At 41.7% G+C, this 115343-nt stretch carries 110 protein-coding genes and 1 tRNA gene (1 of these 111 running past the window's edge); 72 read left to right on the forward strand and 39 right to left on the reverse strand.

Going from position 1 to position 115343, the window contains the following annotated elements; all coding sequences use genetic code 11:
* Positions 1-121 precede the first annotated feature (121 nt).
* Positions 122-1717 carry a Na/Pi cotransporter family protein gene (locus MKI85_RS09990; protein ID WP_241627377.1) on the forward strand — a complete coding sequence of 532 codons (1596 nt, stop codon included), beginning with the start codon at positions 122-124 and terminating at the stop codon, positions 1715-1717.
* Here the strand turns inward: MKI85_RS09990 and MKI85_RS09995 are convergent.
* The 3 genes from MKI85_RS09995 to MKI85_RS10005 form a co-directional block, all read right to left on the reverse strand.
* The gene (locus tag MKI85_RS09995; protein WP_241627380.1) at positions 1707-3089 is read right to left on the reverse strand and encodes a dihydrolipoyl dehydrogenase; all 1383 of its coding nucleotides are present in this window, start codon (positions 3087-3089) and stop codon (positions 1707-1709) included. The two genes, MKI85_RS09990 and MKI85_RS09995, sit on opposite strands and share 11 nt — an antisense overlap.
* Positions 3090-3331: 242 nt before the next feature.
* Complete coding sequence (locus MKI85_RS10000) at positions 3332-3757, reverse strand: beta-lactamase hydrolase domain-containing protein (protein WP_241627382.1); 426 nt, start codon at positions 3755-3757, stop codon at positions 3332-3334.
* Complete coding sequence (locus MKI85_RS10005) at positions 3750-4085, reverse strand: TIGR01244 family sulfur transferase (protein ID WP_161934321.1); 336 nt, start codon at positions 4083-4085, stop codon at positions 3750-3752. The genes MKI85_RS10000 and MKI85_RS10005 overlap by 8 nt, the downstream gene beginning before the upstream one ends.
* Positions 4086-4209: 124 nt before the next feature.
* Between MKI85_RS10005 and MKI85_RS10010 the strand changes: the two genes are divergently transcribed.
* From MKI85_RS10010 to MKI85_RS10020, 3 genes are all read left to right on the forward strand, one after another.
* Positions 4210-5109, forward strand: coding sequence for an alpha/beta hydrolase (locus MKI85_RS10010; RefSeq protein WP_241627385.1), 900 nt, complete (start codon positions 4210-4212; stop codon positions 5107-5109).
* Positions 5106-5531, forward strand: coding sequence for a thioredoxin TrxC (gene trxC, locus MKI85_RS10015; RefSeq protein ID WP_241627387.1), 426 nt, complete (start codon positions 5106-5108; stop codon positions 5529-5531). Before MKI85_RS10010 ends, trxC begins: the two co-directional genes overlap by 4 nt.
* Positions 5532-5619: 88 nt before the next feature.
* Positions 5620-5988 carry an acyl-CoA thioesterase gene (locus MKI85_RS10020; RefSeq protein ID WP_413351748.1) on the forward strand — a complete coding sequence of 123 codons (369 nt, stop codon included), beginning with the start codon at positions 5620-5622 and terminating at the stop codon, positions 5986-5988.
* A 45-nt stretch (positions 5989-6033) separates the two neighbouring features.
* Here MKI85_RS10020 and MKI85_RS10025 read toward each other — a convergent pair whose 3' ends face one another.
* A complete protein-coding gene (locus MKI85_RS10025) occupies positions 6034-6534 on the reverse strand; it encodes a DUF4442 domain-containing protein (protein WP_241627390.1) in 501 nt (166 codons plus the stop codon).
* A gap of 33 nt (positions 6535-6567) precedes the next feature.
* Positions 6568-7056 (reverse strand): YajQ family cyclic di-GMP-binding protein, encoded by a 489-nt coding sequence (locus tag MKI85_RS10030; protein ID WP_241627391.1) that lies wholly within the window; start codon positions 7054-7056, stop codon positions 6568-6570.
* A 91-nt stretch (positions 7057-7147) separates the two neighbouring features.
* Here MKI85_RS10030 and MKI85_RS10035 point away from each other — a divergent pair, with 91 nt between their 5' ends.
* Entirely contained in the window at positions 7148-7462 is a 315-nt protein-coding gene (locus MKI85_RS10035; protein ID WP_241627394.1) for a rhodanese-like domain-containing protein, read from the forward strand.
* 84 nt (positions 7463-7546) lie between these two features.
* Here the strand turns inward: MKI85_RS10035 and mnmC are convergent, their stop codons facing one another.
* From mnmC to MKI85_RS10055, 4 genes are read right to left on the reverse strand one after another with little or no spacing between them, the layout of a single operon-like run.
* Positions 7547-9457: an FAD-dependent 5-carboxymethylaminomethyl-2-thiouridine(34) oxidoreductase MnmC gene (gene mnmC, locus MKI85_RS10040; RefSeq protein WP_241627395.1), complete on the reverse strand. Its 1911-nt coding sequence runs from the start codon at positions 9455-9457 to the stop codon at positions 7547-7549.
* A 32-nt stretch (positions 9458-9489) separates the two neighbouring features.
* Entirely contained in the window at positions 9490-9981 is a 492-nt protein-coding gene (locus MKI85_RS10045) for a hypothetical protein (protein ID WP_241627396.1), read from the reverse strand.
* 5 nt (positions 9982-9986) lie between these two features.
* A complete protein-coding gene (locus MKI85_RS10050; protein WP_241627397.1) occupies positions 9987-10289 on the reverse strand; it encodes a YciI family protein in 303 nt (100 codons plus the stop codon).
* A 27-nt stretch (positions 10290-10316) separates the two neighbouring features.
* Complete coding sequence (locus tag MKI85_RS10055; RefSeq protein ID WP_241627427.1) at positions 10317-10931, reverse strand: inner membrane-spanning protein YciB; 615 nt, start codon at positions 10929-10931, stop codon at positions 10317-10319.
* Positions 10932-10976: 45 nt separating this feature from the next.
* Here MKI85_RS10055 and MKI85_RS10060 point away from each other — a divergent pair, with 45 nt between their 5' ends.
* On the forward strand, positions 10977-11828 hold the full coding sequence (locus MKI85_RS10060; RefSeq protein WP_241627428.1) for a PHP domain-containing protein: 852 nt from the start codon (positions 10977-10979) through the stop codon (positions 11826-11828).
* Positions 11829-11864: 36 nt separating this feature from the next.
* Here MKI85_RS10060 and MKI85_RS10065 read toward each other — a convergent pair whose 3' ends face one another.
* The 3 genes from MKI85_RS10065 to radC all read right to left on the reverse strand — a co-directional run bounded on the left by MKI85_RS10065 (position 11865) and on the right by radC (position 14258).
* Positions 11865-12488 (reverse strand): glutathione S-transferase family protein, encoded by a 624-nt coding sequence (locus MKI85_RS10065; RefSeq protein ID WP_241627429.1) that lies wholly within the window; start codon positions 12486-12488, stop codon positions 11865-11867.
* A 90-nt stretch (positions 12489-12578) separates the two neighbouring features.
* A complete protein-coding gene (locus tag MKI85_RS10070) occupies positions 12579-13490 on the reverse strand; it encodes a bestrophin family protein (protein ID WP_241627431.1) in 912 nt (303 codons plus the stop codon).
* A gap of 75 nt (positions 13491-13565) precedes the next feature.
* A complete protein-coding gene (radC, locus tag MKI85_RS10075) occupies positions 13566-14258 on the reverse strand; it encodes a RadC family protein (RefSeq protein ID WP_241627433.1) in 693 nt (230 codons plus the stop codon).
* Between the two features lie 112 nt (positions 14259-14370).
* Here radC and coaBC point away from each other — a divergent pair, with 112 nt between their 5' ends.
* From coaBC to MKI85_RS10095, 4 genes are all read left to right on the forward strand, one after another.
* Positions 14371-15633 (forward strand): bifunctional phosphopantothenoylcysteine decarboxylase/phosphopantothenate--cysteine ligase CoaBC, encoded by a 1263-nt coding sequence (coaBC, locus tag MKI85_RS10080; RefSeq protein ID WP_241627434.1) that lies wholly within the window; start codon positions 14371-14373, stop codon positions 15631-15633.
* A 152-nt stretch (positions 15634-15785) separates the two neighbouring features.
* Positions 15786-16166, forward strand: a complete 381-nt coding sequence (locus tag MKI85_RS10085) for a cytochrome b562 (protein ID WP_241627436.1) — start codon at positions 15786-15788, stop codon at positions 16164-16166.
* Positions 16167-16334: 168 nt separating this feature from the next.
* Entirely contained in the window at positions 16335-17192 is an 858-nt protein-coding gene (locus MKI85_RS10090) for a bifunctional transcriptional activator/DNA repair enzyme AdaA (protein ID WP_241627438.1), read from the forward strand.
* Between the two features lies 1 nt (position 17193).
* Positions 17194-17808 carry an alpha-ketoglutarate-dependent dioxygenase AlkB family protein gene (locus MKI85_RS10095; protein ID WP_241627440.1) on the forward strand — a complete coding sequence of 205 codons (615 nt, stop codon included), beginning with the start codon at positions 17194-17196 and terminating at the stop codon, positions 17806-17808.
* Between the two features lie 54 nt (positions 17809-17862).
* On the opposite strand, the gene secB is transcribed toward MKI85_RS10095, so the two are convergent.
* From secB to rsgA, 4 genes are all read right to left on the reverse strand, one after another.
* Positions 17863-18321, reverse strand: coding sequence for a protein-export chaperone SecB (secB, locus tag MKI85_RS10100; RefSeq protein WP_241627442.1), 459 nt, complete (start codon positions 18319-18321; stop codon positions 17863-17865).
* 39 nt (positions 18322-18360) lie between these two features.
* Positions 18361-18615, reverse strand: coding sequence for a glutaredoxin 3 (gene grxC / locus MKI85_RS10105; RefSeq protein ID WP_100241989.1), 255 nt, complete (start codon positions 18613-18615; stop codon positions 18361-18363).
* An 18-nt stretch (positions 18616-18633) separates the two neighbouring features.
* Entirely contained in the window at positions 18634-19041 is a 408-nt protein-coding gene (locus tag MKI85_RS10110) for a rhodanese-like domain-containing protein (protein ID WP_241627444.1), read from the reverse strand.
* Between the two features lie 93 nt (positions 19042-19134).
* The gene (rsgA, locus tag MKI85_RS10115) at positions 19135-20199 is read right to left on the reverse strand and encodes a small ribosomal subunit biogenesis GTPase RsgA (RefSeq protein ID WP_241627446.1); all 1065 of its coding nucleotides are present in this window, start codon (positions 20197-20199) and stop codon (positions 19135-19137) included.
* Between the two features lie 124 nt (positions 20200-20323).
* On the opposite strand from rsgA, the gene orn reads away from it, so the two are divergent.
* The 3 genes from orn to MKI85_RS10130 all read left to right on the forward strand — a co-directional run bounded on the left by orn (position 20324) and on the right by MKI85_RS10130 (position 22753).
* Positions 20324-20881, forward strand: a complete 558-nt coding sequence (gene orn, locus MKI85_RS10120) for an oligoribonuclease (RefSeq protein WP_241627448.1) — start codon at positions 20324-20326, stop codon at positions 20879-20881.
* 170 nt (positions 20882-21051) lie between these two features.
* Positions 21052-21786, forward strand: a complete 735-nt coding sequence (locus MKI85_RS10125; RefSeq protein WP_241627450.1) for a Bax inhibitor-1/YccA family protein — start codon at positions 21052-21054, stop codon at positions 21784-21786.
* A 163-nt stretch (positions 21787-21949) separates the two neighbouring features.
* Positions 21950-22753, forward strand: coding sequence for an enoyl-ACP reductase FabI (locus MKI85_RS10130; protein WP_241627452.1), 804 nt, complete (start codon positions 21950-21952; stop codon positions 22751-22753).
* A 64-nt stretch (positions 22754-22817) separates the two neighbouring features.
* Here MKI85_RS10130 and MKI85_RS10135 read toward each other — a convergent pair whose 3' ends face one another.
* The 3 genes from MKI85_RS10135 to MKI85_RS10145 are packed head-to-tail and all read right to left on the reverse strand — an operon-like array spanning position 22818 to position 27544.
* Entirely contained in the window at positions 22818-24212 is a 1395-nt protein-coding gene (locus MKI85_RS10135) for an efflux transporter outer membrane subunit (RefSeq protein WP_241627614.1), read from the reverse strand.
* Positions 24213-24233: 21 nt separating this feature from the next.
* The gene (locus MKI85_RS10140; protein ID WP_241627454.1) at positions 24234-26225 is read right to left on the reverse strand and encodes a MacB family efflux pump subunit; all 1992 of its coding nucleotides are present in this window, start codon (positions 26223-26225) and stop codon (positions 24234-24236) included.
* A gap of 2 nt (positions 26226-26227) precedes the next feature.
* Positions 26228-27544: a MacA family efflux pump subunit gene (locus tag MKI85_RS10145; protein WP_241627456.1), complete on the reverse strand. Its 1317-nt coding sequence runs from the start codon at positions 27542-27544 to the stop codon at positions 26228-26230.
* Positions 27545-27914: 370 nt separating this feature from the next.
* Here MKI85_RS10145 and MKI85_RS10150 point away from each other — a divergent pair, with 370 nt between their 5' ends.
* Positions 27915-28364, forward strand: a complete 450-nt coding sequence (locus MKI85_RS10150) for a bacteriohemerythrin (RefSeq protein ID WP_241627458.1) — start codon at positions 27915-27917, stop codon at positions 28362-28364.
* 28 nt (positions 28365-28392) lie between these two features.
* Here MKI85_RS10150 and holA read toward each other — a convergent pair whose 3' ends face one another.
* The 4 genes from holA to MKI85_RS10170 all read right to left on the reverse strand — a co-directional run bounded on the left by holA (position 28393) and on the right by MKI85_RS10170 (position 33285).
* Positions 28393-29382 carry a DNA polymerase III subunit delta gene (gene holA, locus MKI85_RS10155; RefSeq protein ID WP_241627460.1) on the reverse strand — a complete coding sequence of 330 codons (990 nt, stop codon included), beginning with the start codon at positions 29380-29382 and terminating at the stop codon, positions 28393-28395.
* 5 nt (positions 29383-29387) lie between these two features.
* The gene (locus MKI85_RS10160) at positions 29388-29912 is read right to left on the reverse strand and encodes an LPS-assembly lipoprotein LptE (RefSeq protein ID WP_241627462.1); all 525 of its coding nucleotides are present in this window, start codon (positions 29910-29912) and stop codon (positions 29388-29390) included.
* Positions 29913-30128: 216 nt separating this feature from the next.
* The gene (gene leuS, locus MKI85_RS10165) at positions 30129-32750 is read right to left on the reverse strand and encodes a leucine--tRNA ligase (protein WP_241627464.1); all 2622 of its coding nucleotides are present in this window, start codon (positions 32748-32750) and stop codon (positions 30129-30131) included.
* A 178-nt stretch (positions 32751-32928) separates the two neighbouring features.
* Positions 32929-33285 carry a DUF4124 domain-containing protein gene (locus MKI85_RS10170; RefSeq protein WP_241627466.1) on the reverse strand — a complete coding sequence of 119 codons (357 nt, stop codon included), beginning with the start codon at positions 33283-33285 and terminating at the stop codon, positions 32929-32931.
* A 625-nt stretch (positions 33286-33910) separates the two neighbouring features.
* On the opposite strand from MKI85_RS10170, the gene MKI85_RS10175 reads away from it, so the two are divergent.
* The 17 genes from MKI85_RS10175 (at position 33911) to MKI85_RS10255 (ending at position 50739) form a co-directional block, all read left to right on the forward strand.
* The gene (locus tag MKI85_RS10175; RefSeq protein ID WP_241627468.1) at positions 33911-35638 is read left to right on the forward strand and encodes an acetolactate synthase 3 large subunit; all 1728 of its coding nucleotides are present in this window, start codon (positions 33911-33913) and stop codon (positions 35636-35638) included.
* On the forward strand, positions 35635-36126 hold the full coding sequence (gene ilvN, locus MKI85_RS10180; RefSeq protein ID WP_004697653.1) for an acetolactate synthase small subunit: 492 nt from the start codon (positions 35635-35637) through the stop codon (positions 36124-36126). Before MKI85_RS10175 ends, ilvN begins: the two co-directional genes overlap by 4 nt.
* A gap of 105 nt (positions 36127-36231) precedes the next feature.
* Positions 36232-37248, forward strand: coding sequence for a ketol-acid reductoisomerase (gene ilvC, locus MKI85_RS10185; RefSeq protein WP_241627470.1), 1017 nt, complete (start codon positions 36232-36234; stop codon positions 37246-37248).
* A 453-nt stretch (positions 37249-37701) separates the two neighbouring features.
* Positions 37702-38262, forward strand: coding sequence for a DUF2971 domain-containing protein (locus tag MKI85_RS10190; RefSeq protein WP_241627471.1), 561 nt, complete (start codon positions 37702-37704; stop codon positions 38260-38262).
* Positions 38263-38420: 158 nt separating this feature from the next.
* A complete protein-coding gene (locus MKI85_RS10195) occupies positions 38421-39704 on the forward strand; it encodes a glycosyltransferase family 4 protein (RefSeq protein WP_241627473.1) in 1284 nt (427 codons plus the stop codon).
* 28 nt (positions 39705-39732) lie between these two features.
* Positions 39733-40284 carry a phosphatase PAP2 family protein gene (locus MKI85_RS10200; protein WP_142767780.1) on the forward strand — a complete coding sequence of 184 codons (552 nt, stop codon included), beginning with the start codon at positions 39733-39735 and terminating at the stop codon, positions 40282-40284.
* Between the two features lie 80 nt (positions 40285-40364).
* Positions 40365-40565: a Fe-S cluster assembly protein IscX gene (gene iscX, locus MKI85_RS10205; protein WP_100242009.1), complete on the forward strand. Its 201-nt coding sequence runs from the start codon at positions 40365-40367 to the stop codon at positions 40563-40565.
* 125 nt (positions 40566-40690) lie between these two features.
* Positions 40691-41122, forward strand: a complete 432-nt coding sequence (gene ndk / locus MKI85_RS10210) for a nucleoside-diphosphate kinase (RefSeq protein ID WP_016166212.1) — start codon at positions 40691-40693, stop codon at positions 41120-41122.
* Positions 41123-41245: 123 nt separating this feature from the next.
* A complete protein-coding gene (rlmN, locus tag MKI85_RS10215) occupies positions 41246-42481 on the forward strand; it encodes a 23S rRNA (adenine(2503)-C(2))-methyltransferase RlmN (protein WP_241627475.1) in 1236 nt (411 codons plus the stop codon).
* A gap of 66 nt (positions 42482-42547) precedes the next feature.
* Positions 42548-43312, forward strand: coding sequence for a type IV pilus biogenesis/stability protein PilW (gene pilW, locus MKI85_RS10220; protein ID WP_241627615.1), 765 nt, complete (start codon positions 42548-42550; stop codon positions 43310-43312).
* Positions 43303-44097, forward strand: coding sequence for a helix-turn-helix domain-containing protein (locus MKI85_RS10225; RefSeq protein WP_241627477.1), 795 nt, complete (start codon positions 43303-43305; stop codon positions 44095-44097). The genes pilW and MKI85_RS10225 overlap by 10 nt, the downstream gene beginning before the upstream one ends.
* A 20-nt stretch (positions 44098-44117) precedes the next feature.
* Entirely contained in the window at positions 44118-45233 is a 1116-nt protein-coding gene (ispG, locus tag MKI85_RS10230; RefSeq protein WP_161934347.1) for a flavodoxin-dependent (E)-4-hydroxy-3-methylbut-2-enyl-diphosphate synthase, read from the forward strand.
* Positions 45230-46525, forward strand: coding sequence for a histidine--tRNA ligase (hisS, locus tag MKI85_RS10235; protein WP_241627478.1), 1296 nt, complete (start codon positions 45230-45232; stop codon positions 46523-46525). Before ispG ends, hisS begins: the two co-directional genes overlap by 4 nt.
* 33 nt (positions 46526-46558) lie before the next feature.
* Complete coding sequence (locus MKI85_RS10240; RefSeq protein ID WP_241627480.1) at positions 46559-47263, forward strand: YfgM family protein; 705 nt, start codon at positions 46559-46561, stop codon at positions 47261-47263.
* The gene (gene bamB / locus MKI85_RS10245; RefSeq protein ID WP_241627482.1) at positions 47263-48411 is read left to right on the forward strand and encodes an outer membrane protein assembly factor BamB; all 1149 of its coding nucleotides are present in this window, start codon (positions 47263-47265) and stop codon (positions 48409-48411) included. Before MKI85_RS10240 ends, bamB begins: the two co-directional genes overlap by 1 nt.
* Before the next feature lie 163 nt (positions 48412-48574).
* Positions 48575-49984, forward strand: coding sequence for a ribosome biogenesis GTPase Der (gene der, locus MKI85_RS10250; protein ID WP_241627484.1), 1410 nt, complete (start codon positions 48575-48577; stop codon positions 49982-49984).
* Positions 49985-50094: 110 nt separating this feature from the next.
* Positions 50095-50739 carry a 4'-phosphopantetheinyl transferase family protein gene (locus MKI85_RS10255; RefSeq protein ID WP_241627485.1) on the forward strand — a complete coding sequence of 215 codons (645 nt, stop codon included), beginning with the start codon at positions 50095-50097 and terminating at the stop codon, positions 50737-50739.
* A gap of 49 nt (positions 50740-50788) precedes the next feature.
* Here MKI85_RS10255 and secF read toward each other — a convergent pair whose 3' ends face one another.
* The 4 genes from secF to tgt all read right to left on the reverse strand — a co-directional run bounded on the left by secF (position 50789) and on the right by tgt (position 55281).
* Positions 50789-51757 (reverse strand): protein translocase subunit SecF, encoded by a 969-nt coding sequence (gene secF, locus MKI85_RS10260; RefSeq protein ID WP_241627487.1) that lies wholly within the window; start codon positions 51755-51757, stop codon positions 50789-50791.
* A gap of 8 nt (positions 51758-51765) precedes the next feature.
* Positions 51766-53667 carry a protein translocase subunit SecD gene (secD, locus tag MKI85_RS10265; RefSeq protein WP_241627488.1) on the reverse strand — a complete coding sequence of 634 codons (1902 nt, stop codon included), beginning with the start codon at positions 53665-53667 and terminating at the stop codon, positions 51766-51768.
* A gap of 53 nt (positions 53668-53720) precedes the next feature.
* Entirely contained in the window at positions 53721-54050 is a 330-nt protein-coding gene (gene yajC, locus MKI85_RS10270) for a preprotein translocase subunit YajC (protein ID WP_100242021.1), read from the reverse strand.
* Positions 54051-54150: 100 nt separating this feature from the next.
* Positions 54151-55281 carry a tRNA guanosine(34) transglycosylase Tgt gene (gene tgt / locus MKI85_RS10275; RefSeq protein WP_241627491.1) on the reverse strand — a complete coding sequence of 377 codons (1131 nt, stop codon included), beginning with the start codon at positions 55279-55281 and terminating at the stop codon, positions 54151-54153.
* Between the two features lie 286 nt (positions 55282-55567).
* Between tgt and MKI85_RS10280 the strand changes: the two genes are divergently transcribed.
* Positions 55568-56494 (forward strand): sensor domain-containing diguanylate cyclase, encoded by a 927-nt coding sequence (locus MKI85_RS10280; RefSeq protein WP_241627493.1) that lies wholly within the window; start codon positions 55568-55570, stop codon positions 56492-56494.
* Between the two features lie 49 nt (positions 56495-56543).
* On the opposite strand, the gene MKI85_RS10285 is transcribed toward MKI85_RS10280, so the two are convergent.
* From MKI85_RS10285 to queA, 3 genes are read right to left on the reverse strand one after another with little or no spacing between them, the layout of a single operon-like run.
* Complete coding sequence (locus MKI85_RS10285; protein ID WP_241627494.1) at positions 56544-57110, reverse strand: LemA family protein; 567 nt, start codon at positions 57108-57110, stop codon at positions 56544-56546.
* A gap of 36 nt (positions 57111-57146) precedes the next feature.
* Positions 57147-58175, reverse strand: coding sequence for a hypothetical protein (locus MKI85_RS10290; RefSeq protein ID WP_241627496.1), 1029 nt, complete (start codon positions 58173-58175; stop codon positions 57147-57149).
* Positions 58176-58199: 24 nt separating this feature from the next.
* Complete coding sequence (gene queA / locus MKI85_RS10295; protein ID WP_241627498.1) at positions 58200-59237, reverse strand: tRNA preQ1(34) S-adenosylmethionine ribosyltransferase-isomerase QueA; 1038 nt, start codon at positions 59235-59237, stop codon at positions 58200-58202.
* Between the two features lie 168 nt (positions 59238-59405).
* Between queA and MKI85_RS10300 the strand changes: the two genes are divergently transcribed.
* Positions 59406-59492 (forward strand) — tRNA-Leu (locus MKI85_RS10300).
* Positions 59493-59679: 187 nt separating this feature from the next.
* Complete coding sequence (locus MKI85_RS10305; protein ID WP_241627500.1) at positions 59680-60987, forward strand: tyrosine-type recombinase/integrase; 1308 nt, start codon at positions 59680-59682, stop codon at positions 60985-60987.
* A 34-nt stretch (positions 60988-61021) separates the two neighbouring features.
* On the opposite strand, the gene MKI85_RS10310 is transcribed toward MKI85_RS10305, so the two are convergent.
* Positions 61022-61291 carry a hypothetical protein gene (locus MKI85_RS10310; protein ID WP_016653541.1) on the reverse strand — a complete coding sequence of 90 codons (270 nt, stop codon included), beginning with the start codon at positions 61289-61291 and terminating at the stop codon, positions 61022-61024.
* A gap of 190 nt (positions 61292-61481) precedes the next feature.
* On the opposite strand from MKI85_RS10310, the gene MKI85_RS10315 reads away from it, so the two are divergent.
* A complete protein-coding gene (locus MKI85_RS10315; RefSeq protein WP_241627501.1) occupies positions 61482-61805 on the forward strand; it encodes a hypothetical protein in 324 nt (107 codons plus the stop codon).
* 50 nt (positions 61806-61855) lie between these two features.
* Here the strand turns inward: MKI85_RS10315 and MKI85_RS10320 are convergent, their stop codons facing one another.
* On the reverse strand, positions 61856-62626 hold the full coding sequence (locus MKI85_RS10320) for an HNH endonuclease (protein WP_241627503.1): 771 nt from the start codon (positions 62624-62626) through the stop codon (positions 61856-61858).
* 1255 nt (positions 62627-63881) lie between these two features.
* On the opposite strand from MKI85_RS10320, the gene MKI85_RS10325 reads away from it, so the two are divergent.
* From MKI85_RS10325 to MKI85_RS10345, 5 genes are all read left to right on the forward strand, one after another.
* Positions 63882-64313 (forward strand): hypothetical protein, encoded by a 432-nt coding sequence (locus MKI85_RS10325; protein WP_241627505.1) that lies wholly within the window; start codon positions 63882-63884, stop codon positions 64311-64313.
* A gap of 1120 nt (positions 64314-65433) precedes the next feature.
* On the forward strand, positions 65434-67449 hold the full coding sequence (locus MKI85_RS10330) for a type I restriction endonuclease subunit R (RefSeq protein ID WP_241627507.1): 2016 nt from the start codon (positions 65434-65436) through the stop codon (positions 67447-67449).
* Positions 67450-67752: 303 nt separating this feature from the next.
* Positions 67753-68286, forward strand: a complete 534-nt coding sequence (locus MKI85_RS10335) for a DUF2939 domain-containing protein (RefSeq protein WP_241627509.1) — start codon at positions 67753-67755, stop codon at positions 68284-68286.
* Between the two features lie 19 nt (positions 68287-68305).
* On the forward strand, positions 68306-68833 hold the full coding sequence (locus MKI85_RS10340; protein ID WP_241627511.1) for a hypothetical protein: 528 nt from the start codon (positions 68306-68308) through the stop codon (positions 68831-68833).
* Between the two features lie 530 nt (positions 68834-69363).
* Positions 69364-69678: a WYL domain-containing protein gene (locus MKI85_RS10345; protein ID WP_241627513.1), complete on the forward strand. Its 315-nt coding sequence runs from the start codon at positions 69364-69366 to the stop codon at positions 69676-69678.
* Between the two features lie 251 nt (positions 69679-69929).
* Here the strand turns inward: MKI85_RS10345 and MKI85_RS10350 are convergent, their stop codons facing one another.
* Positions 69930-71144 carry an amino acid aminotransferase gene (locus tag MKI85_RS10350; protein ID WP_241627514.1) on the reverse strand — a complete coding sequence of 405 codons (1215 nt, stop codon included), beginning with the start codon at positions 71142-71144 and terminating at the stop codon, positions 69930-69932.
* A gap of 166 nt (positions 71145-71310) precedes the next feature.
* Positions 71311-72708: an amino acid permease gene (locus MKI85_RS10355; protein WP_241627516.1), complete on the reverse strand. Its 1398-nt coding sequence runs from the start codon at positions 72706-72708 to the stop codon at positions 71311-71313.
* 493 nt (positions 72709-73201) lie between these two features.
* On the opposite strand from MKI85_RS10355, the gene fahA reads away from it, so the two are divergent.
* From fahA to MKI85_RS10375, 4 genes are all read left to right on the forward strand, one after another.
* The gene (gene fahA, locus MKI85_RS10360) at positions 73202-74509 is read left to right on the forward strand and encodes a fumarylacetoacetase (protein ID WP_241627528.1); all 1308 of its coding nucleotides are present in this window, start codon (positions 73202-73204) and stop codon (positions 74507-74509) included.
* Positions 74496-75134 carry a maleylacetoacetate isomerase gene (gene maiA, locus MKI85_RS10365; RefSeq protein ID WP_241627530.1) on the forward strand — a complete coding sequence of 213 codons (639 nt, stop codon included), beginning with the start codon at positions 74496-74498 and terminating at the stop codon, positions 75132-75134. The genes fahA and maiA overlap by 14 nt, the downstream gene beginning before the upstream one ends.
* A 21-nt stretch (positions 75135-75155) precedes the next feature.
* Positions 75156-75704, forward strand: a complete 549-nt coding sequence (locus MKI85_RS10370) for a VOC family protein (RefSeq protein WP_241627532.1) — start codon at positions 75156-75158, stop codon at positions 75702-75704.
* Between the two features lie 227 nt (positions 75705-75931).
* The gene (locus MKI85_RS10375; RefSeq protein WP_241627533.1) at positions 75932-76711 is read left to right on the forward strand and encodes an IclR family transcriptional regulator; all 780 of its coding nucleotides are present in this window, start codon (positions 75932-75934) and stop codon (positions 76709-76711) included.
* A gap of 119 nt (positions 76712-76830) precedes the next feature.
* On the opposite strand, the gene hppD is transcribed toward MKI85_RS10375, so the two are convergent.
* Positions 76831-77883, reverse strand: coding sequence for a 4-hydroxyphenylpyruvate dioxygenase (gene hppD, locus MKI85_RS10380; RefSeq protein WP_241627536.1), 1053 nt, complete (start codon positions 77881-77883; stop codon positions 76831-76833).
* Positions 77884-78755: 872 nt separating this feature from the next.
* Here hppD and MKI85_RS10385 point away from each other — a divergent pair.
* The 10 genes from MKI85_RS10385 (at position 78756) to MKI85_RS10430 (ending at position 90175) form a co-directional block, all read left to right on the forward strand.
* A complete protein-coding gene (locus MKI85_RS10385; RefSeq protein ID WP_241627538.1) occupies positions 78756-79400 on the forward strand; it encodes a YitT family protein in 645 nt (214 codons plus the stop codon).
* Between the two features lie 127 nt (positions 79401-79527).
* The gene (locus MKI85_RS10390; RefSeq protein WP_100242039.1) at positions 79528-80019 is read left to right on the forward strand and encodes an Lrp/AsnC family transcriptional regulator; all 492 of its coding nucleotides are present in this window, start codon (positions 79528-79530) and stop codon (positions 80017-80019) included.
* A 169-nt stretch (positions 80020-80188) separates the two neighbouring features.
* On the forward strand, positions 80189-81778 hold the full coding sequence (locus MKI85_RS10395; RefSeq protein WP_241627540.1) for a peptide chain release factor 3: 1590 nt from the start codon (positions 80189-80191) through the stop codon (positions 81776-81778).
* A gap of 97 nt (positions 81779-81875) precedes the next feature.
* The gene (locus tag MKI85_RS10400) at positions 81876-82700 is read left to right on the forward strand and encodes a hypothetical protein (RefSeq protein WP_241627543.1); all 825 of its coding nucleotides are present in this window, start codon (positions 81876-81878) and stop codon (positions 82698-82700) included.
* Positions 82701-82759: 59 nt separating this feature from the next.
* Entirely contained in the window at positions 82760-83716 is a 957-nt protein-coding gene (locus MKI85_RS10405) for an RsiV family protein (RefSeq protein WP_241627545.1), read from the forward strand.
* Positions 83717-83727: 11 nt separating this feature from the next.
* Positions 83728-84543, forward strand: a complete 816-nt coding sequence (locus MKI85_RS10410) for a TatD family hydrolase (RefSeq protein WP_241627546.1) — start codon at positions 83728-83730, stop codon at positions 84541-84543.
* A gap of 116 nt (positions 84544-84659) precedes the next feature.
* Complete coding sequence (gene acnA, locus MKI85_RS10415) at positions 84660-87416, forward strand: aconitate hydratase AcnA (RefSeq protein WP_241627548.1); 2757 nt, start codon at positions 84660-84662, stop codon at positions 87414-87416.
* A gap of 92 nt (positions 87417-87508) precedes the next feature.
* Positions 87509-88312, forward strand: coding sequence for a hypothetical protein (locus MKI85_RS10420; protein WP_241627550.1), 804 nt, complete (start codon positions 87509-87511; stop codon positions 88310-88312).
* A gap of 64 nt (positions 88313-88376) precedes the next feature.
* Complete coding sequence (locus MKI85_RS10425; protein ID WP_241627552.1) at positions 88377-89147, forward strand: tRNA threonylcarbamoyladenosine dehydratase; 771 nt, start codon at positions 88377-88379, stop codon at positions 89145-89147.
* A gap of 176 nt (positions 89148-89323) precedes the next feature.
* Positions 89324-90175 carry an acid phosphatase gene (locus tag MKI85_RS10430; protein WP_241627554.1) on the forward strand — a complete coding sequence of 284 codons (852 nt, stop codon included), beginning with the start codon at positions 89324-89326 and terminating at the stop codon, positions 90173-90175.
* Positions 90176-90242: 67 nt separating this feature from the next.
* Here MKI85_RS10430 and dusA read toward each other — a convergent pair whose 3' ends face one another.
* Complete coding sequence (gene dusA / locus MKI85_RS10435; RefSeq protein WP_413351656.1) at positions 90243-91265, reverse strand: tRNA dihydrouridine(20/20a) synthase DusA; 1023 nt, start codon at positions 91263-91265, stop codon at positions 90243-90245.
* Positions 91266-91398: 133 nt separating this feature from the next.
* Here dusA and MKI85_RS10440 point away from each other — a divergent pair, with 133 nt between their 5' ends.
* Entirely contained in the window at positions 91399-92547 is a 1149-nt protein-coding gene (locus MKI85_RS10440; RefSeq protein ID WP_241627556.1) for a tyrosine-type recombinase/integrase, read from the forward strand.
* Here MKI85_RS10440 and MKI85_RS10445 read toward each other — a convergent pair.
* The gene (locus MKI85_RS10445) at positions 92531-92803 is read right to left on the reverse strand and encodes a pyocin activator PrtN family protein (RefSeq protein ID WP_241627558.1); all 273 of its coding nucleotides are present in this window, start codon (positions 92801-92803) and stop codon (positions 92531-92533) included. The genes MKI85_RS10440 and MKI85_RS10445 overlap by 17 nt on opposite strands.
* 182 nt (positions 92804-92985) lie before the next feature.
* Between MKI85_RS10445 and MKI85_RS10450 the strand changes: the two genes are divergently transcribed.
* The gene (locus tag MKI85_RS10450; protein WP_241627559.1) at positions 92986-93864 is read left to right on the forward strand and encodes a hypothetical protein; all 879 of its coding nucleotides are present in this window, start codon (positions 92986-92988) and stop codon (positions 93862-93864) included.
* A 102-nt stretch (positions 93865-93966) separates the two neighbouring features.
* Here the strand turns inward: MKI85_RS10450 and MKI85_RS10455 are convergent, their stop codons facing one another.
* Positions 93967-94737 carry a hypothetical protein gene (locus MKI85_RS10455; RefSeq protein WP_241627560.1) on the reverse strand — a complete coding sequence of 257 codons (771 nt, stop codon included), beginning with the start codon at positions 94735-94737 and terminating at the stop codon, positions 93967-93969.
* A gap of 161 nt (positions 94738-94898) precedes the next feature.
* Between MKI85_RS10455 and MKI85_RS10460 the strand changes: the two genes are divergently transcribed.
* From MKI85_RS10460 to MKI85_RS10475, 4 genes are all read left to right on the forward strand, one after another.
* A complete protein-coding gene (locus MKI85_RS10460; protein ID WP_241627563.1) occupies positions 94899-96773 on the forward strand; it encodes a helix-turn-helix domain-containing protein in 1875 nt (624 codons plus the stop codon).
* A 363-nt stretch (positions 96774-97136) separates the two neighbouring features.
* Positions 97137-98111: a YagK/YfjJ domain-containing protein gene (locus MKI85_RS10465; RefSeq protein ID WP_241627565.1), complete on the forward strand. Its 975-nt coding sequence runs from the start codon at positions 97137-97139 to the stop codon at positions 98109-98111.
* 53 nt (positions 98112-98164) lie between these two features.
* Complete coding sequence (locus MKI85_RS10470; protein ID WP_241627567.1) at positions 98165-99088, forward strand: hypothetical protein; 924 nt, start codon at positions 98165-98167, stop codon at positions 99086-99088.
* A gap of 161 nt (positions 99089-99249) precedes the next feature.
* Complete coding sequence (locus MKI85_RS10475; protein ID WP_241627569.1) at positions 99250-99423, forward strand: hypothetical protein; 174 nt, start codon at positions 99250-99252, stop codon at positions 99421-99423.
* 162 nt (positions 99424-99585) lie between these two features.
* Here the strand turns inward: MKI85_RS10475 and MKI85_RS10480 are convergent, their stop codons facing one another.
* Positions 99586-100155 carry a hypothetical protein gene (locus MKI85_RS10480; protein WP_241627571.1) on the reverse strand — a complete coding sequence of 190 codons (570 nt, stop codon included), beginning with the start codon at positions 100153-100155 and terminating at the stop codon, positions 99586-99588.
* Positions 100156-100985: 830 nt separating this feature from the next.
* Between MKI85_RS10480 and MKI85_RS10490 the strand changes: the two genes are divergently transcribed.
* The 12 genes from MKI85_RS10490 to MKI85_RS16910 form a co-directional block, all read left to right on the forward strand.
* Positions 100986-101246, forward strand: coding sequence for a hypothetical protein (locus tag MKI85_RS10490; RefSeq protein WP_241627575.1), 261 nt, complete (start codon positions 100986-100988; stop codon positions 101244-101246).
* 36 nt (positions 101247-101282) lie between these two features.
* On the forward strand, positions 101283-101657 hold the full coding sequence (locus MKI85_RS10495; RefSeq protein WP_241627576.1) for a hypothetical protein: 375 nt from the start codon (positions 101283-101285) through the stop codon (positions 101655-101657).
* Positions 101658-101785: 128 nt separating this feature from the next.
* A complete protein-coding gene (locus MKI85_RS10500; RefSeq protein ID WP_241627578.1) occupies positions 101786-102091 on the forward strand; it encodes a hypothetical protein in 306 nt (101 codons plus the stop codon).
* 82 nt (positions 102092-102173) lie between these two features.
* On the forward strand, positions 102174-103211 hold the full coding sequence (locus MKI85_RS10505) for a DUF932 domain-containing protein (RefSeq protein ID WP_241627580.1): 1038 nt from the start codon (positions 102174-102176) through the stop codon (positions 103209-103211).
* Positions 103212-103366: 155 nt separating this feature from the next.
* Positions 103367-104428, forward strand: coding sequence for a YqaJ viral recombinase family nuclease (locus MKI85_RS10510; protein WP_241627582.1), 1062 nt, complete (start codon positions 103367-103369; stop codon positions 104426-104428).
* 110 nt (positions 104429-104538) lie between these two features.
* Positions 104539-105471, forward strand: coding sequence for a recombination directionality factor (locus MKI85_RS10515; protein WP_241627584.1), 933 nt, complete (start codon positions 104539-104541; stop codon positions 105469-105471).
* Between the two features lie 364 nt (positions 105472-105835).
* Positions 105836-107323 carry a TolC family outer membrane protein gene (locus tag MKI85_RS10520; protein ID WP_413351662.1) on the forward strand — a complete coding sequence of 496 codons (1488 nt, stop codon included), beginning with the start codon at positions 105836-105838 and terminating at the stop codon, positions 107321-107323.
* Positions 107320-109461, forward strand: a complete 2142-nt coding sequence (locus tag MKI85_RS10525; protein ID WP_241627588.1) for a type I secretion system permease/ATPase — start codon at positions 107320-107322, stop codon at positions 109459-109461. Before MKI85_RS10520 ends, MKI85_RS10525 begins: the two co-directional genes overlap by 4 nt.
* Entirely contained in the window at positions 109461-110651 is a 1191-nt protein-coding gene (locus MKI85_RS10530) for an HlyD family type I secretion periplasmic adaptor subunit (RefSeq protein ID WP_241627590.1), read from the forward strand. Before MKI85_RS10525 ends, MKI85_RS10530 begins: the two co-directional genes overlap by 1 nt.
* Positions 110652-110857: 206 nt before the next feature.
* Entirely contained in the window at positions 110858-111619 is a 762-nt protein-coding gene (locus tag MKI85_RS10535) for a hypothetical protein (protein WP_241627592.1), read from the forward strand.
* A 10-nt stretch (positions 111620-111629) separates the two neighbouring features.
* The gene (locus tag MKI85_RS10540) at positions 111630-112475 is read left to right on the forward strand and encodes a hypothetical protein (RefSeq protein ID WP_241627594.1); all 846 of its coding nucleotides are present in this window, start codon (positions 111630-111632) and stop codon (positions 112473-112475) included.
* 13 nt (positions 112476-112488) lie between these two features.
* Positions 112489-115343, forward strand: partial view of a calcium-binding protein gene (locus MKI85_RS16910; RefSeq protein ID WP_281070032.1) — the 5' portion only. Its footprint extends 5080 nt past the window's final position; only the first 2855 of its 7935 coding nucleotides appear in the window; the start codon lies at positions 112489-112491; the stop codon falls past the right edge of the window.

Genomic DNA, 115343 nt, shown 5'->3' on the forward strand with positions numbered 1-115343 from the left:
CTAAAAACACCCCCTTCTACTAAGAAGGGGGTGTTTTTTATTGCCTATCAAAAAATCCCCACGCTTCACTCTCGTTTTATGCTAAACCTTAAATAAATGAAAATATAAGAAGAGGTTGATGGTGCTGAATACCCTATTACAACTATTTGGTGGAATTGGCTTATTTTTATTGGGTATGAATCTGATGACAGATAGCCTTAAGGCACTCGCTGGCGAAGCTTTAAGACAATGGTTAATCCGATTTACTGATTCTCCATTAAAAGCGATGTTCTCTGGTATGACCTTGACGATGGTTGTACAGTCATCGACTGCGACTACTTTAGCCACTATCGGTTTCGTTAGTGCAGGGGTATTGACTTTTAGTAATGCAATTGGTGTGATTATTGGAGCGAATATTGGAACAACCAGTACAGGTTGGATGGTCGCATTATTGGGTTTAAAAATTTCAATCTCCAAACTCGCGTTGCCTTTGATTGCTTTGGGTGCGATCTTCAAATTATTAGCTAGGGATCGACTTGCTTTATTTGGGATGACCATTGCAGGATTTGGTTTATTATTTTTTGGTATTGATGTTTTGCAACAAGCTATGGAGGGTGTTGCCGCTTCTGTTGATTTAAGCCAGTGGTCTGGTGATACCTTGCTTGGAAGCTTACTATTAGTGCTCATCGGCGTGGTGATGACAATTCTCCTACAATCTTCTAGTGCTGCAATCACTGCAACTTTAGCAGCCTTAGCCAGTCAAGCAATTAATCTGGAACAGACTCTAACTTTGGTAATTGGGCAAAATATTGGAACGGTTGTAACTGCTATTTTAGCGGCGATTAGTGCAACGACGAGTGCAAAACGTACTGCTGCTGTACATGTTATTTTCAATGTCGTGACTGCTATATTTGCTTTCTTATTTTTATTACCTACCTTTTTGTGGGCTTTTCAACATCTGAACTATATACATTCAATTGATCCTGTATTGATAGTAGCCGCTTTTCATACCTGTTTTAGTTTGCTAGGTGCGTTAATTTTCATGCCTTTTATTGGAAAATTTGAACAGCTATTGGTTAAGCTACTACCAGAAAAGGAAGCTTCTTTAACTCGATATTTAGATGATTCACTTTATAGTGTGCCTGCATTAGCAATAGCGGCAACTGAACGTGTACTGATGCAATCGACTGCTGATATTTATCATTTATTTGTGAAGTTTATACGGGGAGAAATTGTCGCTCCGATGATTAATACCAGTGAATTAGACAGTACTTTAAAAAAAGTTGAATCTTATCTAGAGCATATGACGGTTCCACAATCTACAAATGATCAACAACATTTGATTTTATTACTGCGTTTGTTGGTCTATATCAGAGTATTAAGGAATGATTTGAATGAAGTGACACAAGTCGATCTATTGAAAAAGCAGCAAATTTTACAAGAATTACCACTAGATTTTGCCAATCATTTAGAAAAGCAAATTAGCTATTTACAAATTGAGCCTTTCCCTAAATTTCCAGCAGATTTGGTTGACGAATCCGTTCAACTGGAACAGTTAAGTACGGAACAGCAAACCTTTCTACGTCAAAAAATTATGAATGCATCCGTGAATCATCAATTTACAGCAGCGCAAACATTAGAGTTATTGGCTGCACAGCGTTGGATTGTGCATTTAATTACACATACGCAACGCGTGACTCTACTGTTAAAGCAAGATGAGGATAAGACTATTGAATAGCATTTAATTGACGCCGAGCATGCTTTAATGCAGTTCGTAGACCTTCTTCTAAAGTCGGATGATAAAATGGCTTTTCAAGTAGTTGATCAAGTGTACAGTCTTCAGAAATCATCCAGCAGAGTAAATGTGCGATATGCTCGGCAGAAGTTATGAGTAATTCTGCCCCTAATACTTTACGAGTCTCTGCATGAACATAGACTTCTAGAGCTCCATAATTTTTACCTAAAACCTGCGCACGACCTTGACGTTCATAAGAAACATAACCTGTTACAAAGGAAACATTCTGACTTTTAAGTTGTTTGTAGCTTTGACCTACGATTGCCATTTCAGGTTCACAGAAGACAATTCCGATAGGGGGTAAATTACGAATATTCTGTTTCTGTTCTAGGTTTAAGCAATTCAAAACAGCTCTGCGTCCTTCATGCGCTGCTTCATGCTGAATGGGAGTTGTAGTGTGTGCATCACCAACAATAAAGATAGGATATTCTCCCAGTTGTTTAGTTTTAGGATGAACAGGTAAATTTTTTAGTTCACTGAATTGGGAATCTATATTTTCTAACTTTAAGCTGTCTAATAAAGTGCGACGCCCCGTTGCGACCATAACATAGTCGACTATGAGACTTTGATCTTCATCATTTTCTTGAAAGTTAATTTTTACACCAACATCAGTATTTTGTATTTGTGTGGGTAAGACTTCGAACTTAAATTCAATTTCTTGGCTTAAGAGGTCTTGTGCCAATTTTTGTAATACAGGGCTAGTTAATGTTCCGACTTTTCGACTACGCGCAAAAATCGTGGTTTTCACTTTTAAGCGATGTAATGCTTGCGCAAGCTCAAGAGCAATGACACCACTACCGACCACTGCGACAGATTGAGGTAATTGATCCAAGTCAAAAAATTCATCTGAAGTAATGAGTTTATTTCCTAATTCCTGTTTCCATTGAGGATCAAAACTTGGTGTCGAACCGACTGCAAGAATAAAGCTTCGGGCTTGATAGCGCTTGTGATTCACTGCAATCGTGGAAGCATCAATAAAATAAGCTTGCCCCGATATTTTGTGGCGATCTTCCCAACTGTTGACTTCTTTTAAGGTTGCGGTTGTGAATTTATCTCTTAGTTTTCTGACATGCGACAGTACTTGAGTAGCATCTATTTCTAAGTGAGCAGATATACCTACTTTTTCTAAAGATTCTGCATCATGCAATTGGTTTGCGGCTGAAATTAGGACTTTACTCGGCATACACCCAACACGTGCGCAAGTGGTATCCCACGGTCCATGGTTAATAATGAGTATATTTGAGGTATGTTTGATTGCTTCTTTATACGCAGCCTGACCAGCTGTGCCTGCACCAATAATAATTATGTCGTACATGGTGGTCTTATCGACTATTTATCCTACATTAGGATGAACATAGAGATTTTTGGAGAGGATTGCAATTTTGAAGAGAGTGCTAATGTAGCTCTTATGTAAAATCAGTAGATGCTACTAACGTGACATCTACTGTATTGTGAATCAATTAAATTGCTGTACCGACACTCACCCCAACAGTGGGACGAACATTCATCGAGCTACAAGCAGATAAGAGTAAAGTACAAATTACCACAGCGATCATTTTATTCATGCAATAAACCTTGCTTACGTGCTTCATTAAATAATTCGCTGGAGCGATGACCGCTTTTACAAATCATTAAAATGGGTTTAGGAAGTTCGTTATAGTACTTTGAAAATTCAATGATATCTGTTTGTGTAATTTTACCGTTATCGATTGGTTGGTAAATGACGCTCACATGGGATTGCTCTGCAATATTCCGCAACTGACTGACGGAAATATTATTTCCCATTTCCTGATCGGGTCGATTGACAATCACCGACTTAAACCCTTGTTTTAACAGGAGTCGAAAGGTTTTATCATCAAGCTGACCAGATACGGTCAGGTTTTCGCTCAGTGCTTGCGGTGTTTGAGCCTTCTGAGCAAAAAGAGCTGTGCTATTCAGCAAGGTGCTACACAAAATGCATGTAGCAAAGAACTGCTTAATCATCCAGCAAATCCATTTGTTTTGCCAGTTGATATAGATTATTCGAACGGTTACCTGTACGGCAGAACATTAAAACAGGCTTTGGCAGTTCATTAAAATGATTGGCAAAAGTGCGTACATCGAGCTCAGTAATTTGACCAGCCACTACAGGTTGATAGACATAATCAAGCCCTGCTGTGCGAGCTGCTTCTTCAATTTGGGCGCTGGTTGGTTGCTCAGGACCACCTTCCATATCAGGACGGTTGTTGATAATAGATTTAAATCCTTTTTCGACAACTTGTTCAACATGTTCAGGGCCAATTTGACCTGCGAAGCCTACATTTTCGCTCATTGTGTCACTCCATCATCCAATTAAACAATATATGCTTTATGATAGCATTAAGCTGATTCTACAGTTGAATCTGTTGAAATTTTTATAAACGATTACAATCATAAAATAACGTACTGGAGCGCGTATGCACGCTTACACGGTCGAACCTTTGTATGTCAAAAGTGGTCAAGAAGTCCTTGCAGCAGATTTTTATCGACCGAAAACGGAGCATAAGCCTGCAGTCATTCTGATGGCGCATGGATTAGCGGGATTACGACAGTTCAAATTAGTGCAATATGCGAAACAATTTGCTCAGGCGGGTTATGCAGTGGTGTTGTTTGACTATCGCTATTGGGGCGGGAGTACAGGACGTCCACGTGAATTGGTGTCGATCAGTGCGCAATTAGAAGACTGGCGAACTATGATTGAGCATGTCCAGCAGCGGAAATCGATTGATTCACGTCGGATTATTCTCTGGGGAACAGGACTGAGTGGCGGTCATGTACTCAGCCTCGCCAGTGAACTCCACAATATTCAAGCGGTGATGGTGCAAGTCCCGATGGTCGATGGAACTGAGCTGGCGAAACTTTATCCCATTCAGCAATTGTCTAAAGCGCTGAAAATTTCCAGTCAAGATTATATGGGGGCTAAAGTCGGAATGGCTGCTAAGACTTTGCCCGTTGTAAGTATGAGTGATTTGAGTTTTCTTCCGACGGCAGATAGTTATTCGGGTTATTTGTCGATTGTGCATCCAGACTATTTTTGGAGTGGTGACATTCCTGCACGCGTCTTTTTTAAATTGATCCGTTATCGTCCTATACTGGAAGTACGTAAGATCAATATTCCTGTGCTGTTTATTGCAGCCAAGGAGGACAGTTTAATGCCGATTGCTTCGAGCCGTGAAGCAGCCACAAACATCGCACCATATGTGCAGTATTATGAATGGGAGATGAAACATTTTGATATTTATCATCATCCATGGTTTGAAAAAGCCATTTCGACCCAATTAGAATTCTTACATCAACATATTGGAGTCAGCTCATGATTATTGTATGCCCTGCGTGTCTGGCGAAGAACCGCGTTCCCGAAGAGAAAATTGAGGCACAGCCTAGCTGTGGTCAGTGCCATCAGCCACTAATTCCACTTGCTCCGATTGATTTGAATGAACAAAATTTTAGTCAGTTCGTGACCAACAGTGATTTACCTATTTTGATTGATTTATGGGCAGAGTGGTGTGGGCCATGTAAAATGATGGCTCCTCATTTCGCAGCCGTGGCAAAACAGAACCCTCGAGTGATTTTTGCCAAGATTAATACTGAAGAGTCCCCACGTTTAAGCAGCGCTTTTCATGTGCGCAGTATTCCAACGCTGGTGTTGATGAATAAAACCAATGAAATTGCTAGAATAAGCGGTGCGCTTAGATCGAGTGAACTGCAACAGTGGCTGGATCAACATTTAAATGTCTAATGCCTAGTCATAGCACAATAGGCTTGGAGTAAACGTGTCAGATATTCATGTAAAACCAGAAGGGACGTTGTCTCTGCAAACCATTGCGATGCCAGCGGATACAAACTGGAGTGGTGATGTTTTTGGTGGCTGGATTGTGTCACAAATGGACTTGGCTGGAGCAATCCACGCAGAACGCTTTAGTAAGGGGCGTTGTGCAACGATTTCAATTAATCAAATGACTTTTCTGGTGCCAGTAAAAGTTGGGGATGTGATTAGTTGTTATACCAAAATTTTAAAAGTCGGCAATACTTCAATTCAAATGCAGATTGAAGTGTGGGACAGTCATGATAGCTCGCGTGAAGCGAAACGTGTGACGGAAGGGGTTTTCACCTTTGTTGCCGTAGATGTGAAAGGCAATAAGCGTCAGATTCCTGAAGAGGTGAGACAGCGCTTTCTTGAAGCCCAGTCAACATAACATGTAATAAAAAAACCAGCATTCGCTGGTTTTTTTATTAGTTGCTTATTGGTCGGATTTACGTTTTGGTAGCCAAGCCCATAACATTTGGCATTGAATCGGTTCATTACCAGCATCATCAATCACGGTCACAGGAATCAGTAATTCGCCTTTTTCCTGTTCAGCAATCAATTTTTGCTGTTCTGGGCTTAAACTTGCAGTCGCGGTAAGTCCACCTTGTGCAACTTTTAAATAATCTACATGTAAGGTTTTAATCAGCAAAATGCGATTATCTGGAACATGTAAACCCGTTAAAAATCCAGTTGCTGTTTCAGCCAATAACGCCATTGCCGCTGCATGCACGCCCTTAATATGGTTTTGCATGTTGCGTTGATTTTCAATACGCACCACCACATGGTCTTGATCGACTTCAAGATAGCGAATATTGGCGGTACCCACCATCGGCACGATCCGACCAAAAGCTTTACTCCAAAGGGTACTTCGAATCCCTTTGGGAAATTTCGATGTGGCTTTTACCAGTTTGGATAAACGATTGCTTTGGGTCATCACATGCCTCTAGATGCTGGGTACGACTTCACATTAATCTTTAAAGTTATTAAATTGCAATGGAATGCCGAATTGTTGTTCACGTAAGAAATTCATTACTTGTTGTAATGTATCGCGCTTTTTATCGGTCACACGGATTTTGTCACCTTGAATAGATGATTGCACCTTAATGCCACTTTCTTTAATGGCTTTATTAATTTTTTTCGCAGTATCAGAGTCAAGACCATCTTTCAGTTTAATCACCTGAACCACGTTTTTACCCGAAGCGGTTGCTTTTTGCGGATCTAAAGCTTGTACATCGACTTTACGCTTATAAAAATGATTTTCCAGCATGCTATAGACTTGTTCGCATTGGAAATCGCTTTCCGTGCTAATTTTAATTTCTTTTGATTTTTCATTGAGTTCAATTGAAACATCTTGTCCGCGAAAGTCAAAACGTGTCGCAATTTCTTTTTGCGTGTTCTGAACTGCATGATTTACTTCAAAAATCTCTAATTCTGAAACAATATCGAAAGATGGCATAGAATAGACCTTTACAAATGGAAAGAATATCTGAGATGCTAGGGATGTTTTCTTCATTTGCCAAGTGTTGTTTACATCAAAGGAGTGCGCAATGATCCGTAAACAAGAAATTACGACATTTGAGTTCCCAGAAGACGCCATTATCTGGGATGTCCGTGACGCAAGTGCTTATGCTGAGGCTCATCTTAAAGGAGCCAAAAATCAGCCAATTACAGGCTTGTCAGCAGATTGTTTGACTCAGGTGACCGCGGATCAGACTATTTACCTCTTATGTGGTGGCGGAAGTAAGGCGCCACGCGCGGCTGAACTTCTAGACGGTTTTGATAATTCTCGTGAATACGTCATACTCATGGGTGGTACACGTGCTGCACGTGATGCAGGGTTACCTTTAGAACAAGGAACCTAATCAAAAAAAGCGCCTTCTGGCGCTTTTTTTAGATCTTGAGTAAAAGAAGAAAACATTAAAAACAATTCAATCCACAGAACTGCATTATTGGGCTTGTACAGATGCATTTGCCTTAAAATAAGGTTTCTTCGGTTTTGGCTTTTTGATAAAACGCTGAATATCCAGTTTTTTCAATAAATTGCTTGGCACAGGACAAGCTTCTGAAAGAATCTTGGCAGCCAAAATTTCACTACAGAGTGGTGCGAATAAAAAACCTTTAGAGCCTAAGCCTGCAAAGCTATAAATGTCAGTGCTATCGTCTAAGCGACCTAAGACTGGAAAATAATCCATCGTTTGCGCGCGAACTGAAGCACGACCTTGCCAAGTGGAAGTGTCAGGCAGGGTTTGCGCATAACTTGGAAAGACACTGTGGATAAGATTGAAGTTATGCACATGGTCTTCGGCAAGGACATCACAATCATCGCGATTTGGATAAAAGGATGCACCCAAAATCAATTGCTCAGGATTCAGCTGCATACAATAACCACCGTAGCTATAGGCTTGATCTGTTGGCAATGCTTGAGCTTGATTATTGACCCAACTGACCTGACCACGAATGGGTTTCAGTAAAGGATACTGTTCAAAAAATGCTTGGCTTTGACGCGCACAGCAGACAATTGCATGATCAAAATCGCCTAAATGCTGATCCTGCGCATCGAAGACCTGTACCAATTCATTGGTCACGACGTTTTTGATAGACGCTTGCTGAAACTCAATGAGGGGATGTTGTAGAATCTGATCACGCAACAGATGTGGTGAGACAACGCCAGCTTGTAACAGTTTTAAGCTTTGGAATTCGGTGGCAATGGTACAGTCCTGCGCCGAGGCAGTACTCAGTAAGTGCTGAGGATATTCAGTGGCTAAGCCCAGCAAATCATCCGCATTTTTTAGCGCCATTTGATTGACTTGAATTGGGCGAAACGCCTGAAACTGGGCATAATGCCGCAGGGCATGTTGCCATGCCAAAGTCATCAAGTGTTCATGGCTTTGTTCAATCGGGCACAGTTTCGGATTGAGTAAGGCCAGAGGATTACCCGATCCACCTGCCAGTGGCGCTGTCTGGTCATAGAGGGTGACCTGATGTCCACGTTGTGCAAATGCCCAGGCACAGCTTAAACCTGCAATGCCAGCGCCAATAATGGCAATTTGACGTTGCTTGGTGTTGATAAGCTTAGGTGTATCAGTTGATCGTTGAATCGTAGTGTCGCTGTCGATATCCAGCTCTGGCTTTAGCCAACAGGCTTTCAGCATTTCCCGTTTATGCCCAAAACCACGCGGGCGATTAATCTGGATGCCATGTTGTTTCAGACCACGCTTTAACACGCCTGCGACACTAAACGAGGCGAAAGTGGTCCCGTAGTCTGAGAGTCGCACGATATGATTCAAGACCTGCTCTTGCCACATATCTGGATTGCAGGAGGGGGCGAAGCCATCCAAAAACCAAGCATTGACAGGATGGATTTTTTCCATGGCAGGGAAAACATCATGCGCATCGCCCAACCAGAGGTCAAGGCTAAAGCGCTCTTCAGGAAAACTGAGACGATGACAACCCGCAAGAGGCAAAGGATATTGTTGAATCAGTTGATCGGCTAAGGGCTTGAGTTCAGGCCATGCATTTAGCGCACGAATCAGATCGGGTTTGCACAGTGGAAACTTTTCCACACTAATGGCATGTAGATGGCTGTGGTTGTCAGGACGACATTGTTGCCACATTTGCCAGAGTGCCAAAATATTTAGGCCTGTGCCAAAGCCTGTTTCACCGACCGAAAAATATTGGTAGTCAGTTAAATTCGCTAAGCGTGTGGCGAGATCATTGCCATGCAGGAACACATGGCGGGTCTCGAGTAAACCATTGTCTTTGGAAAAATAGACATCGCCAAATTGTTGAGAAACAGGCACCTCGATGCCATCAACCTGATGCCAATCGAGTTCGGCGGTCTGTATTGCGTGGGACAAAAGTTCTAACCTTTATGTGAAAGCGCGAAAAATTACCATTGGCGACGACGTTTGGTCTGTGCATAACTGGCAATCAGGAAGCCTAAGAGCACACCGACTGCAAGCGTTACTGCACCGTAAATAAACATTTGTGCACTACGTTCACTTTGCAGTACCTGCACCTGTACACCCAAATTATCGTTCTTTAATTGCAATTCTTGATTTTGCGCCAGTGCTTCTAAGTTGGCTTTTTCCAATTGTTGTAAGCGCATGGATTGGTCTTTGACCAAGGCTTTAATTTTTAAATCTTGTAAGGCTTTATTCTTGGCAATTTGTTCAGCGGTGAGGGGTTGAGTCTCTTGCGGTTGGCCATTTGGATTGACTGTGGCGACTGCAGGAATCACGCGGGGTTTATCGGCAGGAAGTGTATGTGGCGCTGGTGCAGCAGGTGCTACAGCAGGAGCTGGAGTTGTTGCAGGTTCTACCGCCCAAGCAGTAGAACATAAAAGAAAAAGACCTAGTAAACTAGGAGCAACAGCGCGCATGAATTTTATCCTTTAGGAAACGCTTTGTTAAACGGTTTAACTTCGATTTTTGCATAGACGCCTTCTTTTAAGAAAGGTTCATCTTGCAACCAAGTGTCGAGTGCTTCACGACTATCGAAATCAACAATAATGGTACTACCGTAAAAACCTGCCTGTGGATTACTTGGATCTTTTGGCATCGCACCTGCGACGATTAGGCGTCCTTCAGCATCTAATTGTTCTAAACGTGCAAGATGTTGAGGGCGTACCGCAAGGCGTTTTTCTACAGTACCGTCTTGATCGGTACAGGTCACAACAAATAATGGCATGATGATTCTCAGTACATTAAACGAATATTAATCTTCAGAGGACTTAAAGTATTTACGCAATACAATAAACTGGATAATGATAAATGAAAACATCACCAGCATGTCACCAAAAGCGGTAAATTCACCCCAATATTTTCCGTTCATAAATAAGAAAGCGAAAAAGACATGTAAGCCAGACATTACTGCAAACATGGCTGCCCAAGCATAATTGAGACTTTTCCAGCCTTGTTCGCCCAAATTAAAAATGGGAGCAAATAAGCGTTTAATTAAAGGAGTACGATCCTTACTAAAATAAGGTGATAACAGGAATGCACTGGCAAAGACCATATTTAAAATGGCGGCTTTGAGGCGAATATAGAAATCATCACTCAGCATGAGGGTGATACCACCAAAAATCACCGTCATAAACAACACGATCCACTGCTGTTTATCTAGACGGAATTTCTGCATGATAAACAGGGCACCATAAACCACCAGCATGGAAAGGATTAAGCCTGTTGTTGCCACCAAGATATTATTATTGTCGACACCGCCAGCGGAACCAATCAATTGCAGGAGGGGGTGCTGAGTATCTTTTGGATCTACCGTCTTATATAAATAAAAGAAAATAATGAGTGGCACAAAGTCTAAAAGTGCTTTCATGTTAGAGTATCTGAATCTGTTTAATAAAGTGGCTTAGTATAAGTGATGCTTGGCGTAGATTTACATACACATAGTAATATTTCTGATGGAACTTTGTCACCAGAACAACTGGTGCATGCCGCGCATGAAAAGGGTATCCATACGCTGGCTTTGACCGATCACGATACCATGGACGGATTAGCTTTGGCTGGACAAACGGCACAAGCTTATGACATGAAGTTGATTGCTGGGGTCGAGATTTCTAGTCAATGGTCACGTCCAGCCACCAAGAAAAACTATAGCGTGCATATTGTCGCGTTAAATATGCAGCAGTCTGAGCCGTTACTCGCAGTCTTAGAGCAACAAAAAAAGATCCGAGCTGAGCGAGCGGTACAGATTTGTGGTTTGCTCACGCCTTTGATTGGTCAGGATATTTATGCTGATGTGCTGAGCAAAGTTGATGGTGAGGCGGACAGAATTACACGTACACATATTGCGAAAACTTTGGTAGAAAAGGGCATTGTAAGCCGTGTGCAGCAAGCCTTTGATAAATATATCAAGGAAGGCAAGAAGGCCTATGTCAAGTTTGATGGTTTGGGGCTGGAAGAAACCATTCAGGCGATTCACGCTAGCCGAGGCTTTGCGGTTTTGGCTCATCCCACCCGCTATGATTTGTCTGCTACCAATGTGCGTTACTTAATTGAACTGTTTGCACAATCTGGTGGAGATGCTGTGGAATTGCCACCGCAAATTGATCCACCTGCGACGCGTCAAATGGTGGATCGGATGATTGCGGAACATGGTTTGAAAGTGTCTGTGGGCAGTGATTTTCATGGTGAAAATATGCCGTGGATTCAACTAGGACGTGTTCCTGTCATGAAAGCAGAACAAGTGGGGATTTGGGAGCAGTTTCAATAATCTCGATATTTTTATGACCAAGGGAAAAATGTTGTCCTAGTTTTGACCATTATTGCCCCATTTTAAATAAGGTTCTCTTTGACTGAGAAGGTCGTAGTAGCGTTTTATATTTGGACATTCAGGTTTATGAAATGGTGTTAAATACCAACGCTGTACAGAAAGCCCAATCGGAATATCTGCCAATGAAAACTGCTGACCTGTGACATACGCCTGAGTGTTTGCGAGTTGGTTTTCTAAAATCAGCATCATGCTATTCCATGCTTGAATACTTTTTTCAACGTCCTTCTGATCTTGATGCTCAGGAGAGTTGCGAATAATGTGCATCAGGGCATATACCCAACTGTTATTGAGTTCAATCCCTTGCCAGTCAATCCATTGATCAATAAGCGCACGTGTTTTCGGCTCTGTCGGATAAAGTGCTGAACCACCATAAGCATTGGCCAAGTAACGAAGAATCGAATTAGATTGCCATAGAGTCAGCTCCTCATCGATGAGTACAGGAATCGTGGCATTTGGATTTAATTGTATAAATTCCTGTTCTTTCGTGGAGCGAAAGCCACGCCCCCAATCTTCACGTTGGTAAGGTAAATGTAGCTCATCACATAACCAGAGGACTTTTCTGACATTGATGGAATCTGTTCGCCCTAATAGTTTAATCACAGCCTGACTCCTGATCTTTATTTTTAACTAATTGTTTAATCTCATCTTTCTTATTCTAAAAAGAGGACCGTTGATTTTGAATGGTTGGTTTTATAAGAGATTGTTATCCTGTGCTTGAATTGGTGGCGGCGTCGGTTTACCTAAGGTGCCAAGCAATTCAATTTCAATGGTGCGTACCATGGCATCTAGCGGTAAATCATTACTTTGTGTGCCAAACGGCTCTTCAATTTCTGAACTTAGGGCGTCTAAGCCCAAAAAGGTATAGGCCAATATCCCGACTAAAAGCGGTGTAGCCAAGCCCAAAGTTGCACCCAAACTAAAGGGCAACATAAAACAGAAAAAATACACGGTACGGTTTAGCAATACAGAATAAGCAAAAGGCAATGGTGTGGTGGCAATTCGGTCACAGCCTGTTTGCACCAAACTCATTTCCGCCACATGTTCATTCATTTGTGCATAAATAATGTCTGAGATTTCACCTTCTTTTAAGGCTTGCATCAGTTCCCATTGAATCAGACTGAGCGTGTATTGCGGAGCATTGACCTGTTGATACAGTTGCGCCAAAGCTTGTGGGCTTAAGCCTGTAGTTTCAGTAAGTTCGGTTGGATTTTCAGTTTGATGACGTAGACGATCACGCAAGACATTGGCAAACACAATCACATGCTGAATCACCCGTTCGCGTCGTGCCTGCGTTAGGATACGGCAGTTACGGTCAAAATGTCGCGCATTAGCAATTAACATGCCCCACAGCTTACGTGCTTCCCACCAACGGTCATAACAGGCGGTATTCTTAAAGCCTAAAAAAATGGAAAGTACTACCCCAATTAAGGTGAAGGCAACGAGGGGAAATTCTGGGAAATGAAAATAACCCATATGGGATAGACCACCGACGATGGTGGAAATGAGCATGACCACACCCAAAGGTGGCAGGACTTTCGGGAGGATGGTGCCGCGCCATGAAAATAAAATTTTAAAGACGTCGGGTTGTTCTCGCACAATCATGTGGGGATATTCATCATTTATTTTCTGACGATCTTCATCTGTCGCTCTGCTTTTGTCAACATATGCTCAAGGGCTTTAGGTGGACTTGATCAAGCCCTGTTCAGCAAAAGAAAAACTGCCTGTTGCGGCAATCACGCAATGATCCAATAATTGTATTTCAACCAGTTGACAAGCCTGAGCAATTTGTTGCGTCAGGGCAATATCGGCAGCAGAAGGGAGGGCATACCCCAAGGGATGATTATGTGCAATCACAATAGAGCTGGCTTGTTGCTGCAAAACATGGCGGAGCAATTGATTGAGAGAGACCGTACAGCTATTCAGAGAACCAAAGAACAGCTTTTTAAAGTTGAGTTTGCGCAGTTGGCTGTCGAGGCATAACACCGCAAACACTTCCTGTGTTTCACCCAAGAGTTCAAAACGCAGATAATCTAACAGTTGGCTAGAGTTTTGAATTTCTAGGCTTTGCTGCTGTAATTGCTGTGACACATAGCGCCGTCCCAGTTCTTTGACGGCCATCAGTTGAGCGTATTTGGTGGCGCCAATACCATGAAACTGACTGAGTTGTTCCAGTTCAGCATTCAGAATGGGGGCTAGTCCGCCAAAATGACCAATCAGCAGTCTGGCTAATTCAACGGCTGAATGTTGTTTGGAGCCAGAACGAAGAAAAATTGCCAAGAGTTCGGCATCGGACAGGCTGTTTGCCCCTTGTTGTAACAAGCGTTCACGAGGACGTTCTTGTTCAGGCCAATGTTTGATCGATAGATTCATTTTTGTTTAACTTTTTAGTGTTTATTATCAAGTTACGCCCCAGTCAATCACTTGGGAATGCCATTATTTAATGCTATTGTGAGCGCCACTGCAACAGAAAGGTATACTGTTTGTGAGCTTTGATTTAAGTGTAATTCCAAATAAAAACATCATTTTGGCTGTTACAGGCGGTATTGCAGCCTATAAAAGTGCCATTTTGGTTCGTCGACTCAAAGATCAGGGCTTTAATGTCCGTGTGGTCATGACCCATGGGGCGCAGGCATTTATTACGCCGCTAACTTTTCAAGCCTTGTCGGGCAATCCAGTGCATACCGAATTACTTGATCCTGAAGCTGAAGCTGGTATGGGGCATATCGAATTGGCGCGTTGGGCGGATTTATTATTGGTTGCTCCAGCCAGCTGCGATACTTTAGCCAAATTTGCCGCAGGTTTGGCAGATGATTTGCTGAGTACCTTATATTTGGCGACCAAAGCCCCAGTGTGGGTTGCACCTGCCATGAATCAGCAGATGTGGGCAGCCAAAGCCACCCAGCGGAATTTAAACACCCTGATTGAAGATGGCGTACATGTGATTATGCCTGAAGCGGGCTCGCAGGCGTGTGGTGATGTAGGATTGGGGCGTATGCCTGAGCCAGAAGATTTGGCATATCAAGTCACCGAGTATTTCCATAAGGCGCAACGTGCGATTGCAGAAAAGTTCGGTTTATTGGCGAGTAAACATGTGGTGATTACCGCAGGACCAACGCGTGAAGCAATTGACCCTGTGCGTTATATTTCCAATCACAGCACAGGTAAAATGGGCTTTGCGTTGGCGGCAGCATGTTATGCAGCAGGTGCAAAAGTCACCTTGATTGCGGGACCAGTGAGCTTGGATACGCCCAATGGTGTACGTCGTATCAATGTCTCTTCTGCGATTCAAATGTTGAATATCAGCATGCAAATGCTAGATGAAGGCTGTGATATTTTCATTGCCACCGCGGCAGTGGCGGATTACCGCGTGGCTGAAGTGGCAGAACATAAAATTAAAAAATCGGGCGATGAACTGAATGTGGCTTTGGTGAAAAATCCGGATATTGTCGCGACCATAGCCCAACAGCAAAAGCGTCCATTTATGGTGGGATTCGCTGCAGAAACACGCAATGTTGAAGAGTATGCAGCTGGCAAGTTGGTGGCGAAAAAGCTGGATATGATTGCCTGTAATGATGTTTCTCGTGCCGATATTGGTTTTGCTTCGGATGAAAATGCCATGACTGTGTTTTTTGCCAATCACTACGACATGGACAAACGTGATTTGGAAAAAGCCTCAAAACAAGAGATCGCACAACAATTAGTGGAAGCCATGCACGATGCTTTACAGCATCATAAAGCCAAATAAACCTGTGAAATTTTTTATGAAAATGCAACGAATCCGTTGCATTTTTTATGTATGCTACATCAGTAAAATAAAGCGGAGTGTTTACAGAAATATTCTGTAGATTTGCCTAATGATAAATAAACCATAGCCACAGTTTTTGATAGGACATCATCATGATTAAAAGAACTTTAGCCACCGTTGTAATGTTGTCATCTTTGGTATTGAGCAATACCGTCATGGCGGTAGGTTTAGAAGATGACATGAAAACCCTCGGGAAAAATTATAAAGCCTTTAACCAAGCTTCAACACCACAAGCTGCAACGAGTGCACTGAACAATATGCGTGGTGCGGCAGTACATGCGAAACAGTATAAGTTGACGGCACATATGGCTGGAAAAGCACCAAGTTCAACGGCTTTGTTTGACCAAATTATTGTGGAAATTGACAAAACCAAAGCTCTTGCACAAGCAGGCAAACTCGACGAAGCGAAACAGCAAGGTAAAAAAATTGGCGAGTTACGTGACCAAGGGCATAAGGCTTATAAGCATCACTGATTGCGTTTCAGCATCAGCGAGTCCATTCGCTGCTAAAACTGTGCTACTTCGGCACAGTTTTTTTATGGCTAAAGGATGAGGTCTTTGCTGTAAGTGAGCATGATTCAGATTTCCAGATATGTGCAGAGTTGCTACATTAATAAGAGAAATCTTGACGGATCAATGGGCATGTCTTCGCAGCAGCATTATCAACGGATCGCTCAAGCCATTGAGTATATCCAACAGCATTTTCAGCATCAGCCGACTTTGGATGAAGTAGCTGCACAGATTCATTTAAGTCCAGCCCATTTCCAGCGCCTGTTTAGTGAATGGGCAGGCACCAGTCCGAAAAAATTTCTGCAATATATCAGTCTAGAACATGCCAAATCGATTTTAAGATCGAAGCAATCGTCATCTTTATTACAAACCACTTTGCAAACAGGGTTGTCGAGCAGCAGTCGCTTACATGATTTATTTATTCAGATTGAGGGCATGACTCCCGCAGAGTATAAGCATGGCGGTGCGGGACTAAAGATCCAATATGAATTTACCGAGACGATATTTGGTCGAGTTTTGGTGGCGTCCACAACTAAAGGGGTGTGCGCGCTGTCTTTTATTGAGCAAGATGATCATGCCGCCTTACAAGAGTTACGCACTAAATTTCCCAATGCCGAATATGTGCAACAAGAGGATGTCATGCAGCTACGGGCTTTGGCATTGTTGACTGCTCAGCCCAACTCAATCGAGCAAGTGAAACTGCATTTAAAGGGTTCAGCCTTTCAATTAAAGGTCTGGGAAAGTTTGCTTAAAATTCCTTCTGGGCAACTAGCAAGTTATGCTGATGTAGCCGCGCAGATTGATCAACCCAAAGCGTCACGTGCGGTGGGAACTGCCGTAGCGCATAATCCAGTGGCATTTTTGATTCCCTGCCATCGGGTGATTCAGGCTTCAGGCGTATTGGGCAATTATCATTGGGGCACTACCCGCAAGACTGCCATGATTGGTTGGGAAAGTGCGCAAAGCGATGCAGATGGTGAAGAGTCTTAAGATGTCTTTATTTCCAGTTGAATTTGATGCTAGCCAGAATTTACTGCCTTATCAGGGGTGCGTGAATTATTACGGTCAAATTATGGATGCTGCTGAGGCAGATGCTTATTTACAGCGGCTGTTAGAAACGATTGCTTGGCAAAATGATCTGGCGGTGATTTTTGGCAAGACCATTGTGACCAAGCGTAAAGTCGCATGGTATGCCGATCAGGCTTTTTCCTATACCTATTCCAAAACCACCAAACAAGCTTTGCCATGGACGCCTGAACTATTGGCGCTCAAAGCTTTGGTCGAAGCAAAAACTGGTGAGACCTTTAATGCCTGTTTACTGAATTTATATCATTCGGGAGAAGAGGGGATGGCATGGCATAGTGATGCCGAACGTGAGCTGAAACAGCATGCAGCGATTGCTTCTTTGAGTTTAGGTGCGGAACGCAAGTTTGCCTTTAAGCATAAGCAAACAAATGAAAAAGTGGAGCTGTTACTGGCACATGGCAGTTTATTGGTCATGAAAAATGAAACGCAAACCTATTGGCTGCACCGATTACCCCCAACGGAAAAAGTACAGGATATTCGGGTAAATTTAACTTTTAGAATGATGAATGAGCTGCAATAAAAAAGGCTGAATCCATGATTCAGCCTTTTTTAATCCATCATGAAAGATGAGGATTTAAGCTTGACCTTCAGCCATTGCAGATTGAGCGCGTTGCATATTGGCTTCGAACTCAGCATCAAAGTTGATTGGCGTTAACAACAACTGTGGGAAGCTGCCTTTAGTAACCATATCGTTCACCGCTTCACGTAAGAATGGGAACAAAATGTTCGGGCAGTATGCGCCTAAGATGTAAGGAAGACGTTCTTCTTCAACACCATCAATCAGGAAAATACCTGCTTGAGTCACATCAACGATAAATGCAGTATCGCCAGCATTGTTTGCTTGAACAACAACTTTTAAAGACACTTCGAAATGCGTTGGATCAACTTTTTCCGCAGAAGAAGAAAGGTTGATGTTTAATTCTGGCTGCCATTCTTTCGTGAAGACTTGTGCGCCAGGAACTTCAAAAGAAATGTCTTTAGTATAAATACGTTCGAGTGCCAATTGTGGTTGAACTTGTTGTTCTTCGCTCATTCTTAAATCCTTAATATAAATTTGAACTATGCTTTATGGTTAAGCCAATAATCCGTCGAGTTTACCCTCACGCTCTAAAGCATAAAGCTGGTCGAACCCACCAATAAATTGTTCACCAATAAAAATTTGTGGAACAGTGCGGTGGTTGGTACGTTGCATGAGTTCTACACGAACTTCAGGCGCTTCGTTGGATAAGTTAATTTCTTTGTATTCAACGCCTTTACGCTCAAGAAGCTGTTTTGCGCGAACGCAGTAAGGACATACAGTTGTAGAATAGATCGTTACTTCAGTCATTAGAGTCTCCTTAAGCAATTATTTGGCTTTTACCAAAGGTAAGCCTTGCGCTTTCCAGTTGCTGATGCCGCCGTCTAAACGGTAACTATCGGCATGACCGACTTGTTGCAAAGCTGAACCTGCGACTTGACCAAGGTTGCAAATAAACACCAATGGACGTTCCGCAGCTTTTAACTCTTCGACATGGCTTGCAATTTGGCTGTAGGGAATGTTACGGCTGCCACTGATGTGACCTTCACGGAAGTCTTTTGCATCACGTAAATCAATCAACATGGCATTTTTTGCTTTCACTAAAATACCCAAAGATTGTGGAGAGATTTTGCGACCATTGCGCTGTCCTTCAAGAACGAAGAACAACACCACTAATGCCCCAAGTGTTCCAAATAAAAAGGGGTGATTCCCCATAAATTCCAACCAACGTTCCACAAATCACCTAATTACAATTCAAAATTGCCTAGAGTATAGCTCATAAATATGGTGATCAAAATCACCGCTTCAAGGGGAGGACAGACAGAAAGTCTAATTTTTTTGCTGGGCTTCAGCAATTTCATCCATTAAACGTAAAAAACTGTCTAAACGGCGAGGCAAAATTTCACCATTGCTGGCAGCCAACCGCAGTGCACACTGTTTTTCATGTTTATGGGTACAGTTCCGGAACTGGCAGTAGCCCAATTGATTTTGAATCTCAGGAAAACCTTGTTGTACTTTTTCAGTGGTCAGATGCCATAAGCCAAATTCACGAATGCCTGGAGAGTCAATCAGTGATGCACCCTGACCAAATCCAATCAAACGGGTAGACGTCGTGGTATGTTGTCCCAGTGCCGAGTTTTCAGAAATGATGTTGGTTTTCTGCGCAGCATCGGGAACAATCGCATTTATTAACGAGCTTTTCCCAACACCCGATTGTCCCACAAAGGCAACCGTTTCACCTTCGAGGCGTTGCGCTAAGGCGCTCACATCTGCATCCCCCAGCGACTGGCACTGCATCACTTCATAACCCAAATCTTGATATTCTTTCAGCATATCCAAAATCGGGTCATTTTCTTTAAGTAAATCAGTTTTATTCAGCACCAACAGTGCTGGAATATCGGCATCGGCACAAGCCACCAAATAGCGGTCAATCAAGGTCGGTGCAGGTTCTGGTAAAGGTGAAAACACAATCACAATCAGGCTGATATTCGCCGCAACTGGTTTGACTTTATGATAACGGTCAGGTCGCGTCAGCAGTGAGCGACGTGGATGGATGGCGGTAATAATACCTAAACCCGTATTTGGATCGGCTTGCCATTTCACCCGATCTCCCGTAACCAATAGTTCAAGGTTGGTACGGGTATGGCAACGCCAAATACTACCCAATTCAATCGGTTTCCAAAACGGTTCAGGCTCCCCATCTTGGACAATTGGCTTTTCAGGATGCGTGTCAGGAACCGACAAGGCTTGAACCTCAAGTTGGCGACCATAGTGTTGCACCACCAAGCCTTCCAGATCATTTGAGGTGTCAATGTCTTCTTGACGTGTTTTTTGCTGTTTCTGAATACGACGCTGCTGTTGTTCAGTTAAGCGACGTTTACGAATTAAAGCCATTCATATCCTAAAAAACCACGAATTTAAGATGGCAAAAATAGCATGAAGCAGGGCATGAGTTACAGCATTGAGGGGATTAATTTGCTACTATAATTGTTTTTACAGCCAATAAGATTGCACATTTATGAGCAGCACGCCTGATACTCGCCTCATCTGGATTGACCTTGAAATGACAGGTCTAGATACCGATAACGATCAAATTATTGAAATTGCAACGATTGTTACAGATGATCATTTAAATATTTTGGCGGAAGGTCCTGTATTGGCCGTGCATCAATCTGATTTAATCTTAAATGCAATGGATGAGTGGAACACGCGTCAACATGGTCAGTCGGGTCTGATTGAACGTGTGCGCCGCAGTAAATTGAAGGCGAAAGATGCCGAGCAGCAAACCATTGAATTTCTGAAAAAATGGGTCAATCCAAAGAGTTCACCGATGTGTGGTAACTCGATTTGTCAGGATCGTCGTTTCTTACATCGTTTGATGCCTGAACTGGAACAATATTTCCACTATCGCAATTTAGATGTGTCTTCAGTAAAAGAGTTGGCGAAACGCTGGCGTCCAGAAATCATGAGTGGCTTAAAGAAAAATGCCTCGCATTTGGCAATGGATGACATTCGCGATTCAATTGCGGAATTGAAATATTACCGTGAATACTTCTTTATTATGAATAAAGACTAAAACGGAATTGGCTGAAAATGGGGTGTATTGCCCCATTTTTTATTTCCGTATTTAACTTAATCGGTTATATTTTCAACATAAAAGAAGAGGGCGTACAGTTTTAATTTGATTTAAAGCAAAGTACAAATTTATGTTTTTATTCGATTTAAATTATAACAAAGGGTTGAATCATGCAAAGTAATAATCCCATACTCAATCGTGTCGAGGTATATGCCGACTATAGCCAGCCGATGACCGTTCAAGGTGCTATTCAAAAATCGGTATTACTGACAGTTATTGCTGCGGTCGTGGGGCTGGGTATTTTTTTCTACAGTTTTATCACCTTAAATATTTCCATGGCTTATAGTGCCGCGATAGTTGGTGCTATTGGCGGACTTATTCTGGCACTGATTACCACCTTTAAACCGAATACGGCGAAAACGCTAGCCATTCCGTATGCCCTATTTGAAGGGGCTTTTTTGGGTGGCGTTTCAGTCATTTTCCAACTGAAATTCCCAGGCGTACCCTTACAGGCATTATTGGCAACTTTTGTCACCACCTTGGTGATGTTCACCTTGTATCGTTTGCAGATTGTACGTGCCACAGAAAAATTTAAGTCAGTGGTACTCTCTGCCACCATCGCGATTGCAATCGTGTTTGTGGTGCAATTGGTGATGCGTTTGGCTTTTGGTTCAAGCGTGCCTTATATTTTTGAAAGTAACTGGTTAGGGATTGGTTTCGCAGCTTTTGTTGCGGTGATTGCCTCGTTAAACCTGATTCTAGATTTCGATCTGATTGAAAGCAGTGCCGCACAACATGCGCCGAAGTCGATGGAGTGGCTCTCTGCGATTGCCTTATTGGCGACTTTAGTCTGGATGTACTATTCATTCATGCGTTTATTAAGCCTGATTCAAGGTGATGACTGATCGATGTTTGAAGACATTTATTCTGTTCAATCCAACTTCACCCTGCTTTTGCAGGGTGATTTGTTATGAATCTGTGATTTGCTGAAAAAAAGGCGCATTTTGCAATTTTGTTCTGATGCCAGAGTTGGCATTATTCATCTAAATTATTTTAAGTGAGAGTCACATGTCACAAGGACTACTAGCGGGAAAACGCTTTCTGATTGCGGGTGTTGCAAGTAAGTTGTCGATTGCATTTGGTATTGCTCAAGCATTGCATCGTGAAGGTGCGGAATTGGCCTTTACTTATCCGAATGAGAAACTCAAAAAACGTGTTGATGAATTTGCTGCGCAATTTGGCTCAACATTGGTGTTTCCTTGTGATGTTGCTGTGGATGCAGAAATTGACCAAGCTTTCGTAGAATTAGCAAAACACTGGGATGGTCTAGACGGTGTTGTGCATTCAATTGGTTTTGCACCTGCACATACTTTAGATGGCGACTTTACCGATGTCACGGATCGTGAAGGCTTCCGTATTGCACATGACATCAGTGCATACAGCTTTGTTGCGATGGCTCGTGCTGCAAAACCGTTGTTGTTGGCGCGTCAAGGTTGTTTATTGACGTTGACTTACCAAGGTTCAGAGCGTGTTATGCCGAACTACAACGTCATGGGTATGGCGAAAGCATCTTTAGAAGCAGGCGTACGTTACTTGGCGTCTAGCTTGGGTGCAGATGGCATTCGTGTGAACGCAATTTCAGCAGGTCCAATCCGTACTTTGGCGGCTTCAGGCATTAAATCATTCCGTAAAATGTTAGACGCGAATGAGAAAATTGCACCGCTAAAACGTAATGTGACGATTGAAGATGTCGGTAATGCAGCATTGTTCCTTTGCTCACCTTGGGCAAATGGTATTACCGGTGAAATCATGTACGTTGATGCAGGCTTCAATACCGTAGGTATGAGCCCTGACTTGATGGGCGATGACTGATCACGCTGCGTGATGAAGAAAAACGGCACTTGAAGTGCCGTTTTTTATGACTTTAATTTCAGTTTTATTCAGGTAATTGCTGAATCGGACTACCACCCAAAGCTTGCATCAGCGTGACATAAGCATTGTATTGGCTCTGTTTGGTATTCACCAAAGTTAGACGTGCACTACGTGTAGTTTCCTGCTGATCCAGTAAATTTTTTAAGGCGACGGCACCATAACGATAACGGACATCGGTCAGGCGTTCGGCTTTTTCCGCCAATTCTAAATTACGCTGTTGCAGCTTGACTTGCTGATCCAATTCACTGCGTGAAGACAAGGCATTTTCCACATCGGCAAAGGCTTGATACAGACTTTGACGATATTGCACAATCGCTTTTTCATAATCTAACTGGCTAATCGCAATATCCTTCTTCATGTCGTTATATTGCAAAAAAGGCAGGCTTAAACTGGCACCCAAGGTTAGGGCAGGATTACGTAAAAGTTGGGTCAAAGAGGTACTACTGCTGCCTAAATTACTTGTCAAACTAATCGAAGGATAATAGCTTGCGGTGGTGGCATCTTTGCTTGCCAAACTTTCACGCAGGCGTAATTCTGCTGCTTTTAAATCTGGACGACGAGACAAGATGTCCGCAGGTAGACCTGCGGCAATGCTTGGTAAAGTAAGTTGCGGCAAACGTTGTGGCTCTTGCACATCTAGTTGTTGTACTGGCATACGCAGTAGGACTGCAATCGCAGTACGCGTTTCAACTAGACTTTGCTGAATTTGGCTGAGACTGGCTTTCTGACTTTGTACCGATTGTTCAGCTTGGGTCAGTTCCAAACCCGAAACTGAGCCAGCCTGATATTGTGCTTTGACTAAATCATACAGTTTTTGTGAAGTGGCAAGGCTTTGCTGTGCGGTGCTTCGACTTTCATTATAATACGCCAATTGCCAATACAGTTTTGCCGTGGTGCTAATCAAGCTTTGCGCAGTGGCTTGCAAATCTTGTTCAGTCGCCAGTGCTTCCCATTTTTTTGCTTCGGTTTGACGTGCCAATTTACCAAATAAATCGACCTCATAACTGAGTCCAGCACCCAACGACAAGCCACTAGAATTATCTTCACCTGAATTCAGGTCAAATTCATGTCCTGCAGAAACCGTAGAGCTAACGCGAGGTTTCTGCTGATTTTCGCTTAATTCAGCCTGTAAACGTGCTTGTTTTAGGGTCATGCCTGCCACGGCTAAATCACTATTTTTCGCCAGTACGGCATCAATCAGTTGATTCAGTTGAGTATCGCCAAACAACCTCCACCATTGGTCAGCATAGATGGCTTGCTGGCGTTGTTGTACAGTTGCACGATCATATTGGAACTGGGCAGGCGTTTGTACTGCAGGTGCTTGATAAGGGGTTTTAACCACCGCGGCACAACCCACCAAAGTACTACCGAGTAGCATTGCCGTACACAGACGTGTCAATGAAAAATGCATAAGTTGTCCTTATTCTCTGGCAAGTGCTGCAACAGGATCGAGTTTGGCTGCATTCTTTGCAGGTAAAAATCCAAACACGACACCGATTAATGTCGAGCAGACAAATGCTGCAATAATTGAAGTGGTGGAGTAGGCGATGCCAAAATTGCCCCCCGCAAATTTCTGAATGATTTGACCTAAACCGAGGGAAAGCAGCACGCCTAAGACCCCACCAATCAGGCAGACTAAAATGGCTTCAATCAAGAATTGTTGCAGAATGTCACTTTGACGGGCACCGACAGCCATACGAACTCCAATCTCCTGAGTTCGTTCGGTGACTGAAACCAACATGATATTCATCACCCCAATACCGCCAACTACCAAGGAAATCACCGCAATTGCAGAAACCAACAAGGTCATGGTACTGGTGGTTTTTTCAATTGTTTGACGAATGCTGTCACTGTTCATGGTGAACACATCTTGCTGACCATGACGTTGAGTCAGCAAATTGACAATCGCATTCTCAGCCGCGCTGGTCGAATACTGATCATTGATTTGCACAACGATATTGCGCACATTGCTTTGCCCCAGCATACGGCTCATGACCGTGGTGTAAGGCATATACACATTCAGCGTATCATCGGAACCCATGGCACTGTTTTGCGGTTCAACAATGCCAATAATGCGTCCAGGCACACTGCCCAATAAGATCACTTGTCCAATCGGATTGGAACCATCACTAAAAAACTGTTTTTGCGTGTTGGTATCAATCACGACATCTTGGGTACGGTCACGCACACTACGTTGATCAAAAGTTTGACCATTTTTAAACGTTAGTCCTTTGACCGTGAAATAATCATTCCCCACACCGTTAATCGTGGCATTCGCTTCATTTTGTTGATAACGAATGGTTTTGGAAGAACTCACCATTGGGCTGACGGCACTGACATAGGGTTGGGTGGCGAGTGCATCTGCATCACTAGGCACCAAGGTTTTAAAATTCGCTGTTTTGGAGTTATCCCCAAAGCCACGCCCTTGGAACACGGTAATGGTATTGGTTCCCAAGCTACTAATATTACTGAGAATCTGCTTTTGTGAACCATTCCCCAAGGCGACTACAGTCACGACTGAGGCAATTCCGATAATAATCCCGAGCATGGTCAAAAAGGTGCGCATACGATGGGCATTCATGGACAATATCGCCATACGAAAGGCTTCACCGAGGCGATCTAGCAGAGAACGCCATGCAGACACACTTTTATTTTTTTCTTGCTGCGCTGAAATCGCCGTTTCAGCATCAGGATCATGGTGCAGTTCAGTGTCATGTTCTGGTTGATTGACCCGATCGGCAATAATTTGCCCGTCACTGATTTCAATAATGCGGCTGGCATTTTTCGCCACCTGCATATCATGTGTGACCAAAATAATGGTATGTCCTGCGGCATTCAATTCGCGTAGAATCCGCATCACTTCGACCCCACTATGCGAGTCCAAAGCCCCTGTGGGTTCATCGGCAAGAATTACATCCCCGCCATTCATTAAGGCACGTGCAATCGACACCCGCTGTTGCTGACCACCTGAGAGCTGGCTCGGGCGGTTCTGAGTTTTATTGCCCAGTCCAAGTTCAGTGAGTAGAGCAGTGGCACGTTGCTTGCGTGCATAGGGTGTGGTGCCTGCATAAATCGCAGGAACCTCGACATTGCCTTCAGCGGTTAAATCTCCGAGCAAATGATAGCGCTGGAAAATAAAGCCAAAATATTCGCGGCGTAATTCTGCCAATTGATCAGGTTCTAACTGTCCAGTTTCTCTGCCTTTCACCAGATAGCTGCCCGATGTTGGACGATCTAGACAACCCAAAATATTCATTAAGGTGGATTTACCCGAACCCGATTGCCCAACAATGGCAACCAGCTCACCTTCATAAATGGTTAGATCAATGCCTTTGAGAATTTGAACAGTGCTTTCGCCAGCAGGGAACTCTCGCACCAAATTGCTGACTTCAAGCAAGGCTTTTTTTGTCATGCTTACATTCCCACTGGTGGACCATTACGACGTTTATTGCTGCTATTGGCTGTTGCAGCAGTCGTTTCTGAGCTATCCGCAATCACCACTTCATCACCTTCTTTCAGTCCTGCCAAAACTTGCGCACTGACACGGTTATTTATCCCAATCAAGACTTGTTTCGGTTGTGCAGTTCCATCCGCTTGTAATACGCGAACCACGCTTAAGCTGGCTTTGCCATCTTTCACCAATTGCTGTTGCGCGGCATTTAACTTCAAACGTTCAAGTTGAGGAGCCTGAGCGCTGTCAGAATTGAGTTTTTCTTGTACTTTTGCTGATGTCTTGGCTTTGTTATTTGCAGGACGTTTGAAAATGGCAGAGGAAGGAACTAAGAGTGCATTTTGTGCAGAATCAAGCACAATGTAGACTTGTGCGGTCATATCGATGCGCAGTTTGCCATCATGATTGGGGACATCAAACAAGGCATTGTAATAAATCGCCGTGGAAGAACTGGTGCTGGTCGAACTGTCATCAGTAATTGAATCTGGTGCAGGTTCAATTTGGCGTAAGCTGGCATAGCGTTTGCTGTCATCCCCCAAAGTCGTGAAATAGACTTGTTGTCCTTTTTCAACTTTCATGATGTCGGCTTCACTAACCTGCGCTTTAATGGTCATATTTTGTAGTTTGGCAATTTTAACAATGGTGGGTGTGCTTTGATTGGCGTTCACCGTTTGACCTTCTTCAGTCACAATCGCCACCACAGTACCATCGGTCGGAGCCACAATACGGGTATAGCCAATATTGGTTTGTGCAGTGGACTTGGTCACTTTTGCAGACTCAATTTGCGCATCAATGGCTTTCACTTGTGCTTGAGCTGTTTTAAATGCCGCTTCGGCAGATTCTAGTTCTGCTTTTGAGGTTGCATCTTGGGCAAACATTTGCTGTTGACGTTTATATGCCAGTTGCGCTTCATTTAAGCTGGCTTCTTGTTGTAAGCGTTGTGCTTCTAAATTCTTAATATTGGCTTCCGCTGTTTTAAGACTATTTTCTTGTGTGGTGGAATCAATTTGCGCAATCAGTTGACCTTGCTTGACTTCATCGCCCAATTGCACATACATCTTTTGTACCTGACCTGACACCTGTGCACCGACACTAATTAACTTAGTGGCATCCAAAGTTCCTGTTGCCAAAACAGTATTTTCTAAATCACCACGAGTCACGCTTTCTGTGATGTATTGGGGTTGTTCTTGTTTTGGTTTTAAATAGTGCCAAGCTAAAAAAGCAAGCAGCGCAATACACAGCAGGGCAATCATAATTTTAAAGGATTTTATTTTTTGCATAGGAGTCAGGGAGTAAAAAATAATCATGGCTAGTATAGAAGTGAAATACGGATAAATCGTGAATTTTTTATATAAATAGAAATGATTATTATTTGTTTCGATAAGGTTGAAGCAGAATTCTCCAAAGGTTGCTTAAAACATCGGATAGATCACATCATGAATTGTTAAATGAAGGGCGTGTTCTGTTTTTTAATAGACTGAATGGATGCTCGAAACTGGGCAATTTACACTTTATTTTTCTCTAGATTTAAATTTTAAAAGCAGATAGTATTTAATTCCATAAAAAAAGTATGGGTTTTTTGTTTAAGATTAAACCCACATGAGTTGCTGCAATAAAAAATAACTTAATGAAAATAATGTGAGGGAAATCATGGAGTGGAGTGAAAAGTTTAATATTGGGATTGAGGTGATTGACAATCAACATCGACAAATTCTGGAATATATTAATACGCTGGATCAGATCCGAATGAGCGGACAGCGCAATCAAATTAAAGACGTGTTAGATGACTTGATTGACTACACCCAATCGCATTTTAGTTTTGAAGAAAATTTGCTGGAGCAAGTGAATTATCAATATTTACCCTCGCACCGAGGCATTCATGAATTGTTTGTGAAACGTTTGAACGATTGTCGTCAGCGCTTTGCACAAGGGGAAGCTGTTGAACATGATTTACATCGTTTATTGTCTAAGTGGTTAGTGAACCATATTCAGCATGATGATCAGGATTATGTCGATGCTGTACGTGACAATATGTTGCACTATTTACGTGTTCAGGAGCAGAAAAAAGGCAAAAGTTGGTTTGCACGCTTCTTTCGTTAGATGTGTATGCTGGACTGAGCTTGGGCTTTTAATTTAAAAACAAATTTTTACCGCAGAGCATAGCAATGGCTTGCAAAATCAGGTGTTCTGGATTTTCTTCACTTAAGCCTTTAATCGATGCATCGATTCGGAGCAAAAGCGTAGGCCAGCTTAGAAACTGTTTGGGGGGAAGGCGGCGTAAAGCCTGTTGATATAGACTGACTTTGGTTTTCCAAATGCCCAGCTGCAAGGCATTTTGCGGTTGCTCAAACAGTTGCATCAACAGGCGCATTTCCTTGCTGATACTCCAAAGCAACAAGCTCATCGGTTCGCCTGAAGCCAGTAAATATTGGTAAATCTTGACCGCTTGGGCGAAGTTACCTTCGAGTAAGGCATCGCTTAAATCAAAGGTGCTATAACGCGATTGATCTTGTAAACAGGCGAGTAGTTGTTCGATGCCAATCTGGGCTAAATCAGGAAAGGTATCCCGCACTCGCATCAAGCTATTTTTTGCTGCAAGCAAGTTGTGTTCGTGATGCTGTTCTAGCCATTGCCAGGCATTGTTGGCGAGTTGAATACCGAGCTTATCCGCTTCAACCGCTAAAATGCGTTGTCGATCTTGCGGGTAATTTGCAGTCAGAGATACATTGACACCATTGGCATCAATCACTTTGAAGAAGCCAGACTTTAAGCTGCTGCTGTCCTGTTTCGGCATCACAATCAACAACAAGTTTTGTTCATTGTGTTGCAGGTATTGGGTCAATAATTTAATGCCATTGGCATCGGGCTTAATGTTGCCATGCACCTCAATCGCAAGTTGCGTGGAAAATAAAGACAAGCTGTTTAGCGCATTGAACACGGTTTTCCAATCATTGACATTCGACATATCAAAGCGCTGGCGTTCAATATTTTGTTCTTGCCAGCTTTTTCGGAAGGCATCTAGCAGATTTTGTTCGAGTAAAGGTTCTTGACCATGCAGTACCCATGCACCACGTGCTTCTGGAATGCGTTTCAGGGCCTGCAAATAGTCGAGTTTCATAACAATTAAGGTTGAACTGTGTTGTTGGTAACTTTAGGTAAACGATTAGAAGAAATCTGACGCACAATTTGTTGTGCTACATCATCAATCAGGACTTCTTTTAAGAATTTTTCTTCTTGGTCATCGGTGTTTACCGTCGCCAAGTTGTATTGATAGCTTCGTGTAGCAGTCACAGTCCGCATTTCCGTCACAGGATTACCCTGAGCATCTTCAATACGGAAAGTCACGTTTAAACGTAGTAAAGTTTCAATCAGCTTGCCGCGTAATTCCTGACGTACAGGAGTGTAACTATAGACATGTAAACGGTAGGCATTCGGGCTATTACTGAGTTGTACGCCTGCTGCACCTAAATAAATCGATAATTTTTCTTCTAAGGCTTCAGTATCTTTCGGCAAAGACAAACTCATTTGTGCATATGCTACAGGAGTGGCAGAAGGTTGTGTGCCTTTGAGATGAAAGCCACAGCCCACTAAACCTGCACCTAGACCGCAAGTTAAAATAATAGTTGCGAAACGCTTGCCTAAATGCATGTATTTTCCTCTGTAAATGCTGACTTTGCAGTGTGATACAAAATGATTTCAAACGGATATGATTTTAGTAGCAAAGCCCGTTAAATGAAAACGGGCTTTGCTCGGGTTTTTATTTTATTCCTTAAGATTCCTTCTCCCTTTGGGAGAAGGTTAGGATGAGGAAAGTTTACCTCTCCCTAGCCCTCTCCTAGAAGGAGCGGGCAATCAATTAAGGAATTAAACCACCAAGTTCACAAGTTTATTCGGTACTACAATTTCTTTCTTGGTTGGACCTGTTAAGAATTGTTGTACTTCTGGTAAAGCTTTAGCCAGCGCCAATAGCTCATCTTTCGATGTATCTACAGACACTTCTAACTTGCCACGCAATTTACCATTGATTTGCACTACGATGGTTTGAGTATTACGGGTTAATGCAGACTCATCCACCACAGGGAATAGGCTTTGTGTTAATTCAATACCAAACTGAGTTAATAAAGTCTGACTCAAGTGCGGTGCAAACGGTGCAAGTAAGGTCAACAAAGTCGTGATTGCTTCACGCGCAACCGCCACATCATTGTCATCTTTGGCTTCAAACTTATTGCTGGCATTCAGTAATTCCATCAATGCTGCAATTGCTGTGTTGAATGCATGACGACGTTCAATGTCATCACCCACTTTCTGAATGGTTTCATGCGTTTTACGACGTAAGTCTTGCGCTTCTTTCGATAAATTGGCTTTATCAATTGCAGTTGCTGCATTGCCTTTTTCAAGGAAACCTGTCGTTAAACGCCAAACACGTTTCAAGAAACGGTTTGCACCTTCAACACCAGCATCCGACCATTCTAAAGATTGATCTGGTGGTGCAGCAAACATCATGAATACACGTGCGGTATCTGCACCGTACTGATCAATAATTGCTTGTGGGTCAATCCCGTTGTTTTTCGACTTGGACATTTTTTCTTGTCCGCCGATCACTACTTCTTGACCATCACCAGTGTATTTCGCAGAAAGAATACGACCTTTTTCGTCACGGTCTAATTCGATGTCCGCTGGATTAAACCAAGTTTTTTTGCCATTTTCCGCTTCACGATAGAAGGTATCCGCCAACACCATGCCTTGAGTCAACAAGTTGGTAAATGGCTCATTGCCTTGTACCACACCTTCATCACGCATCAATTTATGGAAGAAACGCGCATACAACAAATGCAGAATCGCGTGCTCTACACCGCCAATGTATTGGTTTACTGGTAACCAAGATTGAGCGGCTTCAGGTTTTACCATACCGCCAGTAAAGTCTGGAGAAGCATAACGCGCATAGTACCAAGAAGACTCTACAAAGGTATCTAAGGTATCCGTTTCACGACGGGCATCGCCACCACAGCAAGGACACTTGGTTTCGTAGAACTCAGGCATCTTGTTCAATGGGTTACCTGAACCGTCTGGCACCACATCTGTTGGTAACACCACTGGCAATTGATCTTCTGGAACAGTCACTTGACCACAAGTGTCACAGTTGATCATTGGAATTGGACAACCCCAGTAACGTTGACGAGAAACACCCCAGTCACGTAAACGGAATTGAACTTTTGAATTTGCCAAAGCTTGAGGTTCTAATTTTGCAAGGAAAGCATCAAATGCCGCTTGGAAGTCTAAACCGTCAAACTCACCAGAGTTGACCAATTTACCTTCTTTAGAACCGTACCATTCTTGCCATTCAGTTGCAGAGTAATCTGCATCTTCAGCGCCTTTAGCATCAATTACTTGCTTGATTGGTAAATTGAATTTGTTAGCAAATTCGAAGTCACGTTCATCGTGTGCTGGAACCGCCATCACCGCGCCAGAACCATAAGACATCAATACATAATTGGCAATCCACACTGGAACTTGTCCGCCAGTCAAAGGATGCTTCACAGACAAGCCAGTTGCCATGCCTTTCTTTTCAGCAGTCGCAAGGTCAGCTTCAGCCACTGAACCCATGCGGCATTCTTCAATAAATGCAGCAAGTTCAGGATTATTTTCTGCGGCTTTCAGCGCCATTGGGTGTTCTGCTGCTACAGCAACATAAGTCACGCCCATTAGTGTGTCAGCACGCGTGGTATAAACAGTTAAACCATCTGCATAGATGTCTGGATTTGCAGAAGGGAACGTAATTTCCATCCCAGTTGAGCGACCAATCCAGTTACGTTGCATGGTCAAGACTTGTTGTGGCCAACCGTCTTTGAGTGTGTCTAGGTCATCCAAGAGTTCTTGCGCATAATCAGTAATGCGGAAGTAGTACATTGGAATATCACGTTTTTCGACCAATGCACCTGAACGCCAGCCACGACCATTTTCTACCTGTTCATTGGCTAAAACAGTTTGGTCAACTGGATCCCAGTTCACGGTAGAAAGCTTACGGTAAATCAGACCTTTTTTATAAAGCTGTACAAATAGCCATTGTTCCCAGTGGTAATACTCTGGCGTACACGTTGCAAATTCACGATCCCAATCAATTGAAAGACCGAGCTTTTTCAACTGGTCACGCATATACGCGATATTTTCAAAGGTCCATTTTGCTGGAGCAACTTGGTGTGCAATTGCCGCATTTTCTGCAGGTAAACCAAACGCATCCCAACCCATCGGTTGTAAGACGGTTTCACCTTTTAAACGGTGGAAACGGCTGATTACATCACCAATCGTGTAGTTACGCACATGACCCATATGCAGCTTGCCACTTGGGTAAGGGAACATCGATAGAATGTAACGACGCGGACCTTCTACAGTGTCGGCAACTTTAAAGACTTTACGATTTTCCCAGTCTTGTTGGACGGTGGGTTCAATCGCACTAGCTTGATATTCAGGGTCAATATGAGTAGTCATAAACGTATTAAGGAACAACGGTTAAAAGTTTGCTGCACAGCATAGCGCAAAATGCACCTAAATGTGAATTTTGCAGCTGCTGAAGCGTAAGAAAAATTAAACTATTTCAGTTTAAAGAGCAGGAAAATGAGGGTTTCATTTTTTCTGGCTTTTATTGTGTTTTTTTCAGGTCTGTTGGTCATTGGGCTGTAGCTGAATCTACTGGAGATTTTACAACAGGCTTTGTCGTATCTGCTGGCATGGCTTGAACAGATCTTGATGCTGTATCTGGAGCTGAGGTGTTGACAGTCGTATTGGTTTGGTTTTCAACAGGTGTTTGAGGACTACGACTAGTAGTCGGAGCAGAATTGTTCCAACCATAGGTCTCGATTTTACCTTTTTTCTTGGCGGATTTTGGGGGAGGTGTGGTGGTGTAATGTGTCGAGCCATTCGCATCAACCCATTTGTAATAATCTTTGGCCCAAAGTGTTGTGCTTGAGCCGATTAAGGCACAAGTAAGCGTGATAGCACTAAGCAGATGAAATGGAAGAGACATGTGTGTTGTCCTGTTTTATTTCTAAGATCAAAAGGAGTTGTCTGTAAATTGTTCAAATTGCCAATTTAAAGATTTTTGATTGGAATAGGGATTGTTCAAAATAGTATAGGTTGATTTTTATTTTGGACAAGACATTCTCACTTGAATTTTTTGAAAATCAGATGGATTTAATGTCTAAAAATTATAGAGATAGCAGATAAAGAGTGGAAATTTATCATAATCATTTCAATGTTTGACTGAGTGTGCAAAAAACTCGATTTAGATTAAAAAATGCACGGTCTGTAAATAATCAAAAAAAAGCTGTTTTTTCAACTTGACAACAACAGGTTAAACAAGAAAAATGCTGTCTTTAGTTTTATGTGCCTTCTCTCGATCACCCTTCGAAGAAGTGTTACGTCATGCAATGGGCGTCATCTCTAGCCGAGATGGTGAACAAAGCAAATAAAAATATGTTTATCCCAACATGTTTTAGATCCCATATTGCTCAAACAGCAAGCGGGTCGGATTTTTTTCCTATTGCCATGAAAACTATGAAATATGTGTGCTATAACAGTGCAGACAATTAATGAATGAACACTGCTGATGTCTCCCATCAAGCGGTGATAAAAGATTAGGGTGAATCACGTTGGAACTTTTATCTGGTGGTGAAATGCTTGTTCGCGCATTAGCGGACGAAGGCGTTGAACATGTTTTTGGATACCCAGGCGGCGCAGTTTTACACATTTACGATGCGCTTTTTCAACAAGACAAAATCAATCATTATCTCGTACGTCATGAGCAAGCTGCTGGTCATATGGCTGATGCTTATTCACGTGTTACAGGTAAAACTGGTGTAGTTCTGGTCACTTCAGGACCAGGTGCAACTAACACAGTTACTCCAATTGCAACTGCTTATATGGACTCAATCCCAATGGTGATTTTGTCTGGTCAGGTGGCTTCGCATTTAATTGGGGAAGATGCATTCCAAGAAACAGACATGGTGGGTATTTCTCGCCCAATCGTGAAACATAGTTTCCAAGTGCGTCATGCAAGTGAAATTCCTGCAGTTATCAAAAAAGCATTCTATATCGCGGCAAGTGGACGTCCAGGTCCTGTTGTGGTCGATATTCCGAAAGATGCAACCAATCCTGCAGATAAATTTGCCTACGAATATCCTGAAAAAGTGAAGATGCGTTCTTATCAACCACCGCATCGTGGTCACTCAGGTCAAATTCGTAAAGCGATTGATGAATTAATCAATGCCAAACGCCCTGTAATTTATTCAGGTGGTGGTGTGGTTCAAGGCAATGCATCCGCATTATTAACTGAATTGGCACATTTATTGGGCTATCCAGTGACCAATACATTGATGGGCTTAGGTGCTTTCCCGGGTAACGATGAGCAGTTCATCGGTATGTTGGGGATGCATGGTACGTATGAAGCCAATATGACCATGCACAATGCAGATGTGATTTTGTGTGTCGGTGCGCGCTTTGATGATCGCGTGACCAATAATCCTGCAAAATTCTGTCCAAATGCAAAAGTGATTCATATTGATATCGACCCTGCGACGATTTCAAAAACCATTATTGCGCATATTCCAATTGTGGGTGCAGTAGAGCCTGTACTTCAGGAAATGTTGGCACAGCTCAAACAAATGAATGTGTCTAAGCCAAATCCTGAAGCGATTGCGGCTTGGTGGTCACAAATCAATGAATGGCGCAAAGTGCATGGTTTGAATTATGACAAACCAACTGATGGTTCAATGAAACCGCAACAGGTGGTTGAAGCATTAGACAAAATTACCAATAGCCAAGCGATCATTACTTCAGATGTGGGTCAACATCAGATGTTTGGTGCGCTTTACTATAAATACACGCGTCCACGTCAGTGGATTAACTCGGGTGGTTTAGGCACCATGGGTGTTGGCTTGCCATATGCAATGGCGGCAAAACTTGCCTTCCCAGACCAGCAAGTCGTGTGTATTACTGGTGAAGCCTCAATTCAGATGTGTATTCAAGAACTTTCAACCTGTAAGCAATATGGCTTAAATGTGAAGATCTTGTGCTTGAATAACCAAGCTTTAGGTATGGTGAAGCAGTGGCAAGATATGAACTATGAAGGACGTCATTCAAGTTCTTATGTCGACTCATTGCCTGATTTTGCCAAATTGATGGAAGCTTACGGTCACGTTGGCATTCAAATTGACCATGCCGACGAGCTTGAATCTAAGCTTGCAGAAGCGATGGCAATTAACGACAAATGTGTATTCATTAATGTCATGGTCGATCGTACTGAACACGTTTACCCAATGTTGGTTGCGGGTCAGTCGATGAAAGATATGTGGTTAGGTAAAGGAGAGCGTACTTCATGAGACACATTATTTCTGTACTCGTTGAAAACGAAGCTGGTGCGCTTTCTCGTTTAGTGGGTTTATTCTCGCAACGTGGATACAACATTGAAACACTGAATGTTGCACCAACTGAAGACCCGACTTTGTCACGTTTGACCCTGACGACGTATGGCGATGATCACAAAATTGAGCAAATCACCAAACAACTGAATAAATTAGTTGAGGTGGTGAAAGTGGTTGATTTGTCTGAAGGTGCACATATTGAGCGTGAATTAATGCTCATTAAAGTGAAATCACTCGGTTCGGCACGTGCTGAAATTAAACGAACTGCGGACATTTTCCGTGCGCAGATTGTTGATGTGACACCAACGACCTACACCATTCAAATCGCGGGTACGACTGAAAAAATTGATGGTTTTATTGATGCATTAGCTGAAAACACCATCCTTGAAGTTGTGCGCTCTGGTGTTTCAGGCATCGCGCGTGGCGAAAAAGTTTTAACCATTTAATTATTTAACACAATTCAACCTCCTTTTGAGAAAGAGGAGGATTTCATCAAAAAATAAACCCCTTGATGGAATTACAGAATACAAAGCATTTTAGCGGAGACAGCAATGCAAATTTTTTACGATAAAGACTGCGACTTATCTATCATCCAATCTAAGAAAGTAGCGATCATTGGTTACGGTTCACAAGGCCATGCACACGCGCTTAACTTAAAAGATTCTGGCGTAGACGTAACTGTAGGTTTACGTGCGGGTTCAGCATCTTGGAAAAAAGCTGAAAACTCAGGTCTTAAAGTATCTGAAGTTCCAGCTGCAGTTGCTCAAGCTGACGTCGTAATGATCTTGACTCCAGATGAGTTCCAAGCTCAACTTTATCGTGACGTGATTGAACCAAACATCAAAGAAGGTGCAACTTTAGCATTTGCTCACGGTTTCTCTGTTCTTTATAACCAAGTTGTGCCACGTAAAGACTTAGATGTGATCATGGTTGCACCAAAAGCACCGGGTCACACTGTACGTTCAGAATACCAACGTGGTTCAGGTGTGCCTGACTTAATCGCAATTCACCAAGATGCTTCTGGTAATGCACGTAACGTAGCGCTTTCTTATGCTTCTGGCGTAGGTGGTGGTCGTACAGGTATCATCGAAACTTCATTCCGTGAAGAAACTGAAACTGACTTATTTGGTGAGCAAGCAGTTCTTTGTGGTGGTGCGGTTGAATTGGTGAAAATGGGCTTCGAAACTTTGGTTGAAGCTGGTTATGCACCAGAAATGGCTTACTTCGAATGCTTACACGAACTTAAGTTAATTGTTGACTTAATGTTTGAAGGTGGTATTGCGGACATGAACTACTCAGTGTCTAACAACGCTGAATATGGTGAATACGTAACTGGTGTTGAAGTCATCAACGAACAGTCTCGTGAAGCGATGCGCAATGCACTTAAACGTATTCAATCTGGTGAATATGCGAAAATGTTCATCAACGAAGGTGCGTTGAACTACCCATCAATGACTGCTCGTCGTCGTCAAAATGCGGCACACGGTATTGAAGTTACGGGTGCTAAATTACGTGCGATGATGCCTTGGATTCAAGCAAACAAAATCGTTGATAAAGAGAAGAACTAATTTCTCGAATCAATTGATTTGATTGCGAAGACCCACTCTATTTGAGTGGGTTTTTTATGTTTATGGTTACGTGCCTCAAAAAGATAAAAGCACTGCTTTCATTTTTTTCGTACCTTGGATTCAAGCAAACAAAATCGTAGACAAAGAAAAGAACTAATTTTATGATCTAGCTGATTGATATGCGATAAAAACCCTTGCGAAAGCGAGGGTTTTTTATGGGATAAGAAGAATGATTCTATATAAATATGTCAGTTTTGAAGCTGGTTTAAAGATTTTGGAAACAAGTACTTTGGGATTCCTCATTTAGAGGACTTTAATGATCCATTTGGAGGCACGGGTTTGGGGTTTTATGATTCGGACGTTCCTTTACCTGTTGTAATCAATGCATTTCGAAATCGTTTTTTGAGAAAATATTGTATTTTGAGTCTAACCAGAACGGCTTTGAATCCACTGATGTGGTCGCATTATGCTGATAGCTATAAAGGAATGGTCATTGGTATTGATACTGAAAAAGCTGGCTTTGAAAATATTGATCAATATGTAATTCCAGCCCAGAAAGGCGAAGTTAGATATTTAAAAACAGTGTCCAAAGGTGTTAATGCCGCCAATATGGATAATTTACTTTCAATAGGTAATTCGAGCTCATTAAATTGGCAGGTGAGTGAAAATCTTCTGAAGCATGGTTTCCTTTATAAAATGCAAGAATGGGTATATGAGGAAGAAGTGCGAATTGTTGAAAATATCTCCTCGGCGAATATTGGATATCATTATTCAACTCAAAGTGAGTTTGAGTTAGAGGGTCAACTTTGGCATCGGGTGGAGCTTCCTACCAGACCCATATATACCACCAAAATTCCGAAAGAAGCATTTGTAGATGTAACTTTGGGTTTATCTACCTATAAGGAATTAAAGCGCTTACAAGAACGAGAGACACAGCAGTTTAACCCTGAAAAAGTGGAGCGGCTGGAAAAATTATTGGCATGGATTGGTTTGATGAACCTACCCATATATTGAATTGAAAGGGATAATCAGGATTGGGTGCTGCAAAGAAAAGAGATGACTAGATAATCTTTGCAATATGCTGGTGGTCTATATTGAATCTGTCATGAATTTATCATCAAACTGTCAAACTGGACATCTATGCTAAGGGAAAATCAAGCAATAGGTGTCATATGTCTAACATATCCACTGTGGGCCTGCTAAAACAACAAGATTTTCCAGACAGTTTTAAGTTTTATTTCAAATTACAAAAAAACAAAAGTAGCTTAGAAGAAATAAGTGTTTTAAATGATCTGGTTCGCCCACGGTTAAAAATTGCAATTGTCACAGAAACATGGCCGCCAGAAGTGAATGGGGTGGCTTTATCGCTGATGCAACTGTGTAAAGGACTGCAAAAGCAGGGGCATAAAATTCTACTTATTCGTCCGAGCCAGACTCAATCGTGTATGGATTTTATGCCGAATAAAGAATGTCTGGTCACAGCACAAAGTATCCCTAAATATCCGAGTCTGCAATTTGGCTGGCCGCAGTTTCTGAAAGTTGCCAGTGTTTTAGATGAGTTTATGCCCAATGTGGTGCATGTGGTGACTGAAGGACCATTAGGCTTAACCGCATTACATGCTGCCAAAAGTCGAGATATTCCAGTATCTAGTGGATTTCACTCGCCTTTCCAAGATTTTAGCCGCTTCTTCGATTTGGCATTTCTGGTGAAACCTATACAGCACTATTTACGCTGGTTTCATAACAATACCCAATTGACTTGTGTTCCGAGCAAAGACACCGAGAAAGCACTTAAGCAATTTGGCATTAAATGTCCCTTGGTTGTCGTCGGGCGAGGGGTGGATACTCAACAATTTTCTCCGCTCTATCGTTCTGAAGCATATCGGTGCACTTGGGGGGCGGATAGCAATACCACCGTCATGCTTTATGTGGGGCGATTATCACCAGAAAAAGAAATTGATGTGCTGATTCGTAACTTCATATGTATGCAACAACAAGATGAAAAACAGCACAAATTGGTGATCACGGGCGATGGACCTGACCGCCAGCGACTGGAAGCATTGGGGCTGGCGCATGGTGTGATTTTTACCGGCAGCTTAACTGGTAAGAATCTTGCTAGTGTATATGCAAGTGCTGATGCTTTTGTATTCGCCAGCCAAGTCGAAACCTTTGGTAACGTTGTTTTGGAAGCGATGGCTAGTGGTTTGCCAGTGGTGGCTTATAATTATGCATGTGCGCATGCTCATATCGAGCATGGCAATACGGGATGGTTAAGCACGCTGGGTGATGTAAATAGTTTTTCATCACAAATGCAGCGTTTACCCAGTCCAAACATACTCAACAGCATGGGGCAGCGTGCTCGAATTAAAGTGATGGAAATGGGTTGGCAGCTTCCTGTCATGCAATTGGAGCAGGCTTTATATCAAGTGGCTAAGGAAACACGAATGATAGCGTAAGCAAAACAAAAGCTTGAGGAGAGAAATTATGAATTTTAAGAATGCAAAAATAAAAATGCTCGATCTCGACTTAAAAGGCTGTTTATATCTGAACCATTTTTCCCATTCAGAGCGAGTGGCACATTTTTTTAAATTGATCAGCCGATTAGGTGATGGAGTTTTCTGGTACATCATGTTGATGAGCCTGTGGATTTTGCAGGGTTTATCTTATAGTGTGCAAATGCTGTATCTGATTGTAGGTTCTTTGCTGGGAACAGCTATTTATAAAATTCTAAAAACCAAGACGGTGCGTCCACGACCTTATCAAGTTCATCAAGTGATTCGATTGTGTGAACGTCCTTTAGATCATTTTAGCTTTCCGTCAGGACATACCTTACATGCGGTGATGGGAAGTGTAGTGATTGGTTCGGTTCAGCCAATTTTATTGGTGTTGATGTTGCCATTCACCGTATTGGTGGCATTATCCCGTATGGTATTGGGTCTGCATTACCCAAGTGACGTTGCTGTTGGCGCCATTATTGGAGCAAGTGTGGCAGCAGTTGTTATTGCTTGTGCACCGATGTTTAGTCTGGTCTTGTAGATGGCATGATACTGAGTAGTTTTTCAGACCTGCTAAAATTTGTTAAAGTAGCGTAGACATAGCATAGATTAGGAACAGTTATGGGTTTACGTTGGACCGATACCATGGATATCGCGATTGAATTATATGAAGCACATCCAGATGTGGACCCGCAATGGATTCGTTTTACCGACCTGCATGCATGGGTATGTGCTTTACCAGATTTTGCTGATGATCCGAATAAATCCACAGAAGGTTTGCTCGAAGCAATTCAAATGGCTTGGATTGACGAAGCCAGCTAATTCAGGCTTTTCCAGCAGCACATCGAAAAAATCCAGTTTTTTTACATATCAAAAGCTGATAATTGCTCATTATTCGGTATAATGCGGCAAAATTTTCATGTCTAATTTGACTTAAGGAGCCGATCATGGCTATTGAACGTACTTTATCTATCGTTAAACCAGATGCAGTAGCTAAAAACCACATTGGTGACATCTTTGCTCGTTTCGAAAAAGCTGGTCTTAAAATCGTTGCGACTAAAATGAAACACCTTTCTCAAGCTGAAGCTGAAGGTTTCTACGCAGAACACAAAGAACGTGGTTTCTTTGCTGACTTAGTTGCGTTCATGACTTCTGGTCCAGTTGTTGTATCTGTTCTTGAAGGTGAAAATGCAGTTCTTGCTCACCGTGAAATCTTGGGTGCTACTAACCCTAAAGAAGCTGCTCCTGGTACGATCCGTGCTGATTTCGCTGTAAGCATCGACGAAAACGCTGCTCACGGTTCTGACTCTGTAGCATCTGCTGATCGCGAAGTAAACTACTTCTTCGCTCAAACTGAAGTTTGCCCACGCACTCGTTAATCGAGACACTTCAAACCAGATAAGTGTTATACTGCTTATCTGGTTTTTTTATTCTCTTTAGATTTATTTGCTTGAATATTGAGCAATCTTCTTCTCTCTTCGACATGGTTTAGGTAATTACACATGAGTACTGAAGTGGTCGTTTCATCTGCAACTTCTGATGAATCGCAACAATCTTTGTCCACTCCAACACAACAATCTAGTGTGGAAAAAGTGAATTTACTGGGCATGTCACGTTCTGAATTGGAACAGTTCTTTGAAGCTATGGGCGAAAAGAAATTCCGTGCCGGACAGGTAATGAAGTGGATCCATCAATATTTCGTCACTGATTTTGCTGAAATGACCAACATTTCAGGCAAGTTGCGTGAAAAATTAGAGCGCGTATGTGAAATTAAAGCGCCAGAAGTTGTACACCGTAACTATTCTAAAGATGGTACGCGTAAGTGGGTGTTCCGTGTAGGTGATGGTGCAGGTTCATTGGTTGAAACCGTATTGATTCCCGCAGAAGACAAAACGGGTGCGCGTAAAACTTTGTGTATCTCTTCACAAGTGGGTTGTGCCTTAGACTGTTCATTCTGTTCGACAGGCAAACAGGGTTTCCAGCGTGATTTAAGCCCTGCGGAAATTATTGGTCAGCTCTGGATGGCAAACTACTCTTATATGGAAGAGGTGCCAGTTGCAGAACGTGAGCGTACTGTGACCAACGTCGTGATGATGGGTATGGGCGAACCATTACTCAACTATGATGCGGTACTCAGTTCAATGCAGTTAATGCTGGATGATTTTGCCTACGGTATGTCGAAACGTCGTGTGACCTTATCGACTTCAGGTGTAGTGCCGAAAATTGACCAGTTGGCGCAAGACATTGATGTTGCATTGGCAATTTCATTGCATGCTCCAAATGATGAATTACGAAATGAATTGGTACCTATTAATAAAAAGTACCCTTTGGATCAGTTGATTGCAGCATGTCAGCGTTATTTGGCGAAAGATGGCAATGAAAGTGCGCGTCGTCATGTCACGATTGAATATGTGATGCTGGATGGGGTGAATGACCAGCCTGAACATGCGCAGCAGTTATTAAAATTGTTAAAGAATTTACCAAGTAAAATTAATTTAATTCCATTCAATCCATTCCCGCACGCACCATACGGGCGTTCAAGCCGTAACCGAATTATTTCTTTCCAAAAAACTTTGTCTGATGCAGGTTTTGTGTGTACGATTCGTCAGACACGTGGCGATGACATTGATGCTGCATGCGGACAATTGGTCGGTCAGGTGGCTGACCGTACACGCCGTGCAGAGCAATGGAAGAAAAAAGTAGCAGCGCAGAATGAGATTTTGCGCTCAAAAGGATAATAAAGGGGCTGTCAATTGCGTAAACCCACCTACAAATTTGCAAGTATTACAATGTTTTGTCTTTCAATGTCGTTGGTGGGTTGTATTACAACAACCACCTCATCGGCACCAGGGTTTAAAAAAAATCCAGAGAAAGCAGTAGAAGTTCGTACACAATTGGCAGCAGAATATATCCGTAAGGGCGACTTGGATGCAGCAAAGCGTGCACTTGATCAAGCATTGGAAATGGAACCACGAGATTCTACCGCCAATATGATGATGGGTGTGCTATTGCAGCAAGAAGGTAGTCCAGCCAATATGGAAAAAGCGGAGGCACACTTTAAACGTGCCATTTCCGCAGATCCGAAAAATGCGCAAGCTCGTAACAACTATGGTACGTATTTATACGTCGTAGAACGTTATAATGAAGCAATTGAACAATTGACAATCGCTGGTTCAACCTTAGGGTATGATCAGCGATTTAGGGCATTGGAAAATTTAGGGCGTATTTACTTAAAGTTAGGTGATACAGCAAATGCTGAAAAATCATTCAAACAAGCATTGCAAGCAAATCCGAATTCCTATGTTTCAATGTTAGAGTTGTCGGAAATATTTTATTTAAGACAACAAATTCCTGCTGCGACACAGTTATATGAACAATTTGTTCGTCTAGTTGGGCAGAAAAATCAGAGTGCACGTGCATTGTGGATTGGTATCCGTATTGCGCGAGCCAATGGCGACAAGATGGGTATGCAAGTGTTGGTGAACCAACTACGTGCATTGTTCCCAGATAGCCAAGAATATACACGTTATTTGCAATTACAGTACAGTACTGAGGCCGTATGGAAGTAAATCCTAATTCACCGCAATCGAATGGTTCAAGCGTAGTACCTAATGCATTAGGAAATGTCCAGCGTCCTGGAGAATACTTGCGCCAAAAACGTATTGCCCAAAAGCGTGAATTAAGTGAAGTTGCTGCAGATTTAAAAATTCCTGTAAAAACTTTGACTGCATTAGAGCATGATGAATATAAGTCTTTGCCAGAAGCAACCTTTATTAAAGGTTACTATCGTACTTATGCAAAGTATTTGAATGTCGATGCAACATCACTCATCCAGCGCTTTGACGAAATCTATGCCAATGATACTGGCATGGTGCCCAATCATGCTTTGGACAACTCTCCGATCAAGATTATGGGGAAACTACCGGGTTCAAAAAGTGAGCGTAACCGTAAGTGGTTAAAGCGTTCAGTGATTGCAATCGTGGTTCTGTTGATTTTAACTGCGATTATCGGCACCATACAAAACTGGACTTCGTCTAGTAGTAGTTCTGAAGGCAGTGCTGCAGACGCAAGTAAATCTGAGGTTGAGGTCTTGTCTGTAGGTGGTGCAACAGCAGTTTCTGGTGATCAATTGGTCTTGAATTTTAACCGTCCGACCTCAGTTCATATTGTGGATTCGGCAGGTAAAGTTTTGGCGACAGGTCGTCAAGCCAGTACATTGACTTTAAATGGTGAATCACCATTCCAGATTCGTTTGGATGATGCATCCGCAGTGTCATTAAGTTTGAACAATGAGCAGATTTCATTGTCACCATATACGGTAAATGGGAAAGCAGAATTCCGTTTATCTCGTTAATGGTGCCAGAGTAAATAATCATGATTGTAAACCCGATTAAACGCCGTCCTACCCGCAAAATTCGTGTGGGTTCTGTGTATGTTGGGGGCGATGCCCCAATCAGCATTCAGAGTATGACCAATACCGAAACCTGTGATGTTGATGCAACTGTCGCGCAAATTCAGCGTTGTGCAGATGCAGGTGCTGACATCATGCGTGTTTCTGTGCCCTCAATGGAAGCTGCAGAAGCCTTTGGTGAAATCCGCAAGCGTGTACAAGTACCCTTGGTGGCGGACATTCACTTCGATTATAAAATCGCATTGAAAGTAGCGGATATGGGCGCGGATTGTTTACGTATCAATCCAGGGAATATTGGTTCAGAAGCCAAGATTCGTGAAGTGGTGGCGGCTGCACGTCATCATGATATTTCCATGCGGATTGGTGTGAATGCGGGTTCCCTGGAAAAAGATATTCAAAAGAAATATGGTGAGCCGACGGGTCAAGCGCTGCTTGAATCAGCGATGCGCCATATTGATATTTTAGACCGTTTGAATTTCCATGAGTTCAAGGTATCAGTGAAAGCATCGAATGTGTTTTTGACTATGGATGCCTATCGTTTGCTGTCTCAGCAAATTGATAACCCCTTGCATTTGGGTGTGACTGAAGCGGGTATTTACCGTACGGGTTCAGTTAAATCTGCAATTGCTTTGGGTGGTCTGTTGATGGAAGGCATTGGCGATACCATGCGTATTTCCTTAGCGGCAGAACCCGAAGAAGAAGTTAAAATCGGTTTTGATATTTTAAAATCATTAGGCTTACGCTCTAATGGCATTAACTTCATTGCTTGTCCGAGTTGTTCGCGTCAAGAATTTAATGTCATTAAAGTCATGCAAGACCTCGAGGAGCGTCTGGAAGACATTCGTACCCCAATGGACGTTTCGGTGATTGGGTGTAAAGTGAATGGTCCTGGTGAAGCCAAAGAGGCGGATATTGGCGTGGTGGGGGCAAGTCCACGTTCACTTGTGTATCGTAATGGTGAGAAAAGCCATTTAATTGATACCAAACAGTTAGTTGATGAAATCGAAACAATGGTTCGTCAACGTGTTCAAGAGCTTGAAGAAGCTAAATCTAAAGAGATCATTCGTAGTTCATCATGAGTTCAATTGTCGCAATCAAAGGTTTTAATGACATTCTTCCAACGCAAACACCTGCATGGAGACGTCTAGAGCAACATTTAGCATCGTTAATGGATGCCTATGGCTATCAACAAATCCGTTTGCCTATTGTTGAACAAACTAATTTGTTCAAACGTACGATTGGTGATGCGACGGATATCGTTGAAAAAGAAATGTATACGTTCTTAGACAAAGGTAATCCGCCTGAGTCTTTGACACTGCGTCCTGAAGGAACGGCAGGTTGTGTGCGTGCCATGCTTGAGCATAATTTACTCCGTGGCGCAACCCCGCGCGTGTGGTATATCGGACCGATGTTCCGTTATGAAAAACCACAAAAAGGGCGTTACCGTCAATTCCACCAGTTTGGTGTGGAAACCTTTGGTGTGGCAACGCCTGATATGGATGCTGAGCTAATTTTGATGACTGCACGTCTATGGAAACGCATGGGTGTCGCGGACAAAGTTCAGTTAGAGTTAAATACGCTCGGAGAGTCTGACGAGCGTGCTGCTTATCGTGCGGCTTTGGTTGAGTTCTTGGAATCACATAAAAATGATTTGGATGAAGATTCACAGCGCCGATTAACCACGAATCCTCTGCGTATCCTTGATTCTAAAGATGCAAAAACCCAAACCATTTTAGAAAATGCACCGAAATTGCATGACTTTATGGGTGAAGAGACCTTGCAGCACTTTGCAACTTTGCAGCAGTATTTAAGCGATGCAGGCATTGAGTTTGTGATTAATCAGAAACTGGTTCGTGGTTTAGATTATTACAACAAAACTGTATTTGAATGGACGACTACACATTTGGGTTCACAAGGTACGGTGTGTGCAGGTGGTCGCTATGATGGTTTGGTCGGACAGCTTAAAGGAAAGGCTGATCAGTCTGTACCAGCGGTTGGTTTTGCTATGGGCATGGAGCGTCTATTGCTTTTGTTAGAGCAAGTTGAAGATGCAGCTCCAGTATGTGATTGCGAAATTTTCTTGGTAGCAGATCCTGCGTCTCAAGGTAAAGCTTTGCTATTGGCGGAACAAATCCGTAATCAGCTAGAAGCAGTACAAAGCCCATTGCGTTTAAAAGTGGGCTCTCAAGGCTCCATGAAAAGCCAAATGAAAAAGGCGGATCAATCAGGTGCAATCTATGCCTTGATCTTGGGTGAGCGTGAGTGGGAAGCACAGCAATTCGCTGTTAAAGCACTAGCAACTGCAGAGCAGTCTGAAGTCGCTATTGCCGATGTAGTACCATTCTTCATCGAAAAATTTTCTTCAAAATAAGAGTCAAATAACATTCAGGAATAGGGTAATCAAATGAGCGCATCATTGAGTGAAGAAGAACAACTTGAGAGTTTAAAATCCTTCACGAAAAAATATGGTTCAGCCATGATTAGTGGGATTTTAATTGCGTTGATTGCCTTTTTCGGTTGGGAATACTGGCAAAAGAAAAACCTTGCTGAGTCGCAAATGCAAACGGCAAAAGTCCAGCAATTGATGGATGATGCGCGTAGCGTGCAAGGTAATCTGAATGCGATGACTGAATTGACTGAAGCAGCGGATAAAATTGTGAAAGACAATCCAGATTCAGCTCAGGCGATTCAGACCCAGTTTGTGATGGCAAAGTTGGCGTATGACAATGCTGACTATGCAGGTGCAGAGAAAGCCTTGAAAAAGGTAGAAAACTCTAAAGTGAAAGATGATGGTTTGATTCAAGTCGTCAAGCTACGTTTAGCTTATGCACAGTTGGCGCAAAATAAATATGAAGACGCACTCAAGTCTTTAGCCTCTGTGACAGATCCAGCCTTCAAAGCAACCGCAGATGAAGCACGTGGTGATGTCTATGTGGCGAAGAATGATGTAGAAAATGCAAAGAAAGCCTATCAAAGTGCATGGGATGCATTGGTTGAGCGTAAACAAGAGCGTCAAATTTTACAAATTAAACTCGAAAGTGTTGGCGTTTTAGTGGATGATCCTGAAATCGAACGCCCAATTTTAGAAACACAAGTGGATGAGTCTTGATGGATAGAAAATATAAAATACCGTTTGCACTAACAATTTTGACGCTTGCTTTGGTTGGTTGCTCAAGTAACAAAATTAAAGTTGAAGATGCAAAACCAAGTCCATTACCAAAACTCGAACAATCGAAAAGTCTAGCTGCGGTCTTTTCACAAAGTGTTTCATCGACTTCAGTAGCCGATCCATTACGTTTGCAACTTGATATCGATAATGGCGTGATTTTTATTGCTGATCCTAACGGTGAAGTCGCAGCTTACCGTGGCAAAGACAAAGTTTGGAGTAAAAAAATCTCTAAACAAGGTCTGAGTTCAGGTGTAGAAGCCAAAGATGGACTGGTAATTGTCGGTAATCACAAAGGTCAATTGTTTGCGCTGGATGAAGCGACGGGTGAGCAAAAGTGGACTGCACAATTAACAGGTGCAATTTTAGCACCTTCATTGGTGCAATCTGGTCGTGTGGTCACTGTGAGCAATGATGGCACGGTCTATGCGCATGACCTAGAGACTGGACAGCAAGTTTGGAGCTATGATCTGCCCAATGTTCAGTTTAGTTTACGCGGAACTTCAACACCTGTTGCGTTAGATAGCCGTACTGTATTGGTGTCTTCAGCCAATGCGTATGTGTATGCCTTGGATATTTTAAGTGGTGTGCCACGTATGCAGCGCCGTGTTGCAGTCAGCGATGGTCGCTCTGATATTCAGCGTTTAAATGATGTGGATGGAGATCCTGTAGTTGCAGGTCAGCTTTTAGTCACCACCAGCTTTCAAGGTCAAGTGACGGCGACTGATTTGGCTTCACAACAAGTGATTTGGAGTGAAGATGCGAGCAGCACCAAACGCCCTGAAGTTGCAGATAATAAAGTTTTTGTAGCGCAAGCGGATGGCAAACTCACTGCTTATGATTTGGCGACAGGACAGCAATTGTGGCAAAATGAACAACTTTTGAACCGTGAGTTGAGCAACCCTGTGCTTTTTGGTCAAGACTTGGTGGTCGGTGATTTAGATGGGGTATTACACCTGATTGATCCGAATTCAGGTCAGTTAATTGGCCGTGCCAAAACCAGTGGTGCGGTGCGTACATTACGTGTTATTGACGGTCAACTCACAGTGGCGACACGTAAGGGTACATTTAGCGTTTGGCAGAACCGTTAATTTTTGTCTGCCTTATGTTAAACTAAGTCAAATCCGTATTTTTTGAACACGGGGTATTTGAGAAAATTCAATGCCCCGTGTTTTATTTAGCATTTTTTAAATTCTTCCATTTTTCTGATGTTCAGACCAGTCCTACTGGCTGATCTTGAATAAAGGTTAATCTATGAAACCCGTAATTGCGCTCATTGGTCGTCCGAACGTCGGAAAATCAACCTTATTTAACCAGATTACCAAAAGCCGTGATGCTTTGGTAGCTGACTTCGCTGGTCTGACGCGCGACCGTAAATATGGCGATGCTGTTTATCAAAATAAATCTTTCATTGTAGTTGATACCGGTGGTATCGGTGAAAACGAAGGTGGAATCGATTCTTACATGGCAGAGCAGTCTAAAACTGCGATTCATGAAGCAGATATTATTGTTTTTGTAGTCGATGCACGTGCGGGCTTATTGGCTTCGGATGAACAGATTGCACGTGAACTCCGTACTTTAGGTAAAAAAGTTTATCTTGTTGCCAACAAGGTCGATGGCGTACATGCTGAAGCTGCATTAGTGGAATTCTATAAGCTAGGCATGGGTGAGCCACTCCAAGTCGCGGCAAGTCATGGTCGTGGTGTACAACAAATGCTGGAAGATGTTCTGGCAGATGTACCAGAAGATGAAAATCCAGAAGAACATGACAAAAATACAGGTTTACGTTTAGCGATTATTGGTCGCCCAAATGTGGGTAAATCGACATTGGTTAACCGTTTGCTTGGCGAAGAACGCGTGGTGGCATTTGACCAACCCGGCACAACACGAGACTCGATTTATATTCCTTTTGAACGCGATGGTCGTCAATACACCCTAATTGATACTGCGGGTGTGCGTCGTAAAGGTAAAGTGGATGAAATGATCGAGAAATTCTCGATTGTGAAAACATTACAAGCCATGAAGGATGCGCATGTTGTTGTTGTTGTTGTTGATGCTCGTGAAGGTATTGTAGAGCAAGACTTGCACCTTATTGGTTATGCACTGGAAGCAGGGCGTGCCATGGTGATTGCGATCAACAAATGGGACAACATGTCTGAGTATGATCGTAAACAGTGTAAGCTAGATGTTGAACGTCGTTTTGACTTCATTCCATGGGCAAAAATTCACTTAATTTCTGCACTGCATGGTACGGGCGTAGGGGAAATGTACCCATCGATCCATCGTGCTTATGAATCTTCGCATTTGAAAGTTTCACCAGCCAAAATTACGCAAATTTTGAGTGATGCTGTAGATGCACATCAACCACCAATGGTGGGTGGTCGTCGCATTAAAATGCGTTATGCACATATGGGTGGGCAAAATCCACCAACGATCGTGATTCATGGTAACAAAGTAGATAAAACACCAGCAGATTACCGTCGTTACTTGGAAAATGTGTTCCGTCGTGTGTATAAACTGGAAGGCACGCCTGTACGCATTGAGTTTAAAACCTCTGAAAACCCATTTGAAGGGCGTAAGTCGCAAGTGGATGAACGTACTGCTGCGCGTAAACGTCGTTATGTACAGAAGTTCAAAAAAGCAGAGAAAAAATTCAAGCGTTAAGCCAAGCTTGAACGCTCGGATAGCAAAAGCCCAAAGTGATCTTTGGGCTTTTCTTTTGGGATTAACTTCTGAATTCTTTTAGAATAGGTTCAGGATGAAGGGGGATAGGTGTGACAAAATCGATTCATATAGACGTCAGTTGCTTGGAACAATTTATTCAGTTGCCTGATGGTTTGGAACGTAAAGCCAAAATACAACTGCAAAAACAGGCCATCTATCAATTCCGTAATCAATTACTGACACAGCACTTACAAAATGAAATCCAGAATACTGATTTCTCCAAGACTGAATATGGCAAGCCCTATTTAGCACCATTTCCGCAGGCTGCTTTTAATCACAGCCATAGTCGCAAGCATTATGCTTTAGCCTTCAGTGACTCGATTCCACAGGTGGGAATTGACGTGGAAGATTTGGATCGGGCTGTGCGTTTTGAAGCACTGGCACAACATGCTTTTCATCCTGAAGAGCTGCGTTGTTGGGCTGAATCAGACTACTCCTCTGAATATTGGTTTCGGGTGTGGACCACCAAAGAGGCAGTACTAAAAGCATCTGGGTTAGGGATTCGTCTCACTTTGAAAGAGTTGAATACGCAAGTGCATCCAATTCATGATGGAGGGATGTGTCAGCATCCTGACATTGGTAGCTTTGCCTATCAGAACTATCTTTTAGGACAGATGATGCTGACGGTGGCTTGGCAGGCAGAAGCATCTTGTCGCGGCTTTCAGTGGCCGCAGATTCAAATTATTCAGCATTAAAAAAAGCCCATCCGAAGATGAGCTAGTACTTGAGCCTGTTGTTTAGGACTTAAGGAATTTCTTCCTCATCAAACTCAGGTTTTACTTGAACAATAAAGTCTTGACGGTTGAGACCACGCCAAAGTGCAAATGCTGTACCGATATAAATCGATGAGTATGTTCCCACAAAAACACCAATAAACATGGCAACAGAGAACCACTTCAAACCATCGCCACCGAGCACCATCATTGCGACAACCACTAAAAGTAGCGTCATAGAGGTGTGGATGGTACGACGTAAGGTTTCAGTCAATGCAATATTGATGATTTCACGCGGTTCGGCACCACGGATTTTACGGAAGTTTTCACGTATACGGTCGGACACCACGATATTATCGTTCAGAGAGAAGCCGATCAGCGCTAATATTGCTGCCAGTACAGTCAGGTCAAATGGCCACTGCATCAAGGCAAAAATACCAATAGTCACCACCACGTCGTGGAATAATGATAATACTGCACCCATTGCAAGTTTGAACTCAAAGCGAATAGTGACGTAGATCAACATCAGGATCATTGCAAGTGCAACAGCACCCGCAGAACGTACATAGAGTTCATTACCAACCTGTCCACCGACGACATCCACCTTGTGCACGGTTACGGTGTTATTGGGTAACTGTACCGCTTTGGTGATGGAGTTGTTCAGGTCTTCGACAGTTAGGTCTTGCGGTGGCATACGCACCAACAGGTCTTTATTACTGCCTAGCGTCTGAACCACGGTATCTTGGAAGCCAGCTTGCTCTAGTGCTTGTACCACAGCTGCTTGGTTCGCAGGTTGTGCATAGTTCAATTCAGCAGAGATACCACCTGTGAAGTCCAAACCTAAGTTCAGACCCCGAGTCACGATAAAGAAAATACTGGCGATGGTCAGGATAATCGAGAAAATTGCGGCTGGTTTCGCAATTTTCATAAAGTCGATTACACGTTCATCATCTGGGCGACCATATTTTTTTGAATTTGGTTGAGTCATGTCAGTCATCATCGATCTCCTTAAATGCTCAACTTCTTCAAGTCACGCTTTTTGCCATAGATCAATTGGACAATCGCACGCGTTACTGTAATGGCAGTAAACATCGAGCAGATAATACCGATCATCAACGTCACCGCGAAGCCTTTGATCGGACCTGTACCAATTGCAAACAAAATGAAAGCAACCAAGAAGGTGGTTAAGTTCGAGTCTAAAATGGTGTTATAGGCTCGGTCATAACCTGCAATAATGGCTTGCTTCGGTGAAGCTCCCCATTTCATTTCCTCTCGTATTCGCTCGCAGATCAGGACGTTGGCATCGACTGCCATACCAATAGTGATGACGATACCTGCAATACCTGGCAGGGTGAGGGAGGCGCCAATCCAAGACATGACGGTTAAAATCATGGCCAAGTTGAACACCAAGGCAAAGTTGGCGATTAAACCGAATAGGCGGAAGAACACCACCATCCAGATGGCCACCAGTAAGAAACCGATTTGGGTGGATAACACACCTTTGTCGATGTTTTCTTGACCGAGGCTAGGACCAACTACGCGCTCTTCTACAAAGTACATTGGTGCAGCCAAAGCACCCGCACGTAACATTAATGCCAATTCAGCCGCTTCTTGCGGTGAATCTAGACCTGTAATACGGAATTGCGAGCCGAGTACCGCTTGAATGGTTGCAGCATTGATCACTACAGATTCTGCATACGGTGTACGCACTTCAGTTTGCGTACCTGTTTTCGGATCAGTCACATAGCTAATCTTCTGTTTATTTTCAATAAACAAAACTGCCATACGTTTGCCAACCGCATTACGAGTCGCATCTGCCATCAGCTTGCCACCTGCGCTGTCGAGGGTAATATTTACCTCAGCACCGCCAGTATCTTGGCTAAAGCCAGAAGAAGCATTTTGAACACGTTCACCCGTCAGAATACGGTTACGGTTGAGTAATAACTCACGACCACTGTCGAGGGATTGGTAGGCAAAAACTTCAGTACCTGGAGGCAGTGGCTGACCATTAGATTTACCCGTATATGGGTCGATATATTGGTCGTTTTGATCGGATACGAGACGGAATTCAAGGTTCGCAGTACGACCTAAAACACGTTTTGCTTCTGCGGTATCTTGTACGCCTGGTAATTCCACCACAATACGGTTATTACCTTGCGTCTGTACCAGTGCTTCAGCAACACCTAACTCATTAATACGGTTACGTAAGGTAGTTAAGTTTTGATTGACCGCATAAGATTGAATTTCTTGCTTACGTGTATCGGTATACGTCAAACGCAAGCTTGCACCTGTATCTGAAGCAACTGCTTGTTGAGCAAATTCAGTGCTATTGCTACGTAAGAAGCCCATCACAGCATCACGGTCTGTGTTGTTCGCAAATTGCAAGGTGATGGTATTGTTATTCAATGACAGACTATTGAACTTCAATTTATTGTCACGCAATTGACGACGCAGATCGGTTGCCGAAGTTTCCATACGCTGGCTGATCGCTTTGTCCATATCCACTTCAAGTAAGAAGTGAACACCGCCACGTAAGTCCAAACCAAGCTTCATTGGTTTAGCACCAATTTTCTGCAACCACTCAGGTGTGGTTGGCGCAAGGTTCAGTGCAACAACGTAGTTATCGCCAAGCCCACGACGTAATGCATCTTTGGCTTTTAACTGAGCTTCAGATGAATCGAGACGCAGTAATGCAGCGTTATTGGTAAAGCTATTGTCATGCGTTGCAATATTTTCGCTTGTTAAAATTTGCTCTGCTTTTTGTATGATGCTTTGGTCAATTTGAGTACCAGCTTTGGCACCTGAAATTTGAACAGCAGGTTCATCAGGATACAAACTAGGCAGGGCATATAATGTACTGATTATGAGAACGACAATAATCAGTAGATATTTCCATGCTGGGTAACGCATTTGTTTTCTTCTTAAAATGAAAAAGTCGTGCGAGGTGCACGACTATTTTTTGATTAAAGGTTATTTAATGTGCCTTCAGGAAGAACTGAAATCACACTTGCGCGTTGAATTTTCACTTCTACACCACGGTTTAATTCAACCACTGCAAAATCACCTTCAATTTTAGTAATTTTACCCATCAAACCACCAGCGAACACAACTTCGCTACCCACACCTAAGCTTTCAACCAAAGAACGGTGTTCTTTAGCACGCTTAGATTGCGGACGCCAAATCAGGAAATAGAAAATTGCGACGAAAACCGCAATCATCAGTAAGTTAGCCATCAGGCTTGGTTGTTGTGCAGCTTCACCTGCTGCGTGAGCAGTAGAAATAAAAAGGCTCATTTCAATTTCCTAAACAATAAAAACTGGTATCAATTTGATAATAAATAGACTTGTTCTGCAATTTACCTTGTCTTTTTCTTCAGCGCAAATGCTGAAAGAATTAATCTTGTGGACAAGGGGGTACTTCTAAGCCACGACGTTGGTAAAAGTCTTCTACAAAGGCATCAAAAGTACCGTTGTCGAGGGCATTACGAATGTCTTGGGTGAAGCGTTGGTAGTAACGTAAGTTGTGAATGGTACCCAACATTGAACCGAGCATTTCGCCACATTTTTCTAAATGGAACAGGTAGGCACGGGTAAAGTTTTTGCAGGTATAGCAATCACAGTGTGGATCAAGCGGTTGCTGATCGAAACGGTATTTACTGTTACGGATACGTACTAAGCCATCCGTTACAAAGTAGTGACCATTACGTGCATTACGCGTCGGCATCACGCAGTCAAACATGTCGACGCCACGACGGATCCCTTCAACGATATCTTCTGGTTTACCCACACCCATTAAGTAGCGAGGTTTATCCTCAGGCATTTTAACTGGTAGATAATCCAGCACCTTAATCATTTCTTCTTTTGGTTCACCAACTGAAAGTCCGCCAATCGCATAACCATCAAAGCCAATTTCAAGTAAACCCTTTAAAGATTCGTCGCGCAGATCTTCGTACATGCCACCTTGAATAATACCGAACAAGGCATTGCTATTGTTTAATTCATCATGGTGATGCGTTTTGCAACGCTTTGCCCAACGAAGTGAAAGCTGCAAAGATTTTTGCGCTTCTTCATGCGTGGCTGGATAAGGCGTACATTCATCAAAAATCATGACGATGTCAGAATTCAAAGTCTTTTGAATTTCCATTGAAATTTCTGGAGACAAGAAAACTTTAGAACCATCAATCGGAGAGCGGAAGGTCACACCTTCTTCTTTAATCTTACGCATTGCGCCTAGACTGAAGACTTGGAAGCCGCCAGAGTCAGTCAAAATAGGCTTGTCCCAATTCATGAACTCATGTAAGCCGCCGTGCGCTTTAATGACGTCTAAGCCTGGACGTAAATAGAGATGGAAGGTATTGCCTAAAATAATTTGGGCTTGAATGTCTTCGACATCACGTGGCAGCATGCCTTTAACCGTGCCATATGTGCCGACAGGCATAAATACAGGCGTTTCCACCACACCATGTTCAAGTGTTAAGCGACCACGGCGTGCACGCCCTGATTGCGCAAGTTTTTCAAACTTCATACAGTTTCCAAATCAAGGCGAAAAAACAGTTCGCTGATTGTTCGAGCTAAAAAGAGGGCTATTTTCCTCGATTCTGCGATTAAACGCCAGTTTTGTGATGTATTGATCTGTTAAATCAGATTAGCAGTGCTAAATAATATAAATAAGTTAGTGTGATGTGTGTCGCGTAAAACATTGTTCTGCAATGATTTGTTTCTCTTTTACCCATAAATGGTGATTAAATTAAGCTTAATTTTAGTGTTTACTGCTTGTTTAATAATGAAATGGATATTCCTAGGGGTGGGGTGTGAGTGAATTAAAAGAATGGCAGTTTTATAAAACACTGCTTGAAACAACCAATGCAATACCATGGCAAATTAATTGGGATACCAAAGAATTTAGTTATATTGGACCACAAATTGAGAACCTATTGGGCTGGCCACAGGACAGTTGGAAATCTACGCAAGACTGGATTGACCGTATGCATCCCGATGATCGGGATAAAACGGTGGGCATGTGTATTAATTTGTCTGATGAGGGCACAGATCATGAGGCAGATTATCGTGCCTTAACCCAAGATGGCAGTTATGTCTGGATCCGCGATGTGGTGCATGTGATCCGTGAAAATGATCGCACCATTGCGATTATTGGTTTCATGTTTGATATTTCTGAGCGTAAGCGCATGGAATTAGAACTCGAAGAACTGAATAAAAAGAATCAAGAATTGTTGTTACTCGACTCCTTAACCCAAGTGGCGAATCGTAAAGCCTTAAATGAACGTATCGAGCATGAATTTAAACGTGCAGAGCGCAATCATCGTCCACTGTCTGTACTGTTTATCGATATTGATAACTTTAAACAGTATAACGATGAGCATGGACATTTGCAGGGAGATCGCTGCCTGATCGCAGTGGCGCAATTGTTGAAAAAAATGTTTAGTCGCGCCTCTGACTTTGTTGCACGTTTTGGCGGAGAGGAGTTTGTGGTAATTATGCCTGAAACAACCTTGGATGATGCAGTGATGTTGGCTGAACGTTTCCGCAAGTCTGTCATGCATTTGACCATTCCGAATCTGAGTGAAGAACTCCCTGCTGATGTAACCGTGAGTATTGGAGTGAATACCCATGGTGCAGGGCAAAGCTTCTTGAATGTTTCTAGCTTTTTGCAATTGGCAGATGAGTTGCTATATCGGGCTAAAGCTGAAGGTCGGAATCAGATTTGTTATTTGTCTTAAACTGAAAAAAAGCAGCATGGTTGGTCATGCTGCTTTTCTTTTTAAATGATTAGAAGTTTGGTCGATAATCGAAATTTTGCATTGCGGCTGTATCGCGGAATGGACGAATCGCTTTTTTACCTACGGTCATGGTGTTGATGATGTTGTGCGGAAAGATCTGAATTTGGTTGTTAAACAATTCAACATTGCGATTAAAAATGGTAATCGCTGCACCGACATTTTCATTTTGCTCTTCAATTTCATTCATCATTTTCAGATAAATTTCATTGGCTTTGAGTTCGGGATAATTCTCGACCACTACATTTAAACTGTGCATCAATTCTTTATTCAGATTTTCAATACGCTGCAGTTGTGTTACATCGGCATTGTTCAGATTTAAATTCAGAATGTTTTGACGTAATTCGGTCACCTTTTCCAGCGTACCTTTTTCGAAACTAGAATATTGTTCCACCAGTGGAGTCAGGGCATCTAAGATTTTGATTTTCTGACGTTCGTAACTGGCGACATCTGACCATGCGCGGATGGTAGCATTGTGATAGCGTACAATTGTGTTCCGAATCATAATGATTGCGACAATTGCCAGAATAATCAGCAATAAAAAAATGAAGAGCCCCACGCCGTTCCCCTTAATGGTTGTACTTTATAGTGATGGTTATTTTAAAAGCTGTAATAAGTCAGATTTTAACTGTTCTAGATACGGTAATTTAAATGTGCGTAAGTGTCCACGTAAACTGGAAATATCTTGAATGTTTTGCGCTTTACTGGAAATTTTAAATAAATCGTGAGGTCCCAAATAGCACAGCACATTGCTTTCAGGGTGAAACATTAAATCTCCAGCACGATGTTCAAAGAAGTCAGAAATTCTGAGGATTCTTGCTGGGGTGAGGGTTTTTGCCATCTGCATTTGATCACATCCATAAAACTTCAAACGTTGATTGGTTTGAATGTCGCTGGTGTGCCAAGCAAATGAATAGGGATAACCAAATGATTTACTCGCTGTGGTAATGGCCAAGCCTGGCATTTCAATGTCGAAGACAAACACTCCCCAGAGATCACGATGTACTTCCTGAACTTTGATTTGATTACCATCTTTGTCTTTCATGCGCATTTCATTGACGAAATGATATTGAAACACCATGACCTGATGGGCTTGTCCCTGTTCGTCCGTCCAGACTGTACTGGCATAGAGTGGAAACTCGTTAGACTGAGAGCCTTGCTCAAACAAGGGGAATAGGCGTTTTAAGTGCGCAATAAATAAAACAGGATTTAAAGGGATGGAAATATGTTGCGGCTGACGGTGATACGCCAGTTGATATTTTTGTGCGATCGTTTGTTGTTCTAGGTAATCAATAACTTCTTCAATCGGATCATCATCTTCATAGCAAATATAGGCCCAAAACAGCATCAATGCGCCGCAGAATAAACTGGCTTGTGCCCAAAGACTGCTGGGTTGAATTAGGATCGCCAGCATAAAAATACCGCCAGTGATTGCCAGCAACCAAGGCAGGGCATTTTCAAATTTTAAGGTCGTGGGCGCATTCCAAGGATGTAAGCCATCGAGGATGTGTTGATGGCTGTGTGCCTGACGCCCGATATCCCAAAGCCGAGCAATATTGTGAAACACCACCTGATTCTTTTTGCGGCGAATGTGAATCGAATGTCGCACAGTATCCATCGGCATAAGCGGGAACAGTCCTTGTTGTGTTTATCCTGTATAGCGGTCAATCAGCATGGCATCGCCATAACTAAAGAAACGATATTGTTTCGCAACTGCATGTTGGTAGGCATTCAAAATGTTGTCACGATTGGATAACGCAGAAACCAACATCAACAAAGTCGATTCAGGTAAGTGGAAGTTGGTAATGAGACGGTCGACCACTTTAAAATCATAACCTGGGTAAATGAAAATTTGTGTGTCACCGACCCACGCATCAAGTACACCGCCATGTGCCTGTGCTGCACTTTCCACGGCTCGGGTTGCAGTCGTCCCGACAGCAATGACTTTATTGCCACGTGCTTTGGTTTGGCGGATCAGTTCAACCGTTGCAGCGGGAACATCACACCATTCGCTGTGCATAATATGATTGGCAATATCATCGGTACGTACCGGGAGGAAAGTGCCTGCGCCCACGTGCAGTGTTACGAATGCTTTACTGATGCCTTTGGTTTCAAGTTTTTCCAGTAAAGTTTGATCGAAGTGTAAGCTGGCAGTTGGTGCTGCGACACTAGCCAGTTTAGTTGGATCGTTAAATACGGTTTGATAGCGTTCAGTATCAATCGCTTCCGCTTCACGATTAAAATAAGGCGGAATAGGTAGCTGACCACAACGATCCAAAACGTCTAGAATCGGCTGTGAAAATTCGACAATAAACAGATTTTCATGGCGACCCTGAACCGTGACTTTAATTTCTTCTGCACCAATAAACAGTTCTGCACCCGCTTTAGGCGAGTTGCTGGCTTTAATATGGCAATGTGCGATATGGGTATCTTGCAGACGCTCCACCAGCACTTCAACGGCACCGCCTGTGGCACGTTTTCCTTTGAGGCGCGCTTTCATCACTTTGGTATCATTTAGAACCAGTAAATCACCATCATGGAGTAAATTCAGAATGTCGGTAAATTGATGGTCGTGATATTGACCTTGTGCATCTAGATGCAGCAAACGCGATGCGCTACGCGTGTCTAAAGGATATCGAGCAATCAGCTCATCAGGGAGATCAAAATTGAAGTCAGAAAGTTGCATGACACATTTCGCTAAAAAAACTGGCTGTAGTATATGCTTTTTTTCATTTTTTGCTTGAAATTGGTTAAATAAGAGTCTAAAAAAACTATTCTGTTGTAAAAGTAACCAAATGTGAGTATTTGGCGTTGACAAGTTTTTCAAACAGGTTAATATACGCATCAACACCTACCCGAGGTGGTGAAATTGGTAGACGCGGCGGACTCAAAATCCGCTGTCAGAGATGACGTGTCGGTTCGAGTCCGACCCTCGGGACCAGATGAAAAGGAAACCCCTTGAGCATATACAGACTCAAGGGGTTTTTTATTGCATAAAAACAAATGCTTGCATGAAGTTCTAGTCTGCATCTTTGAGATCACATAAGCCACTTTTTAGGTGGTCACTTCGGAAAATGAGTACCCGAATGAGTACCTGAATTTGGTTTGGGTACTCATTATGGAATCTCATGGCTAGAACAATTAAACCCCTAACAGCTTCACAAGTTGAAAAAGCGAAACCAATAGAAAAAGAATACAACCTATTTGATGGTGATGGTCTCTACTTGGTTATACGCTCTTCAGGTACAAAAACTTGGATCCTTCGAATAAAAGACAACTTTGGTAAAGTTCACAAATTAAAGCTAGGCACTTTTCCTGAAATCACTTTAGCATTCGCTCGAGAGAGGCGAGTAGAGTACAAGAGAGCTATAGCTGAAGGTAAAGAACTCGATGAGGTTCTTGGTCGAGGAGAGCATGCCTCAAGAGCAGTTAACTCATTGGAAGTAATATCAAGAGCATGGCTTGAACAGTACGCTAAGCGGAAACCATTAGAAGAACACACCAAGCATAAGCGCATTCGTAAACTTGAAAACCATCTGTTCCCAATGCTTGGTTCTCGTAGCATAGATGAGATTAGACCTAAAGACCTGCGTTTGGTTTTAAACCATATCTATGAGAAGAGTGCTGATAATGCTCAAAGGATTAGAGCTGACCTTGTACTCATTTTTAGTTATGCAGTTCAGTATGGTTACATAGAAGTAAACCATGCAAGAGAAATGGAGAGCCTCGATCTATCAGCCCCTACAAATCATAGACCAGCATTGCCACTTCAACGACTGCCTGAGTTAATTCAAAGGATTAGAGCTGATACAGGCTATGTGCTGACTAAACTGTGCTTGGAGCTAAGCTTACATATCTTTATACGCTCGTCTGAGTTGAGATTTGCACGATGGGGTGAAATAGACTTGGTGAAGAGGCAATGGGTTCTACCTGCTAAGCGAGACCTTGTAAATGGGGTAAAACATTCAGATCGTGGTGCCAAGATGAGAGAGCCCCATATCATTCCTTTGTCTGAACCAGTAGTAGAAATACTACTTAAGGTAAAAGAATTAGGTTGTAGTTCTGAGCTTGTATTTCCAAGTGCTTATGAGCATGCACCGTTTCTTAGTGAGAATACTTTTAATTATGCACTACGGCGTATGGGCTATGACACGCAGAAAGAACTCTGCTTTCATGGGTTTAGAGCCATGGCACGTTCTGCACTAGGTGAGTGTGGTTTGTTTCAGCGTGATGCCATCGAGAAGCAGATGAGTCATCAAGAGCGTAATAATGTGGTGAGTGCTTACACGCATGTTGCAGAGTATTTATATGAACGTAAACGCATGATGGAGTGGTGGAGTCAGTATTTGATAGATATAGAAGCCAAAGAATTTGTGTCTCCTTATACCTATGCAAATGGTGAGAATGTTATAGAGTTTAAACGTGTGATCGCATAAATAAGAAGGCTCTCCAAATGGAGAGCCTTTGTTTTTATAGAGCTGCAAGGGCTTTAACTTGTTCTAGTGGAATATCCTCTAAGTAGCCTTTCTGTTCTAAAAACTTGTCGAGAGCTAAGCTGTAATAGTCTTGCTTAGTTTTTCCAGTAACTTTGCAAACCGTGTCTAAATGTCTGTGATGTTTGGGGGAAACGATAAAAGTCGATTTTGCGGACTTTTCTCTAAGAGGAGTATTCTGTGCAATGATTTCAATTGCTGCTGCTACAGTGTTTTGTATTATCACATCTTCGCTTGAAGTGTTCATAGGGTTCAACGTCCATGTTGATGATTTAATGTAGAGCTATTTTACAATAGGTAAATTTGGACTACCAAATTTGATTTTCAAGGGAAGTAAGTAAGTGAGTAATTACTTACTTTATGCTTGTTTTTCAATAACTTGACATGGGTGTTTAAGTTGGTTAATTTCGAGTCCAAATTTTTTCATGAGAAAGTTTATGATTCAAAAAACAGCTTTATTCGCATTACTGGATCTTGTAATTAATGAACTTGAGACGCAAAGAGATTCATTGTCTCTAAGGAAGCCGAAATATCCAAAAGTAATGGATTTAAATGAACGAGAATTGGATGCTGTCCTTGAATTTATAGCTTTGGGTGGAAAAGAGGGCCGTAGTACTAAAGTTTTGCAAGATCACTTTGGTAAGACTATGAATAAACATAGGGTAAAACTAATATTAGACTGGTTGTTAATTGAAGAAAAGATAGTGAAACGAACTATAAATATGGCAAATTTTTATTCTATAAAAGATAAGTGCTATTAAGTGACTGTATACCTTAGGTCTTTTGCTAGACCTAAGGAACTGCTTTACGGCTATAGCTGATAGGCTGTACGATGCCAATGTAAGAATTTTCTATGCTGCTCATCAACTTGGCGTAGCTTCATAGATGAATGTAAGCCAAGTAATTTACAGTCAGCATTACTAAGTTTTGGGTTGATAATAATTAAACCATCATCATCAAAACTAATGTCACCCTTGTCAAATAAGGTGTCCAAATTTGGTGTTAGTAGTAACCCATTGAATGGATCTAAACGAGCTGATTCATCAATTGCCCATGGGATAATGTGCGAAGCTTTAAGATGTTCCATGTGGTTATAGCCAGTAACAGAGCAACCACCCCAATAGTTTTGTAGAGCTTCCCTAAATTTATCCTGACCAACTCGTACTTTCGTTAATGCTTTGGACTCAGTAATTAGTTCTTGAGTATTTAAGTTAGGGGCTGTACTTGAGGCTTTAGTTTGTAAGCCAAACATTAAATTAATGAATTGGTGTAGTTGAGCTTTTGTCTCAAAGTCAAAGGTGAGAGCTGGATTGGAAGATGCTCCAGCAGGAGTGTAACCTTTGTAGTTTGAGCTACGACCCACTACTCCGCCGTGTACTGGAATAGTTTTTGCTGCTTCTAGCTTCGATTCGTACTGCAAGGGGATAGCTAAGACTAGCTTCTTACTCTCATCTGGTTTTTTAATATGAACCAAATGAGACAAAGCAGGATGACTTAAGCGGTATACTTTTTTAGTGCTGCCATCTTCAAAAAAACCTAGGCTTAATAGCTCTGAAAGAATAGTTTCTGCAATTAGATACATACTTTTTATAACCCATCGTTGTGATTAATTTTAGTATGAAGGGTGGAAGTAGGAAGTTTATGGGAAAAATGAACTTTGTGAACTATTTGTTTGATTTGTAGTCTTTTTGGGTTGTATGGCTAGATAGGATATTTGTAGAACTTGAGAGTATTAGATGCTTACATTATATTAAATGAGTGGCTGCAACCACTCTAACCACTTCTTAATAAACTGATCTACTGATTAGTACTAAGAACAAGAACACGATGATTAGTGTGAATAATCGCATCGTATAAAGCCTCCTTGTAAAAGGGGGCTTTTCTTTTATGCTTTAAAGAAAAGGTGTCTATGGGACACCTTTTCTCGTTGATAGGTTTCTCTCAGACACCTTTACGCCTGTTTCAGTGTCTGTGTGACACCTATGCGAAGCCCAGCACTTACCATGCCCTTAGGAATCCCTGCCAAGGGATGACGACATAGGCATGGGAAGTGGCTTGATAAGAGGTAGATTTGAATCAACCTTGTTAATAGTAATAAGAAGCGTAGGCCTGTGATAATCAAAGATAGATCGTCAGATGTCTGTGACAGGACTTCAAATACTTCCAGCAGGTGAATGATATGAAGTGTAAACGATACGATCTTATCAAGGACGGATAACATTTGGTAAATGCGTTTTAGGGACATATAAACTCGACTAACCTTATAAAGTTAGTTCCTTATTATTCACATCTAAAAACAGCCATTTCTCCAGTTTTCCTACTTTGAATATCTACCTGTCATCGATGTTTGTAGAGCGTATTAGACAAGGCTAAGAATGTTCTGTATATAAACCAATAAGAAGAGAAGTAAACTAAACCAAGCATATAAGAATTAGATCATTGCTGGTTGTAGGTAACATGACCAAGGATGAGATAACTAAAGCGGCTAGGTGAGGTGTTGTAACTGTTCGCCGTTTAAGAAGGTCATAATTTAATTTACCCGATCAGATGAAGTTCATACGCCACTCCGTTTGTATGAACATGCATCTGATCAGGTAAAGCCATTCGGGTTATGGGAAATTACTTAAGTTAGTACGAGGGTAGTGTTTACGCCGTTTAAAACCATAGAGCAAAACACCCCCCCCCCGGGAGGTCATGCCAGGAAAAGGATTCTTATGTTGGAGAGTTAACTTTCTAGATAGATAAGAGCTTTTAGAGTGTGCGCTTCGCGCACTTGAATGGAGAACATCAAAAGATAGTTCCCATTGTACTGAGTTCAATCTACAGGAAGTTTAAGCATGAACATTCAAACCAAAGCAGTCCTTACCTTTACCCAAGAAGACATCATTAATGCACTTTTAGCTTATGCTGAAAGCCAAGGTTTTGAGGCTGGTGATAAGGATGTTGTTGCACAAGACATTCCAGAGGAATTAGCTCTTGTGATTATGAGTAAGCCTGAAACATTATCAGGCCTTCAGGCGGAGATAATAGAAGCCAACTCTAGCAAGTCTGGAGCTATTCCTGCCCCAAGTGAAGCCAAGGTTACAGAGGTGGTCTCTAATCACCTTTCACAGGCCCCACATGAGCCTAAAGCTCAGGGAGTACTTGTTAGTGAGGGCAGTGAACCTAGCACTCAAACCAATGAAAAGAAGCGCACAAGAAGCATCTTTGATGACGATGTTGAAGATGTACCCACGCCAAAGAAAATGACAACTAATCTGTTTGCATAACAGGGCTTTCAATTAGCTAGGGCTACATTTATGTAGCTCTAGCCAAAAGTAGAAAAGTTAGACAAATTTAAAGAAATTGTATTCTTATCATACACTTGAAAACTATTTTGCTTGACAGTGCTCTTGACAGGTCTAAAATCCCTTTTATTCCCCTAATAGTGCTAAAGAGTGCTTTTAAGGCTTCGTTCCAGTGCGCAACGCGCACACTAGCTAGAAGAACTAATAGTACTAAAAGGCTAGGACGTAAAAAAAGAAAACCGATAGTCTAAGTGCCCATTTCGTAATTCCGATATACCACCGAAATCCTAAATCAAATTGGCATCCCTGAAAGCTATGTAGGGCTTATTACTGGGGTGTTTGATTCAAGTACCTTGCCGATATACTAAAGCTGCTCATAGTGATTCAATCGACTGTATCTAGCCGATAGCTTATGCATATCCTATCTAATTAGTAACTTGTATTCTTGATCCTTGAAAAGTGTTTAGTCGTCATTTTAGTAATAGTTTGAGTAACTAGGGGAAATTATCCTATCTAGATGATGAGGGGTATAACGCTGTCCAGTCCTTGTATTCAATCGGTATGCTTAAATGAAACTCTGCTTGAAGTTCAGGGGCTAAATTACTTTGAAGGCTGAATAGGCATCAAATATCCTATCTAGGGAATATATGGAATTGAGGATACTACTGAATTTTCTTGGTGAGCTTGGAAAGACTTTTAAAAGAGGGTAAATGTATATAAATTAAAACAAGTGATTGATTTATAAGCATTTAATCTTAAATTCTATGGACTTGTCTGTTGACATGATTTATTCTCTATTTCATACAATGCTTTGCCCTATTTTGTAATACTTAACGAGCGGAGTGAAGTTAAGTATTACAAAATAGGGCTCTATAAGGCTCACATCTACTTTACCCCCGCCAAATCCATATCCCGCCTTCAACTCTTTCGGTAGATTGATCCGATAGGATAATAATCTTCATAGTAGTCATTGTATGGTTCTAAGTTTGAACAAACGAATGGATTAAGTCTGGGTAAGAGTAGGCTTATACGTGAATAATCACCTAAAATGCGCCCCTCATTTTATAAGGGGGTGGTATGGACTACGATGACTTAAAGAAGATTGCAAAAGAGATATACCTCGAAGCAAATAATCAGAATAGGCGATGCGAAGTCTCGCTCTAACATCGTAGTAATTGCAGATGAGGCACATCGCTCTCAGTATGGCTTTAATGCCAAAGAAGTTGATGTAAAAGATGCTAATGGCAAAGTGGTTGGCAAGCGTACTGTGTATGGTTTTGCAAAGTACATGCGAGATGCTTTACCGAATGCGACTTACCTTGGTTTCACAGGAACACCAATTGAAAAGACAGATGTAAATACGCCAGCAGTCTTTGGAAACTATGTAGACATCTATGACATTTCTCAGGCAGTAGAAGATGGTGCAACTGTCCGAATTTTCTATGAAAGCCGTTTGGCTAAAATTGCGATCAGTGATGAAGGTAAAGAACTCATTGAGCAGTTTGATGAGCAATTTAGCGAAGATGATTTAAACCAGACTCAAAAAGAACGTGCAAAATGGGCGCGAGTAGAAGGACTCATTGGTAGTAAAGAACGTATTAGAGCAATTGCAAAAGACATTGTAGAACACTTTGAGCAGCGTCTAGTAGCCAATGCAAACCAAGGGAAAGGCATGATCGTGAGCATGTCACGCCGTATAGCTGTAGATCTCTATAATGAGATAGTAAAAATTAAGCCTGAATGGCATAGCGATGATTTAAACGATGGCGTAATTAAAGTTGTAATGACTTCTGCTGCCTCTGATGGTGAGGATATAGCAAAGCATCACACGACTAAGCAGCAACGACAAACTCTAGCAAATCGAATGAAAGATGATAATGACAAGCTGAAGCTCGTCATTGTTCGTGATATGTGGCTAACTGGTTTTGATGCACCAAGTATGCATACACTTTACATCGACAAGCCAATGAAAGGTCATAACCTCATGCAAGCCATTGCACGAGTAAACCGAGTGTATAAAGACAAGATAGGTGGTTTAGTCGTTGACTACTTGGGAATTGCTTCTGACCTTAAAGAAGCCCTATCTTTCTATTCAGAAGCGGGTGGTAAAGGTGATCCTGCTCTCATCCAAGATGAAGCAGCGACTATCTTACAAGAAAAGCTAGAAGTACTTGATTGCATCATGCACGGCTATGACTATCGAGAATACTTCACTGCAACGACCTCTAGGAAGCTCAGCATAATTTTGGAAGCTGAAGATCACATTCTAGGTGTTGATCAAGGGCAGGGAAGAACACGTTTTTTAAATGCTGTAGCTGCTATGTCGCAGGCATTTGCATTGGCAACGCCACACCCATCAGCAATGGAGGCTGCACATATCGTGGCATTCTTCCAAGCAGTGAAAGCGCGTTTAGCTAAGTTTGATTATGGTACAGGCAAAATAACTGGTTTAAGTAATTCAGAGCTTGAAGCCAAGGTAAAACAAACCATAGATGAAGCATTGGTAACCGAGCAAGTTGTAGCCATCTTTGATGCTGCAGGAATTCAAAAACCAGACATTTCGATTCTTTCTGATGAGTTCATGCAAGAAATGAAAGGCTATGAGCATAAAAACATTGCCTTAGAAACGTTGAAGAAGTTACTGAGTGATGAAATTAAGATGCGTGGTCATCGCAGTGTTACTCAGGGCAAGAAACTGATGGATATGTTGAGTACTGCCATTAAGGGTTATCAGAATAAAGTTCTTACAGCAGCACAAGTCATTGATGAGCTAATCAAGTTAGCTAAAGCCATCCAAGAGTCAGATAAGTTGGCACAAGAGCTGAAACTTACTGAATATGAATATGCCTTCTATTCTGCTGTCGCTGAAAATGACAGTGCAAGAGAACTAATGCAGAAAGAGATCCTAAGAGAACTTGCTGTAGTGCTCACTGAGTCTATTCGAAAGAATGTCACTTTGGATTGGACAATTAAAGAAGCTGCGCGAGCGAAGCTAAGAGTCATTGTGAAGCGACTTTTGAAAAAGTATGGTTATCCGCCTGATATGGCATTACTGGCTACTGAGACTGTGCTCGAACAGGCAGAATTGCTGGCTGAGGGCTTCGCAGAAGCAGCTTAACTGTGTAGTTTTTGGGGGAGCTTTAGGTACTCATTTTTGCGAATAAGTACCTAGATGAGTACCTGAGCCTATGCTACACTACAAAAAGTGCTTATGTGTCAAAGAGATGACGTGTCGGTTCGAGTCCGACCCTCGGGACCAAATATTAAAGAGCCCTCAAGCATATTAAGACTTGGGGGTTTTTTATTGTCTAAAGTTTTGTATGTTCCGCCTTAAACTTTTTTAGATAATCGTCTTCAGCTTTTGATTCCTTCAATAACACGCTATGTTATGCCTGAAGATTGCATTATTTGGAAAAAAACAATGAATAAGAAAATCACTTGGTCAATTATCGGCTTGTTGTTGATTGTTTTGGGTTATGTTTATGCCACGCCTTATCTGGTGTTAAATAAGATGAAAAATGCGGCACAAGCAGGCGATAGTGCCAAACTCTCTGAATATATTGATTATTCAAGTGTGCGACAAAATCTAAAAGATCAGATCAATTCGCACATGCTTCAAGAATTAGGCATAGATGAAAAAAGCCGTTTGGCGAATTTGGGACAAAAACTGGCTTCAACGCTGTTAGATAAAATGGTCGATAGCGTGGTGACACCAGAGGGAATGACGATGGTGTTACAAGGGCGGGGTCTGAAAGAAGTTTATCAAGCTAAAGTGACGCAAGAAACTGCTGAAGTCAAACAACAACATAAGCCTCAATATAAAGCAGGGTATACTTCTTGGCAGAATTTTGAAGTACAGATTCAAGCACCTGAGTACTCAAGAGTAATCAAGATCAACATGGTGCGAGATGGTTTCAGTTGGAAGGTTAACAAGGTTGGCATTCCATTGCAGTAAGCAAGATTAGAGTAAGTCGATGTTTGGTAAACAGAAAACACAATCAACGCGTAAGCAGCCTGTCAAAATGATTTTGGTGATCGGGTTGGTTGTAGCAGCATTATTCGCGAGTGCGGGTGTGTTTTATTATTATGTCATTTTTGTGCCAAAGCTGGAGCAGCAAAAACTTGATTTGGAACAACAGAAAATCAAGCAAAAGCAAGAAGAGCAAAAGGCACTCAAGAAAAAACAATGGCAGGCAGAACAGCGAAAGCAGGTTTATCAAAACTGCATTAATGATGCGGAGCAGAGCTATAACAACAATTGGGCGAATACATGCCAGCAGCTTGTTGAACAGAATCAGAACAATCTAGAGCAATGTTTAAATGATCGTAGAGTTATGCTCAATCCATTTAAGGGCGAAACTTACTGTTTAGAATTGTTTGGTAAAACTGAATTCAATGCAAATTGTGAATTACCCGTGGACGTTGCTGATCAATTAGAGCGAAATCGGGTACAGGCTAAACAAGCCTGCGCCAGTGAAGCTCAAAATATGGTGTTCGAGTAAATCGTTATTCAATCCGAATACTTGAATTGGTGTATTTCCAGACTCAAGTATTCGACGTTATTTTGAGGGTCGCCGTAATTGATATTCAGTATAGGCACGATATCCTCTAGTTTTTAAATGTTATGGATTGGCAAAATATTAGATTTAAATGGCAGAGATAATAAGAGTGTTGTTTTGATCCTTGAGGCTTTAATCTATTGATCTAAACTCTATTTAAATAACAAATAAGACAATTGACTGAACTATATATAAAGCAAAAATAATTTAAGTAAATCGAATAATTACATTATATATAAATCTATTTTTTATATTTAATTAAAATTGATGCGAAATTTGAATCAATTGTTGAAAAGCAGTTTGCTACAATCGCGCATTCTTTCGAACTATTCAAAATAGATAAAGAATTTAAAAGAAATAAGGGGTGTGATTTGAAGGTCGAAATTGCGGGCGTGGTATTGGCGGTTGTTTTCTTTAGCGGTTTAATGTTGATTGGGCGAAGAAATCGAGCAAATTGTCATGATGCACATTCAATGGCATCTCAACTTGATTCAAAGGAGCAAAAAGAAAGCCTTAGTGCTGAGCCTGTATGCTTATGTGAACCATGTAGAACGATTGAAATTTTATATCAAAATTCAAAGGGACAAATGACGATTCGCGATATTGATGTGCTTCGTGTTTATCAAGAAAATCAGCAATGGTATGTCGAGGCATTCTGTCACCTGCTTACGGAGCAACGTATTTTTCAGGTAGAGCAAATTAAATGTTTAAAATGTCCAAAGCATTGTTCTCGTTTAATTAATTCTGCAGAAATTTTGGAATATTTAACTAAGCATATTTCTTTATAGGTATTGAGATACTTTTAAACTAAGTCTTATAAGCTGAACTATACGAGTATCAGTTTGTTATTTATAAGTACAGGATTTCTTTTTATATCCAATATGAGAATACTTATTCAGTTTGATTCCTTTGATGTGATGGGAAATTTATTTTTGCAAATAGAGATGTCAATTTTGGAACTGAATATTATTATTGGCTGTGCCTGAAAATAGAAAAACCAAGACTGTTCAAAACAATCTTGGTTTTTAAGAACTAAAAATTAAGCTTGAGCAGGGGCTTTCGCTAAAACTTCAGCCATAGCTTTGGCGACGACATAAACGTTGTTCATGTTTAAGCCAGCCACACAGATACGACCACTACGCACCAAGTAAATCGCATAGTCTTCACGTAAAGTGTCGACTTGCTCGCCTGTTAAGCCTGTATAGCTAAACATACCTTTTTGTTCAATCAGGTAGTTGAAGTCACGCTCTGGAAGTGCTTTGGTGAGTTCATCTTTCAAAATACGACGCATTTTAATAATACGTTCACGCATTTCTTTCACTTCATTTTGCCATTGTTGATTTAACGCAGAGTCATTTAAAACTTGGTCAACCAACCATGCACCTGTTGTCGGTGGGCTAGAGTAGATACGACGTACAGTCGCTTTCAACTGACCAAATGTGCATTGTGCAGAAGCTGCATCGTCACATACAAAAGTCAAACCGCCAACACGCTCACCGTAAAGTGAGAAAATCTTAGAGAATGAGTTGCTGACAATAAAGTTCAAGCCCGCTTGGTCAAGTGCACGAATCGCATACGCATCTTGTTCCATGCCTTCACCAAAGCCTTGGTAGGCGATGTCTAAGAAAGGAATAAGTTGACGTGCTTTTAATACGGCAATCACTTGATCCCACTGCGCAGGCGTTAAATCTGCACCTGTTGGGTTGTGACAGCAAGGGTGTAATAACACTACGCTTTGTTCAGGCAATTGTTGTAAGCAAGACAACATGCCATCAAAGTCTACACCGCGAGTTTCAGCATCGAAGTATGGGTAGAAATGCGTTTTCAAGCCTGCGCCATTAAAAATCGCAACGTGGTTGTCCCAAGTTGGTTGGCTCACCCAAACTTCAGAATTTGGGAAATAATTTTTTAAGAAGTCTGCACCGACTTTCAATGCACCTGAACCACCTAAAGTTTGGATGGTTACGGCACGACCACTTTGTACTGCTGGGCTATTTTCACCGAACAACAAGGCTTGAATCGCATCGCGGTAAGGTTTGAAACCTTCCATTGGCAAATACAATTTGGTTTTGCTTTGTTGTGGCTCAAGACGCTTTTGCGCTTCCATGATTGTTTCAAGCTGAGGCACAATACTATCTTCGTTGTAGTAAAGACCAATACTTAAATTTACTTTACCTTCACGTGGATCGGTATTGAACTGTTCCATAAGCGACAAAATTGGGTCGCCTGCATAAGGAGGGATATGTTGAAACATTAAAAAATCCTTGATTGTTGCAGCTAGGGTCAAACTGTTCGCGCTTCGCATCGCCCAGTTATCGATGCTGATAACTTAAGCCGATTTGCATGGGTTTTGCAAGACCAGTTTCAAACTATGCGATTCTGGTCTTACATGGGGGAGGACAGAGTTTTATTCAATAGCCTTATTTAAAAGAACTATCGGTTTTCAGGATGAAGTTGGTATCGGCAGCTTTGTGTTTACGTTGCTTGATCCAATACGCCAAACTTAAGCAGCCGACCCATGCAGGAATCATATACACCGCAATCCGCATGTCAGGGGTCATGCTCATAATTACCAAAATCCCCAACATAAACGCAATACACAGATAATTGGTAAATGGATAAGCCAAGCTTGGGAACAACGTGCTTTGTTGCTGTTGTTGCATGCTTTGACGGAATTTTAAATGCGTGATTGAAATCACCACCCAGTTAATCACAATCGCCGCTACGACCAACATCATCAGTAAGCCAAAGGCTTTTTCTGGGAAAATGTAATTTAACAATACGCACAGGGCAGTCACTAATGCTGAAATCAGGACCGCATTCACAGGAATACCGCGAGCATTAATTTTCTTTAGGAATTGTGGTGCATTGCCTTGTTCGGCTAAGCCAAGCAACATGCGGCTGCTGCAATAGCTGGTGCCGTTATAGACTGACACCGCTGCGGTTAAAATCACAAAGTTTAAAGCAGTTGCCACACCATGGCTATCTAACGAAGCAAACACCATCACAAATGGGCTGCCGCCTTGTGCCATTTGATTCCATGGGAATAAGGCTAACAGTACGACTAAGGTGAAGATATAGAAAATCAAAATGCGGTAAATAATCTGATTGACGGCTTTGGGTAAGGTTTGTTGCGGATCACGTGCTTCTGCTGCGGTAATGCCGAACAGTTCAATGCCACCAAAGGCAAATACAATTGCCGCCATGGCCATGACCAAGCCACTGACACCATTGGGGAAGAAACCACCAAGTGCCCAAAGGTTGCTGATTGCGGCTTGAGAGCCTGCGCTGCCTGTTGCCAGCAAATAAGAGCCAAAGCCAATCATGGCAACAATGGCGAGAATTTTGATAATCGAAAACCAGAACTCCATTTCGCCAAACAGTTTCACATGGAGCAAGTTAATGAAATTAATCAATATAAAGAAGCCGAGTGCCGACATCCAAGTCGGAATTTCAGGCCACCAGTATTGCACATACAGTCCAACTGCGCTGAGTTCGGCCATACAGACCAAAACATTCAGTACCCAATAATTCCAGCCAGACATGAAGCCAGCAAAGCGTCCCCAATATTTATTGGCAAAATAACTAAACGAACCACTCACAGGTTCTTGCACCACCATTTCGCCCAGTTGACGCATCATGAAAAACGCAATTAAACCTGCAATGGCATAGCCAAGAATGACCGATGGACCTGCAAGTTTGATGGATTGAGAAATACCGAGGAATAGACCCGTACCGATTGCGCCGCCTAGGGCAATCAGCTGGATATGACGGTTGGATAAACCGTGCTTGAGCTGACCGTGATCATTGTGTGACATATGATTCTTCTCATCCTTGTCGTGTAATTATTTCCTAAAAAATTACGTATATCATAAATTGATTAAAAAATAATATACAAGTGAAACACCGAATTATTTTTTATTTCCCTTAAAAATAAAAAACCTAGGCGTAATTCTGTATGCAGTGCTTACTGTTTAACGTCCATTTCTTAACAAAAATGCACCAAATATGGGCGTTTATTGTAGCGAGTTCATCGGAGTTTTCTAGCCAGCAGCGGTGCTTTAAACAGCACTTGAGTCGTATGGGCTAAGAGCTTGGAAGTACAATCAATGAATAAAATTATGAATAAAGTAATTAAATTATATATTGCGTAATTTTATAAACTCAGTATGATGAAATGAAGTTGAGCCGATTGTGGCGGTGAAGTGGATAAAAATTTTGAGTTAATTATATGATTTTTATTCAAGAAGTTTAATTTCATCCGCACAGTGGAGCACAGAATATCGAGAAAATAACAAGGATGGCACTATCATGAATTCGCAATTGAGCTGTTTTATTCCTGTTCCAGTCGATTCAGATTTCACTATTCATAATTTACCTTATGGCATTTTTAGTCGCACTCAGGATGGCGAGCGACGTGTTGGTGTGGCGATTGGTGAGTGGATTTTAGACTTGGCAGCTTTGGAGCAGGCAGGTGTTTTACGCCTGAGTGAGCATGAGCACTATTTTAATCAATCCAGTCTGAATAAATTTATCGCATCGGGTTCAAGCAACTGGCACAAAGTACGTCGAGAGTTACAACACCTTTTGGCACTGGATAATCCACGCTTACAGAATGATGCCGATTTGCAGCAACAGGTGCTCTATAAACAGCAAGATGCCATCATGCATTTACCTGTACAGATTTCAGGTTATACCGATTTTTATTCTTCTAAAGAACATGCCACCAATGTCGGCTGCATGTTCCGTGACCCTAAAAATGCCTTATTGCCGAACTGGAGCGAGTTACCCGTCGGTTATAACGGGCGTGCCAGTTCTGTGGTGGTCAGTGGTACTGACATTGTGCGTCCATCAGGTCAAATCAAATTGCCTGAACAAGAGCGTCCAGTTTTTTCAGCCACCCGTAAGCTGGATTTTGAATTGGAAACGGCTTTTATTGTCGGTCAACCAAGTCGCTTAGGTCAGCCGATTCATATAGATGATGCTGAAGCACATATCTTTGGCATGGTGCTGTTGAATGACTGGTCGGCACGAGATATTCAGCAATGGGAATATGTGCCTTTAGGTCCGTTTAATGCCAAAACCTTTGCCAGTGCCATTTCGCCGTGGGTCGTGACCATGCAAGCCTTGCAACCGTTCAAGGTGCAGGGTCCTGTGCAAGAGCCACGCCCTTTAGCCTATTTACAAGAAACAGCTGAAAGTAGTTATGACATTCAGCTTTCGGTAGTAATTCAATCTGCGCAAAGTGCCAGTGCAGATGTGATTTGCCAGACCAATTTTAAATATATGTACTGGTCGATGGCACAACAACTGACGCATCACACCATTGCAGGCTGCAATGTCAATGTCGGTGATTTGATGGGTTCGGGTACGATTTCGGGGTCAAGCAAAGATTCCTACGGCAGTTTGCTGGAACTCACCTGGAATACGACTACACCTTTAACTTTAGCCAATGGCGAACAGCGTGGTTTCTTGCAGGATGGCGATACCGTCATCATGAAGGGTCATGCAGAAAAAGAGGGCATCCGCGTAGGTTTTGGTGAAGTCCGAAATACCATTTTACCTGCTTTAAGTTTTGACTTTGCCGAAGCAGAGCAGGCGCAGCATGAAACTGTATAGCTATTTTCGCAGCTCGGCGGCGTTTCGTATTCGTATTGCCTTGAATTTAAAAGGTTTGAGTTATGACACGCAAGCGGTGCATTTGCTGAAACAGGGCGGTGAACAGCATGCGGCAGAGTATGCGGCACTTAATCCGAGTGAGTTGGTGCCGACTTTATTGGATCAGCAGTATGTCCTGATCCAATCGATGAGCATTCTTGAATATCTGGAAGAAGCTTATCCGAAGACTGCCTTGTTGCCTCAGGACCTGCATCAACGCGCTCAGGTACGTGCTTTTGCCCAGCATATTGCTTGTGAAATTCATCCACTGAATAACTTGCGAGTGTTGCAGTACTTGGAGCAGACGCTTGAAGTGAGCAACAGCGAGAAAACGGCATGGTACCAACACTGGATTAAGCTCGGTTTTCACAGCCTAGAGCAACAATTACAGCACTCCAATGGGCAGTACTGTTTTGGTGAACAGCCCACTTTTGCCGATTGTTGTCTGATTCCACAAGTGTATAACGCCAAACGTTTTCAAATTGATTTAACGGAATATCCAAAAATCCAGTCGATTTATACGCACTGTATGCAGTTGGCAGCGTTTCATCAGGCTGCACCTGAACAACAAGCCGATTGGGAATAAAACAGAAAAAGGAGTTTGATTATGAGTTTTGCAATTAAAAAAATACATCATGTGGCTTACCGCTGTAAGGATGCCAAAGAAACGGTGCAGTGGTACAAAACCATGTTGAATATGGATTTTATTTTGGCCTTTGCCGAAGACCACGTGCCATCGACCAAAGCCTTTGATCCCTATATGCATTTATTTTTAGATGCAGGTCAGGGCAATGTTTTAGCCTTCTTTGAACTGCCGACGCAACCTGAAATGGGGCGTGATGAAAATACCCCGGCTTGGGTGCAGCACATTGCTTTTGAAGTGGAAGATTTAGACGCTTTACTGGCAGCCAAAGCACATTTGGAAGCGCATGGCGTGAAAGTGCTTGGCATTACCAATCACGGCATTTTCCATTCTATTTATTTCTTCGATCCAAATGGTCACCGCTTAGAACTGACCTATAACGATGCGCATGCCGATGAAAAAATTGCGCGCATTACCGAAGAAATGAAACTGGAAATGCTAGATGAGTGGAGCAAGACCAAACGTGCGCCACATCATACCCACTTTTTACATGAGGAAGAGTTAGGTGCTTAAAGCGCGGTTCTGACTTTTTGGTTTTACCCTTAACTGCATTTTTGACCGAGTGCAGTTTTTTTTTTGTCGCGAGATTTACCTGATGACCGTTGCGCATAAAAGTCCGTTAAAAGATGAGTTCAGTTTTTGCTAAATCTCAGGCATGATGTCACGGACCAATTTGTCCTTGTGTCGTCACACAAAAAGCAAAGAAATGATTGAGAAAATGACCTTTAAAGAGCACATCAATGGTTGAAGAAAAGTTATCGGGTGGGGTGCAATCGCTTGAAGTCGGTTTGGCGGTGTTAAATGCGCTGCTCGAGCATAATCAACCGATTATTCTGAAAGATCTGTCGCACAAGTTGGAGATGCATCCTGCCAAAGTCCATCGCTATCTGGTGAGCCTGATTCGCATGAATTACGCCAAGCAATTGGACGATGGTCAATATGCACTGGGTGATCAGGCATGGCGCTTAGGTCTCAACTGCATTCAACATACCGATGCTTTGCAGCAAGTGCAGTCGATGATTTATGCCTTACAAGCCAAGATTGGCTGTAGCATTCAAATCAGCAAATGGTCACCGCGGGGTCCGTTGGTGGTGCAGTCGCTTGAATCGAATCATCCGATTGCGATTGTGACCAAAGTGGGTTCGATAATGCCTTTGGTGAATTCTGCTTCGGGACGAGTGTTTGCCTCCTATTTACCTGAAACCGTGATTCGTCCGTTAATGCAGGAAGAGTGGGATAAAGCAGCAACGTTAGGTCTGGCATTAAAACCAGCCAATTGGGATGAATTTACCCAGTTAAAACAGCAGATTCGCTCGGAACAAATGGCTTTGGCTAAAGGGGATTTGCTGGTGGGTATTAATGCCGTGGGTTTACCTGTTTTTAATGCACAAGGTCAGATCGAGTTCTCAGTGGTTGCGATTGATAGCGAAACTTTTCTGCCTTTGCACGCAGGCAGTGAAAAAGTACAGTTATTGCAGCAAGAAGTGGCTGCCATGAATCAGTTTATTCAAGCCCGTTAACATGGCTTGTGTTACTTATTAAAAAAGGCGACTGAATTCAGTCGCCTTTTTTGTGAAGGATGCATGCTTAAATGGGTTCGCCTGCTTCGCTCACTTGTGTTGCTGTTTAAACCAGCGGCTTAAACTTGCAGTACGCCGCGACGGATTTGATCGCGTTCAATCGATTCAAACAGTGCCTTGAAATTTCCTTCACCAAAGCCATCGTCAGCTTTACGTTGAATAAATTCGAAGAACACTGGTCCCAGCATATTTTGCGAGAAGATTTGCAGGAGCAGTTTCTTCTCACCGTTTTGGGTGGAACCATCCAGCAAAATGCCGCGTTGTTGCAGTTCTTCCGTTGGCTCACCATGATTTGGCAAACGCTCTGGTAGCATTTCATAATAGGTATTCGGTGGTGGGGTCATAAACTGCATGCCGAGGCTTTTGAGTTTGTCCCAAGTCCCAATCAAATCATCGGTAATAAAGGCAATGTGTTGAATGCCTTCGCCATTAAAGTCCGCCAAGAACTCTGCAATCTGACCATTGCCTTTGTCTGAATCTTCATTCAAGGGAATACGAATTTTACCATCGGGTGCAGTCAAAGCCTTCGAGGTCAGTCCTGTGTATTCACCTTTAATGTCAAAGTAGCGAATTTCTTGGAAATTGAAGATTTTTTCATAGAAATTTGCCCAGTATTCCATGCGCCCTTTGTAGACATTATGGGTTAAATGATCAATTTCATTTAAACCTGTGCCTACAGGGTGTCGGTCGATGCCTTCAATAAACTCGAAATCATTTTCATAAATGTCACGGTCGATCAGGAAAATCGGCATACCGCCAATCCCTTTAATGGCTGGAATATTGAGTTCCATTGGACCGACTTGGCTATAAATCGGTTCCGCACCCAATTCCAAGGCTTTTTTAAAGGCTTTAGCCGCATTACGGGTTTTAAAGCCCATGGCACAGGCAGAAGGACCATGTTCTTTAAAGAAATAAGACGCATAAGATTCAGGTTGGTAATTCAAAATAATATTGATATTTCCCTGACGCCATAAGTATGCATTTTTGGATTTATGCTTTGCGACTTTGCTGAAACCAATGGTTTCAAAAATTGGATCGAGCTCATTTTCCTTGGCTACAAACTCAATAAATGCAAATCCGCATAATTCTAATGGGTTTTCTAAAATATCCATCTTATTTCCCTCTTGTCGTGAATTGACGAGTCCAATGTTCAGGGTGTTTTTTGATGTGAAGAACAGCCAGTACTCGGCTAAAAGATATTGACTGAGGTGCATGGATCCATGACCGAGTTCAATTGTCTGTTACACATCCTGTGTGACGTTATACGACTGTAGCAAGGTATACCGCAGGTTCAGGCACTGTATGACTGACGATGGTTTTACGGTGCTGATTTAGTTTGTTGTGATATTCCTTTTCACATGTCGCAGGTTTGGTTGTACTGAAAATGCATCAAAAAGGTGCATTTAGTCAGACTTTATGTTGAGAACAGCTTACTCAATTCAATTAAATTATGCAATACATAATTTAATTATGTTATTTGTAATTTTTATTTATTGTATAAAGATCCTGTCATGGAAGGATTATCTGTATGAATAGAGATGTTGATCATTTGAAAAAGTTAAAATAAATAAAAACAATAGATTAGATTGTTTTTTTATTTCATTTATTGCAATTCTCTGTGGATGCATTATCTCGTTCAATCCGAGTTCATGACAGCTAAACCTTCATGCGTAGTCTTATGAAAGCAGCTTACTAACAATTGTATAATCTATAAACACTAAAAAATGCAACAATATTGTGCAAAAAATTATTAAATGCACCATTATGTGCATATAAAATAGATTAATGCATGAATTGTGCTTATTGGGCTTGAGTTAAAACGTACTGATTTGAAGCTCATTTTTAAACAAATGTTTCGACCTAAGTAGGTAACTAGCTGGATTTAATAAAATAAAAAATCTTAAAAAGCTGAATAATGCATATTTATTCTGTTTTGGTACATAATTTGCATTAAAATTGCATATTGTATGTCTTGGATTTTCTTATGGACAACCAACCTTTATCAAATCCTGCCGTTTTGGCATCTCTCCCAGCCCCAATGTCACATTCTAAAGTAGAAGATGGGGTGGCACTGTTTATTGGGACTTTCCTGTTGTCTTTTGCGATTAATATCATCCAGCAGGGTGGCATTATGACCGGTGGTACAGCAGGTTTAGCCCTGTTACTGCATTATGTGTTTAATGTGTCTTTTGGCACCTTGTTCTTCTGTATCAATATTCCATTTTTCTATTTGGCATATAAAAAGATGGGGCTGCAACTGGTCCTCAAAACCGTGGCTGCCATTGGTTTGGTTTCAGTTTTTTCTGAACTCAATCCGAGCTTTTTTAGTTTGGAAAACATCAATCCTATCTATGCTTCATTGATTGCCAATATTATTTTGGGTGTCAGCTTTTTAATTTTGTTCCGTCATAAGTCGAGTATGGGTGGAATTAACTTATTGGCGATGTTCATGAATGAGAAATATGGCATTTCTGTGGGTAAGTTCCAGATGATTGTGGATATCAGCATTCTGATTGCATCGGCATTCTTCGTTGATTTCAATTTGCTAATGATTTCGATCATGGGTGCGGTAGTGTTGAATATGATTATTGCCATGAACCATCGTAAAGATCGTTACGTCGCATCTTAATGGTGGTTTTTAAGGGCGAGTTGGGCAAACCAGATAGGATTTGTTTTTCTCTCCCTGTTTCTATAAAGTAGTTTGCAGCGAAAAATACGATTTTCAGCAGTTTGATAACAATATTCTGGGATAGATGATGAGCGATGAACTGGACGATTACGATCGTAAAATTATTCAGCAATTACAGCAAAATGGTCGCTTGACCAATCAGGAGCTGGCAGAGCTGATCGGTCTTTCAGCGTCACAATGTTCACGCCGTCGTGCCACGCTGGAACAAAAAAAGATTATCACGGGTTACTATGCGCAAATTGCGTTGAAAGCAGATCCATCGCCAATTACAGGTATGATCGAAGTCAGTATTCGTAATCATTATGATGATGGTTTTGAAAAATTTTTGGAATTTATTCTGGATGAACCGCGTATTCGTGATGCCTATAAGCTCACAGGCACGTCAGATTTCCTGCTTAAAGTAGCAGTCAAAAATCTGGATGAAATGTCGCAATTGATCAGCAAAATTTCATCCCATCAATTTCAGATCAATGACATTACCACATCCATTGTGCTGGAAAAATTAAAAGAAAACTCGATTGTATTATCCAATCCCGCATCCAATAGCGAAGCACTTTAAATGATTTGCTAGGTTTTGTCTGATTTCAGGCAAAACCATTCAGCATGAAATACATAGAAGAAAAACGATTCTTACGCTACAATTGAGCCTATTTTTTGTCTCACCTGACAGTGAGATGCAGCGCCTAAATTGCGCGAGCATCGCTGTGTACAAATTGCAGATTTCCCCAATGTTCAAAGATCAATTATTGAAAGAAGTTCAGGCACGCCGAACCTTCGCGATTATTTCCCACCCCGATGCGGGTAAAACCACCATGACAGAAAAACTGCTGTTATGGGGTAAAGCCATTCAGGTGGCGGGTATGGTAAAAAGCCGTAAATCGGACCGTGCTGCAACCTCGGACTGGATGGAAATGGAAAAAGAACGTGGTATTTCCATTACCACGTCAGTGATGCAGTTTCCATTTAAAGATAAGATGATCAATCTTCTGGACACCCCAGGACACGAAGATTTCTCGGAAGATACTTACCGCACTTTGACAGCGGTTGACTCTGCACTCATGGTGATTGACGGTGCAAAAGGGGTCGAGGACCGAACCATCAAATTGATGGAAGTCTGTCGTATGCGTGACACACCGATCATTTCATTCGTCAATAAAATGGACCGTGAAATCCGTGAGCCTTTAGAGCTGTTGGATGAAATTGAAAACGTCCTCAAAATTAAATGTGTTCCGTTGACTTGGCCACTCGGCACAGGTCGTGACTTCGCCGGGGTATTTAACCTGATCGAAGAAAAATTCTATGTTTATAAAGCAGGTTTCGGTTCAACCATTACCGATATTGAAGTGCGTGATGGTTATGACCATGCCGACCTGCGTGAAAAAGTGGGTGAGCTGGCTTGGGCTGCCTTTGAAGAGTCTTTAGAACTGGTACAAATGGCGAATGAGCCATTGGACCGTGAAGAATTTCTTGCGGGTCGTCAAACACCAGTATTGTTTGGTACCGCACTGGGTAACTTTGGTGTAGATCATGTTCTTGATGCATTTAGAAGTTATGCACCTGAACCGAAAGCACATCCAACCCAAGATCGTAAAGTTGAAGCGACTGAAGAAGGCTTCACTGGTTTTGTATTTAAAATTCAAGCCAATATGGATCCGAAGCACCGTGACCGTATCGCCTTTATGCGTATTTGTTCAGGCAAATATGAAAAAGGTTTGAAAATGAAGCATGTGCGTCTGGATAAAGATGTCCGCATCAGCGATGCCTTGACCTTCTTGGCGGGTGACCGTCAGCATTTAGAAGAAGCATGGCCAGGCGATATTATTGGTTTACATAACCACGGCACCATTCAAATTGGTGATACTTTTACTTCGGGTGAAAAACTGCAATTTACCGGGATTCCACACTTTGCCCCTGAAATGTTCCGCCGTGTACGTTTGAAAGATCCTTTGAAGTCAAAACAGCTGCAAAAAGGCTTGAAAGAGTTGTCTGAAGAAGGCGCAACCCAAGTGTTTATGCCACAAAACAGCAATGACTTGATTGTCGGGGCTGTGGGTGTGCTTCAGTTTGAAGTGGTCGCGTACCGTCTGAAAGAAGAATACAAAGTCGACTGCGTGTATGAGCCGGTAAGCATCAATACCGTACGTTGGGTATCGTGTGATGATGAGAAGAAATTCAATGAATTCAAGAAAAAAGCACACGACCAATTGTCAGTCGATGGTGGTGGGCATTTAACTTATCTTGCGCCTAGCCGTGTTAACTTACAGCTTATGCAGGAACGTTATCCTGACATTGTGTTCCGCAATACCCGCGAACACTAAAGCCAGCAAAACAGTCTCTTTCAGGAGGCTGTTTTTACATGGTATTCCTTTTTTTATTGGTGACGTTGCATTTGAGGCAGCCTAGCGTGTGGTCGAAATGAAGAACAACAACATTATTCAAATCGCTATTTTGGTGTTGGCGGGATTATCTGTGTCAGCTTGTGATTCCTCGAAGCAGCCACAAGATGAGCAGCAAAATAAGTCAGCTTCTATCTTTAAACAGGATCAAGCAGAAGTCTTGCCTTATCTACACATTCAGCAGCAACCCGCTAAAATTGCCTTACCTTTTTGTGAAACCAAAAACTGTATTGATATCGATATTCAAACTTTAGTCACCCAAGATCAGTGGCTAAACAGTTGGATTGCGAAAACCCAAGCCATGGTGATTCAAGATCAAATTGGTTTGAAGCAGGATATGAGTTTGCAGCAAGCTGTAAATGCTTATGTGAAAAAGTCAGATGAGTGGCAGGCGAAGTATTCGAAAAATCCTGCCTATCAATTGGTGTTGTATACCCGTATTGCCTATCAGCGTAATGAATATCTGCTGTTGCAAGTGGGCGTCGACAGTAAACAAGAAGATATAAAAGTCAATGAGCGCTATTATTTCGCAGTTGCTGATCGGAAGCAGCAGCAAGGCGTAACACTACTTGACATTGTCGAGTCAAAGCAGCAAGTTTATATGAATGAGCTGGTACAAAAAGCTTATCAGGATTGGTTAAAGCGACAAACGCCAGAAGCACGACAAAAGGCACCAAAAAAATTGTATTGGGGACAGGCAGATTGGTTCTTTGATAGCGAAGGCATTGGCTTGCATTACCGTAGCCAGCAAATTGTGGAAGAGGGTGAGCAGTTGGATATTTATCTGACCAAGGCGCAAACCCAGCAAGTTGTAAAAGCAGATATCTATCGCAATATGTTTTAGTGGGTGTGAAGGCAGCATGGTTGTTGGTCGATTGAAAAATGACAATGGGTTTGAATCAAATGACAAAAAATAAAATGCTTGGTGCGCTTAGTATAGTTACGGTAGCAGTGCTACTCAGTGCCTGTCAGCCTAAAAAAGTAGAATCGGAACAGACTGAAACAGCGGCTTCATCGACATTGGAACAAGAGCAAGCAAGTCAATTGATTGGCGAGTCGGAAAAGCTAGAGCTGAATTTGCCTGAATGTGATGATAAGAACTGTCCAGAAATGACCATTGAGCGTTTAAGCAGTAATCAACCTTTTATTGATGCTTTTATCGATGCTGAAATTCTGAAACAGGTCGAGCAGATTTTGGCAGTTACTCCTGAGTTAAGCGATGCTGAGGCTGCATCGACTGCTCAGGCTTCGGAAGTGGCAGCATCGCAAGCCGTGGCTCAGGCAGCAACCGTGAAGCAGCAGCTTGAACAGCAACTACAGCCTTATACTCAAGCCTTCTTAAAATTAGATCAAGAGATCAAAGCACTGAGTTCAAATCATAAAATTAGTGTGATGATCAAGCCGACCATTCTGAATGCCAAAGGACCGTTAGTGACCGTGGTGTTAAATAGCAGCAGCTATTTGGGCGGTGCGCATGGTTCATCTTCACAGCAATACTATAATTTTGATTTAGAAAAGAAAAAATTGGTTCCGTTGAATGAAGTACTGGCGCCAAATCAGTTGGCAGCTTTGGAAAACCAAGCACATGAAGCCTTTAAAACTTGGGTGATTGAAGCTAAGTTAGCCAACGATGTCTCTGAGTATGAGCAAGCTTGGAAATTTAAACTCAGCGATAATTATTATTTAAGTCAGCAAGGCTTAATTTTGCAGTATGGTGAATATGATATTGGACCGTATGTGGTGGGACTACCACGGTTGACCATTCCCTATGAGCAATTGCAAACCATTCTGAAAAAACAGTATCTACCTGAATTCGCCACCACAGCAGCGGCAAGTGCTGCCAGTGAGCCAAGCAAGTAATCGGGTGACACATGCTGCCACGTTTATTTGATACGCATACCCATTTTGATGTTCCTGATTTTGATTCAGATCGGGAACAGTTGGCGTATCAGGCCAAAGCGGCAGGCGTGGAGGCTTTGGTCTTAATTGGTTTTGTGGCTTCACGCTTTGCGGATTTGCTGCACACTCAACAGTTTCTCAATCACTTAACTCAGGCACCACAGGCATATTTAGCCCCTGGCTTACATCCATTTTATATAGAACAACATCTTCCTGAACATTTGCAGCAACTTGAGCAATTATTACAGCAGCAAGATTGTGTCGCTGTTGGAGAAATTGGTTTAGATACGTTCTTGGCTCAGCATAAACAGCCAGCTGTATTTGCTAAGCAGCAGGATTATTTTCAGCAGCAATTAGAACTGGCACGGCAATATCAGAAACCTGTTTTATTGCATATTCGTAAAGCACATGCCGAAACTATTGCCCTGTTAAAACAACAGAAATTCCCATTCGGTGGGATTGCACATGCATTCAGTGGTGGCGTGGAAGAAGCCAAGGCACTGATCAAGCTAGGTTTTAAAATTGGCGTGACTGGACAAATTACCAATCCGAACGCGAAAAAGCTACATCGTGTGGTTCAGGAAATAGGGGCTGAACATTTGGTGTTGGAAACCGATTGTCCCGATATGACACCGCTGTGTTGTCAAGTTTCAAGCCAAGAACGAACCCGTAATACGCCTGTGAATTTACCTTATGTGTTATCTGGTTTAGCCCAAAGTTTACAGTGTGATGAAGTACAGTTGGCGGAACAACTTTGGCAAAATACCCAGCAGTGTTTAAGGCTCTAAACCACGACATCTTGGTTCCTAAAATTACTAATCCACAACATTAGCGCGTCTGATTTCGCCTACATTAATAGAATAATAATTAATCAGTTTAGACATGCAGGCTGGAGGATCCACCGATGGCAAAATATAGTCAAATCAATAGTTTTAATGCCTTACAAACATTCACTGTCGGTTCTAAAACCTATCAAATCTTTAGTTTGGCTCAAGCCGCACAACAATTGGGTGATTTTTCTAAACTGCCCAAGTCCCTGAAAGTTCTGTTGGAAAATTTATTGCGCTTTGAAGATGGTGTGACAGTCAAGCATGAGGATATTGCGGCAATTGTCGAATGGCAGCAGACGCGTAGCTCTGAACAGGAAATTCAGTATCGACCTGCGCGGGTTTTGATGCAGGATTTTACTGGTGTACCTGCTGTGGTAGATTTAGCCGCCATGCGTGCCGCAGTCGCCCAAGCGGGACGCGATCCGAATATGATTAATCCCTTATCTCCCGTCGATTTAGTCATTGACCATTCGGTGATGGTTGACCATTATGCCAGTAGCCGGGCATTTTCCGAAAATGTCGAAATTGAAATGCAGCGCAATGGCGAGCGTTATCAATTCCTGCGTTGGGGGCAATCTGCATTTAATAATTTTAGTGTGGTGCCACCTGGAACTGGGATTTGCCATCAAGTGAATCTGGAATACTTGGCTCAAGCAGTTTGGCTCGGTGAGTCGGATGGTCAGACTTTTGCTTTCCCTGATACCTTGGTCGGTACAGACTCACACACCACCATGATTAATGGTTTAGGCGTGTTGGGCTGGGGTGTGGGGGGGATTGAGGCTGAAGCGGCTATGCTAGGACAGCCAATCTCCATGCTGATTCCAGAAGTGGTTGGCTTTAAACTGACCGGTAAATTACGAGAAGGCATAACCGCAACCGATTTGGTACTGACCATCACCCAAATGCTGCGAAAAAAAGGAGTGGTTGGTAAGTTTGTTGAATTCTATGGAGATGGATTGGCAGATTTACCTTTGGCGGACCGTGCCACCATTGCCAATATGGCACCCGAATATGGTGCTACCTGTGGCTTTTTCCCGATTGATGATGTGACTTTAGCTTATATGCGGTTAACGGGTCGTGAGGAAGAGCGTATTGCCTTGGTCGAAGCGTACTGTAAAGCACAAGGCTTATGGCGTAATGCAGGCGATGAGCCTGTTTTCACCGATACCCTGAGTTTGGATATGTCGACGGTTGCTGCCAGTGTTGCGGGTCCGAAACGTCCGCAAGATCGCGTGTTACTAGAGGATGTGCCTAAAACTTTTGATGCTTTGATGGAACTTAGTTTAAAACCCGAAAAAGAGGATAAGGCACGTCTTGAAAATGAAGGTGGTGGTGGAACTGCCATCGATGCAAAAAAATCGAACCTTACCCATGAAAGTGCGTTCTGTGAGATTGATGGTAAACAATATCCATTGGTGCATGGTGATGTGGTGATTTCAGCGATTACCTCGTGTACCAATACCTCAAATCCGAGTGTGATGATGGCAGCGGGGCTGCTGGCGAAAAAAGCGATTGAAAAGGGATTACAGCGCAAACCATGGGTGAAAAGCTCCTTGGCACCTGGCTCCAAAGTGGTGACGGACTATCTGGATGCAGCTGGCTTAACCCCCTATCTAAATCAACTGGGTTATAACTTGGTGGGTTATGGTTGTACTACTTGTATTGGGAATTCGGGACCTTTATCAGAACCGATTGAGGAAGCGATTAGTTGTTATGACTTGAATGTAGCTTCGGTCTTATCGGGTAATCGTAACTTCGAAGGTCGTGTTCATCCTCTAGTCAAAACCAATTGGCTGGCTTCACCGCCCTTGGTGATTGCCTTTGGTCTTGCAGGGAATATTCGCCTCGATTTAACCACGCAACCGATTGGACATGGTATCGACGGTGAATTGGTTTATTTAGCAGATATCTGGCCGAGTCAGGCAGAAATTGATGAAGTCCTGCAACAAGTGAATACCGAAATGTTCCATAAAGAATATGCAGCGGTATTTGAGGGGGATGCAAGCTGGAAAGCCATTCAAATTCCACAAAGCCAGACCTATGCTTGGGATGAGCATTCCACCTATATTCGCCATCCACCATTTTTCTCGGATATTGGGCAACCGCTCAAATCACTGCACAATATTGAACATGCCCGTATTTTGGCGGTCTTGGGAGATTCGGTGACCACCGACCATATTTCGCCAGCAGGCAACATTAAAAAAGACAGCCCTGCAGGACGTTATTTGCAAGAGCATGGCGTAGAACCAAAAGACTTTAATTCCTATGGCTCACGTCGTGGTAATCATGAGGTGATGATGCGCGGTACTTTTGCCAATATTCGGATTAAAAATGAGATGCTAGGTGGTGAAGAAGGCGGGAATACCGTGCATATTCCTAGTGGAGAAAAACTCGCGATTTATGATGCGGCGATGCTGTATCAACAAGAAGGTGTGCCTTTGGTGATTATTGCGGGTAAAGAATATGGCACAGGGTCTTCGCGTGACTGGGCAGCCAAAGGAACCAATTTGTTGGGCGTCAAAGCAGTGATTGCGGAAAGCTTTGAACGTATTCATCGTTCCAATTTGGTCGGAATGGGCGTGTTACCGTTGCAATTTATGTCCGATCAGAACCGTCAAAGCCTAAATCTGACAGGGCATGAAAGTCTCTCCATTCTCGGATTGACAGATAATTTATCTCCACACCAAACCTTTGAAGTGGAAGTGACACGTACTGATGGTTCACGAGATTCATTCCCTGTACTGTGCCGTATTGATACTTTGAATGAAGTGGAATATTTCAAAGCAGGTGGGATTCTGCATTATGTATTGCGGCATTTAATTGCCAGTTAGAATCCGTCGTTATTCACTCATCAGCTGCCAGAGTCTTTAATCTAAGGCTCTGGCATCATTCCTGTATAAAACTAAATTTTAAGATCATTTTTATGTTGAAAGCATTATTGGCAGGCTGTGTATTTTCTTTTCCTGCTTTCGGCTATGCCAAACCACAACCCCTTTTACTAAAACAACAAAAAGTCACGCAGGCACAGCGTGAAAGTCTTTGTACTCAGCTTAAGATTTCTTGTCATCCTGATGCAACTTGGCAACTCTATCAAGTACCGAACCATTCCAAACGTCATTATGTGATTGAAAAATTAAAACTATTCGAGTTAGAGGAAAATCCACAAAGTTATCAATTACGCAATGATTGGGATTTTTCAGCCTATCAACCACTGAGTCAAACACCACATTGGACAGTAGATGGTCCTTCTGAAAAAGAAGACTTACTCGATCAACATGGCAATTTTATTCGAGCTGATGCCTTACACTTGTATCCGGTGTTATTTCCCATCAATGATACAGATTACAGCATTGCCCTGATTCAGCGTTGGGATGAGATGTATTCGGGTGGCGGCATGACTGAAGAAGTGGCAGACTTTTTACAACTCAAGCCTCAGGGTAAATACCAACAGATTTTTCAGAATATTCCATTTTCTGTCTCAAGGATGATTCGAGCCTGTTTTTCGGAACAGGATTATGCAGCGTCTGGGGAACATTGCCATGATTTAGAAAAACTGGTGCTGAATATTGAATATTTACAAGCGAATACCTGGCGCATGAAATATCACTATATCCGCACGTTATCGCCATCCTCAGATCAGTCACCGATGAATCAACGTAAGAATTATGTACTGAAGGTAAATACAGCCGATGCAATCCAATTGCCAAGCGCATGGACCGCATATTAATCCGCAACTTTTAAATTGAATTTGATAAAATAGCCGCGATTCTGTTTACTGATTTGATCTCCCTATGACTGATTTACTCCAAGATGATGAATATGAACGCCGTTTTGCTGGCGTAGCTAAAATTTATGGAGAACCAGCATTTCAAGGGTATGAAAAAAGCCATGTCATGGTGATTGGAATAGGCGGTGTGGGTTCTTGGGCTGTGGAAGCCTTAGCACGTACTGGTGTGGGGGAACTCACTTTGGTGGATATGGATGTAGTGGCTGCATCGAATATTAACCGTCAACTCCCAGCGATGACTTCGACATTGGGCTGTGAAAAAATTGAAGTGATGGCAGAGCGTTGTCGTTCCATCAATCCGAAAATTAAAATTAACCTGATCGATGATTATTTAACACCAGACAATGTTAAAGAGCTGTTGAGCAATACACCTGATTTAATTCTGGACTGTATTGATGATGTCAAAGCCAAATTGGCACTGATGTTACATTGCCGCTTTAATAAAATTCCGTTAATTGTGTCGGGTGGTGCAGGCGGTAAACTTGATCCACTGAAAATCCGAGTCGCAGATTTATCCAAAACTGAACAAGACCCGATGTTGGCTAAGTTACGGGCACAACTACGTTCTAAAGGGATTTGTAAGAAACCGAAAGAAAAGTTCGGGATTACCTGCGTCTATTCGATTGATAATCCATTTTCTAGTGCCGATGTGTGTCCGAGCGCAGGTTTACGCTGTGGTGGCTATGGTTCGGCAGTGGTGGTGACCTCAAGTTTTGCCATGATTGCCGTGGCAGAAGTACTAAAGAAATTAGAAGCAATTCAAGCAAAACGTTAATTTTCATTGCGCTTGTTCACTGGAAAATTTACATAAAATAGTGCTGTTCAACGGGGTATATCTCGCGTGTACCCCGAATTATGTTATGTTGATTAAAAATTGATTCTTATAAGAGTCTGCATATTCAAAATTATAAAGAATGATAGAAATAACAGAGAAAAGAGGTAGATATAACAATGATAAGACCCGTGGGATTTATGCTATTGGCCTTGGCAACCGCTGTGACACATGCCGAAATCAGTAGCTATGAAAAAGAATTACGATCAAAACATCAGGGTTATTTAACCGAGTCGACCGTCGATAGTGCACTGATTTTACCGCCACCACCAGCAGAAGGCTCTGTGACCAAAGCCAATGATGAATTCGTCAATAAAAATGCCCTGATGTTGTACGGTTCTGACCGCTGGGTGCAGGCAGGCTATGACAGCAATTTATATTTACCCAGCGCAGCCAAAGCTTTTTCTTGTTCCGCCAATGTCGACATAAGCAAAGAAAAGACCCCGACCATTTATAAAATCTTAGAGACCTCTTTGGTGGATTTGGGGCTATCTTCCTATGCGGCTAAAAACAAGTATCAACGTGCTCGACCTTTTATGAGTAATGGTCAGGGCATCTGTGAAATTTCTGCCGCAGACCGTGAAAAGTACGGCATCACTTATGATGAAAACAAGGAAAAATTATCCACTGATGGTTCTTATCCATCGGGGCACTCGACCATTGGTTGGGGTTGGGCACTCATTATGAGTGAAATAGCACCGCAACGTGCCAATCATATTTTCTTACGTGGACGAGCTTTTGCCGAAAGCCGCTTGGTGTGTAATGTACATTGGCAAAGTGACATCATTGAAGGTAAAAATATGGCAGCCATGACTGTGGCGCAGTTACATACGCAAAAACAGTTTTTAAAAGATTTGGAAAAAGCGCAGAAGGAATATCAGGCTGCACAGCGTAAAGGCGATGTGCCAGATCCAGCTTCGTGTGAGTTTGAGAATAAAGCCTTGTCGACCACAGTGGGTTCAGTTATGTAAGTCGAAAAAGCCAAAGTTAGAAAATAAAAAGCCCAATTTCAGATTGGGCTTTTTTGAGTCGTACTATTTAAGGTTGTACTTGATGTTCAATCAGGTAATCTTCGGTACGCTTCATGGCTTCTTTAATGTTTTGAATGGCACTTTCAACATCGGCAAAAGTTTTGGCATTGCCACCACTGAGTGCCTGACGCCACTTTCGTGCACCTGGCAAGTTTTGGAATAGACCGAGAATATGACGGGTCAAAATTGATAGTGGCGCACCTTCAGCCATACGCTGAGCAATATAAGGCAGCATTTGCTCCATAATTTCAAAACGGTCTGGTGCATCTAGTTGCCACAGTTGCCCGAGTTCTGCCAGTAAATATGGGTTGTGGTAGGCTTCGCGACCAATCATCACCCCATCTACATGTTGTAAATGTTGCTCTGTTTCAGCAAAGGTTTTAATACCGCCGTTAATTTCAATCAGCAGTTCTGGACGGTCTTGTTTGAGTCGATAGACATCTTCATAGCGTAGTGGCGGTACTTCACGGTTTTCTTTAGGGGATAATCCCTGAAGTAAGGCAATACGGGCATGCACAATAAAGTTATTACAGCCCGTTTTCGCTACGGTGTCGACAAAATGCAGCATTTCTTCATAAGAATGCATGTCATCAATCCCGATACGGTGTTTCACTGTCACGGGAATATCGACGGCATTACGCATTGCCGCAATACATTCCGCGACTAAGTCAGGCTCTGCCATTAAACATGCGCCAATTTTATTGTTTTGTACGCGGTCACTTGGGCAGCCAACATTTAAATTAATTTCATCGTAGCCCCAGTCCTGCGCCATTTTGCTACAGGTGGCAAGGTCTTTCGGATTTGAGCCACCCAGTTGTAGCACAATAGGATGTTCTTGATGGTTAAAGTCGAGGTGACGTTTGGCATCGCCAAATAAAATGGCACCTGTGGTCACCATCTCAGTATATAAGATCACATTCGGGTTAAATAAGCGCGCAAAAAAACGATAGTCCTTGGTGGTCCAATCCATCATCGGTGCTACACTGATTCGTGGAGATTGAGTGTTTTCAATGTTTTTGTGAATAGTCATTAAAAATCATACCTTTAATCTATGTTTAGCAACCTGTTTGAATCTGCGTAAACCCATATTTAGATGTGTTAATCGGTTTGCATTTACACCAAATTTTACACCATAATGAAAAAAACAGTTCATGGTGTAAATTATGGGGTCAATTACAGCAAGGAAAGGTGCAGATGGAAGTATTAACTTTCGTGCAGCGATTCGAATCAAGCGAAAGGGCTTTCCAGCTTACTCTGAAAGTAGAACATTTCATTCAAAGAAGTTAGCTGTAAATTGGATTAATAAAAGAGAAGTCGAAATACAAGAAAATCCAGATATTCTACTTGGCAAAGAAAAGCTTATAGATCTAACTTTATCTGATGCCATAGATAAGTATTTGGATGAAGTCGGGAGCGAGTACGGAAGGACGAAACGCTATTCGCTGCTCTTAATTAAGAAGCTACCAATTTCGCGCAATATTATCACAAAAATAAAATCAGTACATTTGGCTGAACACGTGGCTTTAAGAAAAGGGGGTATCCCAAATCTTGACTTAGAACCTATTGCAACCAGTACACAACAGCATGAGCTATTGCATATTCGTGGCGTACTAGCACATGCTGCTGTGATGTGGGAAATGGATATTGATTTAAATGGATTTGATAAAGCTACGGCCCAGTTGAGAAAAACACGCCAAATATCATCTAGTCAAAAAAGAGACCGGTTACCTTCGAGGGCTGAGTTGATAGCATTGACAAAGCATTTTGCCGAGCGATGGAATTTAAATAAATATGGGTCAAAGTACCCAATGCATTTGGTTATGTGGTTTGCCATATTTTCATGTAGACGCGAGGCCGAACTAACTAGGCTTTCTCTTCGAGACTATGATCCACATCATTCAACATGGAAAGTGCATGATCTAAAAAATCCAAATGGCTCTAAAGGAAATCATAAGACATTTGAGGTTATTGACCCTTGTAAAGAAATGATTCAAAGATTGATGTACCCAGATGTGAGAGAAAGGATGCTGAAACTTGGGTATGACGAAAATTTGTTACTCCCTTTGAATCCTAAAAGTTTAGGTAAGGAGTTTAGAGAGGCATGTCGAATGTTAGGCATTGATGATTTGCGATTTCATGACTTGAGGCATGAGGGTTGTACTCGATTGGCAGAAGAGAGTTTTACTATACCCGAGATTCAAAAAGTTAGCCTACATGATTCTTGGAGCAGTTTACAGCGCTATGTGTCGATAAAAGCGAGAAGAAATATTCTACAGGTGAAGGAGGTGCTACGCCTCATCGATGAAACGTAGCAAAGTCTTGAGCTGCTTTCGAATACTCAGCATCTAAAACGGTAGCAAAGTCTTTTACGTGTACCAGAAAAGGTGCACGTTTACTTGGATCAATTTTAAATACTGAAAATGGAAATTCTTGGTTGTTTGCTTTTCTTAAAGCTTCAGCTTTGCTTAAGTGAGGATAATATTCTTTGACTATTGTCATAAGCTCAACAGTCATAGAGCGATATTTTATAAACAGGAGTTCTGTCGTATTAATTTGAAAGCAACACATGTCGTCGAATACTCCATACTAAATTTTTTTTAAATCGGAAGCCTCTTAAATTGAAGGTCAACCACGTCTATACTTTCATCCTATTTTTTTGACATTGGTTTTTATATAATTTTAATAATTAGAAAAAATAATTTGCTAGAATAGTTTCATAAGATTCTGAAAAATATTACTTAGATTAAAATATGAAAAATTGCTCAGTTCGTGAATTTAATCAGCTTGTCGATGAAATTCTCAATGGTTTTATAGATCAGGCAGGACCATTTTTAAAGGAAAAAAAGGCCTTGACTGAGACTGACCTTAAAGTTGAGTTTGAAGCTTCAGAGCAACAATTGCTGATTAAATTGATGGTCGAATATAGTCACATGCCGCTGTTGGATGGGATGTATTCAGTACAGGATTTACTGAATTTACTTAACCTAATTAGTGTTGAGATAGCTGGACTCAATAATTACAGGCAGCAGCAGATTAATGAACGATATTCAGAAATCTTAAATAGATACATTGACTTGGTTCTCGATGAATCAGGAAGTATCTATGTATACAATCAAGGTCTGAGGCGTCGAATTAATGGTATTTTGAATGTGCGTAAAAGATATGCACTGCTGTTAAATAAAAAACTTGAAATATTCTATTCAGAGCTAAGAGCTTATGTTCAAAGAAATGGAAAATTTAAAAATGCTTCGCAAGCAGTGCAGTTGATTTTACCTACACTACAAATAAAATTTAGGGAATTTGATCTACAATGGGTTCGAAACAAGGTTGCAGAAAATCAAAAAAGAATTGAGGAGTTAATTGATACTAGAACGGTGAATGAAACTAGAGGGGAGGATAGTCTTGGGTCGTTCATTACAGTTCAGGATCGAACTTTTTTAAATCAGATTGGAGAATTGCAAAATGAAAATAAAAAATGGGAACAGTTTTTAGTTAACCCTGATAAACATTTCCCTCAGCAAAAGAAATTGCCTTTTAATACCGCGTATTGTGATGAAGTCCTGCTTAATCATTTGCGGCGGCGTTCTGATTTGATAAAAGAAATTATCCAAATATCACCACTAACTTGAGGTAAGGGGGTACAGATTCTGGTCACTACAATCATGCCATGACCAGCTTTATGTTTGTAGTTTATTGCGATCTAACATATGGAAGGGAGCGCCATCTAAAAATTAAAAATAATAGCTATTCATATTTTCAGCATGAATATATAGATCAACCTCTTGGTTGATCTTTTTCTTAATTTTTTCTTGTATATCATCAGGAACTGTCTCGTATATTTGCTCTTTTTCCTCTTGAGAAATTTCCCCAATAAACTGGAGGAGTTGTTTTTGCTGAGTAATTTCTTTGACTAGGCGTTGAATTAGGAAGTCTTTTATCAGGCTTGTTGTTTTTTGTTCAAACGAAAATTGTTCTCTTATTTTTTTGTTGTTGTCTTTTAGTGCAAAAATTTCCTGTTTTAGTTCCTGTATTGTTTGGTCTTTTTTTGCGATTTCTTTTTTATGTTGGTTCTGGCCATCTTTATGGCAATCAAGTAGGTATATAAAGCAGTCTTCAATTTTTTTCAGCTTTTGTTGTTTCATTAAAGTGTCAATTCTTTCCAGATTTTTTTTACTAAACCATAATTGTTTTTTCTTTAATTCTTGAAGTTTGTTATTTTCTTCAAGCTTAAATGTGCGATACCTAGATTTTAATTTTTCAAAATTTTCGCTAGTCACCGTTAAAGTTACCTGCTGATTTTCTATGGTCATATTGGCGTTTAATAGGGGGGCGACAGAACGTACTTTTATTCTATCAACTATCAGATTGTAAGGGGTGCTACCCTGTGGAATGGACAAAACTCCTTTTTCATTTTCCTTGTCATATTCATGCTGGATAAAGTCAATTTTGATTTTTCCATCCTTATCTACCCATTTCTGTAAAGTTAATTTTTTGTTCGCCATTTCTGGTCTCACTTTTCTTGAATTCAATTTCATTAATTTAACATTAAATAAATATTATAAAAACATTAAATAAACGTTAATTAAATGAATTTTAATTTTAGATTATCATTTTATGCCTATCATGCTAAGTTGTTCAAAGATTGCTTATATAGAGCTATTGGATGAAGGATTACGGCAGAACTGATTTGAATGAGACAAAATATTATAATTTGTGCTTATTCCTCCTAAAGAGATTGGACGAGGCATCAATATCAAGTTACGGTGTCTGGGTATTTTTGCGATTCATTTTGCTATTTGGGGAACGTGAAGTTTCTAATCATTTAGAAGAGTTAGCGCAGCTTATCGGAGTGCAACACAAAAAGTTAAGAGTGGTCTTAGGAGAGTTGGATGAGAAAAAAATGCTGGAAATTAGCTATCCTGAAGGAGGTAAAAGAGTCCGTGTTCGGCATGTGAAACTGCATCCTGAATTTGTACGGAGCGTCCCCAGAAAGTATAAAATAAACAAAAATAATACATTTATTAAGAATGAGCTAAAGTCTAAGAAGAGTGCTTCTACTGCAGATTTGTCAAAATTCATTAAGAAAATTTTTACAGTAATTCTGAACGTAAAAATTGGTCGGCAGCAAAATGTTGATCCTAATTATTCTTCGGATCTAGATTACCGTTGTTGTTTAGTGCTGCTGAAGTTACTTATGGAAAGTGATGCATTTGGTATCGTGATGAGCTGTGGCACACCAGAAATTGGGCAATTTTCAGGGTTGAGTAAACAAGCCATTTATCGAGCGTTACATCAGTTAAAAAAGCTGGGGTTTATTCGTAGTCATGCGGAGGGTGGGATTCATGTCGGTTTTATCAATACAACAGCACCTATTTATGCTCTTAATTTGTCGCATTCTTTATGGGGTGAGAGTGCACTGTACGGGAGTTTTTTGATTCTCGAGTACCCACAGCAGCATGTTTTTGAGATTCAAAAAATTGCCTCAGTATTTAGCTTGATTGAAAAAGAGAGACCTTTAGAAAATGGATTACCCAAACAGGAACTATTGTTAGATTTATATTCCAAACTATTACGTTCCAATGGTTTTTACTTAAGAAATAATCCCCTATGTTTGATGGAGCCGACAAATTATAAGTTGGATGAAATTTTCAATACTGTGCAACGGAAGTGGCGGGATCCTTATTTAATTGAAGTGATTGAGCATTACTTACATCTAAAAAGTTTTTTCCCTAAAAATAAGCTTCGTGCCAGTTTTAGCGTATTGGATGAAGAAAATATTTTTGTAGCACCTATAGGAGTGCGAACTCATCCAAAGCTAAATGGTTTCTATCACCGCTTGGGTATATTACAAAGTATGTTGGAACAGTGGGGGAGCAAAATATATAGTCATCAATTCGGATTGTATAAATTGCTTGAGCAAGGAAATCTAGTGTCAATCAACGATGTGATCCTTGCTCAAGTTATTCCTAAAAATTTAATTAGTAGCTATGAAATTTCAGATTCGGCTTACTTAGAGCATGAGACAAATAAGCATCGTATGAGAGAAGGTTTTAGTGAAAGTTGGGTGACGGACCCTTCCAACTCAATAAATGATGAAAAAGATGAGAGTCCTCAAGTTAATCCTAATTATCAGATGCGACGGGCATATGAAGCTATTCAACTTAGGATTTTTTTAGGTGAATTAATTAAGTTGATTGCAGCGAATCAAATTTACTTCTTCCAAAAAATGTTGAAAAATTTGGTTGAAAATCAGCAGGCTGAGAGTCCTTTGTCACGCGGTACTTCCGATCATATCACTCAATTTAGAATTCTTCCTCGAGCGTTTGAAAATCGACAATATACGGTTTTTTTTGTCCCGCAGTGTGAACTGACGCAAAATGAGTATTTCTTTACGAAATTGAAGCAATTTGATTATCGTTTTGATGAGTTTGCTGGTGGGTGTCTGGAGGTAGTCGCCTCCCAAGTCCAGCCCATTTCTCCTACGTTGACTGAACTTCAGAAGTACGGATTAATGCATCAAGCCTGTGAGGACTATTGATCAGGTTTGAGTAACATGGTTCTTTTGAAACAGGATAATTCTCTCAGCTAAAAATTCTGTACAAAAACACAAAATTGTTCTTTTTCTACAGGGGACGTGCCTAGGAATTTTCTCATTTTCTGAAATTGGGTTGGTGTATTTATTTATTATATATAAACAATAGAATATATAACTAATAGAGATATATCACTATCTACTCATGTTAGTACTACATAGATATACAGTAACTTAGTCATTGTTATCCAATAGCAGGATATAGATACGATACCGATATTGGCTATAAGTAAGATCTGATCAAGTAACCAACGTAAAAAAATATACAGAACTGCTTCCTATGATTTTAATGATCATAGGAAGTAACACATGTCAGTTGAGAATAGATCAGAAGCACTAGATTCAAAAGTATTCGATTTCATACTTGCGTGCTTTGAGCGTAAATTGGAAAAGGCTCGCATCGATTGGAAACAACCCATTGGATTACGTGACAGGCTGTATAGATGGGTAGGGGATCAACAGATTGAGATTGGCAATAACTATCGAATGTGGCACTGGTTACTCAACTTACCTGATCGAGAGTACTGTCCGCGTATCCAGTTGTTCTCCAATTGTTTCCATGCGCATTTTAACGGGTATACCGATGAGGAGCGTATTCGTGCATTAGACAAGAATCTGTATGGTCATCTCCCGCATATTCTGGTGCAGTTTGCTTATGAACTCAATTCCAAGTCATATAAGCGTCAAGCGGCAGACACAGCCTATCAAGTGAAGCAAAGACAAGCAGTACTTAAAAGCCAAATAGATACGCTGTTGTCTCAGTACTCTAGAATCTTACCATTCCGCTTCGACCTGTATTACTACGATAAGTTTAAGGATGAGGTCAGTAGCGTAGAGTTTCGACAGCACTTGGATGAATTCAGTCGTCAGATTCGTAAGACCTGCAATTTTGCAGAGGAGGGTAAACAAGATGTTGAGATTCTGTTCTTTGCGCGTTTAGCAGAGCAAGGGAAAATGACAGGGCATTATCATGTGCACTATCTCATTATTCTGGATGGTAAGTATCACCGGAACGTATATCGCTTTGAAACTATCGCGGATGCACTTTGGAGACGGATAACAGAAGAAAAGGGATACTTAAGTGATTATCAGGAGGAAACCAGTTATGGACGACCGAATATCAGTGAACACGTGATCCATCGCGGTGATACTGAATGTATTGAGAGTTTGTACTTTGCTGCAAACTACCTTGCCAAAAATGGGACAGACAGCGGCAAGGATCAATACCTAAGGTGTAAGCCCAAAGGTATGGAGTTGTTTGCCTGTAGTCATCGAAGGAAGTAAAAAAATATGGCGTTGGTACTTCTATGAACAATTATCTTCATGGAGTACCCCACATGAATTACCAGCACATCGAACACGTTGTCGCAGTTGAATTGCAACAGACCATACATCAGTATTATCAGGCGGTACGCACTGATAAAGCCCAATTCGATCCAGCATTCTGGCTCCAACGTCTCTCACTATTGGTACCTCAGTTTCAAAGCGTATGTATTTACCAGAGTCAGTTTGAATTTGATATCTGGCTGAGTTGTTTTATGGTGTGTTATCAGCAGAGCTTGCTGGAAATGAAGATCCAGTATTTGCCTAAGCCATCAGAATCCACATTTGATCAATTCATCATAATTCTGATGCAAAAACTCGAAAAGCAGTTTACGAGTGTCAATATTCGTGAACAATTGAAGCAACGTGATGAGATCGAAGCCAAGCAACAAGAAAAGGAGATTGAGCGCTATCATCGAGTGACGCAGTTTGTGCATGAGCCAATTCCAGTGCACTTCTTCTGCCGATATCATCCTGAAGTGGTCTCACAAATCTCCATTCTTGAAATGGCGATGCACATCAAAAGCTTCGAAAAAGGCTTGCAGCGTATTTTCGAGCAATATGGTTGTATTTATTCATATCGCTCTATCTTTCGAGATGCTCAACAACAGCAAAACGTGGCGGTATACAGTTTGGCCTTTAATACCAAACTGATGAATCAAGCCGGTCATGAACATTTGATTGTGCTACTGAATCAGCTGTGGCAGCAGAGTTCATCAGGCTATGGTTATCCACTGGAAATAGATTCCATGCATGCATGGCAAGACCGTTTAATCGACCCTGTATCTTTATTGTTGAGGCAGGTTGAGGGGTTGAGCATAGAGGATATGATCCAACATAAACTCAGTATGGTCGGTGAAAACATTGAAGAGGTGGTTATACGACCTAGACGTTTTAAGCTGACCCAAGGTAAAGCCAATAAGGGTTACGTCTTCTAACGTGAGCAAGGTTGATTGAGGAAAACGCATGCCAAAGCTTACAGTGCTGAGAAAATAAACATCAGAGGGTCGAGGTTGAAGAATTGCGTCAAGCTGTGGCGTTTAGCTCTGTTTATTTCAGTAAGAATCACTACAATCCTCCTCAAAAGGAGGAAATGACCATGCAAACTCATCGTGTCCATGTCATGCAAGGTGAAGGCAAAGCAGCGGAGCTCAATTGTCAGCGGGATAGCAACAATGAAGTGATTCGAATCTTTGACCTAGAGGGCAATACACTACCTCTAAATCGACGCAATCGCTGTGTCATCTGGAATGCCGAGGTTTGGTATTTCTAAATATTTGGTATTCATCATTTAGACCTAAGCAAAATGGAGCAACAAGATTGCTCCATGCTTGAATAATTAGTTATTTGGCGTTTTTGTTTTGCGATTATAAAATATCTAGGTGATTTTATTATAGCAAGTATTACTTTGTTGGAAGTTTAGAGCTAGCACAGTTTACTCACCGTGGATTTTAGAGCTGAAGAATTTTTCTACTTTAGCAACAGATTCTTCAATTTGTTTACTGAACTCATCATTCTCAAATGCAAAATATATTATGTTGTTGTTTTTAATGATTCGCTCTGGATTATTATCAATAGTAGCACCAGGACCTGCATAAGCACCTTTCATCCAAAAGTGCAACCAAATAGCACCTTTTAACTTCCCAATACATTGTTGAATATCATTAAAACAATCATGTGCAGAGTCTGACCATATGACCTTTGCTTCAAGACGTATTGTTTGCAACTCTGCCCACTTTTCATAAACAGAAGACATTCGCTTATCGTATATTCGTTGTTCTTCTTCAAGGTGGCGTCTGGCTTCAACTTCATCTTTGCTTAAATACAATAGAGGGTCTCTAACAGCCTGAAGTGCTTGTTGAACTTCATAAGTTTTTAAGACAGCTTTTCTTGAGAGCTCATATTCACTAGTTCCTTTTAATTGTCTCCTCCAAGTGAATAGTCCGAAAGTCCCTATACTAAGACCTCCTAATGTACCTATGATGGAAAATATATCTTTGGTCATAGACCAATCGATATCACGGATCATTGCAATGCATAAATTCAATGTATTCCCCTTAAAAATAGATGTTAAACATAGTGTTGAATCGCTCTAGAATTATTAAATACACGTTAATGTAGTGTGTAATTGCGAAATCCCAATCATTACTTATGACTTATTTATACATGGTCAGAAGTTCTATTATATTTGTTAAATTTTAAAGTGTTTTAGAATTTCAACTAAATCAATAATCTTAAAATTATTACCCAATCAAGTGCTTACTTGACGATCTTGTACGCGACTATTAAGCTTATAGCGCTGGCCTACATCGCCAGTGGGTTTTGACAGACCCAATAACAAAGACAATATGCGAAATTTGATTTTGCGTGTTGGGAACCCGTTCGTCCCCCTTTTCGTTGCGGTAGGGCGGAAGGGGGACGCGCTTGCGCGTGCTGGTTTCTTTGTTGCCAGTCTGTCAACCCTCTTTCGTTCTGCCACCATCAATTGACAGTGATGCGGTAGAACTCCTCTTAAACAAAGGAGTACGCCATGCGCTTACCTGTATACCCGCTGTTATATTTCTCTTTTTCAAAGTTGCGATCTTTGAGTGATTAGAGCATGCCCTTGCTGTTCTAAGGCTGAGCTGTATCTATCACTTTTTAAGAATAAAACTTTTTCAATCACATATTACCGATATGAAGATGAATCTCTGATGCTGTTTGAAGCAGCGTAGATCCGTACGCTTTATCGTCTATAACAACTTCAAAAAACTTAGATATTCATTCCAACATTGATTGCATAGGGGAGCACTGGCGCTGTTGCGCTGGGTGTTACCGTAAAAAGAGAAAATGCTTATGTTCAAGAATTCCGTAAAAACAATCCTGATTTCATCCTTACTCGCAGGGGCTACATCCGTACAGGCGGGTTGGTTTGCTCAAGCCAGTGAAGCCTATTTGGTACAAACCCGACATACTGGCGGTGGTGTCTATGAATGTCTGTACAAGACCAATCCTGGCAACCGTGGTTGGCGTAACTTCACTGTGAACTTTCAGGGTGGTTGTCCACGCTTTGTTCACTTCAATGCCAATAATGGTCAAGTCACTGTACCGAACTAAGAACTTGCCCAACCCATACGCTTAAGGATTATCAGGATGAAACCCATATTTAAACCGATGCTGTTGCTTATGACAGCAGGCCTGTTGTTAACCGGTTGTGCTTCAGGCTTAGACCCGAATACCTTTACCGTTGAATTGAATACTGAAGACACCAGTAACTGGTGGTCAGGGAGTCAAGTCGCCAATGTCATCACCATTCGTTCCAATATCCCAGAACCGATTAGTGTCACCAATGTCTCGATCAATAATGGGCAATGCAACTATGAGGGCTATCGTCGAAAAGTTGATTACCCACAGCATTTTAAAATGGGGCAACGCTTAAGACTACAACTTAAAGGCTGTAGTTACGACAATGTGGTCCGTGTGGATGTCGAAACAGAAAATGGTACTGCGAGCTATAGCTTCCAATAAGTGAATGAGACATGGAGTACATAGAGACTCCGTGTAAATTAAACCGTAAACCGACCGTATCCCGTCAAGGGATGCGGTTTTTTTTATGCCTGCAATTCTGCTTCATCTTTATCAAGGAGGGCAATTCAATGCCATCCATTTCCTGTCCCTATTGCGGCTCGCATCATGTGGAGTTGCAACCCATTAGCCAAGGGCAGTTTCAGGCCTTTGAACAATTGATGCAGCATCTTTCACCGCTGCAACTGGCCATGCTCGGCATCAAACTGTCCAAAAGCATGGGGGTGCCACCTTATATCGGTGGATTAGTCGGCGTTGTGGTCGGCAGTAGTCTGATCATGGTCAGCCAACACTACTTTTATCGTTACTACCAATCCGTCCCGCAATACCGCTGTCTAGACTGTCAGCAGTCTTTTGCTGTGGTGGATACCCCTTAAATCAATTTCGGCAAAGTACTGCAATACAGCACACAACAATACCTATTTTCATTTAACTTATTTATATAGAGAGAAATTTACGATGGCACATCAACTTGAACAAATGGCCTATGTAGGGGAAACCCCATGGCATGGACTCGGCAATCAACTGACCCCAAATCAACCCATCGAAGTCTGGGCACAACAGGCAGGTATGGACTGGCAGATCGAAAGTTCCAATGTTAGCTATATGGCAGCCAACCATAAAGGACAAAACCTGATCCTGCCGCATGATGAACAACGGGTACTATATCGTTCAGATACCCATGCCCCCTTATCGGTGGTCAGCCAACGTTATCAAGAAGTCCAACCGAAACAGATCTTGGAATTTTATCGTGACTTGACTGAACAATCAGGCTTTGAACTCGAAACCGCAGGCGTACTCAAAGGTGGCAAGAAATTCTGGGCACTAGCCCGTACAGGACAGACCTCAGCACTCAAGGGTAAGGATGTCAGTAATGGCTACATTTTATTGGCCACCGCGTGTGACGGCACGCTTGCCACCACGGCTCAATTTACCAGTATCCGCGTAGTGTGTAACAACACTTTGGCGATAGCACTCAAAGGACAGAACAGCAGTGCAGGTGTAGTCAAAGTTCCACACAGCACCAAGTTCGATGCAGACAAGATCAAACAGCAACTCGGGATTTCAGTGCGTGCATGGCAAGAACACATGTATGAAATGAAACAACTCTGTCAGCGTAAAGTCAGTCAACAAGAAGCCGCGATGTATTTCGATGCCGTGTTTAACAATAGTAATCTCAGTACATCTGAACAGGATGAAGGCATTATTCAGTTCTATCGCAATGTCGCCACTCAAGCCAAAAATAACGCAACCAAGACTGAACCGAATGGACGTGCCATGTCCAAAGTCATGTCTATGTTTAATGGACAGGGACGTGGTGCAGAACTCAGTTCAGCCAAAGACACTGCTTATGGCTTGCTATGTAGTATCACCGAATTTGCGGATCATGAACGTCGTGCCATGAGTCAGGACCATCGACTGGATTCCGCTTGGTTTGGTGCAGGTGCTGCATTAAAACAACGTGGTCTGGAACAGGCATTACGTTTGGTCATTTAAGTTAGATTTAATCTTCAGCTTTTATCATGAACCTATGACATCAGCATTGTTCTGATTGCCGTAAATCCATGATACCTCTTCGCCACATCCCCAGATGTGGCTTTTTTTATGCCTGAAATTTCAACTCACCTCAGGCAAGAAATAGGAGCTTCTCTATGAATCATCCCAGTCCAATACAAAACAGTATTCAGAATAACACCTTAACCCCCTATAACCCTCCGTCACGATCAACACGCGCCTTGACGGCCAAACGCTTGGTCAATACCAAAACGCTAAACTATGCTGAATGGCTAGAAGTCCGTAAGCAAGGCATTGGCAGTAGTGACTGTGCTGCTGCTTGTGGACTCAATCCCTATATGTCGATGCTGGAACTCTGGATGCTGAAGACAGGACGGATTCAACCCAGCTTCGAAGATGAAAGTGAAGGGCATGCTCCGATGTATTGGGGTAAACGACTGGAACCTTTAGTTGCGGAATACTACAGCCTGCACACCAACACCAAAGTCCGACGGGTCAATGCTGTTCTGCAACACCCAGATCCTGATAAATACTTCATGCTCGCCAATCTAGATTACTCGGTAGTGGGTAATGCAGAGGTACAAATATTGGAATGTAAAACCGCTGGGGAATATGGTGCCAAACTGTGGAGGGATGGCGTGCCTTTATATGTCTTGTGTCAGGTACAACATCAATTGGCCGTCACAGGTAAACAGGCCGCGCATATCTGTGTTTTACTCTGTGGACATGAAACTCGAATCTTTAAAGTGACCCGTTCTGAATCAGTGATCCAACATATCGTCAATGCAGAACGTTACTTCTGGGACTGTGTAGAAAAAGATATTCCCCCTGAAGCCGATGCCAGTGAATCGGCTGCTAAAGCTTTACAGTTACTCTATCCAGAACATGTGCCACTCTCGACCACGGATCTGTCTGAAGATGAACAAGCCAATCAACAGTTTGAGCAACTGCTTCAAGCGCGTCATCAAATTGAAAAGTATCAGGAACAGTTCGACCTCCTCAAACATCAGCTGCAAGCCAAGATGCAGGAAAGCGAACGTGCCACCTTTAAAACAGGTTCGGTAACGTGGAAGAAGTCCAAAGACTCCATCGGCTTGGATGCCAAAGCCTTACTGCTACAGCATCCTGAATATCTGAATCAGTTTCCACACACCAAGCCAGGCTCACGGCGTTTCCAAATCTATAGTGATGAAACTTAGCCTAAGCAAAAAATGCTCCAACCATATACACAAAAGCCCATCCCCATCACGGCATGGGCTTTTTTTATGTCGATTCAATTTTAAATCAAGAACGAACAGAGGAAATCAAAATGATTAAAGGACTTGCGATTACCCCACCAATCCTCGGTCGGATCAGTATCGGTAAAATTGTGGAAAAGAATGGTAAACGACTACCTGAAAAGGACGATCAATTTACCATTACCAGCCAAATCCAGAGCAAAGACGGATGGATCAAGCATCCCTTAGATGAACAGCTTCGTGCTAAAGCCGCTAACCAAAACCAAAACCAAACTCGAGCTCAAAATCAGAAACTCTGCAGCATTCCTGTACGGATGATCTTTAATGATCCCGACCTGAATTTAAGAGCGGAGTACACGCTATTTGATAAACAAACAGGTCGCCCCGTGTGTATCGGCAATGGAGAAACTTGCCAAAGACTGACTCAACAAGGTGTTGAGCAGCATCCTTGTCCATCGCCAGACATTTGTCCCTTAGCACAAGGCGGACTGTGCAAACCTTATGGTCGACTGTATGTCAATCTGGATGATTCAGATGAGTTTGGCACTTTCATCTTTAGAACCACGGGCTTTAACAGCATTCGTACCTTGGCGGCACGTTTACGTTATTACCATGCAGCCTCCAATGGCTTGTTGTCCTGTCTTCCACTGCAACTGACATTAAGGGGAAAATCCACGACGCAAAGCTATCGTACCCCTGTGTATTACGTAGACCTGACGCTCAGAGATGGCATGCATTTACAAGAAGCCATTCAAACCGCGCAAGAAATTGATCAGCAGAGTAAAGCAGCTGGGTTTAACCAAAGCGCTTTAGATCAAATGGCGCGGCAGGGTTATGCCAATGCCCAGTTCGAGGTGGATGGGGAGGAGGGGCTGGAGATTGTGGACGAGTTTTATACGGGAGAAACATCACCACAAAATCCCAAAAATGAACCCGATTTGAGTCAGGTTCAGGATCTTCAGCAGGGCTTACAGCAGAGTGTTAAGGCGGTGGGGAAAGCCTGAACAGCCATGCTGACATAAAAAAATAAGGAGTTTGCCTATGATCTGAGCGAATTGCTGTTCTGTGGTGGAGGTTATAATTGGGTAGGGGATACATTGGAATAATGGAACTAAAGAGGATACCGCCCCGCCTTAGTTCCATATACAAAACTAGAGAATCAGGAAATCGATATAGTGAATTGTGCATAATGAATTTTAATTCATGGGGTATAGCAAGCTATTGGAATTTATGATCTTGAAAGGATAATTTTTTTTTGCTTTGTTCTAAGTCGGTGAGCATTACATTAGATGGAATTAGTGATAGATGAAAGCTTTATTTTAATAAAGAGTTTATATAAAATCATGTAAACATTAAAATTTTAAGAACATGTATTATATTAAGCGAAAAAAAATCATCAAAAAAAGGATGTTGTGCTTACTTTTTTTGCCACTGAATGCATTGGCGACATCAATAGTCAATATTGATGAATTAAACAATCAAATTCTTCCCATGTTTACTTCAAGTCCAAATGAACGTGATCAGCAATTTGAAAAATATAATTTATATGATTACAAAGAAAATCATCCATTTGACACCAAACGGATTACAGCACCAAATACATCTGTACCAGCATTCGAAGCAATGAACTCAATCAATATTATGGATGCAGTACAGCAGGCAGTGCTAACGCATCCTGATATTCAGCAACAAATTGCGAGTTTTGCTGCACAAAATGAAAATATCGCAGTGGCGCGTTCTGGATATTTTCCCCAGTTTTCTGGTGGGATTAATACAGGAGATATGACCACAGGTGAGCGAGGACGACAGCTCATCAGTTTCAGTGCAACACAAATGCTCTATGATTTTGGCAAAGTGAAATCCAGTGTAGATATACAAACGGCACGCTCGTGGGGAGCGGAAAGCCAATTGTTGATTACAGTTGAAAATCTTTCACAGCAAGTGGCATCAGCAATTGTGAATATTAAACGTTTACAAGAAATGGTCCGTATTGCTGAACAACAAATCATAGGGATTAAGCGTATTGTTGAAATAACGCAATTAAGAGCTCAAGCTGGATTAAGTAGTCAAGCGGATCCTGTACAAGCACAATCTTACTTAGAGTCAGCACAAGCAAATTTAATCGCGCAAAACTCCTTATTGATTCAATATCAACTGCAACTACAAAACTTGATTGGTTTTGATATTCGTCAAAAGAATTGGATTATTCCAGATAGTTTTGTGTCTCGGTCAGCTTTATATGTAGATCCAGAAATGGATCACATCCCTAAAATGCTGCAAGCACATGCTGAAATTTTAGTGGCTCAAGCACAGAAATCTCAGGCAAAACTCAGTCGTTATCCGACCCTTAATGTTAAAGGCTCGATGAGCCAAGCAATCAATGGACATAATCCTAACAATAATGAAGATAATGGTTTTTATAGTTCGATCATGTTAGAGGCCAATAGTAATTTTTTTCAAGGAGGAGCGATTGCCGCTCAATCTCGTTCAGCCAGTTATGCAGAACAAGCTGCTAGAGCAAAATTAAATTCTGTACATTTGGATATTTTGGATCAGATTCGTATCAGTCGTGAACAAATTGAGCACAAACAAGAACAAATGAAAGTTCTATTGGTTAGACAAAAGACCACGATCAAAACCAAAGAACTCTATCAAGAGCAATATAAGTTAGGGACACGTTCAGCCTTAGATTTACTGAATGCCGAACAATCCATCCATATCGCAGCTTCAGATATTGAAAATGCACGTTATGAAATCTACAGCAGTTTAGTTCAGTATATTGCAGCAACTGGGCGAAGCTTTGAAGTGTATGAGTTAGAACAAAAAAATTATTTGGGGAATGAAATCAAGCCATGACAATAAAAATAAATTACCAGCCTTGGTTGCAGGCTGTATTCAATATTGCAAAACATTATCGAATAGAGCCTTCGGTAGAACGAATTAAAACTCAATTAGAATGGAATAAAAATCAAACTACAGACGAAGTGCTCATATTCATCTGTCGTCAAGTAGGGTTAAGTTTAAAAAAAAGTAGCGTGGATCAGACTCTTCTTAACCCATGGAGTTTTCCTCTCTTAGTTGAGTTGAAAAATGGTCAAGTTGGTGTCATTCATCAGATGGATGCCGAAGGTAATATTGGTATTCAACTGAGTGGAGAACAAGGGCTTTCACAGCAGATCACACAAGAATTACTTTTGGCTTCTATTCAAAGCAGTTATCTACTTAGACCAGAAAAAGCGGTTGCCGATCTCCGTGTGGATGAATATATCAAACCTTATCAAGAAAATTGGTTTTGGTCGATTGTTCTAAAAGACTGGAAACGCTACTTCGACATTATGTTGGCCTCATTGGTTGCCAATCTTTTGGCTTTGGCGACCATTATTTTTTCTATGCAAGTCTATGATCGTGTTGTTCCATCACAATCAATCTCTACATTGTGGGTGTTGGCAGGCGGTGTATTGATTGCTGCAATTTTTGAGTTTGTTTTGAGGATTTCACGGATATATCTGTCTGACATTATTGGGAAGCGGGCTGATTTAAAAATTTCAGATCTCGTGTTTGGACATGCACTACGAATTAAAAATGACCAGCGACCTAAATCGACAGGAACCTTTATTTCACAAATACGAGAGTTAGAAGGGGTTCGAGAATTAGTGACATCAACCACTGTTACTGCAATTGCTGATTTACCGTTCTTTTTTTTATTTTTAGCAATTTTCTGGTTTATTGGCGGTAATTTGTTTTGGGTCATGCTTTTGGTGGTTCCATTGATGATTATTCCTGGAATCATTGTTCAAAGACCGCTGGCAAAACTAGCACAGCAGGGAATCAGGGAATCGGCGATTCGTAATGCGATTTTAGTTGAAACAGTTCAAGGTGTTGAAGACATTAAGTTATTACGAGGTGAGTCACGCTTTCAGAATCAATGGAACCATATGAATGAAGTCTCGGCAGAGATTAGTATGCAACAACGTAAAATTGTGGGTGTACTATCGGCTTGGACACAAAAAATTCAAGGGTTGACTTACGCCATTGTCGTGCTTGTGGGCTGCTTTGCTGTAATGAAAGGGGAAATGACCACAGGCGCTTTAGTTGCTTGTTCAATCTTGTCTTCACGTATGTTGGCACCTATCTCGCAACTGACAGGTGTTTTTGGTCGTTTTCAGCAAGCAAAAGTTGCGAAAAAGGGACTCGATGAGTTGATGAAAAAGCCTGTCGATCAGGCCGATCATGTACATTTTATCCATCGAGCAAACCTCAGTGGTGATTATGATCTGGAAAATGTCTTGTTTAAATATCAACAAGATGAATCAAGACCAGTCATGAATATTCCTGAGTTAAAGATTAAACAAGGAGAAAAGATCGCTTTATTGGGACGTAATGGAGCGGGTAAATCTACACTGTTACAACTACTGGCAGGAATGCAAACGCCGCAGCAAGGATTGATACATTTAGATCAATTAAATTTAGCATTAATTGACCCCGCCGATGTACGTCGTGATGTTGGACTCCTCAACCAAAATTCTATGTTGTTTTATGGCACGATTCGAGAGAACTTACTATTAGGTGCTCCCCTTGCTACCGATGATGATCTAATGCAAGCATTAAATATGGCAGGAGCTTTGAAGTTTGTACAAGAGAAGAAACAAGGGTTGGATCATGTGGTTCTTGAGGGGGGGCTAGGTTTTTCTGGCGGTCAACGCCAAGCACTCTTATTGGCCAGATTGCTTGTAAGACAACCTAGTATTTTATTACTGGATGAACCTACTGCTGCCATTGATGATGTCGCAGAAAAAGAATTTATTGACCAAATGAAACAATGGCTAGATAGACGGACTCTGGTGATCGCCACGCATCGTCGCGCAGTGTTAGAGCTGGTAGATCGCATTATTGTATTAAATGAAGGCAAAGTGGTGATGGATGCACCACGTCAGCAAATCATAAAACAACAAGAATCACATACTCAACATACTGCAATCGTTGGAGAGAATTGATGAACCATCAAGCAACTCAAAATTCTCGAGCAGGGTTTATTTCGCACTCAGAACCTACATTACCTAAGTCAAGCTTAGTAATTTGGATCGTTACCCTATGCCTAGCAATCTTTTTGATTTGGGCGTGGTTCTTCAAGCTTGAAGAAGTATCTACAGGAACGGGTAAAGTAATTCCTTCTTCTAAAGAACAGGTGATCCAATCCTTAGATGGGGGGATATTAACGCGTTTAGATGTAAAAGAAGGACAGATTGTAAAACAAGGTCAAATACTGGCTCAGCTTGATCCAACACGTTTTGCATCTCATGTTGGAGAGTCAGCCTCAGTTTTAGTAGCAGCTCAAGCCAGAGCGGCACGACTACAGGCAGAAGTGAATCAAACCGCGTTAGTCTTTCCTGAGAGTGTACAAAAAGACCCTCATTTGTTGCGTGAAGAAACGGCACTGTATCATGCTCGACGTAGTAACTTACAAGAATCGATTATTGGGCTGCAACACGCGCTAACATTGGTCGAAAAAGAATTATCGATGACAGAGCCCTTGGTGGCTAAAGGTGCCGCTAGTGAAGTTGAAGTATTACGTCTGAAACGTCAAGCAACAGATTTACATAATAAAATTCAAGATATTCGCCACCAATATGAAGTCAGTGCCCGAGAAGAATTAGCAAAAGCCAATACTGAAATTGAAAGTCAGCAAGCCGTGATTCAAGGTCGATCAGACAGTTTAAAACGTACAGTACTCAAGGCTCCAGTACGAGGGATTATTAAACAAATTGATACTGTAACTTTAGGAGGAGTAATCCCTCAAAATGGAATGTTGATGACTATTGTTCCAATGGATGAAAAGCTATTGGTGGAAGCACGCATTTCACCACGTGATATTGCATTTATTCATCCCAATCAATCGGCATTGGTTAAGTTTACTGCCTATGATTATTCCATTTATGGTGGTCTTGAAGGAAAAGTCACGGTTATTTCCCCAGATACTATTCGTGATGAAGTCAAGCAGGATCAGTTTTATTATCGAGTGTATATTCAAACTGACCGTGACCAATTAGAGAACAAGGCAGGGCAGAAGTTTTCGCTTACGCCGGGCATGATGACAACAGTCGATATTCGTACGGGTGAAAAAACCATTTTAGACTATTTATTAAAACCATTTAATAAAGCAAAGGAAGCATTACGAGAGCGCTAGTATTTTTTTTGAGATGTAATCTACAATTTCTTGTGAAGTTGTGGAGCATTTTATTTATATCTAGATGGGGGTACGGTAAAATTATTTAAATCAGTGGTATGGAGCTAAATTAGTGTTACAAATTGGGCAGTAAAATTATAATTTTGGGTAAAAACTGATCAGTATTGCGGTTATAATGTTTTGCTTAATACTTATGAATAACAACAATGCACATTCAATTTACGGTAGAAGATAGTGACCCTAGAGAAGCCACGGGTCCAATTCAGGTAGGATGGTTTTTAATAGATGATAAAGCATCTATCCTTTTTGAACCGCCTTATCGCATGCGCTCACAATCGCAAACTAAGCATGCAAAATCAGCCAGTCGTTGCCCAGCAGTCTTACAGTTGGAGAGTCGCTATTTTGTGGTGAATTGTCCCTTTGACTTTCATTTACGCTTTTCCCGAGATGGGCAGGGTAAACCGAGTATCGTGAATGTGTTGGGAGAGCAATCACCAGTACGAACCAATAAATTACGAGAACTGATTACCTTGGTGAGTGAAAATGAATGGCGCACACCCCAAGTGCCGATTTTACAGTTGAAACTGCCTTACTGTTTTATTGCAGATGAAGTGGTGTACCTGACGCAACTCGAGGCTTTTGGGCATTATCGCAAACATCCATTACCAGGCACTATTTTTGGAGGCCGCTTCCCGATTCATATTTGGCCACGTCCCTTGATGTGGGCCTTTGAATGGCATGACACCTCAAAAGATTTAATTCTTAAACGCGGAGAACCACTGTTTTATTGCCAATTTGATGGTTATGACCCTTCACGCACTATCAAGCTGATGCAAGCCGAAAAAACCCCAGAACTGATGCATTACATGGATCAAATCTCCGGTGTGGTGAATTATGTGAATCAAACCTTTTCATTGTTTGCTGAGGTGGAAAAGGTTCGGCCGCAGACGTTATTGTCTAAAAAATGAGGGCGATGCAATGAAAAGAATCATTATAGCTGCTTGTATAAGTTCACTCTTTTTAACCGCTTGCGAGCAGAAAAAAAATACCGCAGCTGAATTTAAACGCCCAATGGGACCTAATGGATTACCTTATCGAGTTGGGAATTTGGGTGGTAAAGCTGTGCTTTTGGCAGAGGATGTAATTTTTCTGGAATATGAGGATTCTCCAGTCTTAAAGCCGGAGCATCGTTATAAAGGCTATAAAGCCCCCCCTCGTGATTTTAATTCGGTGATTACTTCATTTGGGGTGGATATGAAATATCCCACAGGGATCGCATTGAATACTTATCAAGGTGCACCGCAAGAAGCTTATCGGCAATATAAGGTGGATATAAAATCCCCCTATCATCAATGGGTCAAATTGATTATACATGCAGGGATTCGCTATCACCCAGATTTAACAGCTGTATCTATTAACTCTACAGTTGATTCAAAAATAGTATCAAAACAAAATATGATCGATACACATTATATTTATATTTATATCCCTACACAGCAACATGAGTTTGGTCTGGAGAAATATAGCCCACATCCAGAATGGATTAAACATTATGGTTTGGACAAAACGGATGATCAATATATTCAGAAAGACCGTTCAGGCAAAGTGATAACTTTAATCAGATGTAATAATTTTGTGATTAAAGGTTTGCTGGCTGCGCAATGTCAGATGCGTTGGAATTTGGAACCTTTTATGAAGGCGCAATTAACTGCAAACTTTGCCAGAGTCCATTTAAAAGATTGGCAACTGATTCGAAAAAATTCTGAAAAACTCATCGAGAGCTATGCTGTCGATCCAAAAACCTTAAAAAGAATAAACAACTAAAAAGGAATATCACATGAGTACAATTCAAACTTTAACCATTGAGCAAATTAGACAATATCAACAAATATTACTTGAAGACGGCATTGGAAGGGTGCCCAGTATATATGCTGAATTAAACAACATGGGATTCGGTTATGCGGGTTGGGCCTACGGTGTCGCTACTGGGGAATCAATCACTGGGATATCGGCCTTGGGTTTCATGCAGGAGACAGCTGAACGTTCGGGAACCTCGATTGACACGGCATTGATTGAGCAAATTCGGGTCGGCATGTTAGATGGATATTTAAAGGCTTTATTCGCGAAAGCGGAAGCTAATGGCGGCAGCGTTAATGAGGAAATTGATTTCCCAACAATCCGTGCGTTTCATGACGAAGTTTTTAACACTGCAGGTCTCAGTATCGATTATTGGACCTTAGAAACCCCAATGAAAATTATCAGTGAAAAGCTTGGTCCAGATGCTGTTGATCAAATCTGGCAGGAAATCACAGAGTCTCAGGGAACGGGGCCAGATGCATTAGCGATCAGCTTGTCTTTGGTGAATTGGGTCACAGAAGCCAGTTATGGCACCATATATTTAGATCAAGACAATCATTTAATTACGCATACGGAACTCCGCGACCATTCTTTATCTGCTGCACTGAGCATCGCTCGAATTATCGATGTCTCTGCTTATGTCACTGAGGCAGAACAATGGCTTGCGAATGTATCATTAATAGATCATCTGGAAACTGGTGGAAACTTCATTTTAAATCAATTCTTTGGTCAGAGTAGTTATTGGAAAGTAGGGGACCAGAGTCAAGCCAATCAGGCCGATACAATTTTTGTTCCATCAGGTAATAATGAGTCTTATGTCTATGGCTTGGGTGGCAATGACAAAATCTATGGTTGGGATGCAACGGTAAACTTAGGGGAACCTATTGATTTAGGTCCGGGTGCAAAAGATCATCTCTATGGGGGAACGGGTGATGATGAACTTTATGGAGGAGGGAATCAAGACAAACTTTTTGGTGGAAGGGATAATGATAAGTTATATGGTGGTATCGGCAACGATTATTTAGATGGTGGTCAGGGAATTGATGAACTGTATGGCGGAGAAGATAATGATCATCTGAATGGTGGAGATGGGAATGATAAGCTGGATGGTGGTTCAGACAATGATGTACTGCATGGGGGGCAGGGGATTGATGAACTGTATGGTGGGGATGGTTATGACTATCTAAATGGCGGAGATGGGAATGATACGCTTGATGGCGGTGCAGATAACGATGTTCTCGTAGGTGGAAAGGGGCAACTAACAGCCGAAGGTGGTGATGGTAACGATATCATTTATGCTGACTCTTCTAATACCACAAATTTACCACCACTAGATGAGTTGTATGGTGGCAATGGTAATGACATTATCTACGGCTATGATGGTGAAAATGTCATCGCGGGTGGTGCGGGTAATGATGTACTGCATGGCGGTCAGAATTATGATGACATCGATGGTGGAGCTGGAAATGATGTCATTTATGGTTATGAGGGCGAAAATTCAACAGGCAGTATTATTGGGAACAATTTAAAAGGTAATGCAGGCAATGACCTCATCTTTGGTGGTTCAGGCATTGATTTTATCGAAGGTGGTAGTGGGACAAATATCCTAGAAGGTAAGGCGGGAAATGATACATACATCATTATCGAAGAAACATTAGGAACTCATTACATTAAAGACCAAGATGGTTTTATCCAAGCCAATTCTGTAAAAATTGAAGTGGGTGACTATGATCAAGGTCTAGGTGCTTGGAAAAGTACCAATGGTGCTTTCATTATTAAAAAACTAGGCGAAGATACCGACAAAATTATAATTAGTATTCATAAAGTCGGTGATGAAAAAAATACGATCTATGTAGATGGTTGGACCCAAAACGGAGATATGGGATTAGTTTTCAGTCCAAGATCGAATGAGACTACACCTAATCTAGCTAATTTACCTACTCTGAATAATGACAATAATATTGTATACAATCAAAATATGATTAATGCTGCTGATGGGAATGACTATATTAGTGGTACCTCTAATAATGATGTTATTGATGGTGGAAATGGTAATAATTTTATAAATGGTGGGTCTGGTGATGATTATGTTGTTGCAGGTGTAGGTAATGACATTATTTTAGGGGGCATTGGAAAAGATTACATCCAAGGTGGGATGGGCGATGATATTATATTAAGTTCAGCAGTCTATCAAATTGGTGTAAATTATTTTACTGATAAATTAGGCTTGTTAAATACGAGTGAAATAACTGATCAACCATTGCAAGATTGGAATATTAATTTCAGTTATGATAAAAAAATATCAGATATAACAGGATCATATAATTATTATTTAATCAAAGATGGAATTATAACGACTACAATCTTACCGAGTATTACCTTCAAATTTGAATTCAATGGGCAAAGTGTTGATTTAATCAATACTTTGAACTTTTTAAATAGCCAAGATATAGGTGATCCAGGTTCTGACATCGTTTATGGCGGTCAAGGCTTTGATTTTATAATCGGTTCTGGTGATGCGGATCAACTTTATGGGGGGCAAGATGATGATCATCTTTATGGACGAGGAGGAGATGATTACCTTTATGGTGGGCAAGGCGATGATGTCATTCATGGTGGTGTAGGTAGAGATTATATTAGTGGTGGTGATAATAATGATGAACTTGTTGGAGGCTATGAATCAGATGTAATCGTTGGTGGACAGGGTGATGATTACATAGACGGTGATTTAATGCTTATGGTGGGAACAAATGCTCCACCTGAATCTGCTGATTTCACCCGTTATGGTAATGATTTAATTTATGGTGGTATTGGGAATGACATAATTCATGGACA

The sequence above is a fragment of the Acinetobacter zhairuonensis genome (genome assembly GCF_022601715.1).
Lineage (GTDB): Bacteria > Pseudomonadota > Gammaproteobacteria > Pseudomonadales > Moraxellaceae > Acinetobacter.

Coding starts and splice junctions, on each gene's coding strand:
- MKI85_RS09995 (WP_241627380.1), bottom strand. CDS start 3,089: ATGTACGACATAATTATTATTGGTGCAGGCACAGCTGGTCAGGCTGCG.
- MKI85_RS10000 (WP_241627382.1), bottom strand. CDS start 3,757: ATGATTAAGCAGTTCTTTGCTACATGCATTTTGTGTAGCACCTTGCTG.
- MKI85_RS10005 (WP_161934321.1), bottom strand. CDS start 4,085: ATGAGCGAAAATGTAGGCTTCGCAGGTCAAATTGGCCCTGAACATGTT.
- MKI85_RS10010 (WP_241627385.1), top strand. CDS start 4,210: ATGCACGCTTACACGGTCGAACCTTTGTATGTCAAAAGTGGTCAAGAA.
- trxC (WP_241627387.1), top strand. CDS start 5,106: ATGATTATTGTATGCCCTGCGTGTCTGGCGAAGAACCGCGTTCCCGAA.
- MKI85_RS10020 (WP_413351748.1), top strand. CDS start 5,620: ATGCCAGCGGATACAAACTGGAGTGGTGATGTTTTTGGTGGCTGGATT.
- MKI85_RS10025 (WP_241627390.1), bottom strand. CDS start 6,534: ATGACCCAAAGCAATCGTTTATCCAAACTGGTAAAAGCCACATCGAAA.
- MKI85_RS10030 (WP_241627391.1), bottom strand. CDS start 7,056: ATGCCATCTTTCGATATTGTTTCAGAATTAGAGATTTTTGAAGTAAAT.
- MKI85_RS10035 (WP_241627394.1), top strand. CDS start 7,148: ATGATCCGTAAACAAGAAATTACGACATTTGAGTTCCCAGAAGACGCC.
- MKI85_RS10045 (WP_241627396.1), bottom strand. CDS start 9,981: ATGCGCGCTGTTGCTCCTAGTTTACTAGGTCTTTTTCTTTTATGTTCT.
- MKI85_RS10050 (WP_241627397.1), bottom strand. CDS start 10,289: ATGCCATTATTTGTTGTGACCTGTACCGATCAAGACGGTACTGTAGAA.
- MKI85_RS10055 (WP_241627427.1), bottom strand. CDS start 10,931: ATGAAAGCACTTTTAGACTTTGTGCCACTCATTATTTTCTTTTATTTA.
- MKI85_RS10060 (WP_241627428.1), top strand. CDS start 10,977: ATGCTTGGCGTAGATTTACATACACATAGTAATATTTCTGATGGAACT.
- MKI85_RS10070 (WP_241627431.1), bottom strand. CDS start 13,490: ATGATTGTGCGAGAACAACCCGACGTCTTTAAAATTTTATTTTCATGG.
- radC (WP_241627433.1), bottom strand. CDS start 14,258: ATGAATCTATCGATCAAACATTGGCCTGAACAAGAACGTCCTCGTGAA.
- MKI85_RS10085 (WP_241627436.1), top strand. CDS start 15,786: ATGATTAAAAGAACTTTAGCCACCGTTGTAATGTTGTCATCTTTGGTA.
- MKI85_RS10090 (WP_241627438.1), top strand. CDS start 16,335: ATGTCTTCGCAGCAGCATTATCAACGGATCGCTCAAGCCATTGAGTAT.
- MKI85_RS10095 (WP_241627440.1), top strand. CDS start 17,194: ATGTCTTTATTTCCAGTTGAATTTGATGCTAGCCAGAATTTACTGCCT.
- secB (WP_241627442.1), bottom strand. CDS start 18,321: ATGAGCGAAGAACAACAAGTTCAACCACAATTGGCACTCGAACGTATT.
- grxC (WP_100241989.1), bottom strand. CDS start 18,615: ATGACTGAAGTAACGATCTATTCTACAACTGTATGTCCTTACTGCGTT.
- rsgA (WP_241627446.1), bottom strand. CDS start 20,199: ATGGCTTTAATTCGTAAACGTCGCTTAACTGAACAACAGCAGCGTCGT.
- orn (WP_241627448.1), top strand. CDS start 20,324: ATGAGCAGCACGCCTGATACTCGCCTCATCTGGATTGACCTTGAAATG.
- MKI85_RS10125 (WP_241627450.1), top strand. CDS start 21,052: ATGCAAAGTAATAATCCCATACTCAATCGTGTCGAGGTATATGCCGAC.
- MKI85_RS10130 (WP_241627452.1), top strand. CDS start 21,950: ATGTCACAAGGACTACTAGCGGGAAAACGCTTTCTGATTGCGGGTGTT.
- MKI85_RS10140 (WP_241627454.1), bottom strand. CDS start 26,225: ATGACAAAAAAAGCCTTGCTTGAAGTCAGCAATTTGGTGCGAGAGTTC.
- MKI85_RS10145 (WP_241627456.1), bottom strand. CDS start 27,544: ATGCAAAAAATAAAATCCTTTAAAATTATGATTGCCCTGCTGTGTATT.
- MKI85_RS10150 (WP_241627458.1), top strand. CDS start 27,915: ATGGAGTGGAGTGAAAAGTTTAATATTGGGATTGAGGTGATTGACAAT.
- holA (WP_241627460.1), bottom strand. CDS start 29,382: ATGAAACTCGACTATTTGCAGGCCCTGAAACGCATTCCAGAAGCACGT.
- MKI85_RS10160 (WP_241627462.1), bottom strand. CDS start 29,912: ATGCATTTAGGCAAGCGTTTCGCAACTATTATTTTAACTTGCGGTCTA.
- leuS (WP_241627464.1), bottom strand. CDS start 32,750: ATGACTACTCATATTGACCCTGAATATCAAGCTAGTGCGATTGAACCC.
- MKI85_RS10170 (WP_241627466.1), bottom strand. CDS start 33,285: ATGTCTCTTCCATTTCATCTGCTTAGTGCTATCACGCTTACTTGTGCC.
- ilvN (WP_004697653.1), top strand. CDS start 35,635: ATGAGACACATTATTTCTGTACTCGTTGAAAACGAAGCTGGTGCGCTT.
- ilvC (WP_241627470.1), top strand. CDS start 36,232: ATGCAAATTTTTTACGATAAAGACTGCGACTTATCTATCATCCAATCT.
- MKI85_RS10190 (WP_241627471.1), top strand. CDS start 37,702: ATGTGGTCGCATTATGCTGATAGCTATAAAGGAATGGTCATTGGTATT.
- MKI85_RS10195 (WP_241627473.1), top strand. CDS start 38,421: ATGTCTAACATATCCACTGTGGGCCTGCTAAAACAACAAGATTTTCCA.
- MKI85_RS10200 (WP_142767780.1), top strand. CDS start 39,733: ATGAATTTTAAGAATGCAAAAATAAAAATGCTCGATCTCGACTTAAAA.
- iscX (WP_100242009.1), top strand. CDS start 40,365: ATGGGTTTACGTTGGACCGATACCATGGATATCGCGATTGAATTATAT.
- ndk (WP_016166212.1), top strand. CDS start 40,691: ATGGCTATTGAACGTACTTTATCTATCGTTAAACCAGATGCAGTAGCT.
- rlmN (WP_241627475.1), top strand. CDS start 41,246: ATGAGTACTGAAGTGGTCGTTTCATCTGCAACTTCTGATGAATCGCAA.
- pilW (WP_241627615.1), top strand. CDS start 42,548: ATGTCGTTGGTGGGTTGTATTACAACAACCACCTCATCGGCACCAGGG.
- MKI85_RS10225 (WP_241627477.1), top strand. CDS start 43,303: ATGGAAGTAAATCCTAATTCACCGCAATCGAATGGTTCAAGCGTAGTA.
- ispG (WP_161934347.1), top strand. CDS start 44,118: ATGATTGTAAACCCGATTAAACGCCGTCCTACCCGCAAAATTCGTGTG.
- hisS (WP_241627478.1), top strand. CDS start 45,230: ATGAGTTCAATTGTCGCAATCAAAGGTTTTAATGACATTCTTCCAACG.
- MKI85_RS10240 (WP_241627480.1), top strand. CDS start 46,559: ATGAGCGCATCATTGAGTGAAGAAGAACAACTTGAGAGTTTAAAATCC.
- bamB (WP_241627482.1), top strand. CDS start 47,263: ATGGATAGAAAATATAAAATACCGTTTGCACTAACAATTTTGACGCTT.
- der (WP_241627484.1), top strand. CDS start 48,575: ATGAAACCCGTAATTGCGCTCATTGGTCGTCCGAACGTCGGAAAATCA.
- secF (WP_241627487.1), bottom strand. CDS start 51,757: ATGATGACTGACATGACTCAACCAAATTCAAAAAAATATGGTCGCCCA.
- secD (WP_241627488.1), bottom strand. CDS start 53,667: ATGCGTTACCCAGCATGGAAATATCTACTGATTATTGTCGTTCTCATA.
- yajC (WP_100242021.1), bottom strand. CDS start 54,050: ATGAGCCTTTTTATTTCTACTGCTCACGCAGCAGGTGAAGCTGCACAA.
- tgt (WP_241627491.1), bottom strand. CDS start 55,281: ATGAAGTTTGAAAAACTTGCGCAATCAGGGCGTGCACGCCGTGGTCGC.
- MKI85_RS10290 (WP_241627496.1), bottom strand. CDS start 58,175: ATGCCGATGGATACTGTGCGACATTCGATTCACATTCGCCGCAAAAAG.
- queA (WP_241627498.1), bottom strand. CDS start 59,237: ATGCAACTTTCTGACTTCAATTTTGATCTCCCTGATGAGCTGATTGCT.
- MKI85_RS10305 (WP_241627500.1), top strand. CDS start 59,680: ATGGCTAGAACAATTAAACCCCTAACAGCTTCACAAGTTGAAAAAGCG.
- MKI85_RS10310 (WP_016653541.1), bottom strand. CDS start 61,291: ATGAACACTTCAAGCGAAGATGTGATAATACAAAACACTGTAGCAGCA.
- MKI85_RS10315 (WP_241627501.1), top strand. CDS start 61,482: ATGATTCAAAAAACAGCTTTATTCGCATTACTGGATCTTGTAATTAAT.
- MKI85_RS10320 (WP_241627503.1), bottom strand. CDS start 62,626: ATGTATCTAATTGCAGAAACTATTCTTTCAGAGCTATTAAGCCTAGGT.
- MKI85_RS10325 (WP_241627505.1), top strand. CDS start 63,882: ATGAACATTCAAACCAAAGCAGTCCTTACCTTTACCCAAGAAGACATC.
- MKI85_RS10335 (WP_241627509.1), top strand. CDS start 67,753: ATGAATAAGAAAATCACTTGGTCAATTATCGGCTTGTTGTTGATTGTT.
- MKI85_RS10340 (WP_241627511.1), top strand. CDS start 68,306: ATGTTTGGTAAACAGAAAACACAATCAACGCGTAAGCAGCCTGTCAAA.
- MKI85_RS10345 (WP_241627513.1), top strand. CDS start 69,364: ATGGCATCTCAACTTGATTCAAAGGAGCAAAAAGAAAGCCTTAGTGCT.
- MKI85_RS10350 (WP_241627514.1), bottom strand. CDS start 71,144: ATGTTTCAACATATCCCTCCTTATGCAGGCGACCCAATTTTGTCGCTT.
- MKI85_RS10355 (WP_241627516.1), bottom strand. CDS start 72,708: ATGTCACACAATGATCACGGTCAGCTCAAGCACGGTTTATCCAACCGT.
- fahA (WP_241627528.1), top strand. CDS start 73,202: ATGAATTCGCAATTGAGCTGTTTTATTCCTGTTCCAGTCGATTCAGAT.
- maiA (WP_241627530.1), top strand. CDS start 74,496: ATGAAACTGTATAGCTATTTTCGCAGCTCGGCGGCGTTTCGTATTCGT.
- MKI85_RS10370 (WP_241627532.1), top strand. CDS start 75,156: ATGAGTTTTGCAATTAAAAAAATACATCATGTGGCTTACCGCTGTAAG.
- MKI85_RS10375 (WP_241627533.1), top strand. CDS start 75,932: ATGGTTGAAGAAAAGTTATCGGGTGGGGTGCAATCGCTTGAAGTCGGT.
- hppD (WP_241627536.1), bottom strand. CDS start 77,883: ATGGATATTTTAGAAAACCCATTAGAATTATGCGGATTTGCATTTATT.
- MKI85_RS10385 (WP_241627538.1), top strand. CDS start 78,756: ATGGACAACCAACCTTTATCAAATCCTGCCGTTTTGGCATCTCTCCCA.
- MKI85_RS10390 (WP_100242039.1), top strand. CDS start 79,528: ATGAGCGATGAACTGGACGATTACGATCGTAAAATTATTCAGCAATTA.
- MKI85_RS10395 (WP_241627540.1), top strand. CDS start 80,189: ATGTTCAAAGATCAATTATTGAAAGAAGTTCAGGCACGCCGAACCTTC.
- MKI85_RS10400 (WP_241627543.1), top strand. CDS start 81,876: ATGAAGAACAACAACATTATTCAAATCGCTATTTTGGTGTTGGCGGGA.
- MKI85_RS10405 (WP_241627545.1), top strand. CDS start 82,760: ATGACAAAAAATAAAATGCTTGGTGCGCTTAGTATAGTTACGGTAGCA.
- MKI85_RS10410 (WP_241627546.1), top strand. CDS start 83,728: ATGCTGCCACGTTTATTTGATACGCATACCCATTTTGATGTTCCTGAT.
- acnA (WP_241627548.1), top strand. CDS start 84,660: ATGGCAAAATATAGTCAAATCAATAGTTTTAATGCCTTACAAACATTC.
- MKI85_RS10420 (WP_241627550.1), top strand. CDS start 87,509: ATGTTGAAAGCATTATTGGCAGGCTGTGTATTTTCTTTTCCTGCTTTC.
- MKI85_RS10425 (WP_241627552.1), top strand. CDS start 88,377: ATGACTGATTTACTCCAAGATGATGAATATGAACGCCGTTTTGCTGGC.
- MKI85_RS10430 (WP_241627554.1), top strand. CDS start 89,324: ATGATAAGACCCGTGGGATTTATGCTATTGGCCTTGGCAACCGCTGTG.
- dusA (WP_413351656.1), bottom strand. CDS start 91,265: ATGACTATTCACAAAAACATTGAAAACACTCAATCTCCACGAATCAGT.
- MKI85_RS10440 (WP_241627556.1), top strand. CDS start 91,399: ATGGGGTCAATTACAGCAAGGAAAGGTGCAGATGGAAGTATTAACTTT.
- MKI85_RS10445 (WP_241627558.1), bottom strand. CDS start 92,803: ATGTGTTGCTTTCAAATTAATACGACAGAACTCCTGTTTATAAAATAT.
- MKI85_RS10450 (WP_241627559.1), top strand. CDS start 92,986: ATGAAAAATTGCTCAGTTCGTGAATTTAATCAGCTTGTCGATGAAATT.
- MKI85_RS10455 (WP_241627560.1), bottom strand. CDS start 94,737: ATGGCGAACAAAAAATTAACTTTACAGAAATGGGTAGATAAGGATGGA.
- MKI85_RS10460 (WP_241627563.1), top strand. CDS start 94,899: ATGAAGGATTACGGCAGAACTGATTTGAATGAGACAAAATATTATAAT.
- MKI85_RS10465 (WP_241627565.1), top strand. CDS start 97,137: ATGTCAGTTGAGAATAGATCAGAAGCACTAGATTCAAAAGTATTCGAT.
- MKI85_RS10470 (WP_241627567.1), top strand. CDS start 98,165: ATGAATTACCAGCACATCGAACACGTTGTCGCAGTTGAATTGCAACAG.
- MKI85_RS10475 (WP_241627569.1), top strand. CDS start 99,250: ATGCAAACTCATCGTGTCCATGTCATGCAAGGTGAAGGCAAAGCAGCG.
- MKI85_RS10480 (WP_241627571.1), bottom strand. CDS start 100,155: ATGACCAAAGATATATTTTCCATCATAGGTACATTAGGAGGTCTTAGT.
- MKI85_RS10490 (WP_241627575.1), top strand. CDS start 100,986: ATGTTCAAGAATTCCGTAAAAACAATCCTGATTTCATCCTTACTCGCA.
- MKI85_RS10495 (WP_241627576.1), top strand. CDS start 101,283: ATGAAACCCATATTTAAACCGATGCTGTTGCTTATGACAGCAGGCCTG.
- MKI85_RS10500 (WP_241627578.1), top strand. CDS start 101,786: ATGCCATCCATTTCCTGTCCCTATTGCGGCTCGCATCATGTGGAGTTG.
- MKI85_RS10505 (WP_241627580.1), top strand. CDS start 102,174: ATGGCACATCAACTTGAACAAATGGCCTATGTAGGGGAAACCCCATGG.
- MKI85_RS10510 (WP_241627582.1), top strand. CDS start 103,367: ATGAATCATCCCAGTCCAATACAAAACAGTATTCAGAATAACACCTTA.
- MKI85_RS10515 (WP_241627584.1), top strand. CDS start 104,539: ATGATTAAAGGACTTGCGATTACCCCACCAATCCTCGGTCGGATCAGT.
- MKI85_RS10520 (WP_413351662.1), top strand. CDS start 105,836: ATGTATTATATTAAGCGAAAAAAAATCATCAAAAAAAGGATGTTGTGC.
- MKI85_RS10525 (WP_241627588.1), top strand. CDS start 107,320: ATGACAATAAAAATAAATTACCAGCCTTGGTTGCAGGCTGTATTCAAT.
- MKI85_RS10530 (WP_241627590.1), top strand. CDS start 109,461: ATGAACCATCAAGCAACTCAAAATTCTCGAGCAGGGTTTATTTCGCAC.
- MKI85_RS10535 (WP_241627592.1), top strand. CDS start 110,858: ATGCACATTCAATTTACGGTAGAAGATAGTGACCCTAGAGAAGCCACG.
- MKI85_RS10540 (WP_241627594.1), top strand. CDS start 111,630: ATGAAAAGAATCATTATAGCTGCTTGTATAAGTTCACTCTTTTTAACC.